This is a genomic window from Burkholderia sp. MSMB617WGS (assembly GCF_001532025.2).
Lineage (GTDB): Bacteria > Pseudomonadota > Gammaproteobacteria > Burkholderiales > Burkholderiaceae > Burkholderia > Burkholderia savannae.
On the sequence record NZ_CP013458.1, the window covers coordinates 1,830,791 to 1,944,168 of the forward strand.

The following is a 113,378-nucleotide window of genomic DNA, read 5'->3' on the forward strand; positions in this document are numbered from 1 at the left end:
CTCGGCGAGATCCATCAGGAACTCGATCGAGCTCACGCCCTGCTCGCGCGTGTTCTCGAAGTGCGGGATGCCGCCCACGACGTCCGCGCCCATCTCGATCGCGCGCTCCATCAGCACGCGGCCGCCTTCGAACGATTCGATCCCTTCCTGCGGAAACGCGACGATCTGCAGATCGATGAGCGCGCGCGCCTCTTGCTTCACTTCGAGCATCGCCGCGAGCGCGGCGAGCGAAGGATCGGTGACGTCGACGTGCGTGCGAACGTGCTGAATGCCGTGGTCGCGCAGCATCCCGATCGTCGCATGCGCGCGCGCCTTCGTGTCCGCATGCGTGATCGTCGCCTTGCGCTGCGCCCAGCGCTCGATGCCTTCGAACAGCGTGCCGCTCATGTTCCATTCGGGCTCGCCCGCCGTCAGCACCGCGTCGAGATGGATGTGCGGCTCGACGAGCGGCGGGATCACGAGCTTGCCTTCCACGTCGACTTCGTCCGCGCCCGGTGCGCCTTGCGTGTCGATGCGCGCCGCCTGCTGCTCGACGCTCGCGATCGTGTCGCCGTCGAGCGCGATGCTGAAAAGGCCGCTGCGCTTGCGCAGCGTCGCGTTGATGAGCTTCATCAGAACTCCTGTCGTTGCGTGTCCGACATCCGCCACGCGAGCAGCGCGACGGACGCGTTCAACCGAAAATACGGATCGGCGAGCGATTGCCCCGACTGCGTCTCGATCCTGCGCAGCCGGTGATTGAGCGTGTTGCGATGAATCGACAACTGCTCGGCCGCCTTGATCGCGTTGCCGTTCTCCTGAAGCAGCGCCTCGAGCGTCTCGATCAGCATCGTCGGATGCTTGCGGTTGCTGTCGAGCAGATTACCGAGCGTTTCCTTCACGAAGCTGTCGATCAGCGTCGGATCGGGGATCGCGGCGAGCAGCTTCAATACGCCGAGTTCGCTGTAATCGCACAGCCCCAGCCCCGGCCGCATGCCTTCGGCGACGCCGAGCGCCTGTCGCGCCTCGGCGAGCCCGCGGCAATAGTGGCGCGCGGCGCCGACCGTCGACGAGATTCCGACGAACAGCGTGAGCGGGCCGATCTGCCGGTTCAGCGCGTCGCGCAGCGCGCCGAGCGCGAGCTTGCTCTTGCGAAAGCGCGGATCGTCGCACGGCAGCAGCAGCACGAACAGCTCGCCCTGCTCGACGACGGGCAGCGCGCCGTGCGCGTCGCGCAGCCAGTCGTCGAGGCCGCGCTGCACGGTCTGCCGCGCCTCCTGCAGCAGCGCTTCGGCCAGGGCCGGCTCTCGTCCGTCGAACAGCGCCGGCACGCCCGCGAGCCGCAGCGCGACGACGCGCCGCGGCCTGTCGAGCGCGAGCTGCAGGTTGCGCGCGCGATGGGCCGCGATGTCGATGCTCGGGTAATCGCCCGTCAGCAGCTGGTTGACGATGTCGCGCTGCGAGCGCAGCGTGTTCTCGTGCCGCACGAGCGCGGTGCCGATCAACTGCGTGACGATCACCATCTTCAGCAGATACGGCTGCTCGATCAGCGGAATGTCGAACTGCTCGGCAAGCGCGACGACGGAATCGGGAATGCGGCGAATGAACGCCTCGCCCGTCAGGATCACCATCCCGGCGATGCGGCTCTTCGCCCCTTCGCGAATCAACTGCAGCAGGTTCGCCTCGTCGCGCGGATGATTGATTCCGGTGACGAACACGAGCTCGCCGCCCATCACCCAGTCGGCGATGCCCTCGTTCTCCGCGACGTAATACCAGCGCACCGGCCGCTGCACACCGCGCTCACCCGCGCGCAGCTCGAGCTCCTCGAGGCCGGGCAGGTGCAGGATCTCGCTGACGGTCAGACTCATCGCTTCACTCTCCCTGGACCGACGGCGCACGCGCGATGCGCTCCGCAATCTGCACGAACGCGATGTAGCTAAGCGACGACGCGGCGATGCCGACGAGCGGCGCGATCCACGGCGACGCATACGCGAGCCCCGCGCCGATCGCATACGCGGCGAGCCCCGCGACATTGAAGCGCGGCAATCGGGCGGCAGCGATCGCCGGATAGCGGCCGCGGTGGCGATACCAGAAATCGGCGAGAATCACGCCGCCGACGGGCGGAATGATCGAGCCGAGCAGGATCAGGAACGGAATCAACAGTTCGTACATGCCGCCGATCGCGAGCACGATGCCGACCGCCGCGCCGACGAGCGTCAGCGTGCGGCGGCGCTCGCTGCGCAGCAGATGGCACGCGGCCGCCGACACGTTGTAGATCGTCGGCCCCTGGATCGTCCACAGGTTCATGCAGAGCATCACGACGGCCGCGATCGACAGCCCTTGCAGCATCATCACTTCGACGATGTCGGACTGCTGATAGACGATCGCGCAGTACGCGCCCGCGACGATCATCAGCCCGTTGCCGACGAAAAAGCCGATCATGCTCGCGGCGACGGCCGCGCGGCCGCTCTTCGCGAGCCGCGTCCAGTTCGTCGCCTGCGTCGCGCCGCTCGCGAACGTGCCGAACACCATCGTGACCGCGGCGGCGAAGCTCAACGGCTGCGTCGGCACGATCTTCGCGAGGCCCGGCCAGCCGCCGACGTAGCGCGTCGCGATCCACATCGACACGACGAGCAGCACGAACATCAGCGGCACCGATACGCGCGACAGCGCGTCCATCCCGCGATAGCCGACGATCGCGGTGATCGAGAAGCCGAACCCGAACAGCACCATCAGCGGCGTCGTGACCGACGCGGGCCAGCCGAGCAGCTTGACGAGCACGATCGCGACCGTCGCGGTGCCCCATGCGTACCAGCCGAGCTCGGCAAAGCCGAGCAGGAAGTCGGACAGCTTGCTGCCGACCTCGCCGAAACAGAAGCGCCCCATCAGCACCGAATTCAATCCGCTGCGCGACGCGACGAACGCAAGCGCCGCCGCGTAGGCCGCGAGCAGCAAATTGCCGACGACCGCCACCCACAGCATGTCGACGACGCGAAACGCAACGCCGATCTTGCCGCCCGCGAACATCGTGCCCGTGAAGAACGTGAAGCTAAGCAGCACCATCGTGATCGACAGCACGCCTTTGCGCTCGTGTGCCGGCACTTCGCTCAATGAGAACTCACCCCGTGTCGCCATCGTTTTTTGGTCTCCAGCATTTCAGCGTGAACGGATGATGCGCGGCCAATCAAGCCGTCGCATCCCGATTTGGACAATTAATACCGAAATCGAACTCGAATACGGCAAAGCGGACAATCCCCGCCGTTCACTTTGCACAGGCACCGCTCATCATGTCAGCGCCCGGCCGCCATTTTACTGTGCAAAGCGCTCAATGCAATAACGCAATCCAAGGCGAGTAATTCAGGCCGGGAAAAACTGATTCGTCGCTATATTGAAAAAATTTCCGATTATGTCGGAAACTTGGCGGGCATATTTCGGGGAAATCGGTCGGAAAGCGCTTGCCGAAAAAGCGTGCGGATGGACATGCGGCAAGGACGGCGAGCGGCAAGCGTGCGCAGTCGCGGCGCGACGCGGCCGATTGGCGCGGCGCGACGAAATTCGACGCGAGCATGACGAGCGACGCGGCGCGTGCGCGATGCCGCGGCGCGACGATGCGACGAAATGACGTCGCGGCGAAATGACGACGCAACGGCGCAACAACGCAACGCGCGGCCCGCGCGCCGCATCGTCACGCCGCATTCACTGCCAGCCCTCGATTTTCAGCCCGCTGTCCCGCTCCGCCTCCTCGCGCGATACGTCACGCACCGTCTGCCCGAACGTCCAGACGTGCCGCTCGGGATCGCGCGCGCGGTACGTGCGATCGCCGTAGAACTGATCGGCGGGCGCCTGCAGGATCACGGCGCCCGCCGCGCGGGCCCGCTCGCAATGCGCGTCGATGCCCGATTCGAGCCGCACGTGCACGCATTGCGTGTTCCTGCCGTCGACCGACGACGGGCTGACGGCGAAGTCGCTCCATCCGCCCTCGCCGATCATCACGATGCCGTCGCCGAACGACATCTGCGCATGCGCGACACGCCCTTGCGCATCGCTGACGACGAGCTCGCGCGTGAAGCCGAATGCGCGCTCGAGCCATTCGAGCGCGGCGCGCGGATCGCGGTAGAACACCGCGCTGCTGAACGACGGGCGTCGGGATAAGGCATTCATGCGAGCGGCTCCTTCGGTGTCGTGTCGACGGCAAACCACTGTCGCCAACGCCGCGCGCCGTGTCAAGCCGCAAATTCGTGCTTCGTCCGTCGCCCGCGCGCAACGCCGCGCGGCGCCCGCGCCGCTAGAAGCGCGTGCGCAACCCGACCGCCGCCGCGACCTGATTGCCTGTCGACGACGCGCCGCCCGCGGTGTTGATCATCGCGACGTAGTTGCGGCCCGACGCGTGCTGGTACATTCCTTCGAGATAGACATCGGTGCGCAGCGACAAACGGTACACCGCCTGCAGATCGACCTGATGCCACTTCGGATCGGAACCGTACTTGACGGTGTGTTCGACGCGGCCGTCCGTATACGTGTACGCGGCGCCGACGCTGAACGCTGGCGTCACCTGATACTTTCCGTTCAGCTCGTAGTTGTCGAAGCGAACCGTGCCGCCCGTCGAGCCGAACGACGCGGTGTTCTCGTATTCGGCGCGCGTGTACACGAAGCCGGCCGTCGCCGGGCCGAACGCGTAGTTGATGCCGCCGCCGTACGAGCGCATCCGGTCCGCGCCGAGCGAGAAGCCGCCCCTGCCGTTCGCCGCCGATTCGACGACGTCGACCGCGCCCGGGCTGCCCGCCGTCGTGCCCTTCGAGCCGTCGATCTGCAGGTAGCCGGCCGCGACGTTCAATGGCCCGCGCGTGTAGCTCGCGCCGAAGCTGTATGCGCGGTTCGCCGCGAACCCGGTGCTGTTCGACATCGCGTACATGCCGCCGAACCTGAAGCCCGCGTATGTGTTGCTCGTGTACTTGATCGCGTTGTTGATCCGCAGCGAGTGGTTCAGGTTGTCGTTGTCGAACGGGTGCGCGAAGCTCGCGTCGCCGAACGTGCCCGCCGTCGCCGACATCGGCGCGACGAAATCGACGAGCGAATCGTATTGCCGGCCGATCGTCAGGGTGCCGAAACGATTGTCCGACAGCCCGACGTACGCGAAGCGGCCGAACAGGCGGCCGTCCTGGCCGAGCTTGCCGTTCTCTGAGTTGAAGCCGTTCTCCAGCACGAACAGCGCCTTCAGCCCGCCGCCGAGATCCTCGGTGCCGCGCACGCCGAAGCGGCTGCCGTTGACGGCGCCCGTCGTCGCCTGCACGAGCCCGCCGTGCGAGTTGCCGCTCGCGACGTTGTTCGTATACATGATCCCCGCGTCGATCAGCCCGTACAGCGTGACCGAGCTCTGCGCGTGCGCGGCCGTCGCGGCCAGGACCCCTGCGGTTGCGCATGCAAACCGGATGTTTTTCACAACGAAACTCCTTGTTGATTGGAATGAAACGACTCGATTCGACGACGACCGAGTTTAGGGATTCGTCCGCCGAGAATCAGCGGCCGGGCGCGTAGAGCTTCTTTGCGCAGGCCGGAACGAACGGACACACTTCCGTCACGAAGCCTCACCCCGATCGGCCGCGCGACGCGCTCTGCTGTTTTTCAGTGTTGTGCAATCCGCAAGGCTGCTTGCCTGCTCGGCCGGTTTTTCCGCGCGCGGCCGCTGCGTAGACTCTGCTTCGTCAGTTCGGATCGTTGAACCGCGAACTGCATCGAATCGAACCACACTGGAGGTCATCTTGAAATCGATCGTCGTCACCGCCGCCGCCCTCGTGCTTGCCTCACCGGTCGTCTCGTTTGCCCAATCGTCGAACGGCTCGCTCACGCGCGCGCAAGTCGTTCAGGAGCTCGTCGATCTGGAATCGGTCGGCTACCAGCCGTCGCGCGGCAACGAAACGACCTATCCGGACGACATTCAGGCCGCGCAGCGCCGTCTCGACGCGAAGCGCCTCGCCGCGCGCAAGGCCGCCGAGGCCGCGTACGGCCCCGCCGTCGCGGGCGCGGCGCAAGCCGGCAAGCCCGCGGCGGGCGTGCAGTAAACGAACGTCGTTGAGGAGACGTCGGGAAAGGAGACATCACGGATGAAGAGGCGATGCGAGATGCGTCGTCTCTTCGCTGTTTTGCTGTTTTGCTGTTTTGCTGTTTTGCTGTTTTGCTGTTTTGCTGTTTTGCTGTTTTGATGTTTTGATGTCTTGCTGTCTTGCTGTCTTGCTGTCTTGCTGTCTTGCTGTTCAGCAGCTTCTCTATTTATTTAGCGGCCATTTCGCGGCATTTCCGTCGCGCAGCCGCGCGATCCGCGCGCCGTCCCCTTGTTTGTTTGGCCGCGCATGGCCGAAGCGAAGCGCGGCGCCCCCGCGAACGTGCGCATCATCTCGATGAAAGCCGCCACGCCGTGCAATCTCCGTTGCCCGACACCCGCGACGCCCGAAAAAAAACAAGGCGCGACACGCAACGCGCGGCCGCCCGTCGAGCGCGGCCGCGCATCGCGTCGATATCGGAGGATTCGCTCAGTGACTGAGCGCGTGCGCCGCTTCGAGCCCGACTTCGAGCGACGCGGCGATCGCGCTTTGCGTCGCATCGGACGCCTCCGCGCCGATCGCCGACAGCATCGCTTCGTCGCGCGCGATCATCTTCGGCATGTGAAAGCGCAGCGCATCGACCCAGGTCCGCACTTTCGCGTCGATGAAGCGGCGCGACGGATAGAGCGCATAGACGTTCATCTTCTGCAGCCGGTGCGCGGGCAGCACGCGCACGAGTTTGCCGCAGCGCAGGTCTTCGATCGCCGCATAAAGCGGCAGCATGCCGATGCCGATGCCCGCGCGGATCGCGACCGCGAGCGACTCGGCGGTATTGGTCTGCACTGGGCCGTCGACCTTGATCTCCTCGGTGCCGTTCGGCCCTTCGAGCAGCCATTCGTGCGTCGGAAACGCGGGCGTGCGCAGCGTGAGGCACGCGTGCCGCGCGAGATCGCGCGGCGTGCGCGGCGCGCCGTGCGCACGCAAATACGCGGGCGTCGCGCACAGGATGCTGAACGTCGAGCCGAGCAGATGCGACACGAGCTCGGAATCGGGCAGCGACGACGCGGTCACGACCGCCATGTCGCTCGAGCCGTCGAACAGATCGGGCATCCGCTGCGACAGCGTGAGCTCGATCGACACGTCCGGATGCTGACTGCGATACGCGGTGAGCGCAGGCAATACGTAATGCTGGCCGATGCTCGCGAAGCTGTGCATCCGCAGCACGCCCGCCGGACGCTCGTGCGCGCAGCTCGCTTCCTCCTCCGCCTGATCGACGTCCGCGAGGATCTGCCGGCATCGCAGCAGATAGCGCTCGCCCGCGGGCGTGAGCGCAAGGCGCCGGGTCGAGCGGTTCATCAGCCGCGTGCGCAGCCGCGCCTCGAGCTCGGACACCGCGCGCGACATCGCGCCCGTCGTCGAATTCAGCGATTGAGCGGCCGCCGTGAAGCTGCCCGCTTCCACCACGCGGGCGAACACCCGCATGTTCTGTAGCGTATCCATTCCCGTTCGAAACCTGTCGTAGAGCCGATATTGTCCTCCAGCGGAACCTGCGCATTGTTGCCGCCACGGCAACTATGGTTTCCCTGCGGTTGCGTTAATGCGCGTGCGCGCGGCTCCTACAATCGGCGCCTCTCCGGTCGGACTGGCGTCGTCGCGCGAGGCCGGAGGCCCCGATTCGCGCCCGCCACCAGCACCGCCACCAGCACCAGCCATGAAGCACGAGCCCGCGCTACAGCGATTCCTCATCGATCCGCAACGATGGCAGGAGCGGCTGCGCAGCGTCGCCAGGCTCGCGCGCGACTGGGCGGGCCGCGACGGCCTCGTCTGGCTGCATCTCGCGAAGACGATCGCGGCCGCGCTCGCCGCAATGGGCATCGCGATGCTGCTCGACCTGTCGCAGCCGAGAATCGCGATGACGACCGTGTTCGTGCTGATGCAACCGATGAGCGGGATGGTGCTCGCGAAGAGCTTCTATCGGGTGGTCGGCACGGGCGTCGGGCTCGTGGCCGCGCTCGCGTTGGGCGGCCTGTTCGCGCAGCAGCCGGAGCTGTACATGGCGGGCATCACGCTGTGGGTCGCGGGCTGCATCGCGGCCGCCGTGCGCAACCGGCACTTTCGCTGGTACGGCTACGTGCTCGCCGGCTACACGGCCGCGCTGATCGGCCTGCCCGCGGTGATGGCGCCGAACACGCTGTTCCTGTCGGCGCTCACGCGCGCGGCCGAAGTCGCGGTCGGCATCTTCTGCTCCGGCGCCGTCAGCGCGCTCGTGTTTCCGCTCAGCTCGAGCGACGCGCTGATGCGCACGCTGAATGCGCGGCACGCCGCTTTCGTCGCGTTCGCCGCGAGCACGCTCGCCGGCGCGGTCGAGCGCGGCGATTTCGAGCGGCGCTTCGCCGACTTCGTCGACGGCATCGTCGGCTTCGAGGCCACGCGCGCGTTCGCGTCGTTCGAGGACCCGCACATCCGTGCGCGCAGCCGGCGGCTCGCGCGGCTGAACAGCGAATTCATGAACGCGTGCGCGCGGCTTCATGCGTTCCATCAGTTGCTCAAGCGGTTGCGCGCGAGTCACGCGGTGGAAGTGCTCGCGGCGATCGGTCCGCATGTCGACGCGCTGTCGGCCGCGCTGTCCGCGCTGCGCGGCGACTCCGCCCAACGGCGCGCGACGCAGTCGCGGTCGCCTTCACTGTCACCATCGCCCGCGCTCGTCGAGCTGAGCGCGTACCTCGCCGCGCTGCCGAAACGCGCGCGCGCGTCGCGCCGCGCGGTCGAGACGCTCGTTCCGGCCGGCGCGCTCGACTTCGACACCGCGATCGAGCTGCTCCACCGCTTCGTCGACGAATTCCTCGGCTACGCTGAAACGCACGCGTCGCTCGCGCTCGACAGCCACGTGCTCGAGCGCTCGGTCACGCGCTACGCGGTGAAGACGAACCGCTACTTCGTCGGCTTCACGTTCCTGCGCACGCTCGTCGCGATGGGCGCGATGAGCGCGTTCTGGATCGCGTCCGAATGGTCGAGCGGTGCTCTCGCGGTGATCGGCACGGCGATCGCGTGCGCGCTCAGCTCGACCGCGCCGCGCGCGAGCCGCTTCGTCGCGCAGATGGCCGCGGGCGCGGCGCTCGCGACGCTCACCGGCTATCTGTACGTCTGCTACGCGTATCCGCGCATCGACGGCTTCCCGCTCCTGTGCGCGGCGCTCGCCCCCGCGCTCGCGGCGGGCGCGTATCTCGCGACGCGCCCCGGCAAGTCCGGCTACGGGATCGGCTTCGTCGTGTTCTTCTGCCTGCTCGCGGGGCCGGACAACGTGATCGTCTATGCACCCGATGCGCTGATCAACAACGGCCTCGCGCTCGTCGTGTCGATGCTCTCCGCATCGATCGCGTTCGCGGTGGTGTTCCCCGCCGAGATGCCCTGGCTCACCGGCAGAATCGCGCGCGATCTGCGCCGCCAGATCACGCTCGCGTGCGACGGCCCGCTGTCGGGCCTCGAGCAGCGCTTCCAGTCGAGCTCGCACGATCTGATGTCGCAGCTGCGCAACCTGCTCACGAAGCGCTCGCGACGGCATCGCGACGCGCTGCGCTGGATGCTCGCGACGCTCGAAGTGGGCCATGCGGTGATCGACTTGCGCCGCGAAATGCAGGCGTTCACGGCCGCGCAGCCCGCACAGGCGCTGCGCTGGCGCGCGTTGATCGACGCGGTGCGCGATGCGCTGCCACGGCTTTTCGAGACACCCGACGCGCATCGGCTCGCGCGTGCGCTGAAGTCCGTCAATCTCGCGATCCGTGCGGTCCGGCACACGCAGCACCTGTGGTCCGCGGTGCCCGCCGAGCGTCGTCAGATGCAGCGCATCGTCAGTTGCCTGCACTTCATCCGCAGCGCGCTGATCGACGGGGACGCGCCGTTCAATCGCGGCTCGCGCGCCCGTGAACGCGTGCGCGCAAGACGCGGCTCGCGCGGCTGACACGCGAAACGATCGTTGTGCGAAATGGAAAGAAGCTCCCCACGCCCGGCGATTAATTCAATCCGATTCGGGTCATATAGTTTCATCACCGTCGAGCAAGACGGAAACCCTCAAGGAGAAAATCAAATGAAGTCGCTGCAAATCGCCGTCGTCGCGCTGTCGCTGTCCGCCGTCATGGCCGCCGCTCATGCGCAACCCGCCGACGCGGGCCGGCAACCGGCGAACCGCACCGAGGCCGTGCAAGCCGCCGGCCGCGTCCCCGCCGCTCATCAAGACGGCCAGGAACCGAACGCATGCGTCGGCCCGGTCAGCTTCTGCAACATCTACTTCGGCAGCTAAGCGTCGTGCGCGCCGCGCTCGGGACCGAACGGAAAGCTCGACACGAGCTTTCCGTTTCATGACTTCAAGCTGTCAAATTCATTTGCGAGACTGCGCGCTCGACTCACCGCACGCGCAACACTCCGACGAGCGGCGGTGCCTTCCAGCCGATTCTTCCTCGCTCCTCCGTTTCGATGAAACGCCGTCTCGCCCGCCTCCTCGCCCCGACCCTGCTGTGCGCCGCGCTTGCCGCTTGCGGCGCCGACGACGTGAACGACAACGGCACGCCGCCCGCCGCGCAGCCGAATCCGGCGCCCGAAGCGCCGGCGCCCTCTCCCGCGCCCACCGCGCCCACCTACTATCAGACGAAGACGCCTTATCGTCCACAGCAGGACGCTTCGACGTACGAAGCGCCTCCCGCGGGCTACGCGCCTGTCTATACCGAGATGGTCGCGCGCCACGGCTCGCGCGGGCTGTCCGGTTTCAAGTACGACGGCGCGATTTACGACATGCTGCAGAAGGCGGACGCCGACGGCGCGCTCACGCCGCTCGGCCGGCAGTTGAAGGCCGACACGTTCGCGATGATGAGGGCGAACGCGCTGCTCGGCTATGGCGTCGCGGGCATCTCGACGCCCGGCTACGGCAATCTCACGCAGGTCGGCATCCGCGAGCACCGGCAGCTCGCCGCGCGGCTGCTCACGCGGCTGCCCGCGCTGTTCGACTCGGCTGCCGGCGCGACGGCGGGCAACGCGGCGCGCAAGATCGTCGTCGTGAGTTCCGGCCAGGATCGCGCGGTCGACAGCGCGACGTTCTTTTCCGGCGCGCTCGTGGCCGCACGTCCCGCGCTCGCGCCGGCGATCACGCTGCCGCCCGCGCCCGCCGGCTATCCGGAAGGCGCGCCGGTTGCGCAAGCCGCGGGCGTCAATCGCTTCCTGCTTTACTTCCATGCACTGAAGCCCGCCACCGATCTCGTCGCGTCGACGGCCGATCCGTATTACGCGACCTATCGCGACAGCCTCGCGTATCAGGCCTACGGAGGCGATCCCGTCGCCGCCGCGAAACTCGACGCGATCGTGCAATCGCCGCAAACGGGGCAGGTAGCGCAAGCGGTGCTCGCCGGGCTCGTCGCGCCCGAGTTCGTCGCGAAGCTCGGCACCGCGGGCTACACGTTCTCGAACACGGGCGCTTACGCGTTCGCGTCGGCGGACGGCAAATTCGCCAACACGGTGAAGGGCGACGGCAAGACGAAGATCAAATCGGCCGCCGACGCCGCGAACGTGCTGTACAACCTGCTGCAGGTCGCGCCCGCGATGACGGCCGAAACAGGCGGCGTCGCGATGGAGCGCTACATCGCCGCGCCGCAGGCCGAGCACCTCGCGTATCTTCAGGACGCCGAGGATTTCTACGGGAAAGGCCCGGGCGTCGCCGAAGCGAATCCCGTCACGTACCGGATGGCGCAGGCGCTCGTCGACGATTTCTTCGGCGAGATCGACGCGATCGCACGCGGCGACCTGACGAACGCGGCGAAGCTGCGCTTCACGCACGCCGAGGTCGTGATCCCGTTCGCGTCGATCCTGAAGCTCGGGAACGTGTTCGCCCCCGTGCCGCAGGCGCAAACCTACACGTATGCGAGCAACCCGTGGCGCGGCGAGACGGTGTCGCCGATGGCCGCGAACCTGCAGTGGGACGTGTATCGCAACGGATCACGGCTCATCGTGAAGATGCTGTACAACGAGCGCGAAACCGATTTCCAGCCCGCGTGCGACGACGCGCGGATCGCGCCCGGCAGCCGCTTCTACGACTACGCGGGCTTGAAACGCTGCCACGGCTATCGCTGAGCGTCGCCCGCGCGCGGCCGCCAGCCGGCCTCGCGCAGCGCGTCGACGAGCCGCGCGGCGCCGAGCGCCTCGACCTGCACGCCGCGCGCCGATAGATCGGTCGCCGCGACGAGCGCGTTGACGATCGCCTCCTCGACCGCTTCCGCCGCCGCATCGAACAGCGCCGAGATGTGCTCGTCGGCGACCATCCGCACGCCGACCGTCGTCGGCCCCGGTCGGCCGTAGCTCGCGATCGGCAGGCCGGCGTTGCCGGTCGCGAACGCGACGAAGATGTCGCCGCTCGAGTTGTCGGTGCCGCCGCCGACGCGTGCGAGCCCGACGCTCGCGCGCTGCGCGAGCCGCGTGCATTGATGCGGCAGCAGCGGCGCGTCAGTCGCGAGCGTCACGACGATCGAGCCCATGCCGGGCTCGCCCGCCGCGCCCGGCGCGCGGAACGGCGAATGAATCTCGTGCAGCACTTCGCCGACCGGATAGCCCGCGACGCGCAGCGCCGCGCGCTGCCCGTAGTTCGCCTGCACGAGCGCGCCGACCGTCCAGCCGCCCGCCGTGTCGGCGACGACACGCGACGCGGTGCCGATGCCGCCCTTGAACTCGTGGCAGATCATGCCGGTGCCGCCGCCGACGCAGCCCTCTTCGACCGCGCCCGAACGCGCGGCGGCCAGCGCCTGCGCGACATGCCCGACGCGCACGTGCTGGCCCCAGATGTCGTTCAGGAGTCCGTCGAACGTCTCCATCACGACCGGCATGCACCAGTACACGTGCTCGCGATCGCGCGCGCCGCCCTGCGCGCGCTCGGCCGCGATCAGCGCGTCGCGCACGATGCCGACGCTGTGCGTGTTCGTGTACGCGATCGGCGTCGTCAAAAGCCCTGCCTCGCGAATCCATTCGAGCCCGGTCGCGTCGCCATTGCCGTTCAGCACGTGAACGCCCGCGAAGCACGGCTCGTCGCGCGCGCGGCCGGCGCGCGGCTCGATCACCGTCACGCCGGTATGCGCCGACGCGTCGCCCGCGTCGACGTGCACCGTGCGATGCCCGACCCGCACGCCCGCGACGTCGGTGATCGCGTTGAAGCGCCCCGGCTTGCCGCGGCCGATGCGAATGCCCAGATCTCGTGTGCGCATGCTGATGGTCCTCTCTTTCGGTTCGTGGTTCAGAGTTCGCGGAACGCCGCGCTGCGGCGCGCCCAGAGTGCATAAGTCGCGAGCGATACGACGGCGAGCCCGGCGATGATGTACAGGTCGGTCGGCTTGGTCGCGGCGGCGATCGTCGTATAGAGCGTATACCCCGCTCCGGCGATCGCGACGACGGGCGGCAGCGGCCACCACGGCATCCGGTAATGATGATCGACGTCGCGCCGCGTCACGCGGCTCGCAAGCGCCGCGATGCCGACGGCGAGATAGATGAGCAGCAGCAGATCGACCGTGAACGCGGTCAGCTCGTCGAGGCTCGACACGAACACGAGCAGCGTCGAAGGCACCGCGAGCGTGAGCGTCGCGATCCACGGCGACTCGAGGCGCGGATGGATGCGCGTGAACGCGCCGTTGCAGGTGCGCGACCACAATGCATGGCGCCCGCTGCTGTACAGGAAGCGCCCGACCATGATGACGATCGCGATGATCGCGTTGAACACCGACAGGAAAATGCCGCCGCTCACGACGCGCGACACGCCCGAATTGCTGAGCGCGCGCACGACGTAGCCGATCGGATCGGCGCTTTTCGCGAGCTCGACGAACGACGGCGCGCCGAGCACGATCGCGGTGAGCGGCACGAGTTCGACGACGAGGATCACCGCGAGCGAGCAGATCACGGCCTTCGCGATGTCGCGGTTGCCGCCTTCGAGATCTTCGGCGAGAAACACGGCCGCGCCGAAGCCGTTGTAGCAGAAGATCGCGGTGCCGACGGCCGGCATGATCGCGGCGAGCGTCGCGGGCACGAGCGCGGCTCCGCTCACGACGACCGGATTGACGAGCGCGAGCGCCGGGCGATGCGGTTCGGAAAAGCCGAGATACGCGATCAGCGCGAGCACGAGGATCTCGATCACGAGAAACGCGCCGGTGATCCACGCGTTCGTGCGAATGTTCAGGATGCCTAGCGCATAGCTCGCGAGCACGATCGCGAGCGCGACCGACTGATTGCCGAACTGCGTGCCGAGCGCGGCATTCAGGTAAGGCGCGGCGCCGCTCGCGAGCACGGCCGGAATGAACACGTTCACGGCGAGCACCGCGACGAAGGTCAGATAGCCGGGCAGCGCGCCGAACACGCGCTTGACCATCACGTACTCGCCACCCGCGCTGCGATGCGCGGCGCTCAGTTCTGCGTAGCAAAGCGCGAACGCGAACGCGAGCAGCCCGCCGAGCACGAACGACATCACCGCGCCGCTGCCCGCCTGCTGGATCGCGAACGGCGCGATCACGAAGATCGAGCTCGCGGGCGTCACGCCCGACACGGTGATCATCACGACGTCGCGCACGCCGAGCGAGCGCACGAGCGTGTCCCGTGCGTGCGTTTCGGCCGGCGCGGCGGCCGCCGTGCTCGAGGACTCCGATATCATCGCCATCTTGCTCTCCTTTGCCGCAGGTTTTTTGAACGCCCATACTCGGGCAACGCATGGCGCGCAGTCTAGGAAGCCAAATTGCACGCCGCCATTCCCCCTTGGGGTTACGCCAAATCGGGGCGCACATGGATCGACTGTTCAGCGAAGTAGCGATGCATCAAGCGTTCGGACGCGCGCTCGATCACCTCGGCGAGCCGCGCTTCTGGCGCTTTCTGATTCTGTTTCTCAACGAGATGGTGCCGTTCGACAACGCGCTCGCGACCGCGCTCGGCCGCGACGGCGTGCCCGTCGTGCTCGACGAATACGACACGGGCGGCGCGAGCGGGCCGTCGCCCGTGCCGCTGTATCTCGACGGGCTCTATCTGCTCGATCCGTTCCTGCAGGCCGCGCACGACGGCCTCGCGGACGGCTGTTATCGGCTCGAGGAAGTCGCGCCCGACCTGTTCCGGCAAAGCGAGTATTTCCTCAGTTATTTTCGCGACGCGGTCGGCGAGGACGAATTGCAGATCATCGTGCGCACGCGGCCGGACGAGATGCTGTCGCTGTCGCTCGGCGCGCACGCGCGCTTCGACACCGGCGCGCTCGGCCGCCTCGCCGCATGCTCGCCGTGGCTCTTCGCGGCGATCCGCCAGCATCGCCGGCTGCAAGGCGACGCATCGCGCACGGGCGCGAACGACGATCTCGCCGCACGCGTCGAGCGGGCGCTCGCGAGCTTCGGCGAGGAACTGTTGACCGAGCGCGAGATGGCGATCGCGCGGCTCGTGCTGCGCGGCAACTCGTCGAAGGCGATCGCCGAGCGGCTCGCGATCTCGCCCGAGACCGTCAAGGTGCATCGGCGGCACTTGTATTCGAAGCTCGGGATTTCGTCGCAGCCGGAGCTGTTCTCGCTGTTCCTGCAGGCGCTCGGGCACGACGCGCCGCGGTGACGCCGCGATGAAACCGCCGTGAGGCGGCGGTGAAGCGGCGGTGAAGCGGCAAAGCGGCCGGCGATGCATCGAATTCGCCGTCGACGATCGCCTTTCCTCCGTGCGCAAAACCGCCTATGTTTTGAAAGGGTGCGAAACGGATGCGACACCGCAGCGGTGCGAGAACAACGCCACGGCGCTCGCATCAATCGCTCACGTCGTTCGAATGGCCCCCGCGCCCGCCGGAACAAGGAGACACACATGAGAACCGCTTTTGTCGCATGCGCGCTCGCGCTCGGATTCGCTTCGAGCGCCGCGCTCGCCGATGCGCCCGCGATGCCGAGCGGCGGCATGCTGGTCGCCGCCAACGGCATGACGCTCTACACGTTCGACAAGGACACCCCGAACTCGGGCAAGAGCATGTGCAGCGGCCCATGCTCGGCGAACTGGCCGCCGTACAAGGCGAGCGCGACCGATCAGCCGACGGGCGGCTACACGATCATCAAGCGCGACGACGGCACGCTGCAATGGGCCTACCAGGGCAAGCCGCTCTATTTCTTCGCAAAGGATGCCGCGAAGGGCGACAAGAAAGGCGACGGCTTCAAGGACGTCTGGCACGCGGTGAAGGAATAGGCGCGCGGGCGGCGCGGCGGGACGTGACGGCGTCTCGCCGCGCTCGGCGCGCGGGCGCGAGCGCGGATACGGGCACGGGCGGGCACGAGCACGGGCACGGGCACGGGCACGAGCACGAGCACGAGCACGAGCACGAGCACGAGCACGAGCATTGCAGCGTGGCGCTTCGCGCGCATCGCGTCAACCGCCGCGACGTCGTTTGCAGCGGCCGCTTGAGCGCGAGCCGATCGAGCGCGGTGCGTACGTTGCGTCAGCGCGCGATGCGCCGACGGATTGCACGATCGGCACGCACTCGCCGCGCGGGCCGCCTACGCATCGCGATCGCAGAGGACGAACTCGTCAGCAAACACCTCGATACTTGCGCGTTCCTGCAACTATTCCGGCCCGCGAAGCCGTGCGCGCGCCTCGCAAACACCGTGCGGCCGAGGCTCGCGGCGCATGCTTCGCGGCGCTCGATTCGCGCGTGCTTCGCGCTTGAGCCGCACTCTTGAGCGATACGAGTGAAGTGCGTCGACACGAGACGACGAACCGCTCGCGTCACGGCTGCCGATGCGCCGGCAGCGCCGGCAGCGATCGCGCCGGCGATCGCAACCGCAACCCGAACATCGCATCGCACGCAAGCGCGCGCATCAGCGTCTGCGCGCCGCCGACGCGGCCCGGCCAGCCCTCCACGCGCTCACGGAGCCGGCAGATACGTCAACGGATCGACCGGCACGCCCTTGCGTCGAATCTCGAAATGCAGCATCACGCGATCCGCGTCGCTGTCGCCCATCTCCGCGATCGTCTGGCCCTTCGCGACCTTGTCGCCCTCCTTGACCATCAGCTTGCGATTGTGCGCGTAGGCGCTGAGATACACGTCGTCGTGCTTGACGATCACGAAGCTGCCGTAGCCGCGCAGGCTGTCGCCCGCATAAGCGACGACGCCGTCCGCCGCGGCCTTCACCGGCTCGCCTGCGACGCCGCCGATGTTGATGCCGGGATGCTTCGCATCGTCGGGATTCTTCAGGATCGGGCCGCGCACCGGCCACGCGAAACTCGGCGCGGCGGCGGACGCCGCGGATTGCCTCGGCTGCTGCGATTGCTGCGACTGCCTTGCGACCGCGCCCTTCGCATCCGCGGCGCCCGCCGCTGGAGTCGAGCCCGGCTGCGTCGCGCAGGCGGCGAGCGCCGCGACGGCGGCGGCGCATGCGGCGCGCAGCGCGAGCGTGACCGTGAAGGACTTGTCCGAAAGATTGGTTGGCTTCGTATACGACATCATCGGCATCGACTTCTCACTTCTCTGTTGCAATGGATCTGGGCACGTCGCGCGCGTGCCGTGGCCGGCGCGCGACGCCGGAAAGAGATACCATGCACGATCCATTCAATACAATTTCCTTACATATTCTTACAGCGCCATCCCGATGCGGCGCAGGACCGCCGCGGCCAGCCGTCGCGCGCGGCGCGCCGTGGTCCAACCGGAGACGATGCGTATCGCGCGCGTACGCCGCGCAAGCGGCAAGCCGCACTCCGCACTCCGCACTCCGCACACACGCACACACGCACACACGCAAGCACGAGCACAAAAGAAAAAGCCCGCGTTACGCGGGCTTCGAACAGGCCGTCGACGAAACGCATCGCCGAACGGCCTGGATGGGCCAACTACAAAGCTGCTCAGCGGCTCGACGGGAAGCTGAACACCGTCCCCTCGCGCACGCCGGCCGACGGCCAGCGCTGCGTGATCGTCTTGCGCTTCGTGTAGAAGCGCACCGCGTCCGGGCCGTACGCGTGCAGATCGCCGAACAGCGAGCGCTTCCAGCCGCCGAACGAGTGATACGCGACGGGCACGGGCAGCGGCACGTTGATGCCGACCATCCCGACCTGGATGTTGTCGCTGAAGAAGCGCGCGGCCTCGCCGTCGCGCGTGAACAGGCACGTGCCGTTGCCGTACTCGTGCGCGTCGACGAGCGCCATCGCTTCGGCCAGCGACGCGACGCGCACGACGCCGAGCACCGGCCCGAAAATCTCGTGCTGATAGATCGGCATGCCGGGCTTCACGTGATCGAACAGGCACGGGCCGAGGTAGTAGCCGCCGTCGTGGCCGTCGACCTTCACGCCGCGGCCGTCCACGACGAGCGATGCGCCCGCTTCGACACCGGCTTCGACGAAGCCCGCCACCTTCTCGAAGTGCTGCCGCGTGACGAGCGGCCCCATGTCGACGCCTTCTCCCGTGCCCGGGCCGACCTTCATCTTCGCGATCTCGGCCGCGAGGCCCTCGACCACCTTGTCGCCGGTCTCGTCGCCGATCGCGACGACGAGCGGAATCGCCATGCAACGCTCGCCGCACGAGCCGTACGCGGCGCCCATCAGCGCGTTCACCGCGTTGCCGATGTCGGCGTCCGGCATCACGACCGCGAAGTTCTTCGCGCCGCCCAACGCCTGCACGCGCTTGCCGTGCGCGCAGCCCGTCGTGTAGATGGTTTCGGCGATCGGCGTCGAGCCGACGAAGCTCACCGCCTTCACGCGCGCGTCGGTCAGGATCGTGTCGACGGCTTCCTTGTCGCCGTTCACGACGTTCAGCACGCCCGGCGGCAGGCCCGCCTCGAGCGCGAGCTCGGCCATGCGCAGCGTCGACGACGGCGTGCGCTCCGACGGCTTCAGCACGAACGTGTTGCCGCACGCGACCGCCATCGGCCACATCCACAGCGGCACCATGATCGGGAAGTTGAACGGCGTGATGCCCGCGACGACGCCGAGCGCCTGGAACTCGCTCCACGAATCGATCGCCGGGCCGACGTTCTTGCTGTGCTCGCCCTTGAGCAGCTCCGGCGCGTAGCTCGCGTACTCGACGTTCTCGATGCCGCGCTGAAGCTCGCCCATCGCGTCGGCGAGCACCTTGCCGTGCTCGGCCGTGATCAGCGCGCACAGCTCGTCCGCGTGCGCCTCGAGCAGTGTCTTGAAGCGGCTCATCACGCGCGCGCGCTTGAGCGGCGGCGTGTTGCGCCACGCCGGGTACGCGGCCTGCGCGGCCGCGATCGCCGCCTCGACCGTGGGCTTGTCGGCAAGCCGCACGCTCGTCGTCGATGTGCCCGTCGCCGGATCGAACACCGGCTGGACGCGCTCGCCGCCGTCGACGCGCTTGCCGTCGATCAGATGGCCGAGGGTGGAGGTCACGTTGCTGTCGTGTTTCATCGCGGTGTTTCCTGAATTCATGTGTTGCGTTCGTGTGTTTCGTCGATGCGGCGAACGCGCGCCGCCGCGCAAGCCGGAGCGCATCGCGCCGCGGCCGAACCGCTTCGGCGGCGAACTGCCGTCGCGCCGCCCCGGCGCGGCGAACGCCGTTTCGGCCGCCGCCCGACGCGCGCGCGGCGGCCCCGCGTCCTCACGCGGTGGCGAGCAGCGCGTCGTTCAGCGCGCCGACAAGGCTGTCGATCTCGTGCCTCTCGGCGATGAACGGCGGCGCGAGCTGGATCGTGTCGCCGCCGTAGCGCACGTAGAAACCGTTCTTCCAGCAATGCATCGCGATCTCGTACGGACGCCGCGCAGGCTCGCCCGGCGCGTGCTCGATCGTCAGGCCCGCGGCGAGCCCGCAGTTGCGGATGTCGGCCACGTGGCGCACGCCCTTCAGGCCATGCACGGCCGCCTCGAAATGCGGCGCGAGCGCGCGCACGCGGCCGATCGCGTCTTCCTTCTCGAGCAGATCGAGCGCCGCGACGCCCGCCGCGCATGCGACGGGATGCGCGGAATACGTGTAGCCGTGCGGAAACTCGAGCATGTAGTCGGGGCCGCCCGCCGCCATGAACGTGTCGTAGATGTCCTGGTTCGCGATCACCGCGCCGAGCGGCTGCGCGCCGTTCGTCACCTGCTTCGCCACGTTCATGATGTCCGGCACGACGCCGAACGCATCGGCGCCCGTCATCGCGCCCGCGCGGCCGAAGCCCGTGATGACTTCGTCGAAGATCAGCAGGATGTCGTGCGCGGTGCAGATCTCGCGCAGCCGCCGCAGATAGCCCTTCGGCGGCACGACGACGCCCGCCGAGCCGGAGAACGGCTCGACGATCACCGCGGCGATGTTCGACGCGTCGTGCAGCGCGATCAGGTCGAGCAGGCGCTCGGCGAGCTCGGCGCCGTGCTCGGGCAGCCCGCGCGAGAACGTGTTTTCCGGCAATTGCGTGTGCGGAAGGAAGTCCGCATCGAGGCCCTGGCCGAACAGCTTGCGGTTCGGCCCGATCCCGCCGACCGAGATGCCGCCGAAGTTCACGCCGTGATACCCCTTCTCGCGGCCGATCAGGCGCGTCTTCGTGCCTTTGCCCTTCGCGCGCCAGTACGCGCGCGCCATCTTGAGCGACGTGTCGGCCGCCTCCGAGCCCGAGCCCGTGAAGAACACGTAGTCGAGGCCGGCCGGCGTGAGCGCCTTGATCTTGTTCGCGAGCTCGAACGACTGCGGATGGCCGAACTGGAACGCGGGCGAGTAGTCGAGCCGCGCGACCTGGCGCGCGACCGCGTCCGAGATCTCGGTGCGGCCGTGGCCGAGCCCGCAGCACCAGAGGCCGGACAGTCCGTCGAAAATCCTGCGGCCGTCGGCCGCCGTGTAGTACGCGCCCTTGCCTTCGACGATGATCCGCGGGTCCTGCTTGAACTGGCGGTTCGCGGTAAACGGCATCCAGTGGGCGTCGAGCCACTGCGCATCGGTGCGCAGCGGCGTGTCGGGGGTCGTGGGTTCGGTCAGAGCGTTCATGTCGGTCGGCGGCGCGGCGCGGATGAATGAAGATGTTGCGCATTGTCGAGTCGACGAATAGTCTTTTGAATATCGCAATATCAATGTTTACTTGAGCATTTATGCAAGCAAGAAAACCGAAGAGCCGCGCGCTCCTCGGCCGGCTGACCGACATGGACTTGCGCCTGCTGCGCGTGTTCAGGAGCGTCGTCCAGTGCGGCGGCATGGCGGCGGCCGAGCTGGAGCTGAACATCGGGATCTCGACGATCAGCCGGCACGTGAAGGATCTCGAAACGCGCCTCGGCCTCGTGCTGTGCCGGCGCGGCCGCGCCGGCTTCACGCTGACGCCCGAGGGCCAGACCGTCTACGAGGAAACGCTGCGGCTGCTGGCGTCGGTCGAGGCGTTCAGGAGCCGCGTCGACGGGATTCACGACCGGATGGGCGGCGAGCTGCACATCGCCGTGTTCGACAAGACCGCGACGAACCCGAAGGCGCGGCTCGGCGACGCGATCGGGCGCTTTCACGACGAGGCGCCGGACGTCGCTCTGAACCTGCACGTCGCGTCGATCAACGAGGTCGAGCGCGGGATCATCGACGGCAGCTATCAGGTCGGGATCATCCCCGCGCACCGCAGCTCGGGCAGCCTCGTCTACACGGACTTGTTCGACGAGCGGATGCTGCTGTACTGCGGCGCGAGCCATCCGCTCTTCGACGCGCCGCACGCGAAGCTCACGTGGCGCCAGGTGCGCGGCTACGCGTTCGCCGGCCTCGGCTACCACTCGCCGAACATGGAGCTGAGCCACCGCGCGAAGCTCACGCGCAGCGCGACGGCGTCGGACCAGGAGTCGATCGCGACGCTGATCCTGTCGGGGCGGTATCTCGGCTTCCTGCCCGATCACTATGCGCAGAGCTTCGAGGCGAAGGGGCTGATGCGGCCCGTCGCGCCGCAGCGGTTCCATTACTCGTGCCGGTTCGTGAGCCTGCTGCGGCGCTCGCCGCGGCCTTCGCGCGCGGCGCTGCTGTTTCAGGATTGCCTGGAAATCGCGCATGCGGCGGCGCGGGCGAAGGCGTGAGCGCGACGACGATCGAACCGTTGGAGGGTGAGTCCATGGGGCCGCTGATTTCCATGCCGCCGCCGCAATCGACCCACGCGATGTATTGCCGCCCGTCGAGACGATACGGAACCGTCCACGCCTGCGATATCTCGTTGTATTTCTCCGCGCCGCCGTCGAACGCGAGGCTGCCCGTGTCGACGTCCGTTCGCGTCAACCCGGCTTTTACCCACTCATGCGAATGAAAAGCGAAGGAGCACCGTCGCTACGGCCCGCCGCCGCAGCACATTCAAACCGCAACGACGCGTTGACTGCGTGCCTGACGCCCGCCATTGCCGGTCAATCAAGCTTCAATCGACCCGCGGCCTCAGCCGGGCGCGGTGCGCAACGCCACGCGCCCGCTCGATGACAAGCCGGCGAACGCCGTCGCGGGGAAAGCGCGAAAACCGTTACGGGCATGCGCGGCACCGCGCCGACGATGCCGACGTCCACCGCCGCCCGCTCTGCGATAATCGCGCTTTCCCGCATACTTCCGCGCCGATGCGGCGCCGCGCCAAGCCATGAATTCACCGTTGCCGACCGCCCCCGCCGCGCCGCTGCCGCCGATCTCGTGCCTGCAGGACGACGAACGTCCGTGGCTGCCGATGGACGCGAGCCTGCCCGGGCTCGCGATCAAGTACCTGCACATCAACGTCGCCGAAGACGAGATGACCGTGCTGCTGAGGATGCCGGTCGGGCTCGCGCTGCCGCGCCATCGACACGACGGCGCGGTGTTCGTCTACACGCTGCAGGGCGAGTGGCGCTATCGCGAATACGACTGGATCGCGCGGCCGGGAAGCACGGTGCTCGAGCCGGCGGGCTCGCACCACACGCCGGAGGCGATCGCATCGGAGACGGGCGCGGTCGTCACGTTCAACGTGATGCGAGGCGATCTCGTGCTGCTCGACGATGCGGGCAACGAGACCGCGCGCGAGAACGGCCGGGTCGGACTGCTGCGCGAACGCAAGTTCGCGCGCGCGAAGCCGGATGTCGCGCCGCCTTTCGTCACGCGCTGAGCGCGCACGCCCATCGCGCCCATCGCGCGAAACCGGCGTGCGGTTGCGGCAGCCGTGCGCTGCGCGTTCGCGACGACGGCCGCCGCATCAAGGCCGCCGTGCACTGCCGGCGGCGAATGCCCGCTCGCGTCGTTCGATCGAGCTCCGCTCACTCCGGATACGAATCGTGAACCTTGAGCTTCGCGAGCTTGAAGATCGTGCGCAGCGTCCGCGGATGGATGTCGCGGCGCGCGGCGAGCGACGACAGGATGAAGTCGAGCACCTTCGCGTGCCTGAGCAGCACGAGGCAGCTTTCGAGATCCGTCTTGTCGGTCGCCTGCATGCGTTCCGCGAGTTGCAGCATCTCGGTGGATAGCTCGCGCGCCATGTCGAGCTCGATCTGCTGCTTTTCGGTCCAGACGGCGGGCTGCGGCTGCTCGAGCAGCTTCGCCAGGAAGGCCTGGAATTGCGCGTCGGACTGGTTCGGGAGCGTGTCCATGTATTGCACCGTGCTGCTTGGGGACGAGCGGATCTTGCGGATGCGCCCGACCAGTTTGCCTGAATCCGCGCCGTTCGGCCGGCGCGGCCCTCGTATTCGATGCGACGCAGAAACCGTGCCAGCGTCGACAACGTCAAGTGCGGCGCACGCGACGGAAGGACGGAGATGAGCCGTCAGGGCCGTCGACAGGCCGTCCGAGGCAGCATGTCCCATGGTGCCCGCGGCCCCCCCGCTCCGCGCCGCGTCGGCCCAAACGCACAGACGGCGTCAAAACGATTCAAAAATGTTACGTAACGCATGGCGTTGAAGCGGGGAAACCACGAGCGAGAATACGCGATACGCCGGCGACCTGTTCAACGCCCCGACGCTTTTCGCGCCCCCTTCTCCGCCACAACGGATACGCGAAATCCGCCGTTCGATCTCTGTGGCGGCTCGCGGCCGACGGCACCGCAATCGGCCGGCAGGCCATTCGCGCAAGATTCCCCCCGATCCCGCCCGATTGCCCTCCGCGACTGCCGGATCGAACCGCGCGGCCCCGCGACAGACCCGCCTCAGCAAAATGGACTCGATTGTTCCGGCGAAAAGCCAATGGATCATTGAAGTTCGGCCGGAAGTTCGACCTGAAAAAGCGGCTCAGGCCTTCCGTATCGCCGGCTCCCGGTCCGCCCGCGTGTCGCGGTTGCTCATCCCGAGCGCCGCCTGCGCCCCGAGCGCGCCGCTGCCCTGAACCCGCCGCTCGCCGTTGCGTGAAGCCTCGCCGCCCTACCCGGATCAACCCCTTACAAAATCCTAAAGAATCCCCCGCGCCTGCCGACAACCACGCCATCAGAGAGCGGTGACGCGTGCGTTCCGCCAACGTCCCCGCCACCGCACTCGGAGTCATTCATGAACGTGCCATTCTTGCGGCGCGCGAGCGTCGGCGCACGCCTCGCTGCGCTGTCGAGCGCGCTCTTCGCGCTTCTCTTCGCCGCGTTCGTCTGGGCGCTGACCCACGCCGCCGCCGGCCAGATCGCCGACCAGGTTCACGCGCGCATCGACGAGAAGGACCGCTCGATCGCCGCGATGATCGCGCTCTTCGACGAAGCGCTCACCGCCGAGGCGAGCCGCGCGATGACGCTCCTCGGGAGCTTCTTGCCGCCCGGCTACGCGCTCGATCCCGCGCGGACCGTCGACGTCGCGGGCGTCGCGACGCCCGCGCTCACCGCGGGCGGCCAGACGCTGAACCTCGATTTCTCGATCCCCGACCAGTTCCTGCTGAAGAGCGGCGCGATCGCGACGATCTTCGCGCGAAAGGGCGACGACTTCGTCCGCGTGACGACGTCGCTGAAAAAGCAGGACGGCAGCCGCGCGATCGGCACGCTGCTCGACCGCAAGGGCCCCGCGTACGCGCCGCTCGTCGCCGGCAACACGTATACCGGTCTCGCGACGCTGTTCGGCAAACGTTACATCACCCAATACAAGCCCATCGCGGACGCGAGCGGCGCAATCGTCGGCGCGCTGTTCGTCGGCATCGACGTCGGCGCGGAAATGCGGCTCGTCGAGAACGGCATCCGCCAGTTGAAGATCGGCGAGCACGGCTACTATTTCGTGCTCGACGCATCGAACGGCCCGACGCGCGGCAACCTGATCGTCCATCCGCAGCGCGCGGGCCAGCGCGCCGACGACGCAGCCGCGCCGTACGCGCAGATGCTCGCCGCGAAGGAAGGCCAGTTGTCCTACACGTCGACCGACACGGCCGCGTCCGACAGCGGCCCGCGCGCGAAATTCGTGTCGTTCGTCACGATCCCGCAGTGGCAATGGCTCGTCGGCGGCATCGCGATCGACGACGAAGTGATGGCCGGCATGCGCGCGACCCGCAACCGCTTCGCGGCGATCGGCTGCGCATTCGTGCTCGCGTTCGCGGCGCTCTTCGTCGCGGTCGTCAAGCGCGTCGTCAGCCGGCCGCTCGACGCGGCCGCGCACGCATCCGAGCGCTTCGCGGCGGGCGATCTCAGCGTGCGGATCGCCGCGCGCGGCGTTCACGACGGCCCGGCCGATCCGCACGCGAGCGGGCGCGGCGACGAGATCGGCCGGCTCGTGCGCGCGGTCGACGGCATCGGCGACGGCCTCGCGCGGATCGTCGCGCAGGTGCGCCGAGGCGCGGCCGACATCGCGCACGGCACAGTGACGATCGCGGCGGGCAGCAGCGACATGGCCGCGCGAATCGCGACGCAGGCGAGCAGCGTCGAGCAGACCGCGGCGAGCATGGAGCAGATCACCGCGGCCGTCCAGCAGAACGCCGACCACGCGGCGCAGGCGAACGCGCTCGCGACGGGCGCGTCGTCCGCCGCGACGACGGGCGGCGCGGCCGTGCAGCGCGTCGTCGCGACGATGGGCGACATCCAGGGCGTCGCGCGCAAGATCGCCGAGATCACCGGCGTGATCGAGGCAATCGCGTTCCAGACCAACATCCTCGCGCTGAACGCGGCCGTCGAGGCGGCGCGCGCGGGCGAGCACGGCAAGGGCTTCGCGGTCGTCGCCTCCGAGGTGCGCGCGCTCGCGCAGCGCAGCGCCGCGGCGGCGAAGGAGATCGACGCGCTCGTCGGCGAATCGGCGACGACGGTCGAGCACGGCTTCCGGATCGCCGAGGACGCCCGCGCGGCGATGCAGGACATCGTCGCGCGCGTCGACCAGGTGCGCGCGATCATCGCCGAGATCAGCGCGGCGTCGCGCGAGCAGTCGAGCGGCATCGAGCAGGTGAATCTCGCGGTCACGCAGATCGGCGCGGCGACGCAGCAGAACGCGACGCTGATCGCCGACGCCGAGCGCGCGGCCGCCGCGCTGCGCGACGAGGCCGCGCAGCTCGCGCATGCGGTCAGCGTGTTCAAGCTCGCGGCGGAAGAACGCGCGCATGCGCGAGACGAAACGCGCGCGGCATCGGCCCGCGTCGCCGCGCACTGAGCGCGTACGCCGTTCGTAAGCTTTCGGGCGCATCGTCAGGCATCCGAAAGCTCGCGCATCCGTCTCATGGATAACGCCGACTGACAGACGGCGCGCGGCTCCCTTACCTTGTGCTCGCGGCATGGATGCATGGCCAGATGCGATCGCACCGGAGGGAACCGATGACCTCGCTCGACAAGATGTGGCAATTCCTGTTCGGCAAGCCGCTTGATCCGCTCGACCCGCGCACGCGGCACGCGATCGCGGTCACGCCGATTCTCGCGTGGGTCGGGCTCGGCGCGGACGGCCTGTCGTCGTCGTGCTACGGCCCGGAAGAGGCGTTCCTCGCGCTCGGCCAGCACACGCCGCTCGCGCTCTTTCTCGCGCTCGCGACCGCCGCGACCGTGTTCATCATCGCGCTCGGCTACAACCAGGTGATCGAGCTGTTCCCGACGGGCGGCGGCGGCTACCGCGTGTCGACCGCGCTGCTCGGGCCGAAGCCCGGGCTCGTGTCCGGCGCGGCGCTCCTCGTCGACTACGTGCTGACCGTCGCGACGTCGCTCGCGAGCGGCGTCGACGCATTCTTCAGCCTGCTGCCCGTCGGCGCGCAGGCGTTCAAGCTCACGACCGAGCTCACGCTGATCGTGCTGATGACGGGCCTGAACTTCCGCGGGATGAAGGAATCGATCATGGTGCTGCTGCCGATTTTCGTCGGCTTCGTCGTGCTGCACTTCGGCCTCATCGTCTACGGCGTCGCGGCGCACGGCAGCAACCTCGCGAACGTCGTGCCCGACGCGTTCGGCGAGGCGCGCGGGATGTCGCACACGCTCGGCCCGCTCGTGATGATCGCGCTGCTGATGCGCGCGTTCTCGCTCGGCGGCGGCACGTACACGGGCCTCGAAGCGGTGTCGAACAACGTCAACATGCTCGCCGAGCCGCGCGTGCCGAGCGGCAAGGTGACGATGTTCTACATGGCGACGTCGCTCGCGTTCACCGCAGGCGGCATCATTCTGCTCTACATGCTGTGGCACGCGAAGCCCGTCGAGGGGCAGACGCTCAACGCGGTCGTGTTCGGCAGCGTGATCGACCACCTCGGGCTCGGCTCGTCGTTCGCGCGCCACGCGCTGCTGGCCGCCGTGCTCGCGTTCGAGGCGGGGCTCTTGCTGGTCGGCGCGCAGACGGGCTTTCTCGACGGGCCGGCCGTGCTGTCGAACATGGCCTCCGATTCGTGGGTGCCGCGCCATTTCCGCGATCTGTCGACGCGGCTCGTGCGGCAGAACGGGATCGTCGTGATGGGCGTCGCGAGCTTTCTGATCCTGCTCTGGACGCACGGCAACGTCGACGTGCTCGTCGTGCTGTACAGCATCAACGTGTTCCTGACGTTCAGCATGTCACTGCTCGGCCTCTGCACGTACTGGTGGCGGCGCCGCCGCGACGACGCCGGCTGGCTCAGGCATTTCGCGCTGTCGGCGCTCGGGCTGTCGGTGACGAGCGTCGTGCTCGTGATCACGCTTGTCGAGAAGTTCACGGCGGGCGGCTGGCTGACGGTGCTCGTGACGAGCGCGGTGATCGCCGCGTGCCTGCTGATCCACCGCCACTACTCGGACACGCGCGCGCAGCTCGCGAAAGAAGACGCGCTGTTCGCCGGCGAGCCGCCCGCCGTCGACGAGGGCGCCGCGCCCGGCAAGCCCGATCCGGCGCAGCCGACCGCGGTGCTGCTCGTCGGCAAGCATCGCGGCGCGAGCATGCACGCGCTCTTGTGGGTGAACCGGCTCTTCCCCGGGCACTTTCGCAACGTGATTTTTCTGGCGGTCGGCGAAGTCGACGCGAAGAGCTACGACGGCGAGGAGCATCTGGAACGGCTGCGGCACGCGATCACGTCGTCGCTCGACTACTACGTCGCGCACTGCCGGCGCCACGGGATCGCGGCCGACTACCGGATCGCGTTCGGCACGCATCCGATCGTGGAATTCATGCGCCTCGCCGACGAGACGATGGACGAGTTTCCGAACAGCGTCTGCTTCGCGAGCAAGCTGATCTTCCGGCGCGTGAATTTCCTGACCGCGTGGCTGCACAACCAGACGCCCGTCGAATTGCAGGCGCGGCTGCATCAGCAGGGGCGGCAGATGGTGTTGTTGCCGATGAATGTCGGGTAAGCGGCGCGCCCGGGAGCGTCGCCGCGCCGCGCGTCAGGGCTTCTTGCCGGCGCTCCCCGCCAGATCGATCGCCGAGCTCGAGCCGACCTGCGCGCGCAACTGGAACTTCTGGATCTTCCCGGTCGACGTCTTCGGCAGCTCGCCGAACCGCACCGCCTTCGGGATCTTGAACGCGGCGAGCAGCAGCCGGCAGTGCGCGATGATCTCCTCCTCGGTCGCGCTCATCCCTTCGCGCAGCTCGACGAACGCGCACGGCACCTCGCCCCATTTCGGGTCCGGCAGCGCGACGACCGCCGCGACCGCGACGGCCGGATGCCGGTACAGCGCGTCCTCGACCTCGATGCTCGAAATGTTCTCGCCGCCCGAGATGATGATGTCCTTGCGGCGGTCCCTGATCCGGATGTAGCCGTCGGGCGTGAGCACGCCCAGGTCGCCCGTGTGGAACCAGCCGCCCGCGAACGCCTCGTCGGTCGCGTGCGGGTTCTTCAGATAGCCCTTCATGCAGATGTTGCCGCGGAACATGATCTCGCCGAGCGTCTCGCCGTCCGCCGGCACGGGCGCCATCGTGTCGGGATCGAGCACCGTCGCGCCCGCCTGCAGGTGGTAGCGCACGCCCTGCCGCGCGTTCAGCTGCGCGAGCTCCTCGTCGGGCAGCGATTCCCAGTGCGACTGCTTCGCGCAGACCGTCGCCGGGCCGTACACCTCGGTGAGCCCGTAGACGTGCGTGAGATCGAAGCCGATCTCCTTCATCTTCGCGATCACCGCGGGCGCGGGCGCCGCGCCCGCGACGAACGCATGCACCTTGTGCGCGATCCCCTCGCGCCATTGCGCGGGCGCGTTCGCGATCGCGCCCTGCACGATCGGCGCGCCGCTGTAGTGCGTGACGCGCTCGCGCCGGATCAGGTCGAGCACGAGCTTCGCGTCGAACTTGCGCAGGCACACGTTCACGCCCGCGCGCGCCGCGACCGCCCACGGAAAGCACCAGCCGTTGCAGTGGAACATCGGCAGCGTCCACAGGTAGACCGCGTGCTTCGGCATGTCCCATTCGAGGATGTTGCTGATCGCGGCCAGGTACGCGCCTCGGTGGTGATAGACGACGCCCTTCGGATCGCCCGTCGTCCCCGACGTGTAGTTCAGCGCGATCGCCTCCCATTCGTCGGACGGCGGCTTCCATGCGTACGCGGGATCGCCGCCCGCGAGGAACGCCTCGTAGTCGGTCGCGCCACGGAAACGGGCCGGATCGGCGGGCATCGCGTCGGCGACGCTGACGATCGCGAGCCCCGGCACCTCGAGCGCCGCGCGGTGCGCGAACTCCGCGTACTCGGTATCGACGATCAGCACCTTCGCCTCGCCGTGGCGCAGCATGAACAGCATCGACGGGATATCGAGCCGCGTGTTCAGCGCGTTGAGGACGGCGCCTGCCATCGGCACGCCGAAGTGCGCCTCGATCATCTGCGGAATGTTCGGCAGCAGCGCGGCGACCGTGTCGCCCCGCCCGACGCCCGCGCGCTCGAGCGCGCTCGCGAGCCGCCGTGCGCGCGCGTAGGTTTCGCTCCATGTGCGGCGCACGTCGCCGTGCACGACGGCGAGGCGAGCGCCGTACACCTCGGCCGCGCGCGCGATGAAATCGATCGGCGTGAGCGGCACGTAATTGGCGTCGCGCTTGCCGAGTCCCTCCTCGAACCTCTGCGTCATGATGTCGTCTCCTGCAAGGCTCGCGCCTCGATATCGTTGGTTTGTGGTCCAATTGGACAAGCCTACTCGCGGCCATTGTGAGCCGTCTGTCACCCAAGCGACAGACTCCCCGCCGGCGACCGCGCGTATTCCCTATCCTCGCAAACCCTGTGTGATGCAAGACGACGCTCGAGCCGAGGTTCAAGCCGACGCCCAAACGATTCGCCGCGCGCCGCCGCTCGACGCGCCGCCAGCCGATACGGCCGGCGCGACCGGGCCCGGCGATCTTCGCGCGCTCTTCTCCCACTGCGGCTGGTTCAACGCGCTCGCGCCCGAGCACCAGGCGCTCGTCGTCGCGCAGTCGCACGCCGAGCATCGCGACGCGGGCGAGTGGGTCGCGCGCCGGCAGGCGCCCACCGAATACTGGATCGGCGTGCATCGCGGGCTCGTGAAGCTCGCGATCTACAACGCGTCCGGGCGCGGCTGCACGTTCTCCGGCGTGCCGTCGGGCGGCTGGTTCGGCGAAGGCAGCGTGATCAAGCGCGAGCTGCGCAAGTACGACGTGATCGCGGTCCAGCGCTCGCTCGTGCTGTTCGTGCCGACCGCGACGTTCCATGCGCTCCTCGACAGCAGCCTGCCGTTCACGGGCTTCGTGATCCGCCAGTTGAACAACCGGATGGGCGAGTTCATCGCGTCGATCCAGAACAGCCGGCTGCTCGACGTGAACGCGCGCGTCGCGCAGTCGCTCGCGCAGCTCTTCAATCCCGACTTGTATCCGGACACCGGCGCGACGCTCGCGATCTCGCAGGAGGAACTCGGGATGCTCGTCGGCGTGTCGCGGCAGCGGATCAATCAGGCGCTCCGGCACCTCGAGCGGCTCGGCGCACTGCGTGTCGCGTACAACCAGATCGACGTGCTCGATCTGCCGAGGCTCGCGGCGTTCGGGATGGAGCAGATCTGACGAAGGGCCGCCGCGACGCTCGGGCGGCCTGTGGGCGGCCCGAGGGCGGCTGAGCCGTGCGTCGACGGGCGTCGCACGCACGCGCCGCCGCTCGACGACATCTATCTGTGCGGCGGCCGGGTTGTCGCCGTCATATCTGGTCCGCGCGTTCGACGCGCGATACGGGATGAATCCGCATGCGTCTCTCGCGAACCGGCGCATTCGATACGGCGGCGCGCGGTTGAAGCTCGGCCGGCCGATCGCCGACGTCGCGCTCGATGCCGGCTTCGCCGATCAGGCGCATGTTCAGCGGGCGTTCTGAAAAGTGGTCGCGGCGATGCCGGGGCAGTATCGGGGGTGATGCGGGATGTTCGGTGGTGTTTGAACGGAAGCCGCTTTCTCAATCACGTTCGTTTTCGGGCTCACCGAGTAGACGCGCTTTCAGTGATATTTCAGGATTTCCGAGCCCTGCCATTGAAATGTCATGGCACCGCGCAGCGAAGACGAAATAACTTGCCGATTGCCGCTGAGCGGCCATCAAGCATCGTCGCGATCCAGCGTGAAACCGCCGCTGCCGCACTCACAGCCGGACACGTGGAAGCCCGAACGCGGCACGACCCTGTCTGGTGGCCGACGCGAAATCGATCCAGCATCGAGTGAGCGGGCGGCACGTACGACGATCGATTTGCCGGCGCTCCCTAACGCCCCGCTAGAACAGTTTCGGCCGAGGCGTCTCCCGCTTGATTCGCGCGCGCTGTCTGGACACAGCACTTGCCATTTTCCGCTTGCGCTCGGCGGTCGGCTTCTCGTAGAAGCAACGGGCGCGCAACTCCTGAATCAGTCCGGCTTTCTGGATTTCCCTGCGGAACCGCCGAAGCGCGACATCGACGGGTTCATTGAGCTTCAAAACGATTTTGGTCATATCTGCCTTGTGGAAAGTCGCGCGGGGGGCTTGCGGCGCGAACCGTCGCCCGGTATCGCAACGCGCTTCGCCCGCGAAATCAAATGTTCGACCCGGCTCCTCACGCGGGAGGAATATGCGCGGCGCGTTCATCATCGATGCGCCGCGTATCACGCAAGCGCGCTGTCGATCGATAGCTGCTACGGCAGCATCCAGTTCTCGCCGCCGTGCCGATCGATGAGGCCTTTGGCGTATTCGAGCGACGCGCGTCGCGCGGCACCGGCGGTCGAAAACGGTGGGCTCTCGTCCAGCTTGTACGTATCGCTGCACGTCAATGCCGTATCGGTGTCGCGCAGGCAGATCTTCACGGCCGCGTCGAAACCGTCGTCGTAATTGCGGCTCGCGCCGTCCGTCGTTTGCGTGTGAGCGTAGATCAATGGATAGATTTCGAAGCCGCGATACAGGTGCATGCTCATGTCCGACTCCTGACGATCATTTCGGAATGTTGTCGCTGATGGTGACGGACCGCCGTTGCACGCCATGCGCATGGCAGTTCGGAATGGGAGGGAGGTCGAACGATCGACGGCGGGAACGGGCGTACGAAGAACGTAGCGATCGATATGGCCTGTCGTCGGGGAGCGCGGTGTTCCGGCCCGACGTGCGAACCATGATACGCCAATTGCACAGCGAGCCTGCAATTTATATTTCATTTCGGCCGTCGACTCCGTCAGCGCCCGGCATCGCGAGCCGAGCGCGGGAACCGGGCGCACCGCGCATCGAGTCGATGCGGCATAAGCGTTCGCGCACCGCCCCTCAATTCGTCGGCGGATGGTCAAGGCTGCGCTGCCTGAGTCTCGCCAGTAAAATCGCTTGACCGAATCAGCAACAGCACGTACAGTCCGCCCCAGAAGTCTTCAAGAAGCGCGATTGCTGCTCATCATTAACCGCACACCGCGGTATTCGTTGTCCTCTCCCTCCTTGATTCTTTTTCGTGCCCAAGTCGAGGTGCGCGTCTTCGTTCGTCTACATCAAAGGATTTTCATGGATACCGGTATCGTCAAGTGGTTCAACGACAGCAAGGGATTCGGTTTTATTACGCCCGACAGCGGCAAGGACGACTTGTTCGCCCACTTCTCCGAAATTCGCGGTGATGGCTTCCGCACGCTCGTCGAAGGCCAGCACGTGAGCTTCGAAACGAAGCAGGGCCCGAAGGGTCTGCAGGCATCCAACATCAAGCCGCTCTGATTCGCATCGGTACGTACCTGCCTGCCGTGCAGGAAACCATTCCCCGCGGCGCACGGCCTTGACCGGCTTGGCCGGTGCGGTCGGACGCCTCCGGCCTTTGCGCATGCGGCCTCCCGCGATTCATCAGCCATTGCCGCACGTGACGGACATCGCCTGTCGGCGCTCAGGCCCGATGGGCAGGCCAATCGCATCGTGCACGATGCCTGCCGATTCATCGTGATGCCGCGGTCGAAACACTGGAGCGACATGAGCCGGCAACGTTCGCGCAACACCAAGGCGGCGAAGCGAGCCAGGACGACACCGGCGCTCGGTGCCACCCTCAATTGGGGGCCGCCGAAAGCGGCGACACCCGTTACGTCGCGCACGGACGCGCCCCCGACCACGAAACGCTAGCAGTCGACGTCGGAAGCCGGCACGTAGCATCGCATCCGCGCGACGCGTGTGTTTGCGCGCCGTCTCAACGTCAAGCCCGTATCCCCGTTGCCCGTTGCCGTTACCCGGCAGCCCGCAACGCGGCCGCACCAGTGAATTCGGTGAGTTATTGGAGACATCAATTTGGCAAAGGAAGATCTACTGGAACTGGACGGCGTCGTCGACGAGGTCCTGCCCGACAGCCGTTATCGTGTGATACTGGAGAATGGGGTAGTCGTCGCCGCTTACGCGTCCGGGCGCCTGCGAAAGAACCGTATCCGCATTCTCGCGGGCGACCGCGTCAGACTCGAGTTGTCACTTTACGACTTGACGAAAGGCCGCATCAATTATCGACACAAGGACGAACGCGCTGCGGTCAGCGCATCGCGATCGCGAATTCACCGACGCTGATAACGGCGTCAATGACGCTTCTGTCCAAACAGACGGCCGCACGGAGCTTCCGCGCGGCCGCGACAATGTGTAGCGCGTAACGGCGTCGACGACGCCGATCACCGGCAATCGAATGCAAGCGACTCGCACACGCGCATTCGCCGTCACATGCACGAAAGCGAGCGTGACGCTACGTCCCGCGCGCCCTGTCAATTTGTCTCGCCCCATCCTTCCGTCCTTCGTTCCGTATCGGGCATGCCGGCACCATTCGTGGCACCGCGACGGCCGGGTTCAGGGGAGCGCACCCAGCATGCATGCTGGAACAGCACTACACGCGACCATGCTATCCAACACATCAATTTGTTATGCGAAGTTCAATCATCAAACATTACCGCGGTTACGCGATCTCGCCATCCGCTCACCGCTTGCCTGACGGATGCTTTTCGTCCAATCTCACGCTCCGTCGATCCGACGTGAGTAACGGGGCGACATCCTATGAGTTCTACTCGCTAGAGTACTTTGGCAGTGAAGAGGCCGCGCTCCGCCATTCGGATCGCTGGGCCCGCGAATGGATCGACAACAGGGGTTGATCCTCCTCGCGTCGCGCGCCATCTCCTTTATTCGGCTTGCCGCCCCTTCAGCCCGGCCGCATTGCACTCATCATCCGTCCGCCGGCGCGCATATCGTCAGCCGAAGTGCGCAAGCAACCATTGCTGCGCCCAGCGCTGCGCATAGCCGACCGCATCCTCGCGCAGGTCGAAGCCGGCAAGATCGCCGCTCAGATGAACATCGTATTCGTCTCCGTTCGCACGATTCGCACTGATGCGCGCATGAGCGATATACTCGCCGTCGGCGCGGCGCGGCGTCGGATCGATACGAAATCTCGTGGTCGTGAATTGCATAAACGCTCCTTCTTCGTCACGCCCGAATCGCACCACATCCAGGACACAGCAGGGTTGTATCGGGCCCGTCAATCGCTTTCCGTGCTCAGAAGCACCATGATTTCGCCGGCTTCGCGGGCCGTCTCTCCGTCTTCCGCACCGCCCTCGCTCAATCTTGCGCGAATCGATGCGAACATCCGGAATGCACTCGCGTCGACTTCATAGCGCCGTTCGTCGATCAGGCGTTCCAGTTCCACTTCCGCGTCGGCCGGCAGGTACCGCTCGACAAAACGGGCACCGTCGCCCCGGATCGAGCGCAACAGGTCGAATCTCTTCATATCGCCACTCCGGTGTCACCGGCATGTCGCCGGCATGAAACTGAAAATATGTCGCCGCTATCGTGTGACACCGGTTTCGCAGGGCGGGCAGCGGTGAGCGTAGTTGAGTAGAAGCGCAGGACCGAAGGAACGACCGGAAACACGTGATGTGGCCGATCTGACGCGGATCGCCCACGTCGAATGTACTTGCCACGGGCCCGCTCCATAGCACCGCCCTGTCAGCGAATTTCAGATTGCACGGCCACGCCGACATCGGACGTACATTGTCGATGCAGCCTTATGCTACGCGCATCGCCACGCATGTACAGCGAAATCTATGGGGCGGGCACAGGTTGGGAATCGATGCGCGCGGCCGCTAAACCTCAAGCCAATACGCCCCCGCCCCGCCCAGCTCGCCACCGACAGAGAACAAATCGCCAGTTAGATCGCCGCGAAGCGCCAGACGAGCGCGGCGTCGCCGTCCGCCGAATAGCCCCCCATCCCCGCGACGGACGCGAGCCACGCCTTCGTATTGAGCCGCTGCATCGCCGCGCCGCGCTCGGCCAAAGGCCTGCCCGCGCCGCTCGTTGTTTCGCCGGCGTCGATGCGCCCATCATCGATCGCGAGCCGATACGCGAGATACAGCAGAAACGCCGCGACGCCGCACTGAATCGCCTCCGCGACGAACGGCCCTCGTTCGAGCATCGCGTGCATGCCGCGGCCGATCGCGACGAACAACGCGACGAAGCCGAGCGCCGCGCCCGCCACGTGGCGCAGACTGGCCGCGACGCCGTAACGCGCGCCCGCGCTCAGCGCGACGCGATTGACGGGGTCGGGTCGGAGGTGATCGACGCGGCCAGCGCGAAGGCTGCCATCGAAAGCGGAACGCCCATGTGGATTCATCGAATGCACTCGTTCATCGATAGGGACGGCACGAACGCGCGTATTGAGCGGAACCGCCCATGCGCCGGCAAAGCGGCCGACTTGGTGACTTGGTGACTGTGCGCCGAAGCCCGAGCCAAAACCAACGTCGACGCCGACAAAAAAACAGAAAAACGGCACGGCGAATGGACGTGCCTTCACGACGCGCGACCTGCGATGCCGAGCCCGCAACCACAGTTGGCATCGGCAATCGCCGTGAGCGGCGAGCCGGAGACCGGCGAGCGACGACCGACCACCAGCGACCAGCGATCGCAACGCGACAAACCCGCCGCAATCGCCATCGATCAGAACGAGCATCGATCGCAACCTGCAACTCGTCCCCATGCCGCACCCAAGCCCGCCAATCATCGGCCGGATGCCACACCCCGATCCGGCCGGTCCGGCAAAGCCTGCGCGCCGACGCCCGCCCCGCCCGATTCCTCCGACGATCCGTTCCTGACAAATCCGCCATCTTCGCGTCAGCGACACGTCCGGCGCGCTTTTTTATCATGCGATCCCGACCACCGACGCAACGCCCGCCCGTCTGAGCACCCGCCCTCCATGTGGATCGTCAATCTCGCGCTCAAGCGCCCGTACACGTTCATCGTGATGGCCATCATGATCCTGCTGGCCACGCCTCTCGCGCTGATGCGCACGCCGACCGACGTGCTGCCGTCGATCGACATTCCGGTCATCAGCGTGATCTGGAATTACAACGGCCTGTCCGCGCAGGAGATGACCGACCGGATCACGTCCGTCCACGAGCGCACGCTGACGACGACCGTCAGCAACATCCAGCACATCGAATCGCAGACGCTGCCCGGCATCGCGATCATCAAGATCTTCCTGCAGCCCGGCGCGAGCACGCAGACGGCGATCGCGCAGACGGTGTCGGCCGCGCAGGCGATCGTGCGGCAGATGCCGCAGGGCGCGACGCCGCCACTCATCATCAGTTACTCGGCGTCGAGCATTCCGGTGATCCAGCTCGGGCTGTCGAGCCAGTCGATGAGCGAGCAGCAGCTCGCCGACGTCGCGATGAACTTCCTGCGCCCGCAACTGATCACGATTCCCGGCGCGCAGGTGCCCTACCCGTACGGCGGCCGCACGCGCGTGATCTCCGTCGATCTCGACACGCAGGCGCTGCTCGCGAAGGGCATGACGCCCGCCGACATCGTCAATGCAGTCAACGCTCAGAACCTCGTGCTGCCGACCGGCACCGCGAAAATCGGCCAGACCGAATACCGCGTCGGCACGAACGCGTCGCCGGACACGCTCGCCGAGCTGAACCGGCTGCCGGTGCGGACGACGGGCGGCGCGACGATCTATCTGTCAGACGTCGCGCACGTGCGCGACGGCTTCACGCCGCAGACGAACGTCGTGCGCAAGGACGGCGAGCGCGGCGTGCTCGTGTCGGTGCTCAAGAGCGGCGACGCGTCGACGCTCGCCGTCGTCAACACGCTGAAGGCGCTGCTGCCGTCGGTCGAGAACACGCTGCCCGAGGATCTGAAAATCACGCCGCTCTTCGATCAGTCGGTGTTCGTCGACGCGGCGATCCAGGGCGTGATTCACGAGGCGCTGATCGCCGCCGCGCTGACCGCGATGATGATCCTGCTGTTCCTCGGCAACTGGCGCGGCACGCTCATCATCGCGATCTCGATTCCGCTGTCGATCTTCACGTCGCTGCTCGCGCTCGCCGCGCTCGGCGAAACGATCAACATCATGACGCTCGGCGGCCTCGCGCTCGCGGTCGGCATTCTCGTCGACGACGCGACGGTCACGATCGAGAACATCGAACGCCATCTGCATCTGGGCTCCGACCTGCGCACGGCGATCCTCGAGGGCGCGGGCGAGATCGCAGTGCCCGCGCTCGTGTCGACGCTCTGCATCTGCGTCGTGTTCGTGCCGATGTTCTTCCTCACGGGCGTCGCGCGCTATCTGTTCGTGCCGCTCGCCGAGGCGGTGGTGTTCGCGATGCTCGCGTCGTACGTGCTGTCGCGCACGCTCGTGCCGACGCTCGCGATGCTGCTGTTCGGCAAGCACCGCCCGGGCATCGGCCCAGCCGCGCCCGCCGCGCGGCCGTCGCGCTTCGCGCGCTTTCATCATGCGTTCGAGCGCGCGTTCGAGCGGCTGCGCGCGGGCTACATCGTGCTGCTGAGCGTGCTGCTCGTGCGCCGCCGCTTCCATGCGTCGCTCTTTCTCGGCTTCTGCGTGCTGTCGACGGGCCTCGTGTTCGCGCTCGGCCGCGACTTCTTCCCGAGCGTCGACGCGGGCAACCTCCGCCTGCACATGCGCGCGCCGACCGGCTACCGGATCGAGGAAACCGCGCGGCTCGCCGACCAGGTCGAGCAGACGATCCGCGAAGCGGTGCCGGCCGCCGAGCTCGGCACGATCGTCGACAATCTCGGGCTGCCGGTGAGCGGCATCAACCTGTCGTACAGCAACGCGGGCACGATCGGCACGCTCGACGGCGAGATCCTGATCGCGCTCAAGCCCGGCCACGCGAGCGCGCAGCGCTACGTCGAGCAGTTGCGCGGCCTCTTGCCCGCGCGCTTTCCGGGCGTCGAGTTCTTCTTCCAGCCGTCGGACATCGTCACGCAGATCCTGAACTTCGGGCAGCCGGCCGCGATCGACGTGCAGGTGCAAGGCGCCGACCTCGCGTCGAACATGGCGATCGCGAGCCGGCTGATGAAGCGCGTGCGCGCGATTCCCGGCGCCGTCGACGCGCACGTCCTGCAACGCAACGACGAGCCGAGCCTCACGGCCGACATGGACCGCACGCGCATGCAACAGCTCGACCTGTCCGCGCAGAACGTCGCGCAGAACCTGCTGATCTCGCTCGCCGGCACGTCGCAGACCGCGCCGTCGTTCTGGGTGAATCCGAAGACGGGCGTGCAATATCCGCTGACGATCCAGACGCCGCAATACCAGGTCGGCTCGGTCGGCGACCTGCTCGCGACGCCCGTGTCGGCGAGCGGCCGCGCGGGCGCGCCGTACCAGCTGCTCGGCAATCTCGTCGACATCGTGCCGGGCGTGTCGCCCGCCGTCGTCACGCATTACAACATCCGCCCGGTGATCGACCTGCTCGTGAGCGTCGAGGGCCGCGACCTCGGCTCGGTCGCGACCGAGATCGGCCGCGCGATCGACGACGCGCGCGCGACGCTGCCGCGCGGCACGACGATCACGATGCGCGGCCAGGTGGAGACGATGCGCACGTCGTATCTCGGCCTCGGCGCGGGCGTCGCGATGGCGATCGTGCTCGTCTATCTGCTGATCGTCGTGAACTTCCAGTCGTGGCTCGATCCGCTCATCATCGTGAGCGCGATGCCCGCCGCGCTCGCCGGCATCGCGTGGATGCTGTTCATCACCGGCACGCACCTGTCGGTGCCGGCACTCACGGGCGCGATCATGACGGTCGGCGTGGCGACCGCGAACAGCATTCTCGTCGTCGCGTTCGCGCGGCAGCGGCTCGAGGCCGGCGCGCCGCCGCTCACGGCCGCGCTCGAGGCGGGCGCGACGCGAATCCGCCCGGTGCTGATGACCGCGCTCGCGATGATCATCGGCATGATCCCGATGGCGCTCGGCCTGGGCGTCGGCGCCGAGCAGAACGCGCCGCTCGGCCGCGCGGTGATCGGCGGCCTGCTGCTCGCGACCGTCTCGACGCTGCTGTTCGTGCCGCTCGTGTTCGCGGGCGTCCACCAGCGGCTCGCGAAGCGCCGCGCGCGCCGCGCCGCGGCCGAGCGTGCCGGCGACGCCGCGCCCCGTTCCGTTGACCCGAATTGAGAACCGGTTGAATCCATGGAAGAGAAACATCACAGCTCCGTCGTCATACACGTAGACGAATCCGGTCTCGATCTGCCCGCGCGCGCGCAAATGTGGAAGCGCGCGCAATGGGCGCTCGCCGCCGTCGGGCTTCTGCTCGCGGCGGGCGGGCTCCGCACGCTCGTCGCCGACTGGAGCCGCGCGAACCGGCTCGACGCGCTCGCCGCGCAGAACGCGCGCCAGTACGTGAGCGTCGTGCAGCCGAGCGCGGCGACGGGCGCGAGCCGCCTCACGCTGCCCGGCACGCTGCGCGGCTACGTCGAGGCGCCGATCTACGCGCGCGCGAGCGGCTACGTGCTGCGCTGGCGCGCGGACATCGGCGCGCGCGTGAAACAGGGCGAGCTGCTCGCCGAGCTCGACACGCCCGAGCTCGATCAGGAGCTTGCGCAGGCGGTCGCGCAGCGGCAGCAGGCCGAATCGACGCTCGCGCTCGCGAAAACGTCGCTCGATCGCGCGAGGCAGCTGCGCGAGCGCGATGCGGTGTCGCAGCAGGAGCTCGACGATCGGCAAGGCGCGTACAACCAGGGCGTCGCGAACGTCGCCGCCGCCGCCGCGAACATGCGGCGCCTCACCGAGCTGAAATCGTTCCAGAAGATCGTCGCGCCGGTCGACGGGATCGTCACCCAGCGCAACATCGACGTAGGCGATCTCGTCAACGCGGGCAACAGCGGCGCGGGCCGCGCGCTCTTCACGGTCGTGCAGGCGGACCGGCTGCGCCTCTACGTGCAGGTGCCGCAGGCATATGCGCAACAGGTGCGGCTCGGCCAGCACGTGGGCGTCGCGCAGCCCGAGCTGCCGGGGCAGACGTTCGACGGCACGATCACGCACACCGCGCAGGCGATCGACGTTGCAACGCGCACGCTGCAAATCGAGATCACGCTGCCGAACGGCGACGGCAAGCTGATGCCGGGCGCCTACGTGAAGGCGACGCTGCCGATGGCGCCGGCCGGCAACCTGACGATTCCGGCGAACACGCTGCTGTTCCGCGCGGAGGGGCCGAGCGTCGCGGTGGTCGAGGCGAACGGGCAGATCCGGCTGCATCGCGTGACGATCGCGCGCACGCTCGGGCAGACGCTCGAAATCGACGGCGGCCTCGCGCCGGCCGACCGGATCGTGCTGAATCCGAGCGATTCGCTCGCGAACGGCGACGCGGTGATCGTCGCGCAGCCGCCGAAGAGCGGGCGGGCCGCGCCGATGCCCGCGCAGGCGGCCGGAGCGCGGACGTGAGCGCGCGCATCGCGTTCGGCGCGCGCGGTCGGCGCGGGGGGCTTCGGCCGTTCGCGTCGTCGGGATCGGTTCGGGCGGTTCGGGCGGTTCGGGCGATGATCCGGGCGGTCCACTCGATCCGGGCGGTCCGGGCGGTCCGGGTTGTCCCGGTTGTCCCGGTTGTCCCGGTGATCTCGCCGATCGGTGCGGTCGACGCGGTCGATGTGATCGATACGATCGGCGCGGTCGGCGCGGTCGATGTAATCGATACGGTTAATACGTCTGTCGCGATCAAGCCGCACGGATCGACCGGCGCGCGAAAACCGTCGCGAGCGCCGGACTTCGCCCTTTCGTCGGCTTGCACCGATTCGTCCGCCTTTGCCAATTCGTTCACCCTCGCCGGTTCGCCCACCTTCGCCAATTCGTCCACCCTCGCCGGTTCGTCCGCCTTCGCCAATTCGTCCACCCTCGCCGGTTCGCCCACCTTCGCCAATTCGTCCACCCTTGCCGATTCGCCCACCCTCGCCAGTTCGCACACCTTCGCCGATTCGGCCGCGCTCACCCGTTCGCGCACCTCCGCCGATTCAGCCACCCCCGCCAGTTCGCCCGAAATTCGCTGCTCGCTTCAATCGCCGTATACAAGCGGCGCGCCGAATTCGCCGAATTCTCCCGATCTGCCGCCGCCCGAATCGCGTTCACGCCGGCCGCACCGCCCGCTCGCGTTGCTCGCGCTAGCCGCGTTCGCGCTCGCCGGCTGCACGGTTGGCCCGGACTACCGCCGCCCGCCCGTCGACACGCCCGCCGCCTGGTCCATCGGCCCGGCCGATTCGTACTGGCGGCCCGCCGCGCCCGCGCGCGCATCGCTCGCGCCCGACTGGTGGCGCGCGTTCGGCGATCCGCTCCTCGACGAGCTCGAAACCCGCGCGCTCGCGCACAACCCGAGCGTGCAGGCGATCGCCGCGCGCTACGACCAGGCGCAGGCGACGCTCGCGTCGGTCGCGTCCGCGCAATGGCCGAGCGCGGGCCTCGCCGCCGGCGCGTCGCGCGCGCGGATCTCGGCCGACCGCCCGCTCACGAACTACGCGCAGGCGAATCATTCGACCGTGCAGAACGACATGCAGATCGGCGCGACGGTCAGCTACGAGCCGGACCTGTTCGGCCGGATTCGCCGCTCGGTCGAGTCCGCGCAGGCGTCGACGGACCAGGCGCGCGACGACCTCGCGAACGCACGCCTCGTGATGACGGCGAACCTCGCGACGAGCTACCTCGCACTGCGCGAGACCGACGCGGAGATCGACGTGCTGAACCGCTCGGTCGCGCTGCAGCGCAAAGCGCTCGACTTCGTGTCCGCGCAGCATGACCTGGGCGCCGTGTCCGGCCTCAATCTGATGCAGCAGAAGGCGCAGCTCGACGCGACGCGCACGCAGGCGCAACTGCTGCTCAATCAGCGCGCGCAGCTCGAGCACGCGATCGCGACGCTCGCCGGCACGCCCGCGCCGGCGTTCTCGATCCCGCCGCGCGTACAGACGCTCGCCGCGCCGACGCTGCCCGCCGGGCTGCCGAGCGAGCTGCTGCAGCGCCGGCCGGACGTCGCTTCGGCCGAGCGCGCGATGGCGGCCGCCAATGCCGAAATCGGCGTCGCGCGCGCCGCGTATTTCCCGCGCATCACGCTCTCGCCCGCGCTCGGCTGGGACGCGACCCGCTTCGCGAGCCTCTTCACGGCGCCGAGCCTGCTGTGGTCGGTCGGCGCGTCGCTCGCGCAGCCGCTGTTCGAGGGCGGCCGGCTCGCGGCAGGCGTCGCGTACGCGCAGGCGGGCTACGCGGCCGCGCAGGCGAACTACCGGCAAACCGTGCTGACCGCGTTCGAGGAAGTGCAAAACGCGGTAACCGGGCTGTCGGTGCTCGACGAGGCCGAGCGCCGCGCGCGGGCGGCCGTCGACGATGCGCAGCGGCTCGTCGGCCTCGCGCAGGACCGCTACGCGGGCGGCCTGACCGCGTACATCGACGTGATCGGCGCGCAGCAGCAGTTGCTCGCGAGCGAGCGGCAGGAAGTGCAGATTCGCGGGCAGCGCGCGGCGCTCGTCGTGTATCTGGCGAAGGCGCTCGGCGGCGGGTGGAGCGCGGTGGAGACGGAAGAGGCGCAGCGGCCGGCAGGCGGCGCTCCGATGCCGGCCGCTGCGTCGCGGGATGCCGCGACGCGCGCGGCGGCGAACGGAACCGGAGCCGGAGTCGGAGTCGGAGTCGGAGTCGGAGTCGGAGTCGGGAACGAGGCTGGAACAGGCGAAGCCGCCGCGTCGACCGCCTTCGTGCCGGCTACTGCCGCGTCGGCCACTGCGACATCGGCCGTTTCCGCGCCGGCCGCATCCACGTCGGCCGCATCCGCGCCGGCCGCATCCGCATGGCTCGCCGTCACGCCAGCCGAATCCGCACGATCCGCCGGGATGGGCGCACAATCTACGGCGAACGCCGGGGCGACGCCGGCCGCCGCCCCGCCCCGGCGGCCGGCCGACGCGGCATAGCGGCACGCGACCGGCACAACGGGACAGAACATGAAAGTACTGATCGTCGAAGACGAAGCGAAAGTGGTCGATTACCTGAAGAGCGGCCTCGCCGACGAGGGCTGGGTCGTCGATGCCGCGACCGACGGTGAGGAAGGCGCATGGATGGCGCTCGAGTACGACTACGACGTCGTCGTCCTCGACGTGATGCTGCCGAAACTCGACGGCTTCGGCGTGCTCGGGGCGCTGCGCGCGCACAAGGACACGCCCGTCATCATGCTGACCGCGCGCGACCGCGTCGACGACCGCGTACGCGGCCTGCGCGGCGGCGCCGACGACTACCTGACGAAGCCGTTCTCGTTCCTCGAGCTCGTCGAGCGGCTGCGCGCGCTCACGCGCCGCGCGCGCGTGCAGGAATCGACGCTGATCTCGATCGGCGATCTGCGCGTCGACCTGATCAGCCGCCGCGCGACGCGCAACGGCGTGCGGCTCGACCTCACCGCGCAGGAATTCCAGTTGCTCGGCGTGCTCGCACGCCGGCGCGGCGAGGTGCTGTCGAAGACGACGATCACCGAGCTCGTCTGGGACGTGAACTTCGACAGCAACGCGAACGTCGTCGAGACCGCGATCAAGCGGCTGCGCGCAAAGCTCGACGGCCCGTTCGCGGACAAGCTGCTGCACACGATCCGCGGAATGGGCTACGTGCTCGAGGAACGCGCGGAAGAGGACGCGGAGGCCAAACGCTCATGACGCGCTCGATTTCCAGGCGGCTGTCGGTGCTGTTCGGCGTCGCGTCGCTGTTCGTGTTCACGCTCGTCGGCGTCGGCCTGTTCGCGATGATGGAGCGGCAACTGTTCGCCGAGCTGCGCGCGACGCTCGACACGCGCACGAAGATCGCCGCGATGATCGTGTCGCACGGCACGACGGCCGCGCGCTTCAAGATCACGCAGGACAAGCTCGCCGATCTCGAGCCGCCCGACGGCTCGACCCGCTATCACGTCGACAGCGCCGATCCGGCGTTCCGCTTCGGCAAGCCGGTCGAAGGCGAGCCCGACGGGCCCGCCGCGGACGGCTTCCTGCGGCTGCGCCCGCCCGGCAGCGAATACGACGTGATGACGAAGACCGTCGCGCTGCCCGCGAGCGGCGAGCGCCCGGCGCTCACGCTCGTCGTGTCGACCGCGTGCGAGCGCACGCAGAAGATGCTGCGGCACATCATGCTGACGCTCGCCGCGCTGATCGCGGCGGCGACGCTCGCGACGCTGCTGCTGAGCCGCGCGGTCACGCGCGTCGGGCTCGCGCCGCTCGCGCGGCTGTCGCGCGAGGCCGCGTCGCTCGGCCCCGCGAACCGGCGCCGGCGGCTGCACACCGACGCGCTGCCGCGCGAGCTGCACGATCTCGCGAGCTCGTTCAACGGCGCGCTCGAACGGATCGAGCACGCGCACGAGCGGCTCGAATCGTTCAATGCGGACGTCGCGCACGAATTGCGCACGCCCGTGAGCATCCTGATCGGCCAGACGCAGGTCGCGCTCGCGCGCGAGCGCTCGGCCGAGCGGCTGCGCGAGACGCTCGAATCGAATCTCGAGGAGTTCGAGCGGCTGCGGATCATCGTCAACGACATGCTGTTCCTCGCGCGCCGCGACCGCGGCGAGCGCGCGACCGATCTCGCCGACGTGTCGCTCGCGGCCGAGGTCACGCGCATGCTCGCGTTTCTCGACATGTCGTTCGACGACGCGCAACTGCGCGCCGAGCTCGCCGGCGACGCGCGCGCGAGCGTCGATCCGTCGCTGTTCGGCCGCGCGATGACGAACCTGCTGATCAACGCGATCCAGCACACGCGGCCGGACAACACGATCCGCGTGACGATCGCGGCGCGCGGCGAAACCGTCGAGATCGCGGTGTCGAACCCGGGCGAGCCGATCGACGCGGCCGCGCGCGCGCATCTGTTCGAGCGCTTCTACCGGATCGAGGAAGCGCGCGCGAACAGCAACGAGAATCACGGCCTCGGGCTGTCGATCGTGAAGGCCGTCGCCGAGATGCACGGCGGCGCCGTGTTCGTGTCGTGCGAACGCGGCTGGAACACGATCGGGTTCTCGGTCGCCGCGCGGCCCGCCGACGCCGAGCCGCAGGCGCACGACGCGCGCACGGCGGCAGCCGGGCCGCGGCCTACGCTGAAGACGACTTGAGCGGCCGGCGCGTTCGATGTCGCCGACGCCGCGCCGCCCATGCCGCCCCGCGCGCGTCGATGCGCGCGGCGCCCGCGGCCCCCGTCGCCGAAAGCCGCCGCCCCGCCCCATCGCCGAGCGCATGCGAGCGCGCATGCGGCTCAGCGCACCGCGACGCGCCTCGCCTCCTCGTCGTCCGTCTCGCGCAGCGGCACCGCGTCCTGCCAGCGCCGCACGTAATCGGGCACGCCCGCCGGCGCGGCGTCGGTGATCGGCGCGAAGTGCGCGTCGCGCATCGGCAGCACGCCCGCCCACACCGGCAAGCCGAGATCCGCCTCGTCGTCCTTCGGGCCGCCTGCGCGGATCTTCGTCGCGGCTTCGTCGAGCGCGATGCGCAGCACGGTCGTCGCCGCGAGCTCGTTCGCGTCGCCCGGCCGGGCGTCGCGGCTTCGGCCCGGCGCGATCCGCTCGACGAACGCATCGAGCACGGCCGCCTTCCGCGCATCCGGCACGACCTCGAACTCGCCGTAGATCACCGCCGACCGGTAGTTCATCGAGTGATTGAACGCCGAGCGCGCGAGCACGAGGCCGTCGAGATGCGTGACCGTCACGCACACCTGCGCGCCCGCCGCCGCGAGCTTCAGCATCCGGCTGCCGTTCGAGCCGTGGATGTACAGATGATCGCCCTCGCGCCAGCACGCGGTCGGAATGCAGTGCACGCCCGACTCGTCGGCGAACGCGACGTGGCATACGTACGCGTCGTCGAGAATCGCTTCGAGGGTCGCGCGATCATAGCGGCCGCGGTTGGCGACGCGGCGCACGCGGGTGCGCGAGCTCGGCGCGGTCGGGGGCCGAGCGGATTCGGCTGCGGTCGAGGTCATTCGGCGTGGCTCCTGGATGGACATGATCGTTTCGACAGGCTCGACGATAGAAAATCTGTGGCACCATGAATAGATCCATGAGATCGATCATTTTTGGAGCCACGATGGATTACGGCGTGCTGCTGTCGAACTTCGAGCGGGACAACGCGCACGACGCGCTCGCGCGCGCGTCGCAGCAGCATCGCCTTTATGCCTGCCTGCGCGCGGCGATTCTGAGCGGCACGCTCGAGCCCGGCACCTGCCTGATGTCGTCGCGCGCGCTCGCCGAGACGCTGCGGATCGCGCGCAACACGGTGCTTTATGCGTACGAGCGCCTCGCCGCCGAGGGCTTCGTCGTCGCGCGGCGGCAAGGCACGATGGTCGCGCGCGTCGGCCTGCCGGCGGCGTGCGCGGCCGCATCGCCCGCGCACGCGCGGCCCGTGCTGTCGCGACGCACCGCGGATCTGCCGGACACCGATGTCGACGACGAGCGCGAGCCGCTGTCGTTCCTGCCGGGCATGCCCGCGCTCGACCAGTTTCCGCTCGCATCGTGGCGCCGCGCGACCGAGCGCGCGTGGCGGCGCATCGGCCCCGCGCAGCTCGGCCATGCGCCGCTCGGCGGCAACCTGCGGCTGCGGCAGGCGATCGCCGAATATCTGCGCGTGTCGCGCGGAATCGGCTGCGAAGCGGAGCAGGTGTTCGTCACCGACGGCACGCAGCACGGGCTCGACCTGTGCGCGCGCACGCTCGCCGACGCGGGCGACACCGCATGGATCGAGAATCCCGGCTACGTCGGCGCGCGCTCGGCGCTCCAGGCGGCCGACCTGCGGCTCGTGCCGATCCCCGTCGACGCCGACGGCCTCGCGCCGAGCGCCGAGCACTGGCGCGCGGCTCCGCCGCGGCTCGTCTACATCACGCCGTCGCATCAGTATCCGCTCGGCGCGGTGATGAGCGTCGAGCGGCGCATCGCGCTCGTCGCGAACGCGCGCGCGGCCGGCGCATGGATCATCGAGGACGACTACGACAGCGAGTTCCGCCACTTCGGCGCGCCGCTCGCCGCGCTGCAAAGCCTCGGCGACGACGCGCCCGTCGTCTATCTCGGCACATTCAGCAAGACGATGTTTCCGACGCTGCGGATCGGCTTCGTTGTCGCGTCGGCGGCGCTCGCGCCGGAGCTGCGCCGCACGATCGGCGCGCTCGCGCCGCGCGGCCGGCTCGCCGAGCAGCTCGCGCTCGCCGATTTCATCGAGGCCGGGCATTTCACGCGGCATCTGCGCCGCATGCGCCGGCTCTACGAAGAGCGGCGCGACGTGCTGCAAGCCGCGCTCGCGCGCCATCTCGGCGGCGCGCTGACGGTGTCGGGCGGCGCGGGCGGCATGCACCTGTCCGCGCGGCTCGACGCGTCCGTCGCGGACGTCGACGTCGCGCGCGCGGCGCTCGCCCGCGCGATCACGGTGCGGCCGCTGTCGCGCTTCTGCCTGCCGGGCACCGATCGCGCCGCGTACAACGGCCTCGTGCTCGGCTACGGCGCGGTGCCGACCGAGCAGATCGACGCATGCGTGCGGCGGATCGGCCTCGCGATCGACGATGCGCGGCGCGGCGCGCGAAAACCGGCGCGAGACGCCGCGAGATGAGCCGGACGGCGCGCGGGCGCGAGCCCGCTCGCCATCGGCTCCGGGCTACGAAGCATCGGGCGCGTTCTGGCCGCTGCGGTAGGTTTCATTCAGGTAGAACTGCACCCCCTGCGTATTCTTGCTGCGCAACTGCACGATGCGATAGGCGGCATCCGACGCATTGTCGACGGCCAGGAAGCTGCACGCGATGGGCGACGTGGGCGCCGCCACCGCGACCGAAGTCGCGCCGCTCGTGACTGGCACGGTCGCTTCGCATCCGGCCTTGTTCTGGTCCTCGCTCTGAACGTTGATCTTGCCGAGCGTCAATTGCGCCGGGTTCGGCGAAGGCGAAGGCGGCGGCGTGAAGTCCACGTTCAACGCGGCTTGCGCGCCGGCGTACGCGCCCGTGGCCGACAGGAAACCCGCAGCCACGTCGGCGCCCAGCACCGGCCAGGCGCCTTGCGGATGGGCCGCGTCGTTGCCCTGCCCGTAGGCGTTGAGCCCCGCCTGCGCATCGATGAGCGGCGTCGGATTGAACACGCTGTAAGTGCCGAGCGCCGCGCCCGTCGCGTCGTACAGCGTGAACGTGTAAGCGCCGTACAACGGCAGCGAGCCGTCGAGCTTGCCGGTGCTCCAGAAGCCCTTGGCGGGCGGCGTGAACGCGCCGCCCGGCAGCGTGGCCCACGACCAGCGATATTCGTTGGTATTGCTGCCCGTCGTGGTTCCGGGCGCCGGCTGCGACGACGGCTGCTTCGCCATGATCGCCAGCGAACCGTCCCCCGTGACCGTCGAATGCACGAGCCACAATCCGGCGCTCGGCAGGCCGGGCCCCGTCACGTGGGCGGCATCGATGTTGCGACCGCCGGGGCCGCCCAGGTTCACGCCCAACGTGACGCCCGCATCGAAGAAGCTCGCATCGTGGCTTCCCGTGGAATTGACGAAGCTGTCGTGGAAATTGCGATAGGTCGCGCGCGACGTCGCCGAAATATCGAAGGGCAGCTGGTTGCCGACGATGTCCCAGCCATAGCGGGTTCGAACCGACGGTTGCACCGTCGTGTAGAGCGTGTACGGATACGCCTGCGGTTGCCCTTGCGCGGGCGCGGTCAACGCATAAGGAATGCCGATCAACGCGCCGGTGGCGCCTTGCCCCCCGGTCGCATTCGGAATGCCGACCGTCTCGACGATCGACGGCGTGCCGAACACGACGGTGGCGCTTTGCAGATTCGCATCGTATTGGGAAATGCGCGCATAGCCGTTGTCCATGTAGCCGGGATCGACCACGTTGCAGGCGGCCCCCGTGCCGCCCGCGGCCACGCATGCCTGCATGTCGGCGACGAGGCTCGCAAGGCCGGCGTTCAGCGAGGCAACCGTCGCGGCGGCCTCGGGGACGGGCGGTTGCGGCACGCTGCCCGGCGACTGCTGCGCGTTGAGCGTCAGGTCGACGTTTCCTTGCGCCGACGTCGCGCCGATGAAGGTCAGATACGTCGCGGAACCTTGAGCGACGATCCGGAACATGTCGATCACGGCGTCGGCGCCGGCATGGTTTGCCGAGAACGGCGCGCCGATCGGATCGAATGCGGCGGGGTTCGACACGCCGGCAGCGCTCAGGAAGTGCGTGAGATACGTGTCGAGCACCTGCGTGGCAGATTGCACCTTGGCCGGCGTGACCTCGGCGCTCAAATTGGCTGGTATCGCAAGCTCCAGCGGATTGCCCCCGGGCGTGAGGAGCGCGCTGACGGCCGTCGTCAGCGTGGTGACGTTGGCCGTCGCGCTTTGTCCGGCGGCGGGCGTGCTCGCGAGCACCGAGACGAACGGGCCGACCTGCCCCCCCGGATCGGTCGCGACGAGCGCGACGGGCTGCGCGAGCCCGGTCACGTCGAGCGTATACGCGCCGCTCACCCCCGCCTGGGTGGTCACGGTCTTGCCGTTCACGTCGACGGCGGTGACGACCGCGTTCGGCACCGGACTGCCGCTTGCGACCGTGCCGCTCACGGTCGCGCCCTGCGCCGCGCCGCCCGGGCCCGAATTGGCGTTTGCGCCGCCCACCGAATTTCCGTCTGCGCCGCAACCCGCCAGCATCGACGAAATGGCCGTCGCGACACCCATCGCGGCAAGCCGTAGCCTGATCTGATTTTTCATCATCGTCCCCTTAGCCGTGCGTATCATTTTCAGGAAGAGCCACCGAGTGGCGCCTGGACCGAATCGCGTCGACGCCGCGCTTCGATCCGGCACCCATCGTGGTCGGAATGCGATCGCGGCGCATCACCCGTTCGAGGTATCGATCGAGCGCGGCGGCATGTCATGATCGAGGCTCGAGGCGGCGCCGCGTCGAGGGGGGCGGGATGAACGAACGCACTGAATTTCCGGCCGGGCCGCTGTCGAGCCTGATTGGTCTGATTTATGAGACGGCGAACGACGACGACCTGTGGCCGCATCTGCTGCAGGCGATGGCGGATTTCCTGTCGGACGCCCGCGTTCACGACGCGCTGCCGATTCCGCGGCACGAGACTGACCGCATGGTCGCGAGCTGGTTCGACGGCATGGGCAACCCGCTGCCGACGAGCGCGACGGCGGCCGAACGCCAGATCTTCACGCTTCTCGCGCCGCACTTCGTCCGGGCTTGCGACATGCGCCAGCGGCTGACCGATTCCGACGGGCAGCGATGCCTGAGCGAAAGCGTGCTCGATCGGCTGCCGGTCGGCATCGCGCTGGTGGCGCGCAACGGCGCGATCGTCCACATGAACCGGGCGACGCGATCGATCCTGAATGGCCACGGCGGCCTGGCGATCGTCGCCGGCCGCCTGGAATCGCGGCCCCGGCGGCTTCTCGACGACGCGTTGCGCGACGCGCCCGAGCATGCGCAAACGCAGGCCGCATTCCGGCTCGACGGCGGGCAAGCGGCGCTGTCCGTGCTCGTGAGCCGCGTCGCACGGGAAGCGGGAACGAACGCGCACGCGATGGTCTGGGTCGCCAGCTCGGATGCGCCGCTCGTGCCGGAAGCCGGCCTGAGCGCGCTCTTCGACCTGAGCGCGGCGGAAGCGCGGCTCACCCAGCGGCTCGTGCGCGGGATGACGCTGGAGGACGCCGCGCAGGATCTCGGCACGAGCGTGAACACGGTCAAGACCCAACTGAAATCGGTGTTCGCGAAGATCGGCGTGCGGCGCCAACCGGAACTGGTTCAGGCGATCTGGTCGACGCCTCTCTGGCTCGATCAAACCGGAACGGCGCAACCATGGTCTCGCCTGCGCCGGCCACCCGCGGCCGCCGCGCGTTCGCCCGCGCAAGAGGACGGGCGCCTGCGCCTGCCCGACGGCCGGTGGCTAGCGTGGTCCGACAGCGGCGATCCGGACGGCCTTCCCCTGATCCTGATGCACGGCCTGTCGTGCTCGCGGCACCTGCGGCATCCGGACGACGCCTTGCTTCGCGAGGCATCCATCCGGCTCATCATTCCCGAGCGTCCGGGCACGGGCGATTCCGATCCGATGCCGGGGCGGCGAGTGTCGGACTGGCCGGCGGACGTCGCGGCCCTGGCGAATCATCTCGATCTGACGCGCTTCGCCGTGCTCGGCTATTCGGCGGGCACGCCCTACGCGCTCGCCACCGCGCGAGCGATGGCGGACCGCGTGGATGCGCTGTTCGTCGTGGGCGCGACGCCTCCCGTCGAGCGCTTCGAGGATATCCGCGCATACTCGGCCCATTTCCGCATGGCGCTGATGGTGGCGCGCTACACGCCCAACCTGCTGCCGCCGCTACTGCAAGTCGTGATACGCAGCATTCGCAAGGACGTGTACGGCTATATCGAATCCATCCTGCAATCGATGCCGGAAGTGGATCGCCGGGTGTTCGAGCATGCGGAATTTCGCGAAAACTACGCGCGCGAATTGCTGGCCGGCGTGAGGCACGGCACACGGCACTTCGTCGCCGAAACGCTGCTGAACGTCCATGGCTGGCAAATCGACGGCGAGCGCTTCGCGATGCCCGTCGAGCTCTTTCACGGCAGCCTGGACTGGCACATCTCGATCGACGCCGTGCGTCGGCTGACGGCGCGCATTCCGGGCGCCCGTCTGCATGAAATCGCGGATGGCGGGCACTTTCTGATCTATTCGCACTGGCGGGACATTCTGAGTTCGATCCGGCAATCCGTCGCGCGTCATGCGTGCGCGGACGAATAGGTCCGCCAGTAGGTCCACCGCAAGAGCCGCCCGCCGCGCCCGGACGCCGCGCCGGTCAGCGAACGGCGGAGCCGCGCAGCAAGCCGCCGCGGTCGGCTTCCGAGCAGGTCGCGAAGCCGTGCCGCGAGACGACGCCGCGCCGATCGAACACGACGTAGTACGGACGATGGTCGTTGCCGTGGCGTAAATCGTAGTTGTAGCAGACGCCCGAGCCGTTGCGCACCATCCAGACGCTCGCCGGATTGCCGCCCGCCGCCACGATCTGCGTCTGCGTCGCGCCCGGCTGCGCGGCCGCCTTCGGCAGCGGCAGCCTCGCGTACGAGAACGAATCGAACCAGCCGCTGAACCACGAACAGCCGCTCAACAGCAGCGCGGCGGCGAGCGGAAAAGCGAGGGCGGGAACGGTGCGGTTCGTCGTCTGGAATGGCATGCGGCTCAACCGTGCGGCGCGATGCCGTCGCAGTGGAAAACTGCATGCTAATCGACGTTTCGCTGTCTTTTTGTTGAATTTTCTTAAAACAGTCGGAAAAACAACGCACCGTTCGTTCGACGTGCGCCGTCAATCGACCCACTCCGCCCACAGCACGGTCAGCACCGTCATCAGCGCCGGGCCGACGAACAGGCCGAGCAGCCCGAACGTCTCCGCGCCGCCGAGAATGCCGAACAGCACGAGCAGAAACGGCAGCCGCGCCGAGCTGCCGATCAGCACCGGCCGCACGAAGTGCTCGGCGACGAACACGACGACGAAGCCGAACGCCGCGAGCCCGATCGCCCAGCCGGCCGCGCCTTGCACGAACAGCCACAGCGCGGCGCCGCAGAACACGAGCGGCGCGCAGAACGGCAGCATCGCGGCCACGGCCGTGACGAGGCCGAGGAGCGCCGCATGCGGCAAGCCGGCGAACGCATACGCGATGCCGAGCAGCACGCCCTCGCCGAAGCCGACGACGACGAGCCCCGTGACCGTCCCGTGCACCGCGGCCGCCATTCGCTGCAGCAGCGCCGCGCCGTTGTCGCCGAACGCGCGCCGCACGCCGGTCAGCAGCGCGCCCGACAGGCGCGGGCCGGCCTGGAAGATCACGAACAGCGTGACGAGCATGAAGCCGAACAGCACCGCCGCGTGCGCGACGCGCGAACCGAAGTGGCGGCCGAACGTGACGACCGTCCCGCTGTCGACGCCCTTCACCGCCGCCGGATGCAGCGGCTTCGCGAGATTCGCCTGCCACCACGCGCTCGCCTGCTGCGAGCCGAACGGCAGACGCGACAGCGCGTCGGGCGCGGGAATGCCCGCCTGCTCGGCGCGATGCAGCCAGCCGAGCAACTCGTGGCTCTGGTCGACCGCCTCGACGAGCCCCGCCGCGATCGGCACGACGACGAGCAGCGCGATCGCCGTCGTCAACGCGGCGGCGACGAGCGTCGCGCGGCCGTGAAAGGCGGGATGCGCGTCGATGCGGCGCAACGCCGGCCACAGCGCGATCGCGACGACGCATGCCCATGCGATCGCGGGAATAAAATCGCGAATCACCCACAACGCGAGCGCGACGAGCGCCGCATACAGCGCGCCGAGCGCGATCGACTGGGCCTTCGGGCGGCCGGACGGCTCCGGCGAGACAGGTGCGTTCTGGACCATGAGGACTCTTGGCGAATTGGGAAAGCGCGGCGCGCCGCGACATCGCCATCTTAATGGACGCGCACGACGATGCCGGTGCGGCGGCCGACCGTCGCGCGCGCCTGCTCAGCGCAGCGTTTTCGTCATGAACACGCGGCTCGTGCCGGGCGGATCGCACGGCACTTCGCCGAAGCGGCGCCAGCCGAGCTTCTCGTAGAACGCGGGCGCCTGAAAGCTGATCGTGTACAGCACGGCCGCGCCGCAGCCGCGCCCGCGCCCTTCCTCCTCGGCGAGCCGCAGGATCGCGCGGCCGATGCCGTCGCCGCGCAGCGCGTCGGCGAGATAGAACAGATCGACGAACATCAGGCCGAGCGACGTGCGGCCCGTCAGGCCGCCGAGCAGCGCGCCCGTGTCCGGGTCCTTCGCGAACACCGCGAGCGCACGCTCGTCGTTCACGCCGGCGCGCTCGACGTTGTACGCGGCGAGGCCCGCATCGATGAAATCGATCTGGGCGGGTTCGGGGCGATCGGTGACGACGAGCGTGACGGGCGGCATGGCAGTCCTTCGGGCGTGGCGGATGGCGAGCGGGATGGCGAGTCGAATCGAGACGGCCATCTTATCGCGCAGGCGCGACGCGCTCAAACACCGTCGAACATGCTCGAATACGTGCAAACGCGCGCGAGCGCCCGCCGCGCACGCCCGTTACGCAGTTGCCCGTTACGCAGCTGCCCGCTGCAAGTTGCGCGCCGCGCCGTCAGCCGACGACGTGATAGCCGCCGTCGACATATTCGACGTTGCCTGTCAGCGCAGTTGCATCGTCGCTCGCGAGGAACGCGGCGACATGGCCGACATCGTCGATGTCGACGAGGCGATGCCCGGGCGTGCGCTCGCGCACGCGTTCGAGCAGCGCGTCGAAGCGGTCGATGCCGGACGCTGCGCGCGTCTTCAGCGGCCCCGGCGACAACGCGTGCACGCGAATGCGCCGCGGCCCGAGTTCCGCGGCGAGGTAGCGCACCGAGCTTTCGAGCGCCGCCTTCACGGGCCCCATCAGGTTGTAGTCCTCGACTGCCCGTTCTGCGCCGTAGAACGTGACCGTCAGCAGGCAGCCGCCGTTCGCCATCAGCGGCTCGGCGAGATGCGCGACGCGAATGAACGAATGGCACGACACGTCCATCGCCATCGCGAAGCCCGCCTGCGAGCAGTCCGTCACGCGGCGATGCAGGTCCTCCTTCGGCGCGTACGCGATCGAGTGCAGCACGAAGTCGAGCCGCCCCCATTCGCGCTCGATGCGCGCGAACACGCTTTCGAGCTGGCCGGGCTCGCGCACGTCGCACGGCACGACGAGCCCGCTTCCGAGACGCTCCGCGAGCGGCCGGACATAAGGCTCGGCCTTGTCGTTCAGGTAGGTGATCGCGAGCTCGGCGCCCTGCTCGCGCATGACGCGCGCGCAGCCGAACGCGATGCTGCTTTCGTTTGCAATGCCGATGATCAAGCCACGCTTGTTCGGAAGACGCATAGGGATCTCCTTCGACGGTCGAGCATGAGCCGCCGAGCGACGGGCCGGATCGCGCCGCGCGAAGCGGTATGCCGGCGGCGCGGGCGCGTCGGCGGCCGGTGGATGCGGGCCGGCGTATTCGTGCCGCGAATGCCCGGCCGCCTTCGATGCTGGCCGAGCGGGCGGATGCGCGTCGCTCCGCCCGTCGACTGTCGGGGATCGATGCGGTTCGCGTGTTGATCGATGTCAACAGGATGCGGGAGCGCAAATCGCATTGCGCCTGTTGAAATCGGCGCGCGCTTCATCGCGGGACGGCCATGCGCGGCGCATGATGAACGCCGCGCGACGAGTGCGCACACGATGGGCGATGGGCGAGCGATGAATGGCGAATGGCAAGCGGCGAGCAGCCGGGGGTGCGGGGTGCGGGGTGCGGGGTGCGGGGTGCGGGGTGCGGGGTGCGGGGTGCGGGGTGCGGGGTGCGGGGTGCGGGGTGCGGGGTGCGGGGTGCGGGGTGCGGCGAATGGCGACGCCAAGTGACGCCCGCCGATCCGAAGCCGTCCATTCCTGCCTCAAAAAACAACGCGCGTTTCGTCGAAGGAAGCTATCGCGCGACACATGACGAACGCCGCGCCCCGCAAGCGTCGACGCTGAACGCCTCCCGCCGACCGAGGCGGCGTGAAAACGCAAATCCACTCGGTTGTCGAGTGTCGCTTTACCCTTCCCGCGCTGTCACGCAGCCAATACCGCGCGATCTGGACGGTGGACTCTCTCGACTGGCGCGTTCGGCGTGCGTTTTCATTTTCACGCAGCCTCGACCCGATGCCGATCGCGAGCGCCGAACGAAAAACGGGCGGACGACATCTCGCCGTCCGCCCGCTATCAGGTCATCCGCGCCGTGACGATGTCGCGCGGCGAAAGCTCGTTCGCGCGAGCCCGCTTCGCGAGCGAACACGCATTCAAGCACGCGACATCGAGGCACCGACCGATCGAGGCCGCATCCGCCGCCCCGAACGCCGCGCAAAACGCCGCCCCGCATGCCGCCCCGAACGCCTCGCCGCCCGTCCCTGCGCGCCCGCGCCCCGCCCGGTAGCGCGGCGCGGCACGCCGTCAGGCCGCGCGATAACGCTCGAGCCAATGCGCATACGGCGCGGGCAGCGTCCACGACGCCCGCTCGACGCCGAGCTCGAGCGCCGCGCGATACGGCCAGTGCGGATCGGCGAGATGCGCGCGGCCGACCATCACGAGATCGAGCTGCCCGTCCTTCACGACGCGCTCGGCGAGCGCCGGCGTATCGATCCCCCACGCGGACGCGACGGGCAATTGCGCTTCGCGGCGCACGCGCTCGGCCACCGGCGCGAGAAACGCGGGGCCCCACGGAATGCGCGCGTCGGGCGTCGAGAAGCCGACCGTCACGCTCAACAGGTCCAGCCCTTCCTGCTTGAAGCGCTTCGCGAGCCCGATCGATTCGGCGAGCGTCTCCTCGTCGCGGCCGTCGTATTCGATCACGCCGAAGCGCGCGGTGAGCGGCAGGCGCTCCGGCCACACCTCGCGCACGGCCGCGAGCGTCTCGACGAGAAAGCGCCCGCGATTCTCCGCGGAGCCGCCGTATGCGTCGGTGCGGCGATTCGAATGCACCGAGAAGAAGCTCTGTGCGAGATAGCCGTGCGCGAAATGCAGTTCGAGCCATTCGAAGCCCGCGTCGCGCGCGCGCTTCGCGGCCGCGACGTAATCGGCCTTCACGCGCGCGATGTCGTCCGGCGTCATCTCGTGCGGCACCTTCGACAGATGCGCTCCGTACGGCACCGCGGACGGCGCGATCGTCTGCCAGCCGCGCGCGTCGCCCGCGGCGATGTGATCGTCGCCTTCCCACGGCCGGTTCGCGCTCGCCTTGCGGCCCGCATGCGCGAGCTGGATGCCGGGCACCGCGCCCGCCGCCTTGATCGCATCGACCGAGCGCTCGAACGCGGCGGCCTGCTCGTCGTTCCAGAGCCCGGTGCAGCCCGGCGTGATGCGGCCTTCCGGCGACACCGCGGTCGCCTCGGCGATCACGAGCCCCGCGCCGCCGCGCGCGACGCCCGCGAGATGCACGTGATGCCACTCGTTGGGCACGCCTTCCTCGGCGACGTACTGGCACATCGGCGGCACCGCGATGCGGTTGCGTAGCTTGACGTCCTTCAGTTGAAACGGTTCGAACAATGCAGCCATCTACTACTCCTTCGATGTTCGTGTTTAGGGTCGGTGAGGTGACTCGAGTGACTTGGGTGATTCGGGTGATTCGGGTGATTCGGGTGATTCGGTGACGCGGTGACACGGTGACGCGGTAACGCGGTGACGCGGTAACGCGGTAACGCGGTAACGCGGTAATTCGGTGATTCCGTGACGCAGGTGATGCCGGTGATGCGGCGCGACGACCTCGCCCGGCGATGCGCACGCACCGCGATGCAAATCGACGCGACTCGATCCGGCTCGATGCCTCGACGCGAGTTGAATCGACTCGACGAAAACGCCGCGGGCGACGCGCAACGCGGCCGCCCGCGCGGCGTATTACTGCTCGAGCAGCTCGAGCAGCGCCTCGGCGACGGGCTCCGACGACGCCGGGTTCTGCCCGGTGACGAGCAGCCCGTCGACGACCACGTGCGGCGCCCAGTCGGCCGCGCGCGAGTAATGGCCGCCGTTCGACTTCAGCATGTCCTCGACGAGGAACGGCACGACCTCGGTGAGCTCGACGGCCGCCTCCTCGCTGTTCGAGAAGCCCGTGACGTTGCGGCCCTTCACGAGCGACGCGCCCGACGGGCCCTTCACGTTGCGCAGCACGCCGGGCGCGTGGCAAACGGCCGCGACCGGCTTGTCCGTCGCGATCGCGCGCTCGATCAGCGCGATCGAATGACGGTCCTCGGCGAGATCCCACAACGGGCCGTGGCCGCCCGGGTAGAACACGGCGTCGTAATCGTCGATCGACACGTCGGCGAGCTTGCGCGTCGACGCAAGCGCGGCCTGCGCTTCGGCGTCCTTGTCGAAACGGCGCGTCGCGTCGGACTGCGACGCCGGATCGCTGCTCTTCGGATCGACGGGCGGCAGCCCGCCGCGCGGCGACGCGAGCGTCAGCTCGGCGCCCGCGTCCTTCAGCGCGTAGTACGGCGCGGCCAGCTCCTCGAGCCAGAAGCCGGTTTTCTTGCCGGTCGCGCCGAGCTCGTCGTGCGAAGTCAGGACTACGAGAATCTTCATTTGGATGCCCTCCTTGATGTCTTGAGAATCAGGCGGCGCGGCCCGGACGGGCCCGCCGGCCGTGCGCCGCCGAGGCGGCCGGCCGCCTGCTTGCCCGCGCCGCGAGATAGCGTGGGCTTCGCCGCGGCGTGCATCGAGTGCCGCCCCGCTGCCGGGCCACGTCGCGTTGCGCGGCTCGCGTGATGTCGTGCGTCATGTCGTGCGCCGCATCGCTTCGGTCCGTATCGGAGCAATCGGGCCTCGACGCGGCGTGCGCGCATCGCACGCCGGCACCGTGCGCGCTTCCCGCCGCCCGAATGTCCCGCCGCACGGCTTCGTCGACGCGCCCGCGGGCGCATTCCTCGGCGCGTTCATCGCCCCGCCTGTCATCGTCGAACGGACGCGGCTTCGCGTCGGGCGCTTTCGGCGCTCGGCAAGCGTGGATCGATCGTGCATCGATCCGTTTGTCGAACCGGATTCGGATCGCGTTGCGATCGTCGAACTGTCGCATGTTGCATGCCCTCTAATAGACCAGTCGTCTATAAAATGACCGCAAAAAACGCGGCGGCGCGATTTCGACTTTCATCGTACGCGCCGCCGCGCATCGCAATTCGCGTTCAGCGTGCTCCCGGCAAACCGAGGATGCGCCGGGTGGTCGCCATCGCGATCGCGAGCGGCTCGCCGCTGCGCCAGATCTTTTCGATCAGCGTCGCGCCGACCCACAGCTCGTACAGCATCGCGGCCGTCTGCCGCGGGTCGAGATCGACCTTCAGCGAACCGTCTTCGAACGCCGCCGCGATGCACGCGGCGAGCCGCGCGACGATCTGCGACGTGCCGCGCTCGAGCGCCACGCGCATCGCTTCGGACAGATCGCAGACTTCCGCGCCGAGCTTCACGACGAGGCACTTGCCTTCGGGGTCGTTGCCCGCCTGCATCTGCTGCCACTGGCCCCAGTAGCGCATCAGCCGGTCTGCCGCGGGGCCGGAGCCGCGCACGAGCAACGCGTCGAGGTGCGCGAGGTAGTCGGCGAAGTAGGACTCGAGGATCGCCTCGCCGAATGCCTCTTTCGACCCGAAATAATGGTAGAACGACCCCTTCGGGACGCCGGCCGCCGCCAGAATCTCGTTCAGGCCGACGCCCGTGAAGCCCTTGCAGAGCATGATGGGCTTGGCGGTGTCGAGGATGTGCTGCCGGACGTCGGCGGTGGTGGCTGCTGCGTTCATGAGGGTGGATGATAGCGCGAGATTAGACCAGTCGTCTAGCAACCGGAAATTGGCCCTGAGGCCGGCGCGGGATGCGCTTGGCCGCACGGCTGAAAACGGCGGGACAAATCGGCGACGTCGGCGCGGTCCGGGCTTCGCGTTCTTGATCGCGCCGTCGCCCGTTGGCTGCTCGCCTATCGCGCGGCGGGCGCAACTTTGTCGTGTCGTGCGGTGCGTTGTCCGAGATCGGCCAGTTTCCGTCGTTAGCCATGGTCGGCGCACGATCAATCAAGCGGCTGCCTCGCTCAAGCAGCGGACCGCCTGCTGATTTTGCATGAACGACCGAGGCTCATGCGTTGCGCCGATCAACTATGGCGCAACCGATCCAAGCTCGTGCTCACCGGTTGCCAAGTAGCCTTGCCGTTCACGACGGTATTGGACCGGCGAGACGCCGCGCGCCAACTTGAATGCGCGGCTGAAAGAAAATTCCGACCCGTAACCAACGCGCGACGCGATTTCACCCAGCCGTAGCTCGGTTTCCTCCAGCAGCTGTGCAGCAATGCCCATGCGCCAACGCGTCAGGTACCGATCGATACCGGGTTCTTCAGGCAGGCCGCGAATCCGCGGCGGAAGATTGGAGCGCCGCGCCCGAGTGAGGAACCATCCAGGGCAGCCGGAGAGTGACGAGGAACAGCAGCGCGTGCAGAGCGCAAAGCAGGCTGAACGCCGCGACGAAGGCGCCGGACGTCGTCGCGGTATCGGGCGCGCCCGACAAACGCCATCCCAGGAAGGTCGCGCAGAGTGTCGTCAACGTCGGGCCGCCCAGGCGCTGAACGATGTTCATGGCGGTCGTCGCCATCGGCAGATCCTGGCGCGCCACTGACGCATAGCCCGACGCGATCGACGGAATGCCAATGGCGCTGACACCGACACCCCGAATGAAGAGGCTCGCCGCCAGGACGGAGACGACCAGGCCGTGCCGGGACAGGAAGACGAGCGGCAGAGTCCCTGCCAGAGCCGTGAGCGCGCCGCAGGCCGCGAGCTTGCGAATGCCGAACCGCTTCGTGAGACGGCCCATGAATGGATAGGTGCACATCATGCCCAATCCCAGAGGCGCAAGCAGCCAGCCGGTTCGGCCCGGCGACAGACCGCAGGCGCGGACCAGATAGACCGGAATCAGCATCTGGCCTGCGAAGGAGACGCCGTTGACCATGAACATGGTGGCGATCGACGTGGAAAACACCTTGCCCTTGAGCAGCCGAAGGTCGATCAGCGCGGCGTCACCCTTGGCCTGCGCCATACGGCAGAACAGCGCGAACATCACGACGGAGACAGCCAGGGCGACGACACCGACGCGCTCGCCCAGATGATCCGAACCGTAAAGGAACAGCACCAGCCCCGGCGATAGCAGGGTCAGCCCGAGCAGGTCGAGGCCGCGCGGCCGTGTCTCCTGCCGATCATCGGACAGGAATGCCGCCGCCAGTGCGAGCGCCAGGACGCCGACCGGCAGGTTGATGAGGAAAAGCCAACGCCAGGAGGCGAATTGGACGATCGCGCCGGCGACGACGGGCCCCAAGAGAGGCGCGAGCAGGACCGGCAACGCGGCGACGCTGATCACCTGCGCCATCTGCTTGCCAGCGGCGCGGGCGATCATCATCTGCGCCATCGGCGCGAGCAGGCCGCCGCTCATGCCCTGGACGATACGGAAGGCCACCAGTGAATTCGCGGACCATGCCAGCCCGCACAGTGTCGAAGAGAGGGTAAAGGCCGCGAAGCACCAGAGATAGAGGGCCTTGGCGCCGATGCGATCGACGAGCCAGCCATTGAGCGGAAGCGTCAGCGCGAGCGCCAGCAGATAGCCGCTCGTCACCCACTGGATCGCAGAAAGGCTGACGTGCAGATCGGCGGCAAGGCTCGCGAGCGATACGTTGACGACAGTAGCGTCGAGTTGCGCCATGAAGGAGCCGATGGCCGCGACACAGACCACTTTCCACACGCCGGAAGCGAGGCGATCGGCTTGACCGTCGCCCGCAGTCGACACCGGGGGGCTGTCCTTCGGCGGCAAACTCATACGCGATCAAGAAGGCTGACGATCGCCTGCGTGGAGCCCGTTTCGCCCAATCGCGGAAATATCCGGGCGACGCTGTTATCGTGCGCCTCGAGGCTCATGTCGGTCATCGCGTCCAGCGCCAGGGTGACGTTGAACCCGAGTTCATAGGCGTGGCGGGCGGTCGATTCCACGCCGATGCTGGTGGCGACCCCGGCGAGCACCAACTGGGTAACGCCAAGAGCCTTCAACCGTGCCTCGAGATCGGTATTGGTGAAAGCGCCCCACGTCCTCTTGGCCACCAGCAGGTCGTCAGGCTGCGCGTTCAACTCAGGCACGAGATCCGCCCAATCCGCCGGCAAGCCTTCGAGGCTGTAGCTTCGTTCGGTCCGGCCGGGTGCGGCGCCCGTGACGTTGACCAGCACGACCGGCAAACCGCGGTTCCGGAACGCGGCGGTCAAGGCAGCGGCGCACGCGAGGACGCCGCCGATGGGATGGGCGACCGGCAGCCCGGCGATGCCTTTCTGAAGATCGATGGCGACCAGTGCCGTTCTCGGGTCGAGGGTCGTTACGCTCATAATATGCATTCCTGATTTTATGCGGATGAGAAGAACCGCATGCCGGCGGCACTTCGCTGCCGGACGTACTGCGCGCCGTTCGGAACGTTAAGAGTCGCCGAGCCGCCTGATAAGCGGAATAGCCGCGGCGAGCGTCTGGATCTCCGTCCGGTCGAAGCCCGCAAGCGCCGCGATCAGCCATTCGCGCTTGGCCACGGTATGCCGCCGACGCTCTTCAAGACCCTTCAAAGTGGCCGCGAACAGTATCTGGCGGCCGTCGGTCGGATGAGGCCGGCGCTCGACGCTCCCCTCTTCTTCGAGGCCGGCCAGAATCGACTTCATCGACTGGGGCTTCATCGATTCCGCGCGTGCAAGATCGGCCGTCGTCATCGGGCCTTCACGTTCCAGCCGCGCCAGCACGCTCGACTGGGACAAGTTGAGTTCGCCGGGATTGGCTTCCGAGCGAAGCCTGCGCACCAGTTGGCCAATCGCCAACGTCAGGTCAGTGACGGTGAGTTCCAGCGAAGGATCGGATATGGGTGAACGAGTCATGAGAGGAGCATAGAATACGACAGCTAAACTTGCAAGTTAAACTGCCTAAATTGCCCGTCCGCAAAGATTGACCGCCCAAAGGTTGGATGGGCGAGACGCTCTTCATCGAGCTTGCAATCGCGAATTGGCTTTGTTGGCAAAAAGGCCGTTCCCTGCGCGTAAGCGGACAAGCCTGCGGCGTGAGTCCGAGCGGCAGCGACGGATCGGCAAGCGCCGATCGCACGCCCCGAGGTCAGTCGTCCGTGGACGCACGCACCTTCGCTTGATCCAGCCGCGCTGTCCCATGCCATGATCGCGCTCGTTGAATAGTCGGATGGCGCGCCGTCTCGCGCGCGCGGCGAGGCCGGGATGATCCGCTACGCCGGCAGACCGCTCATTCAGCGTGTTCTTCTCCCCTTGCCGTTGCGAGAAAAGCGCCCTCTTGCCGAATGGAGACAAGAGGCAACGAGAAACCTATCCGGTCAGCACGATATCATTCACGGCCGCGAGCACCAGGCTGCGAGTCCGCCGGCGGTGATCCGCGCGTCGAAGCCCGATGCCGCGACGCCTCACGAACTTCGCCCAGGTATTCCAACCCGCGAGCCAGACGCATATCATTCGCGCATCGCGCATTTGCAGGGCCGCCGGCGCGCCACCTCCAACGGACGGGGCGGCGCGCTCGCCCGCGCGGCGCAGCACACAGGAATCCTCGATGAACAACAAGCGTTACCGGACGGAACTCGTCGCCGCGCTGCTCTGGGCGGCGCTGTATCTCGCGACCGGCTACATCTCGCACGCGTTCAACGGCCCCGTGCGGCAGACGGGCTACATCTGGCTGCCGGCCGGCGTCACGATCGGCGCGTTCATGCTGCGCCCCGTGCGCGAATGGCCGACGCTGGCCGCCGCGTTCCTGGCCGCGCAGCTCGCGCTGACGGGCATCGAGCACGGCAACCTGTTCAACGCGGCGCTGTTCACGATCGACGAGGTCGGCGCGGCCGCGCTCGCGGTAGGGTTCGTGCGGCGCATCCGTTTCTCGCTCGAAGGCCTGTATTTCCTGCGCTCGGTGATCCTGGCCGGCGTGATCGCGGGCGTGCTCGGCGCGATCGGCGGAGCGGCCTGGTACGCGCTCGTCAACGGCGCGTCGTTCATCGACGTCGGCCTCGTGTGGGCCGCGTCCGATTTCGTCGGCGTGCTGCTCGTCACGCCGGTGCTCGCGTCGTGGTCGCGCTTCCGCGCGCATCGCTCGGGCGATCACGAACGCTTCGACCTGATGCTCGGCTTCGTCGCGTTCGCGCTGGTCGTGATCGGCGCCTTCGCGATCTTCGATGGCGACAGCGCGTCGAAATTCGGCATCGGCGCCGGCTTCGCGATGACCTACATCCCGCTGTTCCTGACCGTCGCGGTGGCGCTGCTGCTGGGCGGCCGCGCAGGCTCATCGTCGGTGCTCGTGCTCGCGCTGATCGTGATCATGCAGACCGCGCAGGGCGACGGCCCGTTCGCGTCGCTCGACGCGCATCACGGCCGTTCGCTGCTCGAGGCGCAGCTCTATCTCGCGGTTGCGTCGCTGCTGGTGCTGACGGTGAGTACGCTGAAAACGACCCGAGAACGCGTGCACGAACACGCGGCGGTACTGCAGAACAACATGGAGCTCGCGCTCGCGAGCGCCGGCCAGATCGCGTACGTGCTCGATCCGCAATCCGGGCGAATCGACTGGAGCGGCGACGTCGAGCGCGTATTCGGCGTCGGCGTCGACGCCTCGCAGATCGCAAGCGTGTCGCGCGTGCTCGAACGCGTGCACCCCGGCGACCGCGACGCGCTGCGCGACTACTGGCGCGCCGAGATCGCGGGCGAGGAGCGCGCGTCGCTGTCGCTGCGCGTCGTGCGGCGCGACGGCGGCACGCAGACGATCACCGATCACGGCGCGCCGCTGCTCGACTCGAACGTCGACGTGACGGTCGTCGCGGGCGTCTGGCAAATCGAGCGCGTGTGGCCGGCGGACGAATGAGCGAGCGGGCGACATGACCGGCCAGACCGGCATTCTGCTGATCCACGGGCTCGGCGGGACGCAGTACGATCTCGGCTCGCTGCACAAGGCGATGCGCCGGGCGGGCGGCGACACGCACATGATCACGCTGCCGGGGCACGGCACGCGCCCCGAGGATCTCGTCGGCGTGCGCGCGGAAGCGTGGCTCGACGCGGTCGCCGAGCAGTATCGCGCGCTCGAGGGCGAGTACGAGACCCTGCATGTCGCGGGCATGTGCATGGGCGCGCTCGTCGCGCTGCTGCTGTGCCAGCGCGTGCGGCATGCGCGCGGGCGGCTCGCGTTGCTGGCTACGCCGATGTTCATCGACGGCTGGTCGACGCCCTGGTATCGATCGCTCAGACATCTGCTGTATCGCGTGCCGGGCGTGTCGGAGCGGCTACGCGTCGACGAGGGCGAGCCGTTCGGCATCAAGAATCCGACGATTCGCGCGATCGTGAAGAAGAAGTTCGAGCGTCAGGACAATTTCCACTACCCATGGGTGCCGCTTGCGTGCATTCGCCAGGTCGACCGGATGCGCAACTGGGCGCACGCGGCCGCAGCCGACACGCAATGCCCGACGCTCGTGCTGCACGCGCGCGAGGACGAGCTGACGAGCCTGCGCTCGGCCGACTTCCTGCTGAAGCGCTTGCCCGACGCGCGCGGGATCGTGCTGGAGAACAGCTACCACATGATCTGCGCGGACAACGATCGCGATGAAGTCGCCCGGCAGGTTCTGACGTTTTTCGGCTTCGATCCGTCGCACGCGGCGAGCCCGGCGATGGCGCGCAGGATGCGGCGGGTCGAACCGTGAACGTGAGCGCGAACGTGCCCTCTCCTCGGCACGTGCCGGTCGGGCCGCGGCGCCGCGTCGAGCCCCCTTGCGCGCCTGAACCCGGCGGCACGCAGTCGCTCGACGCCGCAAGCCGGATCGTCGGCAATTCACCGCTCGCCATCCGGGAAAACGATCGATGGACTTTCGCTCGCTGTTCCGGGCGCCCGGCTCGCAACAAGCTGCGCGGCGCTCAAACGCCGCCGTTCATCGAACCGTCGGTTGCAAACAGTTCGGCCATCCGGAATTCCGGATTCAGGTTGACGACCGCGCGATCCCGGCTCAGGACGTCAATTGGCTGCTACGCCATTTCGAGCATCGCGTCGCCGAAGGCGAGCGGTTCCGCGCCGGAGAAACGCGGCAAATCGGCTGGATGCTGACCATGATCGAGGCCGGGGCGTGCGGCTTTCTGCGCGTCATGGAACCCGACATGAAGGCGATTCCGATCAAGTTCGTCGATTCGGTCGACAACACGCTGAAGCACCTGCGCAGTCAGAAAGACGTCGCCGAAAGCATCGCCGCGGATCGGCAACCGGACTTTCCGTCGCTACGACAAAGCGCCGTGGCGCACGTCGAATACAAGCGTGCCGGCCGCGCGCTGATGACGCGCGCCGCTGCTTGCGATACGGACTCGGGCTGGTCGCTCACGGATCTGGCCGACGAAGCCGGTTCGCAAGATCCCGCGCGGTTCGTCAGGATTTCGCTCTATCAATTGGGTATCGACAGAGCCGACCTGATCAGATTCCTTGCGTTGCCGCCCGGCCTCCAAGTGGTCGCCGGCGATCCGACGATCCATGTGATGGGACCTGAAGGCGAGATTCGACCTGCACCCGGCTCGTATCTGGATGCGTTGAACAAGCTCCGTGCGCGACGTCACGTCGAATGACCGCGACCGAAAGCCGCTTCGCCTGCCGCAAGCCGATTTCCGTCATCCCGATCGCTCGATGCGTTTACCCATCGGGTCTGCCGCCCGCCGGCACGCGTGATCCGCTGATGGCCCGACGTCGCCGCGTTGGAACGGCTTGCATACGACAGCGCATCGGCTACGCTTGATTTGCCCTATCCCTACCACGATCGACACCATGCGAAAAAACGCCGAATCCATGCGCCGTTCCGGCCGGTGCGCAACGCGCGAGGCCAACTGGAAAATCCGGAACCGCATCGCTCGTCGAATGACGACGGCGCTGCTGACATTGGCGCCCCTGGCCGCCCACGCGGCCCCGCCTCCATCGAACCTCATTCCCCAGGACGCCGCCCAAGCCCAGACCACAACCGCCGCCGGCGTTCAGATCTACGCCTGCGAGTACGACGCCAACCACCGTCTGGCATGGACCTTCCAGCACCCCGAAGCCACGCTCTACGACGCCTCCGGCACTGCCGCGATCCGGCACGGCGCGGGCCCGTCATGGGAAGCGCGCGACGGCAGCCGCATCGTCGGCGAGAAGATCGCCGATGCGCCCAGCCCAAACGCGGACAGCATTCCGCAGTTGCTGCTGTCGACGCACGCGACCGCGAGCGGCTCGCTCGCGTCCGTGCGCTACGTGCAGCGTCTCGACACGAAAGGCGGCGCCGCACCCGCCACGCCGTGCACGGCCGAGCATCAACTCGGCAGTTCGCCGTACTACGCGCGATACGTCTTCTGGAAGTGACGCGAGCGAAGCGGCGAGCAAGCGGACGCCCGCTTCACGCGATATCGGCATCGGCGCACATGCGAGCGACGCGCATGTGATGGGAGGACGTGCGCGCTCGATGCACGCGCGGTTGACGGACACGTGATCGAAGACGGGCACGCGATCGAAACGCGCTCGATCGGCGCCACCGCACGCGCCCCGCACGCGGGCGCACGCCCGGATCGCCGCGCCGCCCGCCGAAGCGTCAGGCGCGACTCTCGAGCCAATGCACGCTGAACAAGCGCGCGTCGTCGATCCACACCGTCCCCGGCGTGAACCCCGCCCCCCGCGCGAGCGCGCGGAACCCGTCGACCGTGAACTTGTGCGAGTTCTCGGTATGCAGCGTCTCGCCCGCCTCGAACCGAAACGCGTACCCGGCGACGCGCACCGTCTGCGTGCGCCGGCTCACGAGATGCATCTCGATGCGCTGATGTTCGACGTCGTAGAACGCGCGATGCGCCCACGCGTCGAGCGCGAAGTCGGCGCCGAGCTCGGCGTTCGCGCGCTCGAGCAGATTGAGATTGAACGCGGCCGTCACGCCCGCCGCGTCGTTGTATGCGCGGTGGAGGATCGACACGTCCTTCACGAGATCGACGCCGATCAACAGCCCCCCGCCCTTCAGCAGCGAAGCCGCGCGCCGCAGGAACGCCTGCGCCTCGTCCGGCGAGAAGTTGCCGATCGTGGAGCCGAGAAAGCACCCGACGCGCCGCCCTTTCGCGCACTCGATCGCGTGCATTTGCTCGGACTGCAGATAATCGGCGACGACGGGCTGCACGTCGAGCCACGGATATGCGTCGCGCAGCGCGGCGGCCGATTGCGCGAGATGCTCGGCCGAGATGTCGACGGGCAGATAGCGCGCCGGAGGATTCGACGCCGCGCACGCATCGAGCAGCACGCGAATCTTCGACAGCGACCCCGCGCCGAATTCGATCAGGTTCGCGTCGCGGCCGATCTGCGCGGCGATCTCGTGCGCGCGGCGCTTCAGGATCGCGAGCTCGGTGCGCGTCGGATAGTACTCGGGCAGCTCGCAGATCCGGTCGAACAACGCGGAGCCCGCCGCGTCGTAGAAGTACTTCGGCGCAATGCTGCGCGGCGAGCGGCGCAGGCCGGCGAGCAGGTCGCGGCCGAACGCGCTGTCGCACATCGCCTCGATCGCCACGCCCGCGGCGGCTTCCTTCATGCCTTCAGATATCTCTCGCAAGACGCACTCCCGTGAATTGCCAGCGCGCGGCCGGCGGAAAGAAGTTGCGATACGTCGCGCGCGCGTGCCCCGGCGGCGTCGCGACGCTGCCGCCGCGAAGCACCTGCTGCCCGACCATGAACTTGCCGTTGTATTCGGCCGCGACGCCCGCCATCGGTCGGAAGCCCGGATACGGGTCATACGACGAGCGCGTCCACTGCCACGCGCAGCCCATCATCTGCGCGATGCCCGGCGCGTCGAACGCGGCCTCCCATTCGGCTTCGGTCGGCAAGCGCGCGCGCGCCCACTCGGCATACGCGGCCGCTTCGTAGAAGCTCACGTGCGACACGGGCGCATCGCGCACGAGCGGCTGCAGGCCGTCGAGCCCGAACTCGCGCCAGCCGAGCCCTTCGCCGCCGTCGGACGCGATCCAGTAGAGCGGCGCCTTCCAGCCGTCGCGCTGGACGATCGCCCAGCCGTCGGACAGCCAGAACTCCGGGCGCGCGTAGCCGCCGTCGTCGATGAACGCCGCGAATTCGCCGTTCGTCACGAGCCGCTCGGCGATATCGTACGGCCGCAGAATCGTCTGATGGCGCGGCCGCTCGTTGTCGAACGAAAAGCCGCGCCCGTCGTGGCCGATCTCGACGACGCCGCCCGGCCGCGACAGCCAGCGCGCGGCGCCGCGCGCGAGCGGCGCGTCGTCGCCCGGCGGCGCGGCATCGCTTCGATACGCGGGCAACAGCGGATTCAGCGAGAACGCGTGCAGGATGTCGGTCAGCAGCAATTCCTGATGCTGCTGCTCGTGATGCAGGCCGAGCGTGATCTCCGGCTCCATCGCGACGAGCGACGGCAGATCGGCCGTGCGCAGCAGCTCGAGCAGCGCGTCGTCGACGTGGCGTCGATAGCGATGCACGTCGTCAAGCGACGGGCGCGACAGCATTCCGCGCTGCGGCCGCGCATGGCGCGGGCCGAGCGCTTCGTAATACGAATTGAACAGGTACGGATAGCGCGAATCGAACAGCTTGTAGCCGCGCGCGTGCCGCGCGAGGATCACGGTCTCGAAGAACCAGGTCGTGTGCGCGAGATGCCATTTCGTCGGGCTCGCGTCCGGCATCGACTGCAACGCCTGATCCTCCGCGGACAGCGGCTTCGCGAGCGCGACGCTGCCACTGCGCACGTGCGCAAAGCCGCGCGCGAGATCCGACGCGAGACCGCGCGTCGCTTCTTCGTTTTTCGTCATGTGCACCGTCCCGACTGGATGGTTCGGCGGCGCGCGCCACGCGCCGCCCGCGAACCCATGCAACAAAGAATAGGACACGCGCGCGGCGTCGCGATCCGAATCGCGACGCCGCGCGCGACAAACAAGCGCCGTCTGCGCGGCTCGCCCCGTTCGTATGGATGGATGCTTCGATGTCAGCCGATCGTGATCGAATCGATGCGATCGGGATAGAACGCGAGATGGCCGGCGATCTGCTTCACCGCGTCGTGCGGCGTTTCGTACGACCAAACCGCGTTGACGCCGCGCTCGCCGGCGCCCTTGATGCTGTAGTACGACGCATCGCCCTTGTACGGGCAATGGGTCGTGTGCGCGGTGCGCTCGAGCCGCGACAGGTCGACGTCCTTGCGCGGCACGTATTGCACGGGCGGATACGATGCCTCGCGCAGCGTGAGCGCATCGCGCGTGTCGGCGAGCGAATGGCCGGCCGCCCGGACGACGACGCGCTCGCGCGTCGCGTCGATCGTGATCGGATGGTCCGGGCCAGGAATCCTGACGGGGTGACTTGACTGGGTCATGAAAGCGCCTCCGGTGGCGAAACACGTCGGACTTCGGCGACATCGTACGCCGCCGCGGCGCGGGAAGCGACGCGCGAGCCGCGAATTCTGAAGTTGGGGCGAACGAACAATCACCGTTGCATGCGCCGTTAATTGCGCGTCGCGGGACGATCGAAGCGCGACGCGCACGGCTCGCTCGGGTTCGCGTCTTCGCAGATTCCGTTCCCGCATGACCGCAAACATGCGGCCGGCTCCGGCTATCGATGCACATCGCCCTTTTCAGGCCGTCCGCCGCGCTCGACGAGGCCCGGCCGTCAGCCGCCGCGCGCAACGAACCGTTCGCGCGCGACGGTGCGCGCCGCACGCTTGCAGCACCCGTCAGTTTTTACTGAAATTGCGACAAATACATTAAATAAAACCATCAATCTGCAAATACCATAGCGGCCAACACTGGCAATGGCGTCTCGCACGATGAATATGCACCGAACGAGCGCCTCCGATCGACCCTCGCGGCGCGCCGCGCACGAGCGCCCGCCGCCTTGACTTCGCAGAGAAATTCATGCCCCGCCCCATCGTCGCCCGCATTCATCCGGAAGCCGTCGCGCACAATCTTGCGATCGTCCGGCAACAAGCGCCCGCCTCGCGCGTCTGGTCGGTCGTCAAGGCGAACGCTTACGGCCACGGCATCGAGCGCATCTATCCGGCGCTCGCCGGCGCGGACGGCATCGCGCTCCTCGACCTCGACGAAGCGGTGCGCGTGCGCGAGCTCGGCTGGACGAAGCCCGTGCTGCTGCTCGAGGGCATCTTCGATGCGGCGGACGTCGAGATCGCCGAGCGCCATCGGCTCACGGTCGCCGTGCACGGCGACGAGCAGTTGCAGTTGCTGACGTCCGCGAGGACGACACGGCCGATCGACATCCAGTTGAAGATGAACGCCGGGATGAACCGGCTCGGCTATCGGCCGGGCGCGTTTCGCGCCGCGTGGGAGCGTGCGGCCGCCGCGCCGTCGATCGGCGGCATCGCGCTGATGATGCACTTCGCGAACGCCGACGAAGGCGAGATCGACTGGCAGATGAGCGAGTTCGACACCGCGACGGACGGCCTGCCCGGCGAGCGCACGCTGTCGAACTCGGCGGCCGTGCTGTGGCATCCGCGCGCGCATCGCGACTGGGTGCGGCCCGGCACGATCCTGTACGGTGCGTCGCCGACGGGCGCGGCGCGGCACATCGCCGACGTGCCGCTGCGCCCGGCGATGACCGTCACCAGCCGGATCATCGGCGTGCAGACGCTATCGCCTGGCGAGACGGTCGGCTACGGGCGGCGCTTCACGGCCGAGCGCGAAATGCGCATCGGCGTGGTCGCGTGCGGCTACGCGGACGGCTACCCGCGCCACGCGCCGACCGGCACGCCGATCGCGGTCGACGGCGTGCGCACGCAGCTCGTCGGGCGCGTGTCGATGGACATGCTGACCGTCGATCTCACGCCGTGCCCGAACGCGGGCGTCGGCTCGACGGTCGAGCTGTGGGGCGAGCGGGTGCGCGTCGACGACGTCGCCGAAGCCGCGGGCACGATCGGCTACGAGCTGATGTGCGCGCTCGCGCGGCGAGTGCCGGTCGCGGTCGATCCGTATCCCGCGGCGGCCGCGCGGATCGAGCCCGCGCGCACCGGCAGCTACGGGCGCTGAGCGAAACGGCGGCCAACGGCGCGGGGGCGGCGCGCCGCGCCGGCGGTTCCGCGTTCGATGTCGCGCAGGCGATTCGCGCATCCGGATACCGTCCCGCCGTCGGCCGGCTTCGTGCGATCTCGTGACTTCGTGACTTCATGCAACTTCGTGACTTCGCGCAACCTCGCGCGCCCTCGGCCGATCGAACGCATCACGTCCGCGCGCGCGAAACGATTCGCGCAGTATGCGAAGCACACGATCGGCCGCGCGCGCGGCGGCGCAAACGCCGCCGCGCTCAGGTCCGCCAGCGCGGCGGCCGCTTTTCGAGAAACGCGTCGATGCCCTCGCACGCATCCTCTTCCATCATGTTGCGCGCCATCACGTCGGACGCATACGCGTACGCGTCGTCGAGCGGCATCTGCCGCTGCCGGTAGAACATCGCCTTGCCGTAGCGCACCGCGGCGGGGCTCTTCGACACGATTTCCGCGACCGTGCGCGCAACGGCCGCGTCGAGCGCATCCTCCGGCACCGCCTCGTTGACGAGGCCCCAGTCGACGGCCGTCGCCGCGTCGACGAAGCGGCCGGTGACGAGCATGTCGAACGCGCGCTTCGTCGACACGTTGCGCGACAGCGCGACCGCGGGCGTCGAGCAGAACAGCCCGACGTCGATGCCGGACACCGCGAAGCGGGCCGTGTCGGCGGCGATCGCGAGATCGCACGACGCGACGAGCTGGCAGCCCGCCGCCGTCGCGATTCCCTGCACGCGCGCGACGACGGGCACGGGCAGCGCGTGAATCGCCTGCATCACGCGGCTGCATCGGCCGAACAGGTCACGGTAGTACGCGAGATCGGGCGTGCCGCGCATCTCGCGCAGATCGTGGCCCGCGCAGAACGCGCGGCCCTCGGCGGCGAGCACGACGCAGCGCACGCGCGGGTCGCCCGCGAGCGCGGCGAGCTCGCGCTGCAACGCGCCGAGCAGCGCCTCCGACAGCGCGTTGAACTGCGACGGCCGGTTCAGGCGCAGCGTCGCGACGCCGTCGCGATCGTCGCGCAGGAGCGGCGGCACCGCCGCCTGGCTGGATGGTTCCATGTCGTCCTCCTCGATGGGCACGTGCTCGCGCCGGTGCGGACGGCGACATCGCCCGGCGCGTGTCGAACCAAGGTACACCGTATCCCGTCCGGATCAAGCCGCGTTGCGTCAAGCGATGCGCGCAGGCGAATCCGTCGATGCGGCGAAAAACCGACACCGTCCGCCGAAGAGCGCCGCGGCGGTGGACATCGCCGCAAAAAGCTGTATATTCATACAGTGCTCGCCATCGGCGATCCATGCGAGAATCGCGTGCCGCCGGACGGTCCGACGAGCCGCCTGCGCTTCGGCGCGCGGCCGAGGTCGATCGGGTATCGCGAGACGGGCCACGGAGAAGACATAGTGAAACTGGTTGGATGCGGGTTGCTGTTGTTGGCTTTCGCTTTCTCGGCGTTCGCGAGCGAACGCTACGTCGAGATCTGGAATCCGCCCGAAGCGCGCGCCGGCCAAAGCAACGGCGTGCGCCACGATCCGTCCGCCCGCAAACCGGCCGCACCTGCCGCGAAGCGCAAGCGCGTCGCGCCGCACGTCGTCGAGGCGCGGATGCATCATCCGCCCACCGCCGTGAAGATCGCGCCGAAGCCGCGCGCGATCGATGACGGCGCGCCGCGCACGACGCCCGCGCTGCCGTCGCCCGCCGCCCCCGACATTCCCCGCCTGTTCACGCCGGACGGCAACGTGCTGCGCGTCGGCACGCGCGGCTACGGCGTCGACATCGAGCGCTGACGGCGCGTCAAGCGCGGCCCGACATCGGCGCAACGCCGAACGCGCGGATGCGTCGAAACCGATCGATCGTTCCACTGCGCGCCGCCGAGCAATGCGGAGCGCCGATGGCCCGATTGACGAATGCCGGCTTCTTCCGCGCAATACGCTCGACATTCCACGGCACGCGAAACTCCGCATCGCCTGACGGTCAACGCCGAACGAACCGCGCGTCGGTCACTCAACGAACGCCGCGCGCGGCGCGCCGTCGCGCGCGTGATGCCGGGACGAAGAGCGCATGCGATTCACGATTGACGCCTCTCGGGGGATGTCCGTTCGAGCGGCGCGTTCCTGCGGAGCGCAACGTCATGCACGCTGACGGACGGCGGACGAGCAGAGATGGCAAGAACGAGGTGCCCGGCTGACGGCAACGGCTCGACGGACGTCGCTCGGGTACCCGAATCGATTCTTCCTCTGACCAAGCGGTCGACACGCGGCGTCCGCTCCGTGCTTACACGCCCGCCGGACCTTGCGCGCCGGCCGGGCGGGGATCATCGGGATGCGGCATTTCCCACGGGATCGCCAAGAAGTCGCCGGAAGGGAATTCCGGAACGAGGGCAGCGGCGGCAAGCGGCACCGACCGCCCTCACGCATCTGCGGCGTACGCTTCGATCCGCTTCGGATCGGCCAGACTTTTGCCTCCGGTGAATATGAGACGGATGGCTTGGCGTGACGCGCGGGACATCTTTCGAGACGACGGCGCGTCGTTGCCGTTGACGATCGCGGCCGCCATCGGAAGGCGCCGGAACAACGCCGCGCGGCGCGCGAACGCCGAAGAACCCTCGCCCTCGCACGCGACGCCATCACCATACGCCGCGCCGACGCGCGCGCCCGAACCGCGCGCGCGCATGCTTTGCGCAAGTACAAAAAAAACAGCCGGCCCGAAGGCCGGCTGCTCGTGCGGCTGCCCGCGCGACGCCGAGCGTCGCGCCGACGCTTGGCGCTTAGAAGCGGTGAATCAGGCCGACGCCGAGGCCCACCTGGCTGCGCGACGACGACGGCGACGTGTTGAAGCCGTCGCCGATCGACGCGGTCGCGTCGATGATCTTGCCGCCCGCGAGCGTCTTGCCGTTCGCGCGCTGATACGCCTCGACCGCGAAGAGGCCCGTGCGCTTCGACAGGCTGTAGTACTGCGACAGCGTGAACTGGTGGTACTGCGCCGAGCTCGTGATGCCATTCGATTGCGTCGCGCGCGTGTACGCGTAGCCGCCCGCGAAATCCCACTGAGCAGAAGGCTTGAAGTGCAGCACCGCGCCCGCCGTGTTGAAGATCGCGGTGTTGCGGAACGCCGAGTTGACGCCCGGGATGTACTGCACGTTCGAGTACGACACCGAGACGTCCCACGCGGACGAGAACTGATAGCCGGCCGTCACCGCGACGCGCTGCTGCGCTTGCGCGGTCTTGTAGCCGTTGTTGATCGCCGACACGGCCGTTTGCGCGCCGCCGTTGGACGTCGCCGAGTTCGCGCCCCAGTCGCCACCGCCCGACGTCGAGTTGTTCACGCGCTGGAACGCCGCGGCGATGCCGAGCGGACCGTTCATGTACTGGATGCCCGCGCTCCACGTCGAACCGGCGTTCACGCTGCCCGGCTGGCCGCCGAACGCATACGAGCCGCCGAACGTGAAGCCGTAGAACTTCGGCGACATGTAGACGAGCGAGTTGTTCGTGCGGTAGCTGGTGTCGAGCGAGTCGATGTCGCCCGGGTGCGCGCCGAAGTAGCCGGTGAGCCAGGTCGTCGGGCTGTACGGCGACAGCAGCGAGTAGTACGCGGTGTATTGACGGCCGGCCGTCAGCGTACCGTACGTCGGATTGGTCAGGCCGACCCACGCCTGACGCGTGAAGATGCCGCCTGCGAATTGCGACGTGCCGTTGGCGGTGCTGAAGCCCGATTCGAGCTGGAAGATCGCCTTCGAGCCGCCGCCCAGGTCCTCGCTGCCCTTCAGGCCGAAGCGGCTGCCCGCCCACACGCCCGTCGACATCTTCACCGCCGAGCGGCCGCCCGTCGTCGAGCCGAGCGACGTGCTGCTGCTCTGATACGCGATGCCGTTATCGACGATACCGTAAAGCGTCACGCTGCTCTGAGCGTGTGCCGTGGCGACTGCCGCCAATCCGGCGGCCGTCATCGCGGCCGCTGCGCGCTTTTTCATTGATTCTCCGTCCTCAAGAAATTTTTGTGGTGTGTGTCACGCACATGGCCTGTCCATGCGGTCGCCATTCTCACCGATTCGTCCGTGCCGCAAAACGAAGAATAAAGATCCGTCGGCTCCGCGCAACGCGGGGATTCACTAACTAGTTAGTTTCAACGCTGCACGGACAAGGGTTTCGCGGGTGTGCGCGGCGATTGCTGGAACCGGTTCCCTCGTCCCCGGATTTACCCGAATTTACATTCACACAGTCCTTCCAGACGGCTTCCAACTTACTTTCGTGTGATGATTCGGAAATCCGTCGGCCGGCGCAGGCGCGGCGGAAAAACTCGATGGGTCAATGGCTTGCGGCGAAATCCGGGTGGCCGGTGCGGGGTGTGCTACCGGTTCATGCGGGTAGTCGACGGCGGGTACATCTGTGCGTTTTTTTCAAGCCTTGGGCTTCGCATTCGGAACTTGGAACCAGGCGCTCGAAGGTCGAAGGTCGAAGGTCGAAGGTCGAAGGTCGAAGGTCGAAGGTCGAAGCTCGAAGCTCGAAGCTCGAAGCTCGAAGCTCGAAGCTCGAAGCTCGAAGCTCGAAGCTCGAAGCTCGAAGCTCGAAGCTCGAAGCTCGAAGCTCGAAGCTCGAAGCTCGAAGCTCGAAGCTCGAAGCTCGAAGCTCGAAGCTCGAAGCTCGAAGCTCGAAGCTCGAAGCTCGAAGCTCGAAGCTCGAAGCTCGAAGCTCGAAGCTCGACGCTCGACGCTCGACGCTCGACGCTCGACGCTCGACGCTCGACGCTCGACGCTCGACGCTCGACGCTCGACGCTCGACGCTCGACGCTCGACGCTCGACGCTCGACGCTCGACGCTCGACGCTCGACGCTCGACGCTCGACGCGAGGAACGCACAGATCACACCCGCGCACGATATCCCAGCCCACGGCCACGCGCGCTGAGCAAAGCCGATCGACCGCCACAAGCGTCGCCCTCGCTCGCCGCCATGCCGAATGCGATCGCGCGATCTCGCGCCGAAGAGCATCACGCGCTATCGAGCCGCTTATCGTCTCCCCGCCTTCGCCGCTCTCTGCGCTCGACGCAACCGCCCCCCGCATCGGAGCCCGTTCGGCTCACGATACGCGCGACGCGCGCTCAAAGTGCCCCGAGCACCTCGAATCGATGCGTGCCGTCGCGTCCAAGCTGCTCGACGAGGCCGAACTCCCAATCGAGGTACGCTTGCATCGCTTCCGCTGCGTTGCCGGTGCCCTCGTATGGACGCCGGTAGCGATCGATGCGCGGCGACGCCAGCCGCGTCTCGCCGCTCTCGACCGGCAGGCCCGCGGCGAGCCACGCGAGCGTGCCGCCGTCGAGCAGGTGGACGGACGCTTCTTCCGGCAGCAGCGCGCGCAGGTCCGCCGCCGCGAACGCCGCCAACTGCCCCGACCTGCAAGTCACGACATAGCGGCGCGCACGCGGAATGCGCGTGAGCGCGTCGCCCAGTTGGGCGCGCACCGCGTACCACGCGCCGGGAATGTGCCGCTTCACGTAGTTCGCGCTCGCCGTGACGTCGATGACCGCCACGTCGAGCGGCGCGTCGTGCGGCGGCACGACGCGTTCGGCAAGCGATCCTCGTTGCGCGTCGTCCAGTCGCGCGTCGGCTCGGCGATCCGCCGCCCCGCCGCTCCCTCCGCGCGCGAATTCGTCTGCGCGCACGTCTCGCTCGTCTCGCTCGTCTCGTATGTCTCGTATGTCTCGTATGTCTCGTACGTCATGCACGTCACGCGCATCCGTCGCGTCCAGCGCATTCCGCCCGTCTTGCGTGCGCTGCGCGATCGCGCCGGTCCGCGGTGAAGCAAGCGCTTCCGCCCGCCCGTTCACCGCCTCGCGCTCCACCGCTTTCAAGCCGAGCCACTCGGCGAGCGTGCCGACCGACACCGTCGCGCTTTCCGCAGGCTGCGGCGCGCGCGCCGCCGGCTGCCCGCGCTCGCTGCGCTCATGCGCGTCGAGCGGCTCGACGACGCGCACGTCCCAGCCCATCTGCGCGAGCCACGACGCGGTCATGTCGGCGCGCACGCCGTCGTCGTCCGCGAGCGCGATCCGCGCGCCGCGCACGGGCGCATGATGATCGGTCTCCTGTACCAGCTGGCCGCCCGGCGCGCTCGCGAAGCCCGGCAGGTGGCCGGCCGCGTATTCGTCCGGCGTGCGCACGTCGAAGCGATAGAGCGTGAGATCGTCGGACTCGAGCATGTGCAGATCGCGCAGCGCGATGCGCGTTGCGCCCGCGCGACGTGCGAGGCCGCGCGCCGCCTGCCGCGCGGCCTCGCGCCGATCCGCGTCGACGCGCTCGGGAAAGCGCCTCGACGCGCCGTGTTCGAGCGTTTGCCCCGCGAGCGTCCAGCCGATCGTCCCGTTGCGCAGCGCCGCAACCGGGTTCGGCAGCCCCGCGTTGATCAGCGACTGCGTGCCGATGATGCTGCGCGTGCGTCCCGCGCAGTTCACGATCACGCGCGTCGCCGGATCGGGCGCGAGCTCGCGCACGCGCAGCACGAGCTCCGCGCCCGGCACGCTCGTCGCGGTCGGAATGCTCATCGTCTGGTATTCGTCGAAGCGGCGCGCGTCGACGATCACGACGTCGGCCCGCGCGTCGATCAACTGCCGCACCTCTTGCGCGGACAGCGACGGCGTGTGCCGCTGCGCCTCGACGAGCTCGCCGAACGCCTTGCTCGGCACGTTCACGTCGATGAAGAGCTCGCCGCCCGCCGCCCGCCAGCCGTCGAGCCCGCCTTCGAGCCGATGCACGCGCGTGTAGCCGAGCGCCGCGAGCACGGCGGCCGCGCGCGGCGCGAGATCTTCGCCGAGCGCTTCGCCGTAGACCGCGATCGTCGTGTCGCGGCGCGGAATACGCGTCCACGCTTCGAGTTCGAGCTTCGACAGCGGAAAGTTCGCGGCCCACAGCGGATGGCCGTGCGCGTACGGGTCTTCCTCGCGCACGTCGATCAGCGCGATCTCCGCGCCGGCGAGCAGCGCGGCGCGCACGTCGGCGGCGGATAAGGTCGGGAAGCTCGCGGGCGCCGAATCGCCCCCGGGAGCGGGCGCGGGAGCGGTGTCGCGGAGCGACGAGGAAGAAGGATCGGTCACGGAATCGAGGCTCATCGGATCAGGGCAGCCGGAAGTTTGGATGGTGGAGAACTACGTTGCGCCGCGTCGATGCATATCGACGCGCGGCACGAGAGAAGACGTGGTCGAGCAAATGCGCGCGTTGCCGCCGAATCGAATCCACACGCGGCAGGCGCTGCGACGTTGCTTCCGAACGGAAACCGTCGCGCCGCTGAACTTCGCGATCCGACGCGAACACGAGTGGCCGCGGAACTTGCAAAGCATGCGAGACACACGAAGCGCGCGGAATGCCCGAAGCAGGCAAAGCGAACGATGCCGGCAAGCGACACGCGGAACACGGAAAGCTCACGATACGGACGGATCGCATGCGAGTCCGCTGCATACGCGCGAGCGACCGATTGAGCGAGCGGTCGGGCGCGCAGGCGGCGACCGCCGCGCATCGACGCGCAACGCGCGACGCACGACACGCAACGCCCGATGCGCTGCGCCGAATCGAATCGACAGTCGACAGTCGGTACTCGGCGCTCGGCGCTCGGCGCTCGGTACTCGGTACTCGGTACTCGGTACTCGGTACTCGGTACTCGGTACTCGGTACTCGGTGCTTGGCGCTCGACACTCGACACTCGGCACGCAACGCGGCACCGGCGCACGCCGACGCCCATTGCATATCGCGCGCCGCGCGATCGACGCGACACGGCGCACCGTCCGTCCGCCGCGCGAAGCCGGCAGCGACGCCGAATCGACCGACATGCCCGCGGCAACGCAGCCGCCCGAAGCGCACGCTCAACCGACACGCGAATACCCGGAAACGAACGGCTTGCGCGTGCCGTCCTCGCGGTAGACCGAGCGCTCGACCGCGCCGATGTCCGCGCCGTAGACATGGATGCTGATCGACACGCGATCGGCGAACGCATTGCTCACGCGATGAATATCGCCGACCGACGGCGACACCGCCTCGACGCGCCCCGGCTCGAGCCGCACCGCGTCGCCCGCGGGCAGCGGCCGGCCGTCGGGCGCGAGCGCGTACGGCTGCGAATACTCGGCGCCGCGCAGCATGCCGATCAGCCCCCAGACGGTGTGATCGTGGATCGGCGTTGTCTGCCCCGGCCCCCACACGAAGCTCACGACCGAAAAGCGCGCGGCCGGATCGAGATGCAGCAGGAACTGCTGGTAGCGCTCGGGATCGCAACGGGCATACGCGGCGGGCAGCCAGTCGTCGCGTGCGACGAGATCCGCGAGCAGCGCCGCGCCGTCGCGCAGGATGCGCGGCTCGTCCGGGCGCGTGTCGACGAGCCGCTCGAACGCGGCGACGAACGCGCGCAACGGCACGCTCGCGCGCAACGCAGCCGCAGAGGATTCGTTATGCAAAGAATGCGCGCTCATCGGCAGCCTCTTCGAATATGATTGTTCGACATGATGCACCTTAAACTCCATGCAAGACAAACATGAAAATCAGTGACATCGACGCATACGCCGCCGTGGTCCGCTGCCAGTCGCTGAGCCTGGCGGCGGCCGAGCTCGGCATCACGCAGCCGGCGATCACGCGCCGCGTGCAGAATCTCGAGGAAGCGCTCGGCGTCGAGCTGCTCGACCGCAACACGAAGCCGCCGCGCCCGACCGAGATGGGCTGGCGCGTGCACGACCAGTGCCGCACGGTGCTGCGCGAGATGCGCGCGCTGCGCGAGCTCGTCGCCGAGCCGCTGCCGCCGGCGGGCGAGTTCCGGCTCGGGCTCACGCACGGCATCGGCGAGCTGCTGCTGCTCGATCTGCTCGCGATGCTGCGCGACCGCTGGCCCGCGCTCGCGCCGCAAGTCGCGACCGGCTGGGGCGGCGCGTTGCTCGACCAGCTCGGCCACGACGCGCTCGACGCGGCGCTCGTGTTCCTCGCGCGCGAGATCGCGCTGCCGGCGCATGTCGCGGGCGAGCGGCTCATCGGCACGCGGCTCGTCGTGGTCGCGCGCAAGGGCGACTTTCCGCGCCGCGGCTACCGGCTCGCCGACTGCCATGAGGCCGGCTGGGTGCTGAACCCGGACGGTTGCGGATTCCGCGCGGGCCTGAAGCGCGCGCTCGACGCGCAGCGGCTGCCGCTGCGCGTCACGCTCGACACATACGGGCGCGAGCTGCAATTGCAGAGCGTCGCGAACGGGCTCGGCCTCGGCCTCATGCCGCTGCCGCTCGTCGAGATGAGCCCGCTGCGCGACGCGCTCGACATCGTGCCGATCGCCGATTTCAAGCCGCAGATCGATCTGTGGGCGCTGCGGCGGGAGCACGCTTCGCGCCTCGCCGCGCCTGCCGGCGCGATCGGCCAGCTCGCGCGGACGCGATTGCGCGCGCTCGGCGATGCGCGCGAGCCGCATGCGGCGCGCGATACGCGATCGCCGCGCGGGCGAATCGACGGCGCCGCGAAACGGGCGCGCGATTCGATTTGAGCGCGAGCGCGGCTGCGCCGGCCGATGCGGCGCGGCGCGCCACGCGCCGGGCGTTGCAGGCCGCATCGCGCATCGCGCGGCGCGGTTCATCGCGCCGTTCACGCCGTTCGCTTCGCACGTCGTCGCACGCCCCTCGGAACGCGTCACCGCCCATCGCCATGCGCGGCGAACGCCGCGCGTCCCGCCGCGACGAGAATCGAATCGTCCTGCGGCGTGTGAATCCGGCTGCACAGCGCGTCGCGATGATGGCGCTCGAGCGGGTTGTGGCGGCTCAGCCCGTGATTGCCCGATAGCTGCAACGCCAGCTCCGTCACGCGGATCGCGTGGCTCGTCACCGTGAATTTGACAAGCCCGCTCGCGTCGACGTCGAGCGGCGCGCCGGCATCCGCGCGCGCGGCCGCATCGTCGAGCAGCACGCGGTTCACCTGCAGCAGCGCGTCGATCTCGCCGACGATTTCCTGCACGCGCGGCAGCGTCGCGAGCGGCGCGCCGAGGCTCGCGGGCGCGCGCGCCTTCGCGAACCCGACGACCCAGTCGCGCGCCGCCCGCGCGAGCGCATCGTACAGGCTGCCGAGCAGCACGATCATCCACGCTTGCTGGTCGGCGTGCGCATCGACGTCGGCCTGGCTCGCGCCCGTCGGCGCCCACGCGTCGGGCGCGCGCAGATCGACGGCGTGATCGAGCGGAATCCGCACGTCGTCGAACACCACCTCGTGACTGCCCGACGCGCGCAGCCCGAGGTGATTCCAGCTTTCGATCACGCGGATGCCGTCGCCGCCCGCCTGCCCCCGCGCCGCGCCGCGCGGCACGAGAAACACGCCGACGCGCGGCCGCGCTTCGTCCGTGCGCGCCCACACCGCGAGCCAGCGCAGCGCCGGGATGCCGGTGCTGTACAGCTTGTGGCCGCTGATGCGCCAGCCGTCGCCGTCGCGGCGCGCGACGCTCGCCGGGAGCCCGCCGCGCGCGGGCGAGCCGAGCTCGGGCTCGACGCGCAATGCGTTGATCAACGCGCCGTCGGCGACCGCGCTCGCGAACACCGCGCGCCGCGCGGCCGCCGGCCAGCGGCTGTCCGCGCGGCCGAGCGCGCGGTGCTGCAAATAAGTCATCGTCAGCACGAGCGCGGTCGCGGCGTCCGCGCGGGCGATCGCGCCGACGATCCGGCGCGCGCGGGCGAGCGTCGCGCCGCCTCCGCCGTACTCGCGCGGCACGGCCTGCGCGATCAGGCCGTGCGCGTGCAGCCATTCGAAATGCGCGTGCGGGAAGCTGCCGTCAGCGTCGTGCCGCGCCGCGCCCTCCGCGATGCGCGGCGCGAGCTCGGCGAGGCTCGCGTCGAGCCGGGCGTCGTCGCTCGCGGTGCTCGCGAACTCGGGCGGCACGAGGGCGGGCGAAGTAGTCGGCGGGGTCGATGCTGTTGATGCTGTTGATGCTGTTGATGCAGTCGATGCGATCGGCGCCGCTGATGCGCCCTGCGCAGCCGCCGCGGCTGCACGCTCAACCGGCGCGCGGCCGCCGCGCGCATCGCTCGGACGCGACAGGTCCTCGCCCGGCGCGCGATCGGCCAATGCGCATGCGCCGCCGGCCGCCGCGCCGTCGTCGTGCGAGCCCGCTTCGCGCGCGTCGCCGCGTGCGGGCGCGAAAGGCGATTCGGCAAAGAGAGAAGCCATCTGCGAACGTTCCATCGTCGTAGTCGATCGCGATGCCGATCGATCGTCAAAAAAACCGTCCGCCCGGCGCGCGAGCGCACGCGAACGAAACGGATCGCCCACAGCGTAAGCGCGCCGCCCGGCCCGGCAAACCATGCAAATGCGATATGGATTCCGATATTTATTATTTATCTGTTGCATGATCCTGGCGGTAATCTGCGCTCCGGATTCCCGGCCCGCGTGCGCTTTCACGCCGCGCGCCGGGCCGGCATCGAACCGCCCGGCCGTGTGCCCGGGCGCCCCGCATCGGAGACACAGATGAGCGTCGAGATCATCGGCATGATCCAGAGCCAGAAGCAGTCGGAGATCCATCCGCCGACCGGCAACGCGGTCGACCGCAACTACGTCCGCGCATTCGCGCAGGCGCACGAGCGCGCCGGCTTCGACCGCATCCTCGTGCCGCACCATTCGACCGGGCCGTCGGCGACGCTGACGATCTCGTACGCGGCGGCCGTCACCGAGCGGGTTCATTTCATGCTCGCGCACCGCCCCGGCTTCACCGCGCCGACGCTCGCCGCACGGCAGATCGCGACGCTCGACCAGTTCAGCGGCGGCCGCCTCGCGGTCCACTTCATCTCGGGCGGCTCCGACGACGAGCAGCAGCGCGACGGCGACTTTCTCGGCCACGACGCGCGCTACGCCCGCACCGACGAGTATCTCGGCATCCTGCGCCGCATCTGGACGGCGGACGAGCCGTTCGATCACGAGGGCGTCCACTACCGCTTCAGGCAGGGCTATTCGGAAGTGAAGCCCGCGCAGAAGCCGCACGTGCCCGTGTATTTCGGCGGCGCGTCGGATGCGGCGCTCACGGTCGCCGGCAAGCACGCGGACGTCTATGCGCTGTGGGGCGAATCGCTCGACCAGGTGCGCGAGCTGACCGCGCGCGTGCGCGCCGCGGCGGCCGCGCACGGCCGGCACGTGCGCTTCTCGGTGTCGTTCCGCCCGATCCTCGCCGCAACCGAGGGCGCGGCGTGGGCGCGCGCGCATCGCATCCTCGACGAGACGCGGCGGCTGCGCGAAGCGGCCGGGCTCGGCGTGGGCAGCCCGCAGCAGAGCGAAGGCGCGCGGCGGCTGCTCGCCGCGGCCGAGCGCGGCGCGCGCGTCGACACGCGGCTGTGGACGGAAATCGCGAGGCTCACGGGCGCGCGCTCGAATTCGACCGCGCTCGTCGGCACGCCCGAGCAGGTCGCCGACGCACTCGCCGATTACTACGACCTCGGCGTCACGACGTTCCTGATCCGCGGCTTCGACCCGCTCGACGACGCGATCGATTACGGCCGCGAGCTGATCCCGCGCGTGCGCGAGCGCGTCGCCGCGCGCGACGCGGCCCGCAAGGTCGCGTGAGCGAGCCGGGCTCGATCGACGTCGCGCCGACTCGACGGCCGCATCGGCCATTCGCGCGCCCGCTCCTCGGCCCATTCGCATCAATCGCCGCTCAGCCGATCCGCCGGCCATTGCGGACCATCGCAAACCGCCGCCAGCCGCCATCAGCCACCGCCACTCACGCTAATCAAACCGTCCACGCCATGTCCGCCGTCCTGTCCGCCGAAACTCGCTCCGCATCCGGCCTCGCGCTCAATCCGCAGCCGCAGCAGAAATTCTGGTTCGATCCGCCCGCGCCGCGCATCGGCGTCGAAGCGGAGCGCCGGCACCGGCGCGAGCGGCTCGCCGGCGCGTTCCGGCTGTTCGCGCGGCACGGCTTCGATCGCGGCCTCGCCGGCCACATCACCGCGCGCGATCCGGAGCTGACCGATCACTTCTGGGTCAACCCGCTCGGCGTGCATTTCTCGCGGATCAAGGTGTCCGATCTGCTGCTCGTCAACGGCCGAGGCGAGACGGTGATCGGCGACCAGCCGCTCAACAAGGCCGCGTTCGCGATCCACGCCGCGATCCACGACGCGCATCCGCACGTCGTCGCGGCCGCGCACACGCATTCGACGTACGGCAAGGCGTGGTCGACGCTCGGCCGCCCGCTCGACCCGCTGACGCAGGACGCGTGCGTGTTCTTCGAGGACCACGCGCTCTTCGACGACTTCACCGGCATGGTCGTCGACACGGGCGAAGGCGAGCGGATCGCCCGCGCGCTCGCGAAGCCCGGCGGCGGCGGCACGCACAAGGGCGCGATCCTGCGCAACCACGGAATCCTGACCGCCGGGCCGAGCGTCGAGGCGGCCGCGTGGTGGTACATCGCGCTCGACGACACCGCGCACACGCAATTGCTCGCCGAGGCCGCGGGCGCGCCGCGCCCGATCGACGCGGTAACCGCACGCCATACGCACGGCCAGATCGGCGGCCCCGACGGCGCGCTGCACGCGTTCGAAAGCCTGTACGCGGCGCTCGTCGCCGCCGAGCCCGACCTGCTCGACTGAGCGCGACCGACGCGCGGTCCGCCGCTTCAACCCTCGCCACGCCCGGAGATCTTCGTCATGACACGTGCCCCCGACGCCCTTTCGCCCGACGCCGCGCCCGCCAGCGACGCGCGCGCGCCGGCATCCACGCCGCCCGCATCGGGCCGCCGCAAGCTGCTGCGCGCGGCGGGCGCGGCCGCGCTCGCGGCCCCGGCGCTCACGCTCGGCCGCAAGGTCTGGTCCGCGCCGCCGCTCAAGAAGCTCACGTTCGCGTGGAACCAGAACGCGTTCTGCCTCACGCCGATCGTCGTCGCGAAGGAGCTCGGCTTCTTCGAGAAGAACGGCCTGTCGGTGGACCTGATCAACTACAGCGGCTCGACCGACCAGTTGCTCGAATCGATCGCCACCGGCAAGGCCGACGCCGCGGTCGGCATGATCCACCGGTGGCTCAAGCCGCTCGAGGCGGGCTTCGACGTGAAGATCATCGGCAGCTCGCACGGCGGCTGCGTGCGCCTCGTCGGCGCGAAGGCGGCGGGCGTCACGTCGCTCGCGGCGCTCAAGGGCAAGACGGTCGGCGTGAGCGATCTCGCCGCGCCCGGCAAGCACTTCTTCTCGATCCTGCTCGCGAAGCACGGCGTCGATCCGGAGCGCGACGTCGCGTGGCGGCAGTATCCGGCCGATCTGCTCGGCGTCGCGGCCGACAAGGGCGAGATCCAGGCGATCGCCGACGGCGACCCGAATCTCTACCTGCTCGAAAAGCGCAGCGCGGGCAAATACGCGGAGCTCGCGACGAACCTGTCCGGCGAATACGCGCGCAAGGTGTGCTGCGTGATCGGCGCGCGCGGCGCGCTCGTGCGCGACGACCGGCCGGCCGCCGCCGCGCTCGCGCGCTCGATCGTGCAGGCAACCGACTACACGCACGAGAATCCGGGCGAATCGGCGAAGGTGTTCGCGAAGTATTCGCCGAAGATCGATCCGGAGGACCTGCGCAAGCTGTACGCGACGCTCACCTACACGCACCATCCGACCAACGTCGATCTGCAAAGCGAGATCGCGTTCTACGCGGACGACTTTCGCCGGATCGGCGTGATCAAGAAATCGACCGACCCGCAGCGTTTCGCGCGGCAGGTCTATGCGAACGTGCTGGGGTGAACCGATGGCGACGCTACCTCACGCAACGTCCGCGACGCCGTCGGCCGCCGTCGACGGCGCGCGAACGCGCTCGGCCGGCATCGCGGCCGCCTCCGTTTCCGCTTCCGCCTCCGCCTCCACGTCGTCGCCCGACGTTACCGCGCAGCGCGCCGCACGCCCGCCCGCCTTAGGGTGCGGCGCGTGCGCGGCGACGCGCGACGCCGCCGCACGCCGCGCGAACGCCGCCGCGCCGTGGCTAACCGGGTTCGTCGCGGCCGTCGCCTGGCTCGCGTTCGGCGCGATCGCGCGGCTGTGGCCGAACCGGATCGTCGGCTTCGCCGACTGGGCGTACACCGACGAGATCGGCGCCGCCGCCTGGGCCGTCGCCGCCGCGCTGGCCGCGCTCGCGGCGCCGAGCGCGTTCGCGCGCGTCGCGCCAGGCCCGCGTGCCGGCGCGGCCGTCAAAGCCGTCAAAGCCGTCAAGGCGCTCGAGGCCCTCGCGGCGCTGCGGCGCGCGGGCCCGTGGCTCGTCGCGCTGCCGCTCGGCCTCGCCGCCTGGGAGATCCTGACCGCGAAGACCGCGCTGCTGCCGACGCCGTTCTTCGCGCCGCCGCAGGCGCTGATCGAAGTGGCCGTCGACGACTGGCCGCGCCTCGCCGGCAGCGCCGGCAACACGCTGAAGCTGCTCGGCATCGGCTTCCTGTACGGCGCGATCGTCGGCTTTCTCGTCGGCGTGTCGATCGGCTGGTCGCGGCGCATCGGCTACTGGGTGCATCCGGTGCTGCGCGTGCTCGGCCCCGTGCCCGCCACCGCGCTGCTGCCGCTCACGTTCTACTTCTTCCCGTCGAGCTATTCGGCGGCCGCGTTCCTGATCGCGCTCGCGACGGGCTTTCCGGTCGCGGTGCTCACGTGGTCCGGCGTCGCGGGCGTGAACAACGCGTATTACGACGTCGCGCGCACGCTCGGCGCGAACGCGCGCTTCCTCGTGCTGCGCGTCGCGATTCCGGCCGCGCTGCCGCAGGTGTTCGTCGGCCTGTTCATGGGTTTGAGCGCGTCGTTCACGGTGCTCGTCACGGCCGAGATGATGGGCGTCAAATCGGGTCTCGGCTGGTATCTGAGCTGGGCGCAGGGCTGGGCGTCGTACGTCAACATGTACGCGGCGCTCATCGTGATGGCGCTGCTGTTCTCCGGACTCATCACGCTGCTGTTCGCGGTGCGCGACCGGGCGCTCGCGTGGCAGAAAGGAACCGTCAAATGGTGAGCGAAACGATGGCGACGCGGGCGGCCGATGCCCGCGCCGGCGCACGCGCGGCCCAGTCGAACGCGGCCGCGACGTCCGCCGGGCCGAGCGCCGCGCCGGCCGGCGCGCGCATCGACGTGCGAAGCGTCAGCCACTGGTTCGACACGGCGGGCGGGCCGCTCCAGGTGCTCGACGACGTGACGCTGTCGGTCGCGCCCGGCGAGTTCGTCGCGCTGCTCGGGCCGAGCGGCTGCGGGAAATCGACGCTGCTGCGGCTCGTGGCGGGGCTCGATGCGGCGACGCACGGCGCGCTGTTGCAGAACGGCGCGCCGATCAGGCGGCCCGACCCGTCGCGCATCGTCGTGTTCCAGGACCCGACGCTGTATCCGTGGCGGCGCGTGCGCGCGAACGTCGCGCTCGGGCTGCAGGCGCGCGGCGTGCTGAAGCGCGAGCGCGGCCGCGTCGACGAAGCGCTCGCGCGCGTCGGCCTGACCGAGTTCGCCGATGCGTTCCCGCATCAGCTCTCGGGCGGGATGGCGCAGCGCGTCGCGCTCGCGCGGGCGCTCGTCAACGATCCGCAGTTGCTCGTGCTCGACGAGCCGCTCGGCAAGCTCGATTCGCTGACGCGGCTCGCGATGCAGGCCGAGCTCGCCGCGCTGTGGCGGCGCACGCGCTTCTCCGCGCTGCTCGTCACGCACGATGTCGAGGAGGCGCTCTTTCTCGCGCAGCGCGTGATCGTGTTCGGGCCGCGACCCGCGCGCATCGTCGCGGAGCTGCGCGTCGATCTGCCCTACCCGCGCCATCGCGGCGATCCGCATCTCGCCGAGCTGCGGCGCGACGCGCTGTCGCATCTCGGGCTCGACGCGAGCTGGTGAGCGGTGGCGGCGCGGCGAATGACGGCCGGAAGGCGCGGCGTTGACGGCGCGCGATCCGTTTGCGCGGAACGCGCGCCCGACGTCGCGCGCATGCGGCTTGCAGGCGATGCGCGGTGGGATGTCGGGTGGGATGTCGAACGGGATGTCGCGTGTGATGTGATTCGCACGCGGCGCGGCGCACCGCGCTCGTCGGCGAAGCGATGAGCCCGCCGCCCGCCGAGCTCTGGCTGAACGCGCTGCTGAGCGCGCTGCACGCGGCCCAGCTCGCGCTGCTGCATGCGGCGCATGCGCTCGGCATCGCGGGCGACAGTCACGGCCAGCCCGCATGGCCGTGGGCGCGGCGGATCGCCGCCGAGACGCTGCGGCTCGATCTCGGCGCCGCCCGCGCGCTTGCCGCGGCGCTCGCGATGACCGCGATCGCGTTGCCGATCGCGGCCGCCGCGCTCATGCGGCGCCGACGGCGCATCGCACTGTTGGCGATCGCCGCGCTACTCGCCGCGTGCGCGCCGTGGCCCGCGCCGTCGCTATGGCTCGCCGACGCCGTGCCGACCAGCTTCCACGCGAGCCCCGAGCCGTTCTCCGTCGCATCGGCCGTGCGCGGCGCGCGCGTCTACGCCGCGCACTGCGCGAGCTGCCACGGCGGTGACGGCCGCGGCGACGGCCCACTCGCGCACACGCTCGAGCGCTGGCCGCCGACCGTCGTCGGACCGCTGCTCGGCCGCCGCCTCGACGGTGAACTATTCTGGCGCGTGCTCGCCGGCATGCGCGACGCGCACGGCGCGCGGACGATGCCGGGCTTCGCGGGCCGCCTGTCGGACGACGACGTCTGGGCCGCGCTCGACTACCTGCGCGTGCTCGCCGCGCGCGGCGGCGCGCATGGCGGCGACGGCTGGCCACTGCCGGTGCGACTGCCCGCGCTCGACGTGCGCTGCGCCGGCGGCCCGCCGCAACCGCTCGCGCACTGGCGCGGCGGACAGCGCGTGCGCGTCGTCGTGCTCGGCGAGCGGGACACGCCGCCTGTCGAAGACGCGCGCTGGCAGACGCTGCTCGTCACGCGCGACGGCGGTTCGCCCGCGGCGCCGGGCGCGGCCGGTCGCGCGGCCTGCGTCGCGGCGACGCCCGGCGCATGGGATACGTTCGCCGCGCTCACGGGCGTCGCGCCGCGAGCGTTCGCCGGCGCGCAACTGCTCGCCGACCGCGACGGCTGGCTTCGCGCGGCGGCCAAGCCCGGCGCGCCCGGCTGGCGGGACGCCGATCTGCTGTGCGCGTCGCCTCGTCCGTCGCGCCGCCCGCAGCCTCCGCCGACACCGACACCGGCGCGCGGCGGCGACGCGCTGACCGCGCTGCTGTTGCGCATCGATGCGGAGCCGGTGCGCGACGTGCAGGGCGGCTTCGTTCATTGAGGCGCGGGCCATGCACGATGGACGACGGCCGATGCCGACGACGACCGCGCCGGCGATGCGGCAACGGAAAGCGACGTCGATTGAACTTTTCGGCTCGACGCGCGCGATTCGAATCGCGGGCTTCGGGCTTCGGGCTTCGGGCTTCGGGCTTCGGGCTTCGGGCTTCGGGCTTCGGGCTTCGGGCTTCGGGCTTCGGGCTTCGGGCTTCGGGCTTCGGGCTTCGGGCTTCGGGCTTCGGGCTTCGGGCTTCGGGCTTCGCTTCGGGCTTCGGGCTTCGGGCTTCGGGCTTCGGGCTTCGGGCTTCGGGCTTCGGGCTTCGGGCGTCGAGTGTCGGGTGTCGGGTGTCGGGTGTCGGGTGTCGGACTTCGGACTTCGGACTTCGGACTTCGAGCTTCGAGCTTCGAGCTTCGAATTTCGAATTCCGAATTCCGAATTTCGAACCCCGAACCGCAAGCCCACAATTTCAACCACCAAGCGTTTTGAGCACTTCACACACTGCGGCCCGATGAATGCCCGGAAAACACGAACCGCCGTACGCCGCCGAAACGTCTCGGCCCCATCCGACGCCGCGCGCCGGCACGACGAAGCACCTCGCCCCGCGAAGCCAACCGGGGCCCCGATCGCCGCAACCGCGCCGAACGCCGCCGGCCGCTCGCCCGCCGCGATCGGCGTCACCCGCCCGCATCCCGACCAACCGCCACCCGGCATCCACACGCCCGACACCCCGATGACATCGACACCGAACCCCACCCGACGGCGATTCCTCGCCTACGCCGCCGCAACCGCCGTGGCCGCGCCGCTCGCTTCCCGCGCGCAAGCGCTCGCGCGCCCGCTGCTGAAAGCCGGCGACCAGAAAGGCGGCCTGCGCGCGCTCCTCGAAGCGGCGGGCGCGCTCGCGGGCGTGCCGTACGACATCCAGTGGACGGAGTTCCCCGCCGCCGCGCCGCTCGCCGAAGCGCTGAACGCGGGCGCGGTCGACTGCGGCCCGATCGGCGACGCGCCCGTGATCTTCGCGCTCGCGTCCGGCGCGCGCGTGAAGGTGATCGGCGCGAACCGCTCGGACCCGTACGGCACCGCCGTCGTCGTCGCGCCCGACGCGCCGCTGCGCCGCGCGGCCGATCTGAAGGGCAAGCGCGTCGGCACGACGCGCGGCTCGATCGGCCACTTCGTCACGCTGAAGGCGCTCGACGCGGCGGGCCTCGCGCCCGCCGACGTCGATTTCCGCTTCCTGCCGCCCGCCGACACGATGCTCGCGCTCGCGAGCGGCTCGATCGACGCATGGGCGACCTGGGAGCCTTACACCGCGCTCGCGCAGACGAGCGGCCGCGCACGCGTGCTCGTCGACGGCCGCGGGCTGTGGTCGGGCCTGAGTTACGTCGCGGCGACCGACGCCGCGATCGCCGCGAAGCGCGACGCGCTGCGCGACTTCCTGCAGCGGGTCGCGCGCGCGCAGGCGTGGTCGTATCGGCACGTCGACGCGTATTCGGCCGCGCTCGCGCGGATCATCGGCATTCCGCCCGCCGCCGCGCGCCTGCAGTTCGAGCGCCGCCGCACGCAATGGCAGCCGATCGACGACGCGATCGTCGCCGAACAGCAGCGCACCGCGGACTTCTATCTGAAGGCGGGCCTGCTGAAGCGTCCGCTCGACGTGCGGCCCACGTTCGATCGCGCCTTCCCGCTCGCGTCCGGCTAGCGGCGGCTCACGCCGATATCCGGCGCGCGGCCGCGGCAATCCGCCCGGCGGGACCGCGTTCGATGGCGGAAAACCCGCGTTCGGCGACGGCGGCGGCACGCATGTCAAGCGGCGCAAAGCGCCGCGCGACGCGGCGATCGGCCCGTGCGCGGCCGCCGCGCGGACGCCCAATCCGCCTTGCGAAGGCAGGTGCGGCCCCGCGCGGCCCAGGCGCGTCTAGTGCGCGCGCTCGGACGCGGACAGTTGCATACGCGGGCAATCTGGCAGAATCACGGTTCCGCCGCCGTTTTTTGCTAATCCGTACCGGTCCCCGGGCTCGAGCGCCATGCCAGTCATCAGCGAACTTTTCGTCTATCCGATCAAGTCCTGTGCGGGCATTGCGACGGTGCGCGCGCAATTGCACGTGACAGGCCTCGAATACGACCGCAACTGGATGGTCACCGACCCGGCGGGCATGATGATCACGCAGCGCACGCATCCGCGGCTCGCGCTCGTGCGCACGGCGATCGGCGAGCGCGAGCTCGTCGTCGACGCGCCCGGGATGCCCGAGCTGCGCACGCCGCTCGCGGCGTCGGCGCTCGCGGGCGCCCAGCCGCTCGCGGCGACCGTCTGGCGCGACACCGTGAACGCGCTCGACGCCGGCGCGCACGCGGCAGCCTGGTTCAGCGAGTTCCTCGGCACGCCCGCGCGGCTCGCGCGCTTCGCGCCCGACGCGCGGCGCGTCGTCGGCGCGAAATGGACGGGCGCGTTCACGTCGTACGCGCAGTTCGCGGACGGCTTTCCGATCCTGGTCGTCGGCCAATCGTCGCTCGACGACCTGAACGCGCGGCTGCGCCGCAAGGGCGCGAGCGCGGTGCCGATGAACCGCTTCCGCCCGAACGTCGTGCTGACGGGCCTCGACGCGTACGAGGAAGACTATGTCGACTATCTCGACGTGGAAACCGACGACGGCGGCGTGCGCCTGAGTCTCGTGAAGCTCTGCACGCGCTGCCCTGTCCCGACGATCGACCAGCGCACGGGCGCGCTGGACCCGGCCTGGCCGAACGAGCCGACCGACACGATGAGCGTCTATCGCGGCAGCGCGCAATTCGACGGCGCGCTGACGTTCGGCAAGAACGCGATCGTCGTGAACGGCGAAGGCGCGTTTCTGGAGGTCGGGCAGTCGGTCGACGCGGAGATCGCGTTCCGCGAGTGACGTCCGCGCTTGCGCCCGCGTGCGAGGCCATGGCCGGCGGCGCGGCGGGCCGACGCAGTGGAGGGCTGCGTCGAAGCGCATCGGCATGCGCGTCGTATGCGCCGCCGGCCCCCAACCAGCCGCGAGATCGGGAGCGAGCGCTCCGCGCCGCGAACACGAGGCGAAATGCGAAATGCGGCGATGGCGATCTTCGGCGGGCGCTTGTTCTGCTTCCAGCATTTCGAATGCTTCGGGTAGCTCGGGTAGTTCGGGCACTTCAAGCACTTCAAGCACTTCAGGCATTTCAGGCATTTCAGGCATTTCAAGCACTTCAGGCACATCAGGCACTGAAGGCATTTCAAGCGCTTCACGTACTGAAAGTACTGAACGCATTTCAGGCATGTGAAGCGATCCCATTGCCGTTCCCGCCTGGCGCGATCCCGTCGACTCCAACGGCTTCACAACGAAAGCCTCGAATCACGCCGCATCGCATGCATCAACAGCGCCGATCGTCGAGCAGGCCGCCGCCGGCAATCCGTTATCCGCCGCATCGCAGCGCGCCCGTCCGCCCGCCGCCCCCAAACGAAAAATCGACCTCCCGCCGCCTCACATCGAGCGCTCAGGCCGCATGAACCGGCAGCGTCACCCGCACGACGAGCCCGCGGCCCCGTGCACGAGCGCCTGCCGCACGCGCGCCCGCCGGCCCGCCGCCGTCGCGCTCTGCGCCGCTCATGCCACCCATGCCACCCACGCCGCTCATGCCGCTCATGCCGCTCATGCCGGCAGCATCGCTCACGCCGCCCGTCCCCGCCGCATCGTCCAGCTCGACCTTCCCCCGATGCACGCGCGCGATCTCGCGCACGATCGACAGCCCGAGCCCCGTGCCGTCGATCGCGAGCGTCGCCTGGCTCCGATAGAAACGCTCGAACACCGCGTCGCGCTCGTCGGGCGCGATGCCCGGCCCGTCGTCGATCACTTCGAGCCGCGCGAGCTCGCCGTCGCGCGCGATCCGCACCGTGATCACCGCGCCGTCGCCCGCGTAGCGGATCGCATTGTCGATCAGGTTGCCGACGAGCTCGCCGAGCAGATCCGCGCGCCCCATCACGTCGACGCTCGCGTGCTGCTCGAAGCCGAGATCGATGCCGCGCGCGCGGGCGACGCCCGACCAGTCGAGCGTCACGCTGCGCGCGAGCTTCGCGAGCGCGACGGGCTTGCGCTCGATCGCCGGCGCGACATCCGATTCGAGCCGCGACAGCGACAGCAACTGCTGGACGATCTTCGCCGCCTGCCGCACCGCGCCGTTCACGCGCCGCAGATGCACATTCACGCGCTCGCGCTCGGCGGGCCGCAGCGCGAGCTCGACGCCCGCCTGCGCGGCCGCGAGCGGTGTCTTCAGCTGATGCGCGGCGTCGGCGAAGAAGCGCCGCCGCGCGACCTGCATGCGCTGCGTGCGCCCGACGTACTGGTTGATCGATTCGACGAGCGGCGCGACCTCGCTCGGCAGCCCGAGCGTCTCGAGCGGCGTCGGGTCGTCCTCCGCGCGCGCGGCGACCTTCGCCGACAGCCGGTTCAGCGGCCGCAGCCCGCGCCCGACGCCGAGCCACACGATGCCGAGCGCGAGCACGACGAGCAGGCCCTCCTGCAGCAGCGAGCCGACGAGGATCTCGCGCGCGAGCGCCTGCCGCGCCTCGATCGTCTCGCCGACCATCACCCAGACGACGCGCGTCAGCGCGCTCGGCACGTCGTGCACGGGCAGCCGCAGCGCAGCCATCCTGAGCCGCTCGCCGCGGTAGACGGCGTCGTAGAACGCCGTCGTGTAGAGCGGCGCGTTCGCCTTCGCGGGCGGCATCGGCAAATCCCGGTAGCCGGTGATCGCGCGGCCGTCGTCGTCGCGGATCAGGTAGTAGATCTTGCCGCCGTCGTTCGATTCGAACATCTCGAGCGCGAGATACGGCAGATCGACCTCGACCTCGCCGCCGACGAGCCGCACGCCCTCGCGAATCGACTTCAGCGACGACGCGAGCGTGCGGTCGAACGCCACGTGTGCGGCGTTCATCGCACGCTGGTACGTGAGCCACGAATCGAGCGCGAGCAGCCCGAGGAACGGCAGCAACAGCCACAGCGCGACCTGCGCGCGCAGATTGAGCCGCGTCATCGCGGCTGCGCCTCGAGCAGATAGCCGAGCCCGCGCAGCGTGACGATCGCGACGCCGCTGCCCTCGAGCTTCTTGCGCAGCCGGTGCACGTAGATCTCGATCGCGTCGGCGTTCACCGATTCGTCGAGCCCGAAGATCTTCTCCGACAGCGTCTCCTTGTTGATCGCGCGACCGTTGCGCAGGATCAGCACCTCGAGCACCGAGCGCTCGCGCGGCGTCAGCGCGAGCACGTCATTATTCAGACGAAAACTGCGATCGACGCTGTCGAACGCAAGCGGCCCGCATTCGACGCGCGTGTGCTCGTGGCCGAGGCTGCGCCGGATCAGCGCGCGGGCGCGCGCCTCGAGCTCGGTCAGCTCGAACGGCTTCGCGAGATAGTCGTCCGCGCCGAGATCGAGCCCGCGCACGCGGTCCTCGACCGAGCCGTGCGCGGTCAGGATCAGCACGGGCACCGGATTGCGCCGCGCGCGCAGCCGCCGCAGCACTTCGAGGCCGTCGAGCTTCGGCAGCCCCAGATCGAGAATCACGAGCGCGTAGTCCTGCGTGTGCAGCACGTGGTCGGCGGCCTCGCCGTCCGCCATGTGATCGACCGCGAAACGCGCGGCGGCGAGCGCGTCGGCGAGCGACTGCGCGAGGATCGGGTTGTCTTCGACGAGCAGCACACGCATCAAGCAAAACCTCGGGAAATCCATAATCAAAAGAAAGCGATTGTGACGAAAAATGAAAGCGTGCTGAAAGTGCGCGCCGCGTACCATCCGCGTCACTCGAACCAACCAAGACGCCACTGGAGGAAGACATGCAGTACGCACCGGCCGCCATCGCCGCCGCTCTTTTCGTCGCCGCAAGCACTGTCTGCGCACAGGTCCCGGCCGGCTATCCGGGTAACTACCAACGCGTGATCGACGCCGCGAAGCAGGAAGGCAAGCTCGTCGTCTACTCGACGACCGACACAGCGCTCGTGCGCCCGCTCATCAAGGATTTCGAAAGCCTGTACGGCGTGAAGATCGAATACAACGACATGAACAGCACCGAGCTTTACAACCGCTACGTCAGCGAAAGCGCCGCGAAAAGCGCGAGCGCCGACGTGCTGTGGAACTCGGCGATGGATCTGCAGGTGAAGCTCGTCAACGACGGGCTGATGGCCGCGTACGATTCGCCCGAGACGCCGAACGTGCCGCAATGGGCGCAGTATCAGAAACAGGCGTACGGCACGACCTACGAGCCGCTCGCGATCGTCTACAACAAGCGCCTGATTCCCGAGAACGACGTGCCGAAGACGCGCGCCGATCTGATCAGGCTGCTGCAATCGCAGCCCGAGAAATTCAAGGGCAAGGTGACGACCTACGACATCGAGAAGTCCGGCGTCGGCTTCAACTACCTGACGCAGGACGCGCACGTGAACGAACAGGTGACGTGGGAGCTCGTGCGCGCGATCGGCGCGGCGGGGCCGAAGCTGCAGTCGAGCACGGGCGCGATGATGGAGCGGATCTCGTCGGGCGAGAACCTCGTCGGCTACAACATCATCGGCTCGTATGCCTACGCAAAGGCGAAGAAGGACAAGTCGATCGGCTACGTGTTTCCGAAGGACTACACGCTCGTCGTGAGCCGCCTCGTGACGATCTCGAAGCAGGCGCAGCATCCGAACGCGGCCAAGCTGTGGGTCGACTACCTGCTGTCGAAGCGCGGCCAGACGCTGATCGCGAACCAGGCCAATCTCTACTCGATCCGCACGGACGTGTCGGGCGAGACGTCGATGACGCGCCTCGCGCAGGATCTCGCCGATTCGCTCAAGCCGATCCAGATCGGCTCGGGCCTGCTCGTCTACCTCGATCAGTCGAAGCGCCTCGCGTTCCTCAAGCAGTGGCAGCAGGCGCTCAAGCGCTGAGCCCGCACGCGTGAGCGCGCGCGGCCGCCGCCGCGCGCGCCCTCCCCGCTTTCCTTTTCCATCGACGCGGCCCGCGGGCCGCAAGGGCAAACTCATGCTTACAACCACCAGCGGCCGACCGTCCGCGCCCGTCGCGCGCGCGCGCGGCGACGGCGCGCCGCCCGCGCCGGCGGCGGGCGGACTCTGGCCGCTCGCGGGCATGCTGCGCTGGATCGTCGTCGCGGTGCTGACGATCGCGGTCGCGCTGCCGATCGCGTTCATCGTGTTCCAGAGCCTCTTGACCGCGCCGTTCTTCGACGCGAACAGGACGCTCGGCATCGAAGGCTTCCGCTTCATCTTCACCGATCCCGACTTCTGGTCCGCCGCGAAGAACTCGTTCGTCATCGCGGGCGGGATGCTGTTCATCTCGATTCCGCTCGGCGGCATCCTCGCGTTCCTGATGGTGCGCACGGATCTGCCCGGCCGCCGCTGGCTCGAGCCGCTCGTGCTCACGCCCGTGTTCGTGTCGCCGATGGTGCTCGCGTTCGGCTACGTCGTCGCGGCGGGCCCGGTCGGCTTCTATTCAGTGTGGTTCAAGGCGCTGTTCGGCATCTCGTCCGTGCCGTGGAACATCTATTCGATCTTCGCGATCACGGTGATCGTCGGCTTGACGCACGTGCCGCACGTGTACCTGTACGCGTCCGCCGCGCTGCGCAACCTCGGCTCGGACGTCGAGGAGGCCGCGCGCGTGACGGGCGCGCGGCCGTTTCGCGTCGCGCTCGACGTGAGCCTGCCGATGACACTGCCCGCCCTGCTCTTCTCGGGCGTGCTCGTGTTCTTCCTCGGCTTCGAAGTGTTCGGGCTGCCGCTCGTGCTCGGCGACCCCGAAGGCCATCTCGTGCTCGCGACGTACCTGTACAAGCTGACCAACAAGCTCGGCGTGCCGTCGTATCACCTGATGGCGGCCGTCGCCGTGTGCATCATCGCGATCACGTTTCCGCTCGTGCTGCTGCAGCGCCATCTGCTGAAATCGGCGAGCCGTTACGTGACCGTCAAGGGCAAGGCGGGCCGCCCGACCGTGCTGCCGCTGCGCGCGTGGCGCTGGGTCGCGCTCGCGATCGTCGCCGCGTGGCTCGCGCTCACCGTGATCGTGCCGATCTCCGGCATCGTGCTGCGCGCGTTCGTCACGAACTGGGGCGAAGGCGTGCCGCTCGCCGACGTGCTGACCGTCGCGAACTTCGTCGAGCTGTTCGAGCAGGACAACCTCGTGCGCGCGATCTTCAACACGCTCGGCATCGGCGTGATCGGCGGCGCGCTCGCGATCGGCTTCTACTCGCTCGTCGCGTTCGCCGGCCACCGCCGTCACGACTGGGCCGCGCGCATGCTCGACTACATCGTGCTGCTGCCGCGCGCGGTGCCGGGCCTTCTCGCCGGCCTCGCGTTCCTGTGGATCTTCCTGTTCGTGCCGGGCCTGCGCGAGCTGAAGAGCTCGATGTGGAGCATCTGGATCGCGTACACGGTCGTGTGGCTCGCGTACGGGATGCGCGTGATCCAGAGCGCGCTGCTGCAGGTGGGCCCGGAGCTCGAGGAAGCGGGCCGCAGCGTCGGCGCGACGCGCGCGCGCGTGTCGCTCGACGTGACGCTGCCGCTCGTGCGCTTCGGCCTGCTCGCCGCGTGGCTGCTGATCTTCATGATCTTCGAGCGCGAATATTCGACGGCCGTCTATCTGCTGTCGCCCGGCACCGAGGTGATCGGCGCGCTGCTCGTGTCGCTTTGGGCGACGGGCGCGGTCGATCAGGTCGCCGCGCTGTCCGTCATCAACATCGCAATGGTCGGCGCGGGACTCGCCGTCGCGTTGCGCTTCGGAGTGAAACTGCATGGATAAGCTCATCGTCGACGATCTGCATCTGAGCTACGGCGCGAACCCGATCTTGAAGGGCGTGTCGTTCGAATTGAAAGCGGGCGAAGTCGTGTGCCTGCTCGGCGCGTCGGGCAGCGGCAAGACGACGCTGCTGCGCGCGGTGGCGGGGCTCGAGACGCCGTCGTCCGGCCGCATCCGGCTCGACGAGCGCACGTTCTTCGACGGCGCGGGCCGCGTCGACCTGCCCGTCGAGGCGCGCTCGCTCGGCCTCGTGTTCCAGTCGTACGCGCTGTGGCCGCACCGCAGCGTCGCGGAGAACGTCGGCTACGGTCTCAAGCTGCGCCGCGTCGCGGCGGGCGAGATCAAGCGCCGCGTGCAGACCGCGCTCGACCAGCTCGGCCTCGGCCATCTCGCCGAACGCTATCCGCACCAGTTGTCGGGCGGCCAGCAGCAGCGCGTCGCGATCGCGCGCGCGCTCGTCTACAACCCGCCCGTGATCCTGCTCGACGAGCCGCTGTCGAACCTCGACGCGAAGCTGCGCGAGGAAGCGCGCGCGTGGCTGCGCGAGCTGATCGTGTCGCTTGGGCTGTCGGCGCTTTGCGTCACGCACGACCAGGCCGAGGCGATGGCGATGTCGGATCGCATCCTGCTGCTGCGCGACGGCCGCATCGAGCAGGAAGGCACGCCCGCCGAGCTGTACGGCGCGCCGCGCACGCTCTATACGGCCGAGTTCATGGGCAGCAACAACCGGATCGACGCGCGCGTCGACGCGATCGACGGCGAGCGCGTGACGCTCGCGGGCGACGGCTGGCGGCTCGCGGCGCTCGCGCGCGGCGCGCTTCGGCAAGGCGAGGACGCGCACGCGGTGATCCGCGTCGAGCGCGTGCAGGTTGCGGACGAGCCGGGCGAGAACCGGCTGCCCGCCGAGCTCGTCACGTCGATGTATCTCGGCGACCGCTGGGAATACCTGTTCCATTGCGGCGAGCTGCGGCTGCGCGCGTTCGGCTCGGCGCCGCGCGCGGCGGGCCGGCATTGGCTGGAGTTTCCGGCGAACGATTGCTGGGCGTTCGCGAAGGCGGGCTGACCGGGGGGGCGTTTGGTGTTCGGCGTTTGGCGTTTGGCGTTTGGCGTTTGGCGTTTGGCGTTTGACGTTCGGCGTTCGGCGTTCGGCGATTGGCAAGCGGCAAGCGGCAACGCAAGTTCGAGGTGATGCGGCGCTTTCGGCGCGCGGGATGCCGGGTGCGATTCCAGATGCTGCCGGATACGCGGCCGTATGCGATGCCGTATGCAACCGCAAACGACGCCGAACGCCACGCACGCCGCGCCGCCTTCGCGCGAACCCGCGACGCATCGCCCCGCGCCATGCGGCGGCGCTCGTCGCTCCGGCTCGCGAAGCATGAACGCGCGCGACGAACCCGCCCCGAACGCCCCGGCGCAATCCCCTGTAGCACCCAGCAGCAAACCCGCGCCGGCATCCGCCGGCGCACCCGGCGCGCGCACGCCGCCTGACGGCGAACGTGCGCGCGCCACCTAAAACAACCACCACTCAATCGGAGACACCGAAAATGAAAAAGCATCGCCGAAACGCCGGCAGGGCTGCGATCTCAGCCGGCCTCGCCGCGTGCGCGAGCCTCGCGGCCGGCCACGCGCTCGCGCAGTCGAGCGTCACGCTCTACGGCATCATGGACGCGGGCGTCGAATACGCGAACCACGCCGCGCCGGAGGGCGGCAGCGCATTGCGCCTGAAGTCGGGCAACAAGAACACGTCGCGCTGGGGCCTGCGCGGCGTCGAGGATCTCGGCGGCGGCTTGAAGGCGGTGTTCCGGCTCGAAAGCGGGATCGACCTCGCGAACGGCGGCTTCGACGACGGCCCCGACTCGATCTTCGCGCGGCGCGCGACGGTGGGCCTCAAGGGCAAGTGGGGCGAGCTCACGCTCGGACGCAACTTCACCGTCACGTATGACTACATGCTGCCGTTCGACCCGATGGGCTACGCGCAGAATTATTCGTGGGCGACGTCGTCGACGGCCACAGGCGGCCGCAAGGACGGCATGTTCACGCGCTCGTCGAACTCAGTGCGCTACGACGGCGCGTACGGCGGCTTGCGCTTCGGCGCGATGTACGGCTTCGGCAACGTGCCGGGCAGCATGAAGACGAGCGCCAAGTACGACTTCGCGCTCGGCTACGAGCGCGGCGCGTTCGCGGCGGTCGTCACGTTCGACCGCCAGAACGGCGCGCGCGACAGCGTGAGCCCCGCCGATCCGGTCGACTACGTGCAGGGCATTCATGCGGGCGTCAGCTACGATTTCGGCAACCTGAAGACGATGGCCGGCTATCGCAACTACCGCCGCACGTTCCACACGGCGGCGGCGACGCAGTTGAGCGACATGTACTGGATCGGCGGCTCGTACGACTTCACGCCGGCGTTCTCGCTGATCGGCGCGGTCTATCACCAGAACATCAAGGGCGGCACCGACGCCGATCCGACGCTCGTGTCGCTGCGCGCGCAATATTCGCTGTCCAAGCGCACCGTGCTGTATGCGGCGGGCGGCTTCGCGATCGCCCGGCATGGGCGCAACGTCGGTGTGTCGCGCGATTCGGTCGGCTACGCCGATACGCAGGCCGGCGTGACGCTTGGCATGCAGCAGCGGTTCTGAGCGAACGGCGCGCGATTGCATGCGATTGCATGCGATTGCACGGGAGGCGCGGGACGGAACCGGACGGCACCCGGCGACCGGGTGGTGTCGGGCGGTGTCGGGAGGCGTCGGGAGGCGTCGGGAGGCGTCGGGAGGCGCGCGCCGCATATCGTCGCGGCCGCGCGCCCGTCACCGGGACGCGCCCATCGTGAACACCGGACGAACCAGGCTGCTCGTGTCGTCCCAATACGCGCCGACGTCGGCGAGCGGCACGGTTTCGGTGTCGATCCGCAGCCCGGCCGCACGCGCCGCCTCGAACACCGCCCGCGCGGCATCCAGCAGGCGCGGCAGCGAAAGGCTGCCGAGGCCGCTGCCCATCAGCGTGATCGCCGTGGCGCGCAGCACCGCGCCCGGCAGCAGCACGTCGGCGCCGCCGATCGTGCCGATTTGCACGAAGCGCACCGGGCGAGCCTCGGGCGACGCGTTCGCCGCGGCCATCAGCGCGGCCCGCGCGCTCGCGCCCCACAGATAATCGAGCACGACGTCCACGCCCGCGCGGAAATGCGTCTCGAACGCGCGCGCCACCTGCCCGTCGTCCTGCGCGAGCGAGATCGTGACATCGGCGCCCGCGGACTTCAGCGCATCGAGCACGTTCGCATTGCGCCCGGTCGCGATCACTTTCGCGGCGCCGAGGTGCTTCGCGATCCGGACGGCGAGCCGCCCCGACGTGCCGGTCGCGCCGTTGACGAGCACCGTCTCGCCTGCCGCGAGCCGCGCGCGCTCGGTGAGCGCCGCCCACGACGACATGCCCGGCAGCGCGATCGCGGCCGCCGTGACGTCGTCGAGCGAATCGGGCAGCGGGATGCAGTTCGCTTCGGGCACGAGCGTACGCTCGGCCATCGCGCCGAACGGCGCCTGCGGGCCGAAGAAGTAGACGCGCCGGCCGTCGTCGAGACGCCCGGCGCCGTCGACGCCCGCCACGAACGGGAAACGGCCCGTCGACGAGTAATGCGCGCCCGACGCGCGCGCCTGCGCGAGCCGGCTCAACGCGGAAGCGGTCACGTCGATCGCGCGATGGCCGGGCGACGCGCCCGGCGAATCGAATTCGGCGTAGGCCGGGCGCTGGCCCGCGCCCAGGACGACAGCAGCTTTCATGAAGGCTCCTTGATCATTGGGTCGCAGCGGGATCGCTCGATCGCCGCGCGTCGTGAATGTCGGGACCGTCGAACGAGTCGATCGCGCGTGCCGCGGCCGACGCATCGGCATCGGCATCGGCATCGGCGTCGGCGTCGGCGTCGACATCGGCAGCATCGGCAGCGCGCCCGCTGCGCTTGCGCCCCGCCGCGTCGCCGCGCGTCGAGGCGAATCGCCCCGAGTCACCCCGAATCGCGCCGCAATCAGCCGGCGCGCGCGCGTTCGCGAGAACCGCGGCCGTGGCGGGGGCGCGGCTCGCGACGCTGGACGCCTCGCATCGCTCGACGTGTACGTGGGGAACCGATTCGGCTCGCACCGCCAGGCGCGGCGCGCCGAATCGAATGGAAGTGAACGCAGTGTAGACGTGCGCGCGCGACCGGTCTCCGGTATAAAGGCCATTCGATACGGTATTCAGGCCATGCTCGATCCCATTCTTCCCATCGAACTCGTCACGTCGTCCGACGGCCCGTTCGTCGCCGCTGTCGAATTGACGCAGCACGGCGCGCGCACCACCGCGCGCCACAGCCACGCGCGCGGACAACTCGTCGGCACGTCGAGCGGGCTCGTGTCGATCGGGCTCGACGACGAGGACTGGGTCGTGCCCGCGATCCACGCGATCTGGATTCCGCCGCATCGCGTGCACTCGCTGCGCTCGTTCGGGCCGTTCTCCGGCTGGAGCGTCTTCATCGCGGAGCACCGGTGCGCGACGCTGCCGGACGCGCCGCGCGCGATCGTCACGTCGCCGCTGCTGCGCGAAGCCGTACGCCGCGCGGCGAGCTGGCGCGGCGGCGAGCTCGACGGCGCGCGCGCGCGGATTGCGGACGTGATGCTCGACGAGATCGCGGCGGCGAAAACGGGATCGCTCGGACTGCCGCGCCCGCGCGATCCGCGGCTCGTGCGGATCACCGACGCGCTCGCCGGCGATCTCGCGGACAACCGCCGCGTCGACGAATGGGCCGCGTGGGCCGGCATGGCGCCGCGCACGCTGAGCCGCCGCTTCGTGTCCGAGACAGGATTGACGTTCGCGCAATGGCGTCAGCAGGCGCGCCTGCTGCGCGCGCTCGAACGGCTCGCGGACGGCGTGACGGTGACGACGGTCGCGCTCGACCTCGGCTACGACAACGTGAGCGCGTTCATCGACATGTTCCGCCGCACGCTCGGCACGACGCCCGGGCAGTATGTGAACGCGAAGCCCGGCGGGCGGCGCGGCGACGCGCCGCCGATCAATGCCGGCGCAAGCCGAAATCAGTAAGTGCCGTCGCCCGCGCGAACCGCGCCGCCTGCCGGCGACTTGAACCGCGCGGCGAGCTGCTGCGCGCCGCGCGCGAGCAGCGTGGTGTCGACGCCGACCGCGACAAACGTCGCGCCGGCCTCGAGATAGCGCCGCGCCGCGCGCTCGTCCGCGCTCAGGATGCCCGCCGCCTTGCCCGCCGCGGCGATCGCGGCGATCGCGCGATCGATCGCCGCCTGCACGTCCGGATGCGCGGGATCGCCGAGATGCCCGAGATCGGCCGCGAGATCGGCGGGCCCGATGAACACGCCGTCGACGCCGTCCACGCGCGCGATCGCGTCGATCGCGTCGAGCCCCGCGCGCGTCTCGACCTGCACGAGCACCGCGATCCGCTCGTTCGCCTGCCGCACGTAATCGTCGACGCGGTTCCAGCGCGACGCGCGCGCGAGCGCGCTGCCGACGCCGCGAACGCCGTGCGGCGGATAGCGGGTCGCCGCGACGGCCGCGCGCGCCTCGCCCGCGCTCTGCACCATCGGCACGAGCAGCGTCTGCGCGCCGAGATCGAGCACCTGCTTGACGACCACCGCGTCGTTCCACGGCACGCGCACGACGGGATGCGAAGGATACGCGGCGATCGCCTGCAATTGCGCGAGGATCGTCGGCACCGTGTTCGGCGCGTGCTCGCCGTCGATCAGCAGCCAGTCGAAGCCCGCGCCCGCGACGACCTCCGCGGCGTAGGCATTCGCGAGCCCGAGCCACAGCCCGATTTGCGCCTCGCCGCGCGCGAGCGCGGCCTTGAACGTGTTGTCAGGAATGAGCATCGTCGTCCGTCATTCGAAATGGCAATGGATCGCGCCGAGCGGGCCGTAATCGACGTTGAACGTGTCGCCGCTCTTCGCCGCGCACGGCCGCGTGAACGATCCGCCGAGGATGATCTCGCCCGCGTCGAGCGACACGTCGAAGCGCGCGAGCCGGTTCGCGAGCCACGCGACGCCGTTCGCGGGGTGATTCAGCACGCCCGCCGCGACGCCCGTTTCCTCGACGACGCCGTTGCGCGACATGATCGCCGCGACCCAGCGCAGATCGACGTCCATCGGCCGCACGGGCCGCCCGCCGAGCACGACGCCCGCGTTCGCCGCGTTGTCGGCGATCGTGTCGAACACCTTGCGCGGGCGCTTCGTGTCCGGATCGATCGACTGGCTGCGCGCGTCGATGATCTCGAGCGCGGGCACGACGTAGTCGACCGCGTCGTAGACGTCGAACACCGAGCAGTGCGGCCCTTGCAGCGGCTTGCCGAGCACGAACGCGAGCTCGACCTCGACGCGCGGCACGATGAAGCGGTGCGCCGGAATCGCCGCGCCGTCCTCGAAGAACATGTCGTCGAGAAGCGCGCCGAAATCGGGCTCGTCGATCTGCGACGAATACTGCATCGCCTTCGACGTGAGGCCGATCTTGTGCCCCTTCAGCGCGCGCCCTTCGGCAAGCTTCATGGCGACCCACGTGCGCTGGATCGCATACGCGTCGTCGATCGTGATCTCCGGGTAGTCGAGCGAGATCTGGCGGATCTGCTTGCGCTCGCGCTCGGCGGCGTGCAGCCGGCGCGCGAGCAGCTGGATGGTGGCGGAATCTAGCATGGTCTTCGTTGTCGGGGTTGGGGTCACGCGCCGCGCTTGTAGCGTGCGTGGATATTGTTGTGCTTGTACGAGCCCGTCTCGCTGAACTCGGTCAGCTCCATCGACAGCGCGAGATAGCGCCGTTCGTAGAGCGCGGCGAAATGCGCCTTGATCGCGTCGAACAGCGCGTCGCATGCGGCCTTCTTCGTCGCGTCGTCGCGGCCCGAGCCGATCTTCAGCGTCACGTGCACGAACGCGTCGTCGGCGGTGCCGTCGGCGACGCAGTAGTCCTGCAGCTCGATCGCGCGCGAGCGGATGCCGCCCGTCGGAAACACGCCGCCCTGCGCGATCAGCGTCTCGTTGATCGTCTTGAGCAGCACGGGAATCCGCGCGTCGTCGCGAATGTTCGCGGTGTATTCGACGATGATGTGAGGCATGTCGGCTCTCCGTGTTCTTCAGAATTGCGTCGGCATCCGAAGCGAATCGTCGCGCCGCTCAAGGCAGCGGGAAGATCGCGTTGATCTGCCCGGTGCCCGAGCTCGCGAAGTAGTCGGTCACGATCTCGACCGGCTTGTCGTAGCGGTCCCAGCCGAGCAGGCCGAGCAGCATCGCGGTATCGTGCATGCCGCCTTCGCCGAAGCAGTGCTCGTTGTACTCGGGCAGCATCTTGCAGAAGGTCGCGAAATCGCCCTGCTTCCACAGCTCGACGACGCGCAGGTCCACTTGCCGGAAGAACTCGCGGCTGATCATGTGGATCGCCTCCTCGGGGCTGCCGTTGTCGTTGAAACGGTGCGACAGCGAGCCGCTCGCGAAGAACGCCACGTTCGAATCGCTCGCTTCGATCGCGTGCCTGAGCGCCTCGCCGAAGCGCCGGCTCTCGTCGAGCGCGTGCCACATGCACCAGCCGGCGATCGACACGACCTTGAAATGCTGATCGGCGTTCATGTAGCGCATCGGCACGAGCGTGCCGTACTCGAGCTCGAGACTGTCGATCTCGTGCGCGCGCGTGCCGATCCCGCGCTCGTTCGCGGCCGCCGCGATCAGATGGCCGAGCGCCGGATTGCCCGGATACTCGTAGCGCATGTCGCGGATGAAATGCGGCAGCTCGTTGCTCGTGTAGACGCCCGCGAAATGCCCGTTGCAGTTCACGTGATAGCCGGCGTTGACGAGCCAGTGCGTGTCGGCGACGACGATCGTGTCGACGCCGAGCGCGCGGCAGCGCTCGCCGATCGCCTGATGGCCGCGGATCGCCTCCGCACGGCAGCCGTGATGCCTGCCCGGCAGCTCGGACAGATACATCGACGGCACGTGCGTGATCTTCGCGGCGAGTGACAGCTTTCCCATCGTGAGTCTCCTGCCGCGTCGCCGGCAAACAGAGCCCGCGCGCGGCGTATCATTCGTTGTCGGCGGGCGTCACACGCCCCAGCGGGGAATGTGATGGCTGCCCATCGAGATGCACACGTTCTTGATCTCGGCGAACACCTCGAAGCTGTATTCGCCGCCCTCGCGGCCGGTGCCCGATTCCTTCACGCCGCCGAACGGCTGGCGCAGGTCGCGCACGTTCTGGCTGTTGACGAACACCATGCCCGCCTCGATGCCGCGCGCGAGCCGGTGCACGCGGCCGACGTCCTGCGTCCACAGGTACGACGCGAGGCCGTACGACGTGTCGTTCGCGAGACGCAGCCCGTCCTCCTCGCCGTCGAACGGAATCAGGCACGCGACCGGCCCGAAGATCTCTTCCTGCGCGATGCGCATCCGGTTGTCGACGTCGGCGAACACGGTCGGCCGCACGAAGTTGCCGTTCGCAAGATGCGCGGGCAGGTTCGCCGGCTTGTCCGGGCCGCCCGCGACGAGCCGCGCGCCCTCGTCGGCGCCGAGCCGGATGTAGCCCGTCACCTTTTCCCAGTGCGCGCGCGTGATCATCGAGCCCACCTGCGTGCGCTCGTCGGCCGGATCGCCGACGATCAGGTTGTTCGCGCGGCGCGCGAACTCGGCGACGAACCTGTCGTAGATCGTCCTCTGCACGAAGATCCGCGAGCCCGCCGTGCAACGCTCACCGTTGATCGAGAAGATCGTGAAGAGCGACGCGTCGAGCGCGCGGTCGAAATCGGCGTCGTCGAAAATCAGCACGGGCGACTTGCCGCCGAGCTCCATCGAATACTTCTTCAGGCCCGCGCGCTCCATGATCCGCTTGCCCGTCAACGTGCCGCCCGTAAACGACACGGCGCGCACGTCCGGATGCCGGACGAGCGCGTCGCCCGCCGTCGCGCCGTAGCCCTGCACGACGTTCAGCACGCCGGCCGGAATGCCCGCCTCGAGCGCGAGGCGGCCGAGCTGGTCGGCCGTGAGCGGCGAAAGCTCCGACATCTTCAGCACCGCGGTGTTGCCGAGCGCGAGGCACGGCGCGGTCTTCCACGTCGCGGTCATGAACGGCACGTTCCACGGCGACACGAGCGCGCACACGCCCACCGGCTGATACAGCGTGTAGTTCAGCATCTGGTCGTCGACCGGATAGCTGCGCCCGTTCATCTGCGTGCACACTTCGGCGAAGAAGTGGAAATTCTCCGACGCGCGCGGGATCAGCTGCTTCTTCGTCTGCGAGATCGGCAGGCCGGTGTCCTGCGTCTCCAGCTCGGCGAGCGCGGGCACGTTGCGCTCGATCAGCTCGCCGAGCTTGCGCATCAGCTTCGCGCGCTCCTTCGCCGGCGTGTTCGCCCATTTCGGAAACGCGTCCTTCGCGGCGCGCACCGCCGCGTCGATTTCCTCCGCGCCGCCCGACGCGACCTCGGCGATCGGCTCGCCCGTCGCCGGGTTGAACGTCGTGAACGTCTCCCGGCTGCCGACTTCCCGGCCGCCGATCCAGTGCTTGATGCTCATGCGTCTCTCCTTGTGCGGCGGCGTCAGCCGGCGCGATAGTAATCCGCTTCGCCGACGATCGTGTTGACGAGCCGTCCGAGGCCCTCGATCTCGGTGATCACTTCGTCGCCCGGCTTCGTGTCGGCGAGCCCCTCGGGCGTGCCGGTCAGGATCAGGTCGCCGGGCGAGAGCGTCATGAATCCGCTGATGTATTCGATCAGCGACGCGACGTCGAAGATCATGTCGCGCGTGTTGCCGCGCTGCGTTTCGATGCCGTTGACCGTCGTGCGAAGCGCGAGACTCCCCGGATCGCCGATCTCGTCGCGGCTCACGAGCCACGGCCCGAGCGGCGTGCACGTGTCGCGGTTCTTCACGCGCAGGTTCGGTCGGTAATAATTCTCCAGATAGTCGCGGATCGCGTAATCGTTGCCGATCGTGTAGCCGAGCACGTAGTCCAGCGCGCGCGCGCGCGTCACGCGGCGCGCCTCGCGGCCGATCACGACCGCGAGCTCGCACTCGTAATGCATGTGCGTCGCGTCCGCGGGCCGCACCGTCCGCGCGCGGTGGCCGACGAACGTGTTCGGCCCCTTCAGGAAGATGAGCGGCTCGGTCGGCGCCTTGAACGCGAGCTCCTTCGCGTGATCGGCGTAGTTCAGGCCGAGCGCGAACGTCGTGCGCGGCGCGACGGGCGGCAGCCACGAGACATCCGTCTCGGCGAGCACGCGCCCGGTATCGAGCCGCAAAAGCCCTTCGTCCAGCGGCTCGGCCGCGTGAAGCGCGCCGTTGAACACTACGCGTGCGGTCTTCATCGCGCGCCCTCCGCAATCAACGTGTGACGCAGCGTGCCGATGCCCGGCGCGTCGATCTCGATCGCGCTGCCGGCCGCCGCGCGCGGCGCGTTCGGGCCGACGCCGACGAGCAGCACGTCGCCCGCGTCGAACGACATGAACGCGGACACGTCGGCGATCAACCGCGCGACGGAGCGGATCAGGTTCGCGGTGCTCGCCTCGTAGCGCCGCTCGCCGTCGACGCGCACCGTCACCGCGAGCGCGTCCACGTCGCCGATGCTTGCGCGCGCAACGATCGCCGGCCCGAGCGGGCAAAAGCCGTCGCGGCACTTGAAGCGCACCGCCGGCCGATAATAATCGGGGTGCGGAATCGACACGTCGCTCGCGAGCGTAAAACCTTTAACGAAATCAAACGCCTGTTCGACCGATACGCGAGTCGTGCGGCGCGCGAACACGACGCCGAGCGTCGCACCGATTTCGAGCGCGTCGACGCCCGCCGGCACGACGACGGCCGCGCCGTCGCCCGCATGCGTGTTCGCGGGCTTCACGTAAAGCACGGGCGCCTGCGGCGGCTTGTTGTACGGCGGCGCATGCACCGCGTCGCCAAGCGCCGCGAGCGCGCCGCGATCGTTGAGCAGCGCGCCGTATACCGTGCCGATGCGCACCGTTTCGGCCGGCGCGCCGTCGACGACAAGGGACAGCTCCATGCGTTTCATCCTCCGCCGCGTCGCGCGGCCGGGTCAATTACTTAACATATTAACTACAGCACGCGAAAAGAACAACCGCGATAACCCTGATAGCCGTGATAAGGCGGTCACCGACGATTTTCGCCCTGCTAAGATGAGTGGATCAACTGCTCTTCCAGGAACCTCATGAATCGTACGTTCGATCACCGCAATCTGGCCATGCTGCTGCTCGAGGCCCGCGAAACGTTGATGGGCCGGTTCCGGCCGATCCTGAAGGAATTTGCGCTGACGGAGCAGCAATGGCGGATCATTCGCGTGCTGGACGGCGAACCGTCTCGTGAGCTCGAAGCCGGTCAGATCGCGAAGCGCTGCTGCATCCTGAGCCCGAGCCTCACGGGCGTGCTGGAGAGGATGGAGCGCGACGGCCTGATTCGCCGCACGCGCGCCCAGGAGGATCAGCGCAGGCTGATCGTCAGCCTGACGCCGCAAAGTCGTCAGCTTGTCGCGCAGATCAGCCCGCGCATCGACGAGCAGTACAGGCTCATCGAGCAACGCTTCGGCGCGGATGCGCTCGGCGAAGTGTACGCGGCGCTCGACAAGCTGATCGAAGTCGGCGGCTCGTGACGCGCGGCCGCCGCGCGCACGCTCAGCGCGCCGCCGTCCTCGGCATCTGCGCGAGCACGTCGACGCCGCGCGACGTGCGCATGCATTCGTTCACGTAATCGACGAACGGCAGCGGTTCGAAATCGATCTCGTCGCGCACGCGCGAGTTGTCGAACACGTGGTCGAGCTCGGCGAACGCGGCGTAAGACTGCAACGCGCGCCGGATCACGCGCTCGCGCGGCGCGTCGCGGCGGCCGAGCACGTCGCGCGCGATCGCCGTAAACTCGGCACACGAGCAGAGCGCATAGCGCGGCTCGCCGTCGAGCCCCACGGCCTCGTCCATCGCGCGCACGATCTGCGTGACGCTCGGCGCTTCGTCGCCCGCCGACACGTGGTACGTGTCGTACTTGAGCGACGGCTTCAGCGCGAGCAGCATCAGCGCGCGCGCGCAATCGTCGACGGCGATCACGTCGATGCGCGCCATCGGCCGCGCGGTGAAGCGGCGCGCCGCGTGAACGATCCGGAACATCCAGAACGTGCTCGCCGAAGGCTGCGTGCCGAGCAGCGTATGGCCGACGACGCACGACGGCCGCACGATCACGAGCGGCAGGCCGAGCGCGCGCAACTGCGCTTCCGCGTCGCGCTTGCCGCGCGTGTACGGCGCGAAATCGACCTCGCGGCCGCGCTTGGGCGCGTCGTCCTCGCGGATCGTGCCGCGCGCCTTGATCCCGCACGCGAACGCCGCGCCGACGTGCACGAAGCGCTGCAGCCGCCGGCTGCCCGCGAAGCGGCGCGCGAAACGCAGCGTCGCATCGACGTTCGTCTCGTTGACGACGCTCGCGTCGGCGAGCGACGCAACGCCCGCGCAGTGAATCACGTGCGACGCCGACGAAAGACGCGCGGCGTCGACGTCGGCGAACGCGCCGTCGAGTTCGCCCGCGATCACGTTCGCCTCGGTGAGCCGCGCGGCCCAGTACGGCGCGAGCCCGCTCTTGAGCGCCGCCTCGCGCAGCCGAGCGAGCGCATGCGCGCGGTCGCACGCGCGCACGACGCACACGACGCGATCGAGCAGCCCGGCGTTGACGAGCGACACGAGCACCGCGCCGCCGATGAAGCCGGTCGCTCCGGTGAGCACGATCCGGCCGACGTGCGCGGCGGCGGCGGGCACGCTCGCGGGCGACACGAGGCCCGCTCGCCAGGTCAGCGAAAGCGCGGTTTTCCAGATCAGCACGATGGCCACCTCCTTCTTCAAAATCAGAAACGATAGGTCAGCGAAGACACTCCGAAATAATTGGTCTTCTGCTGCACGATCGGGCTGCCCCCGTAGCGGCCGATGAAACGCGTGACGCCGAGCGTCGTGTCCGCCGACCAGTGCCTCGAGAACGCGTACGTCCATGCGACCGACATCGACGCGCTGTCGATGCCGCCCTTCGTCGAATACGGCGCGAAGCGGGTCGCCGCCGCCTGCGCGCCGGTGACGCCGTAGAACGTCTGCGTGTAGCGGCCCGAGCCCGCATGCACGGAGCCCGTCACGACGACTTCGTGACGCCCGGCGCTCAATACCGGCACCGCGAGATCGACGTGCCCGGACACGCCGCGCGACGTGTGCGTGACGGGCGTGTCCACGGTCACGCTCAGCACGCTGCCGCCGTAGAGCTTCACGCCCGCCTGCACCGCGACGAGCACCGAGCCCGGTACGCGGCCCATCCCCTTCAGGTAGTTCGAGCCCGGCAGGTCGAAGCGGTTTTCGTCCGAGCGGCCCGGGTCGTACGTGAGCGCGGCCGCGACGAACGCGTCGCCCGGCAGCTTCAGCTTGTAGCCGATGCCGTCGAGCGGACCGATGAAGATGCCGTTGTCGAACTCCGCGGAAAACGACGGCGCGACCACGCCGTGATACTGATTGCTGCCCGCGTAGCGCGGCACGAAGCCGCCGCCGATCGACAGCGTGTAGACGTTTTCCGCATGCGCGGCCGCAATCGACATGAAGCCGGCGAACGGCACGCAATACCGAAGTGAGTGAATGGGCGAGCGCACGGTGACGGGCGAGAGTCAAGGAGTCCGCAGTCTAGGTTCGTGCGCACGACGAATCTGTCCCGAATGTTTCAGGAATATGTGCGGATTTGTGTCCGATTGTCGGCGATTGTTGCAGCCGCCCCCGGCGTGCGGCGCGCGCGGCTAGAATGCGCGTGCGCTGCCGGCGCTCACGCGCGCAGAACCACGCCGAGGAGACCATGAACGAAGTGCCGCTCAAATACCGGGTGCTGCTGATCGAAGACGACGACCGCCTCGCGCAGCTGATCCGCGAGTATCTCGACAGCTACGAATTCTCGGTGACGGTGGTCCGGCGCGGCGACCTCGCCGTCGGGGCCGTGCGCGAGCATCAGCCCGCGCTCGTGATTCTCGACCTGATGCTGCCGCATCTCGACGGCATGGAAGTGTGCCGCCGA

Annotated in this window: 101 protein-coding genes and 1 pseudogene (2 of these 102 running past the window's edge); 46 read left to right on the forward strand and 56 right to left on the reverse strand. The window is 68.8% G+C overall.

Annotated features, from left to right (window positions below):
• The 6 genes from codA to WT60_RS28950 form a co-directional block, all read right to left on the reverse strand.
• Positions 1–612, reverse strand: the start of a protein-coding gene (codA, locus tag WT60_RS28920; RefSeq protein WP_060356533.1) for a cytosine deaminase. Its footprint begins 645 nt before the window's first position; the window shows 612 of its 1,257 coding nt (coding positions 1–612); the start codon lies at positions 610–612; the stop codon falls past the left edge of the window.
• A complete protein-coding gene (locus WT60_RS28925) occupies positions 612–1,844 on the reverse strand; it encodes a PucR family transcriptional regulator (RefSeq protein ID WP_038753836.1) in 1,233 nt (410 codons plus the stop codon). The genes codA and WT60_RS28925 overlap by 1 nt, the downstream gene beginning before the upstream one ends.
• A 4-nt stretch (positions 1,845–1,848) precedes the next feature.
• Positions 1,849–3,111, reverse strand: coding sequence for a cytosine permease (gene codB, locus WT60_RS28930; protein ID WP_060356532.1), 1,263 nt, complete (start codon positions 3,109–3,111; stop codon positions 1,849–1,851).
• Positions 3,112–3,301: 190 nt separating this feature from the next.
• Positions 3,302–3,622, reverse strand: coding sequence for a hypothetical protein (locus WT60_RS28935; RefSeq protein ID WP_156437443.1), 321 nt, complete (start codon positions 3,620–3,622; stop codon positions 3,302–3,304).
• Between the two features lie 50 nt (positions 3,623–3,672).
• Positions 3,673–4,137, reverse strand: coding sequence for a VOC family protein (locus WT60_RS28945; protein ID WP_038753844.1), 465 nt, complete (start codon positions 4,135–4,137; stop codon positions 3,673–3,675).
• Positions 4,138–4,261: 124 nt separating this feature from the next.
• Complete coding sequence (locus WT60_RS28950) at positions 4,262–5,416, reverse strand: porin (RefSeq protein WP_060356531.1); 1,155 nt, start codon at positions 5,414–5,416, stop codon at positions 4,262–4,264.
• Between the two features lie 319 nt (positions 5,417–5,735).
• Between WT60_RS28950 and WT60_RS28960 the strand changes: the two genes are divergently transcribed.
• Positions 5,736–6,035: a DUF4148 domain-containing protein gene (locus tag WT60_RS28960; protein ID WP_060356530.1), complete on the forward strand. Its 300-nt coding sequence runs from the start codon at positions 5,736–5,738 to the stop codon at positions 6,033–6,035.
• A 468-nt stretch (positions 6,036–6,503) separates the two neighbouring features.
• On the opposite strand, the gene WT60_RS28970 is transcribed toward WT60_RS28960, so the two are convergent.
• A complete protein-coding gene (locus WT60_RS28970; RefSeq protein WP_038747741.1) occupies positions 6,504–7,514 on the reverse strand; it encodes a LysR family transcriptional regulator in 1,011 nt (336 codons plus the stop codon).
• Between the two features lie 211 nt (positions 7,515–7,725).
• Between WT60_RS28970 and WT60_RS28975 the strand changes: the two genes are divergently transcribed.
• The 3 genes from WT60_RS28975 (at position 7,726) to WT60_RS28985 (ending at position 12,128) form a co-directional block, all read left to right on the forward strand.
• A complete protein-coding gene (locus WT60_RS28975; RefSeq protein ID WP_060356529.1) occupies positions 7,726–9,972 on the forward strand; it encodes an FUSC family protein in 2,247 nt (748 codons plus the stop codon).
• 126 nt (positions 9,973–10,098) lie between these two features.
• Positions 10,099–10,311: a hypothetical protein gene (locus WT60_RS28980; protein ID WP_059641860.1), complete on the forward strand. Its 213-nt coding sequence runs from the start codon at positions 10,099–10,101 to the stop codon at positions 10,309–10,311.
• Positions 10,312–10,484: 173 nt separating this feature from the next.
• Positions 10,485–12,128, forward strand: a complete 1,644-nt coding sequence (locus WT60_RS28985) for a histidine-type phosphatase (RefSeq protein ID WP_060356528.1) — start codon at positions 10,485–10,487, stop codon at positions 12,126–12,128.
• Here WT60_RS28985 and WT60_RS28990 read toward each other — a convergent pair.
• On the reverse strand, positions 12,119–13,249 hold the full coding sequence (locus tag WT60_RS28990; protein ID WP_059670301.1) for a P1 family peptidase: 1,131 nt from the start codon (positions 13,247–13,249) through the stop codon (positions 12,119–12,121). The genes WT60_RS28985 and WT60_RS28990 overlap by 10 nt on opposite strands.
• 29 nt (positions 13,250–13,278) lie before the next feature.
• Positions 13,279–14,685, reverse strand: a complete 1,407-nt coding sequence (locus WT60_RS28995) for an APC family permease (RefSeq protein WP_038747727.1) — start codon at positions 14,683–14,685, stop codon at positions 13,279–13,281.
• A gap of 122 nt (positions 14,686–14,807) precedes the next feature.
• Here WT60_RS28995 and WT60_RS29000 point away from each other — a divergent pair, with 122 nt between their 5' ends.
• Complete coding sequence (locus tag WT60_RS29000) at positions 14,808–15,608, forward strand: LuxR C-terminal-related transcriptional regulator (protein WP_038747724.1); 801 nt, start codon at positions 14,808–14,810, stop codon at positions 15,606–15,608.
• 240 nt (positions 15,609–15,848) lie between these two features.
• Positions 15,849–16,220: a hypothetical protein gene (locus WT60_RS29005; RefSeq protein WP_038747721.1), complete on the forward strand. Its 372-nt coding sequence runs from the start codon at positions 15,849–15,851 to the stop codon at positions 16,218–16,220.
• 676 nt (positions 16,221–16,896) lie between these two features.
• Here the strand turns inward: WT60_RS29005 and WT60_RS29015 are convergent.
• From WT60_RS29015 to WT60_RS29025, 3 genes are all read right to left on the reverse strand, one after another.
• Entirely contained in the window at positions 16,897–17,580 is a 684-nt protein-coding gene (locus WT60_RS29015) for a peptidoglycan DD-metalloendopeptidase family protein (protein WP_226383194.1), read from the reverse strand.
• A gap of 290 nt (positions 17,581–17,870) precedes the next feature.
• A complete protein-coding gene (locus WT60_RS29020) occupies positions 17,871–19,388 on the reverse strand; it encodes a CoA-acylating methylmalonate-semialdehyde dehydrogenase (protein ID WP_038747714.1) in 1,518 nt (505 codons plus the stop codon).
• Between the two features lie 190 nt (positions 19,389–19,578).
• Positions 19,579–20,934, reverse strand: coding sequence for an aspartate aminotransferase family protein (locus WT60_RS29025; RefSeq protein ID WP_060356526.1), 1,356 nt, complete (start codon positions 20,932–20,934; stop codon positions 19,579–19,581).
• Positions 20,935–21,035: 101 nt separating this feature from the next.
• Between WT60_RS29025 and WT60_RS29030 the strand changes: the two genes are divergently transcribed.
• Together WT60_RS29030 and WT60_RS29035 are read left to right on the forward strand one after the other, a co-directional pair.
• Positions 21,036–21,986, forward strand: a complete 951-nt coding sequence (locus tag WT60_RS29030) for a LysR family transcriptional regulator (RefSeq protein WP_060356525.1) — start codon at positions 21,036–21,038, stop codon at positions 21,984–21,986.
• Between the two features lie 539 nt (positions 21,987–22,525).
• Positions 22,526–23,020 (forward strand): 2,4'-dihydroxyacetophenone dioxygenase family protein, encoded by a 495-nt coding sequence (locus WT60_RS29035; protein ID WP_038747704.1) that lies wholly within the window; start codon positions 22,526–22,528, stop codon positions 23,018–23,020.
• Between the two features lie 148 nt (positions 23,021–23,168).
• On the opposite strand, the gene WT60_RS29040 is transcribed toward WT60_RS29035, so the two are convergent.
• On the reverse strand, positions 23,169–23,498 hold the full coding sequence (locus WT60_RS29040; protein ID WP_038747703.1) for a hypothetical protein: 330 nt from the start codon (positions 23,496–23,498) through the stop codon (positions 23,169–23,171).
• An 885-nt stretch (positions 23,499–24,383) separates the two neighbouring features.
• Here WT60_RS29040 and WT60_RS29045 point away from each other — a divergent pair.
• Positions 24,384–26,438 (forward strand): methyl-accepting chemotaxis protein, encoded by a 2,055-nt coding sequence (locus WT60_RS29045; protein WP_060356524.1) that lies wholly within the window; start codon positions 24,384–24,386, stop codon positions 26,436–26,438.
• Positions 26,439–26,599: 161 nt separating this feature from the next.
• Positions 26,600–28,573 carry an APC family permease gene (locus WT60_RS29050; RefSeq protein ID WP_038747700.1) on the forward strand — a complete coding sequence of 658 codons (1,974 nt, stop codon included), beginning with the start codon at positions 26,600–26,602 and terminating at the stop codon, positions 28,571–28,573.
• Between the two features lie 33 nt (positions 28,574–28,606).
• Here the strand turns inward: WT60_RS29050 and WT60_RS29055 are convergent, their stop codons facing one another.
• Positions 28,607–30,268, reverse strand: a complete 1,662-nt coding sequence (locus tag WT60_RS29055; protein WP_038747697.1) for an acyl-CoA synthetase — start codon at positions 30,266–30,268, stop codon at positions 28,607–28,609.
• 154 nt (positions 30,269–30,422) lie between these two features.
• Here WT60_RS29055 and WT60_RS29060 point away from each other — a divergent pair, with 154 nt between their 5' ends.
• On the forward strand, positions 30,423–31,208 hold the full coding sequence (locus WT60_RS29060) for a Crp/Fnr family transcriptional regulator (protein WP_060356523.1): 786 nt from the start codon (positions 30,423–30,425) through the stop codon (positions 31,206–31,208).
• A 46-nt stretch (positions 31,209–31,254) separates the two neighbouring features.
• Positions 31,255–31,509, forward strand: a pseudogene (locus WT60_RS29065) (helix-turn-helix domain-containing protein); the annotation flags it as partial.
• 387 nt (positions 31,510–31,896) lie between these two features.
• On the opposite strand, the gene rpsU reads toward WT60_RS29065, so the two are convergent.
• Positions 31,897–32,109, reverse strand: coding sequence for a 30S ribosomal protein S21 (rpsU, locus tag WT60_RS29070; protein ID WP_038747769.1), 213 nt, complete (start codon positions 32,107–32,109; stop codon positions 31,897–31,899).
• 179 nt (positions 32,110–32,288) lie between these two features.
• Entirely contained in the window at positions 32,289–32,564 is a 276-nt protein-coding gene (locus tag WT60_RS29075; protein WP_038747694.1) for a hypothetical protein, read from the reverse strand.
• A gap of 565 nt (positions 32,565–33,129) precedes the next feature.
• Here WT60_RS29075 and WT60_RS29080 point away from each other — a divergent pair.
• The 3 genes from WT60_RS29080 to WT60_RS35485 all read left to right on the forward strand — a co-directional run bounded on the left by WT60_RS29080 (position 33,130) and on the right by WT60_RS35485 (position 34,724).
• Entirely contained in the window at positions 33,130–33,333 is a 204-nt protein-coding gene (locus WT60_RS29080) for a cold-shock protein (protein WP_038747692.1), read from the forward strand.
• A gap of 555 nt (positions 33,334–33,888) precedes the next feature.
• Positions 33,889–34,155, forward strand: a complete 267-nt coding sequence (infA, locus tag WT60_RS29085; RefSeq protein ID WP_082759472.1) for a translation initiation factor IF-1 — start codon at positions 33,889–33,891, stop codon at positions 34,153–34,155.
• A 344-nt stretch (positions 34,156–34,499) separates the two neighbouring features.
• Positions 34,500–34,724, forward strand: coding sequence for a hypothetical protein (locus tag WT60_RS35485; RefSeq protein ID WP_038747687.1), 225 nt, complete (start codon positions 34,500–34,502; stop codon positions 34,722–34,724).
• Between the two features lie 96 nt (positions 34,725–34,820).
• On the opposite strand, the gene WT60_RS29095 is transcribed toward WT60_RS35485, so the two are convergent.
• The 3 genes from WT60_RS29095 to WT60_RS35490 form a co-directional block, all read right to left on the reverse strand.
• Complete coding sequence (locus WT60_RS29095) at positions 34,821–35,036, reverse strand: hypothetical protein (RefSeq protein ID WP_038747684.1); 216 nt, start codon at positions 35,034–35,036, stop codon at positions 34,821–34,823.
• 68 nt (positions 35,037–35,104) lie between these two features.
• The gene (locus WT60_RS29100) at positions 35,105–35,353 is read right to left on the reverse strand and encodes a hypothetical protein (protein WP_060356521.1); all 249 of its coding nucleotides are present in this window, start codon (positions 35,351–35,353) and stop codon (positions 35,105–35,107) included.
• A gap of 420 nt (positions 35,354–35,773) precedes the next feature.
• The gene (locus WT60_RS35490; RefSeq protein ID WP_236860891.1) at positions 35,774–36,571 is read right to left on the reverse strand and encodes a LysE family transporter; all 798 of its coding nucleotides are present in this window, start codon (positions 36,569–36,571) and stop codon (positions 35,774–35,776) included.
• Positions 36,572–36,814: 243 nt separating this feature from the next.
• On the opposite strand from WT60_RS35490, the gene WT60_RS29110 reads away from it, so the two are divergent.
• From WT60_RS29110 to WT60_RS29135, 5 genes are all read left to right on the forward strand, one after another.
• Positions 36,815–40,033 (forward strand): efflux RND transporter permease subunit, encoded by a 3,219-nt coding sequence (locus tag WT60_RS29110; protein ID WP_060356520.1) that lies wholly within the window; start codon positions 36,815–36,817, stop codon positions 40,031–40,033.
• Between the two features lie 15 nt (positions 40,034–40,048).
• Positions 40,049–41,299 (forward strand): efflux RND transporter periplasmic adaptor subunit, encoded by a 1,251-nt coding sequence (locus WT60_RS29115; protein WP_060356519.1) that lies wholly within the window; start codon positions 40,049–40,051, stop codon positions 41,297–41,299.
• A gap of 701 nt (positions 41,300–42,000) precedes the next feature.
• Positions 42,001–43,797: an efflux transporter outer membrane subunit gene (locus WT60_RS29125; protein ID WP_236860892.1), complete on the forward strand. Its 1,797-nt coding sequence runs from the start codon at positions 42,001–42,003 to the stop codon at positions 43,795–43,797.
• Between the two features lie 30 nt (positions 43,798–43,827).
• A complete protein-coding gene (locus tag WT60_RS29130; RefSeq protein WP_038747675.1) occupies positions 43,828–44,526 on the forward strand; it encodes a heavy metal response regulator transcription factor in 699 nt (232 codons plus the stop codon).
• Entirely contained in the window at positions 44,523–45,959 is a 1,437-nt protein-coding gene (locus tag WT60_RS29135) for a heavy metal sensor histidine kinase (protein ID WP_060356518.1), read from the forward strand. Before WT60_RS29130 ends, WT60_RS29135 begins: the two co-directional genes overlap by 4 nt.
• Positions 45,960–46,099: 140 nt before the next feature.
• Here the strand turns inward: WT60_RS29135 and WT60_RS29140 are convergent, their stop codons facing one another.
• Positions 46,100–46,819 carry a pyridoxamine 5'-phosphate oxidase family protein gene (locus WT60_RS29140; protein ID WP_038747670.1) on the reverse strand — a complete coding sequence of 240 codons (720 nt, stop codon included), beginning with the start codon at positions 46,817–46,819 and terminating at the stop codon, positions 46,100–46,102.
• Positions 46,820–46,923: 104 nt separating this feature from the next.
• Here WT60_RS29140 and WT60_RS29145 point away from each other — a divergent pair, with 104 nt between their 5' ends.
• Positions 46,924–48,432, forward strand: a complete 1,509-nt coding sequence (locus WT60_RS29145) for a PLP-dependent aminotransferase family protein (RefSeq protein WP_060356517.1) — start codon at positions 46,924–46,926, stop codon at positions 48,430–48,432.
• A gap of 45 nt (positions 48,433–48,477) precedes the next feature.
• On the opposite strand, the gene WT60_RS29150 is transcribed toward WT60_RS29145, so the two are convergent.
• On the reverse strand, positions 48,478–50,457 hold the full coding sequence (locus WT60_RS29150; RefSeq protein WP_145986904.1) for a carboxypeptidase-like regulatory domain-containing protein: 1,980 nt from the start codon (positions 50,455–50,457) through the stop codon (positions 48,478–48,480).
• Positions 50,458–50,753: 296 nt separating this feature from the next.
• Here WT60_RS29150 and WT60_RS29155 point away from each other — a divergent pair, with 296 nt between their 5' ends.
• Positions 50,754–52,583 carry an alpha/beta fold hydrolase gene (locus WT60_RS29155; RefSeq protein WP_052145066.1) on the forward strand — a complete coding sequence of 610 codons (1,830 nt, stop codon included), beginning with the start codon at positions 50,754–50,756 and terminating at the stop codon, positions 52,581–52,583.
• 55 nt (positions 52,584–52,638) lie between these two features.
• Here the strand turns inward: WT60_RS29155 and WT60_RS29160 are convergent, their stop codons facing one another.
• The 12 genes from WT60_RS29160 to WT60_RS29220 form a co-directional block, all read right to left on the reverse strand.
• A complete protein-coding gene (locus WT60_RS29160; RefSeq protein ID WP_038747662.1) occupies positions 52,639–53,013 on the reverse strand; it encodes an outer membrane protein assembly factor BamE in 375 nt (124 codons plus the stop codon).
• Between the two features lie 129 nt (positions 53,014–53,142).
• Positions 53,143–54,210: an AI-2E family transporter gene (locus WT60_RS29165; protein WP_059641892.1), complete on the reverse strand. Its 1,068-nt coding sequence runs from the start codon at positions 54,208–54,210 to the stop codon at positions 53,143–53,145.
• A gap of 105 nt (positions 54,211–54,315) precedes the next feature.
• The gene (locus WT60_RS29170) at positions 54,316–54,744 is read right to left on the reverse strand and encodes a GNAT family N-acetyltransferase (protein WP_038747657.1); all 429 of its coding nucleotides are present in this window, start codon (positions 54,742–54,744) and stop codon (positions 54,316–54,318) included.
• Positions 54,745–54,943: 199 nt separating this feature from the next.
• Positions 54,944–55,705, reverse strand: a complete 762-nt coding sequence (gene fabI, locus WT60_RS29175) for an enoyl-ACP reductase FabI (RefSeq protein WP_038747654.1) — start codon at positions 55,703–55,705, stop codon at positions 54,944–54,946.
• Positions 55,706–56,791: 1,086 nt separating this feature from the next.
• On the reverse strand, positions 56,792–57,889 hold the full coding sequence (locus WT60_RS29185; protein WP_038747652.1) for an NADH:flavin oxidoreductase/NADH oxidase: 1,098 nt from the start codon (positions 57,887–57,889) through the stop codon (positions 56,792–56,794).
• 339 nt (positions 57,890–58,228) lie between these two features.
• Positions 58,229–58,909: a type 1 glutamine amidotransferase domain-containing protein gene (locus WT60_RS29190; RefSeq protein WP_059641896.1), complete on the reverse strand. Its 681-nt coding sequence runs from the start codon at positions 58,907–58,909 to the stop codon at positions 58,229–58,231.
• Positions 58,910–58,937: 28 nt separating this feature from the next.
• On the reverse strand, positions 58,938–59,399 hold the full coding sequence (locus WT60_RS29195) for a hypothetical protein (RefSeq protein WP_236860893.1): 462 nt from the start codon (positions 59,397–59,399) through the stop codon (positions 58,938–58,940).
• Positions 59,400–59,505: 106 nt separating this feature from the next.
• On the reverse strand, positions 59,506–60,111 hold the full coding sequence (locus WT60_RS29200; protein WP_059578577.1) for a TetR/AcrR family transcriptional regulator: 606 nt from the start codon (positions 60,109–60,111) through the stop codon (positions 59,506–59,508).
• A gap of 348 nt (positions 60,112–60,459) precedes the next feature.
• A complete protein-coding gene (locus WT60_RS29205; protein WP_348982047.1) occupies positions 60,460–60,711 on the reverse strand; it encodes a helix-turn-helix transcriptional regulator in 252 nt (83 codons plus the stop codon).
• Complete coding sequence (locus WT60_RS29210; RefSeq protein WP_060355435.1) at positions 60,695–62,161, reverse strand: DHA2 family efflux MFS transporter permease subunit; 1,467 nt, start codon at positions 62,159–62,161, stop codon at positions 60,695–60,697. The genes WT60_RS29205 and WT60_RS29210 overlap by 17 nt, the downstream gene beginning before the upstream one ends.
• Positions 62,158–62,715, reverse strand: coding sequence for an isochorismatase family protein (locus WT60_RS29215; protein ID WP_060355439.1), 558 nt, complete (start codon positions 62,713–62,715; stop codon positions 62,158–62,160). Before WT60_RS29215 ends, WT60_RS29210 begins: the two co-directional genes overlap by 4 nt.
• Positions 62,716–62,802: 87 nt before the next feature.
• Entirely contained in the window at positions 62,803–63,246 is a 444-nt protein-coding gene (locus WT60_RS29220) for a MarR family transcriptional regulator (protein WP_059578596.1), read from the reverse strand.
• Between the two features lie 691 nt (positions 63,247–63,937).
• Here WT60_RS29220 and WT60_RS29225 point away from each other — a divergent pair.
• The 4 genes from WT60_RS29225 (at position 63,938) to WT60_RS29240 (ending at position 67,726) form a co-directional block, all read left to right on the forward strand.
• On the forward strand, positions 63,938–65,230 hold the full coding sequence (locus WT60_RS29225) for an MASE1 domain-containing protein (RefSeq protein ID WP_059670287.1): 1,293 nt from the start codon (positions 63,938–63,940) through the stop codon (positions 65,228–65,230).
• Positions 65,231–65,243: 13 nt separating this feature from the next.
• Positions 65,244–66,059 (forward strand): alpha/beta fold hydrolase, encoded by an 816-nt coding sequence (locus tag WT60_RS29230; protein WP_059578604.1) that lies wholly within the window; start codon positions 65,244–65,246, stop codon positions 66,057–66,059.
• 157 nt (positions 66,060–66,216) lie between these two features.
• A complete protein-coding gene (locus WT60_RS29235) occupies positions 66,217–66,963 on the forward strand; it encodes a hypothetical protein (RefSeq protein ID WP_060355436.1) in 747 nt (248 codons plus the stop codon).
• Positions 66,964–67,249: 286 nt separating this feature from the next.
• Positions 67,250–67,726 (forward strand): DUF3455 domain-containing protein, encoded by a 477-nt coding sequence (locus WT60_RS29240; RefSeq protein ID WP_038747630.1) that lies wholly within the window; start codon positions 67,250–67,252, stop codon positions 67,724–67,726.
• A 226-nt stretch (positions 67,727–67,952) separates the two neighbouring features.
• Here WT60_RS29240 and egtD read toward each other — a convergent pair whose 3' ends face one another.
• The 3 genes from egtD to WT60_RS29255 all read right to left on the reverse strand — a co-directional run bounded on the left by egtD (position 67,953) and on the right by WT60_RS29255 (position 70,721).
• Positions 67,953–68,927, reverse strand: a complete 975-nt coding sequence (gene egtD / locus WT60_RS29245) for an L-histidine N(alpha)-methyltransferase (protein WP_038747627.1) — start codon at positions 68,925–68,927, stop codon at positions 67,953–67,955.
• A 4-nt stretch (positions 68,928–68,931) separates the two neighbouring features.
• Positions 68,932–70,167, reverse strand: a complete 1,236-nt coding sequence (gene egtB / locus WT60_RS29250) for an ergothioneine biosynthesis protein EgtB (protein WP_060355440.1) — start codon at positions 70,165–70,167, stop codon at positions 68,932–68,934.
• 173 nt (positions 70,168–70,340) lie between these two features.
• Positions 70,341–70,721 (reverse strand): DUF427 domain-containing protein, encoded by a 381-nt coding sequence (locus tag WT60_RS29255; protein WP_059578613.1) that lies wholly within the window; start codon positions 70,719–70,721, stop codon positions 70,341–70,343.
• A gap of 538 nt (positions 70,722–71,259) precedes the next feature.
• Here WT60_RS29255 and alr point away from each other — a divergent pair.
• Positions 71,260–72,384, forward strand: a complete 1,125-nt coding sequence (gene alr / locus WT60_RS29260; RefSeq protein ID WP_038747621.1) for an alanine racemase — start codon at positions 71,260–71,262, stop codon at positions 72,382–72,384.
• Positions 72,385–72,658: 274 nt separating this feature from the next.
• Here alr and WT60_RS29270 read toward each other — a convergent pair whose 3' ends face one another.
• On the reverse strand, positions 72,659–73,453 hold the full coding sequence (locus tag WT60_RS29270) for an enoyl-CoA hydratase (RefSeq protein WP_038747616.1): 795 nt from the start codon (positions 73,451–73,453) through the stop codon (positions 72,659–72,661).
• A 360-nt stretch (positions 73,454–73,813) separates the two neighbouring features.
• Between WT60_RS29270 and WT60_RS29280 the strand changes: the two genes are divergently transcribed.
• On the forward strand, positions 73,814–74,176 hold the full coding sequence (locus WT60_RS29280; protein ID WP_100185410.1) for a hypothetical protein: 363 nt from the start codon (positions 73,814–73,816) through the stop codon (positions 74,174–74,176).
• 622 nt (positions 74,177–74,798) lie between these two features.
• Here WT60_RS29280 and WT60_RS29285 read toward each other — a convergent pair.
• Both WT60_RS29285 and WT60_RS29290 read right to left on the reverse strand, forming a co-directional pair.
• A complete protein-coding gene (locus tag WT60_RS29285) occupies positions 74,799–75,062 on the reverse strand; it encodes a hypothetical protein (RefSeq protein WP_060355438.1) in 264 nt (87 codons plus the stop codon).
• 94 nt (positions 75,063–75,156) lie between these two features.
• Positions 75,157–76,359 carry a porin gene (locus tag WT60_RS29290; RefSeq protein ID WP_038747611.1) on the reverse strand — a complete coding sequence of 401 codons (1,203 nt, stop codon included), beginning with the start codon at positions 76,357–76,359 and terminating at the stop codon, positions 75,157–75,159.
• Between the two features lie 415 nt (positions 76,360–76,774).
• Here WT60_RS29290 and WT60_RS34830 point away from each other — a divergent pair, with 415 nt between their 5' ends.
• The gene (locus tag WT60_RS34830; RefSeq protein ID WP_186448625.1) at positions 76,775–77,290 is read left to right on the forward strand and encodes a hypothetical protein; all 516 of its coding nucleotides are present in this window, start codon (positions 76,775–76,777) and stop codon (positions 77,288–77,290) included.
• Positions 77,291–77,483: 193 nt separating this feature from the next.
• Here WT60_RS34830 and WT60_RS29300 read toward each other — a convergent pair whose 3' ends face one another.
• Entirely contained in the window at positions 77,484–79,484 is a 2,001-nt protein-coding gene (locus WT60_RS29300; RefSeq protein ID WP_100185411.1) for a rhodanese-related sulfurtransferase, read from the reverse strand.
• Positions 79,485–80,231: 747 nt separating this feature from the next.
• Positions 80,232–80,831 (reverse strand): cysteine dioxygenase, encoded by a 600-nt coding sequence (locus WT60_RS29310; RefSeq protein WP_059578979.1) that lies wholly within the window; start codon positions 80,829–80,831, stop codon positions 80,232–80,234.
• A gap of 62 nt (positions 80,832–80,893) precedes the next feature.
• Between WT60_RS29310 and WT60_RS29315 the strand changes: the two genes are divergently transcribed.
• On the forward strand, positions 80,894–81,877 hold the full coding sequence (locus WT60_RS29315) for a LysR family transcriptional regulator (RefSeq protein ID WP_038747606.1): 984 nt from the start codon (positions 80,894–80,896) through the stop codon (positions 81,875–81,877).
• A 143-nt stretch (positions 81,878–82,020) separates the two neighbouring features.
• On the opposite strand, the gene WT60_RS29320 is transcribed toward WT60_RS29315, so the two are convergent.
• On the reverse strand, positions 82,021–83,541 hold the full coding sequence (locus WT60_RS29320; protein WP_236860894.1) for an acyl-CoA dehydrogenase family protein: 1,521 nt from the start codon (positions 83,539–83,541) through the stop codon (positions 82,021–82,023).
• 297 nt (positions 83,542–83,838) lie between these two features.
• Between WT60_RS29320 and WT60_RS29325 the strand changes: the two genes are divergently transcribed.
• From WT60_RS29325 to WT60_RS29350, 6 genes are all read left to right on the forward strand, one after another.
• On the forward strand, positions 83,839–84,924 hold the full coding sequence (locus tag WT60_RS29325; protein WP_038744301.1) for an LLM class flavin-dependent oxidoreductase: 1,086 nt from the start codon (positions 83,839–83,841) through the stop codon (positions 84,922–84,924).
• Positions 84,925–85,106: 182 nt separating this feature from the next.
• The gene (locus WT60_RS29330; RefSeq protein ID WP_059578615.1) at positions 85,107–85,949 is read left to right on the forward strand and encodes a class II aldolase/adducin family protein; all 843 of its coding nucleotides are present in this window, start codon (positions 85,107–85,109) and stop codon (positions 85,947–85,949) included.
• Between the two features lie 57 nt (positions 85,950–86,006).
• The gene (locus WT60_RS29335; RefSeq protein WP_038744296.1) at positions 86,007–87,080 is read left to right on the forward strand and encodes an ABC transporter substrate-binding protein; all 1,074 of its coding nucleotides are present in this window, start codon (positions 86,007–86,009) and stop codon (positions 87,078–87,080) included.
• A 4-nt stretch (positions 87,081–87,084) separates the two neighbouring features.
• Positions 87,085–88,320, forward strand: a complete 1,236-nt coding sequence (locus WT60_RS29340) for an ABC transporter permease subunit (protein WP_082759344.1) — start codon at positions 87,085–87,087, stop codon at positions 88,318–88,320.
• Positions 88,314–89,174: an ABC transporter ATP-binding protein gene (locus WT60_RS29345; RefSeq protein ID WP_059670285.1), complete on the forward strand. Its 861-nt coding sequence runs from the start codon at positions 88,314–88,316 to the stop codon at positions 89,172–89,174. Before WT60_RS29340 ends, WT60_RS29345 begins: the two co-directional genes overlap by 7 nt.
• 200 nt (positions 89,175–89,374) lie before the next feature.
• On the forward strand, positions 89,375–90,577 hold the full coding sequence (locus tag WT60_RS29350; protein WP_059670284.1) for a cytochrome c: 1,203 nt from the start codon (positions 89,375–89,377) through the stop codon (positions 90,575–90,577).
• Here the strand turns inward: WT60_RS29350 and WT60_RS35775 are convergent.
• Positions 90,571–91,044 (reverse strand): hypothetical protein, encoded by a 474-nt coding sequence (locus WT60_RS35775; RefSeq protein WP_145986907.1) that lies wholly within the window; start codon positions 91,042–91,044, stop codon positions 90,571–90,573. The two genes, WT60_RS29350 and WT60_RS35775, sit on opposite strands and share 7 nt — an antisense overlap.
• Before the next feature lie 260 nt (positions 91,045–91,304).
• Here WT60_RS35775 and WT60_RS29360 point away from each other — a divergent pair, with 260 nt between their 5' ends.
• Positions 91,305–92,270: an ABC transporter substrate-binding protein gene (locus tag WT60_RS29360; protein WP_038752341.1), complete on the forward strand. Its 966-nt coding sequence runs from the start codon at positions 91,305–91,307 to the stop codon at positions 92,268–92,270.
• A gap of 325 nt (positions 92,271–92,595) precedes the next feature.
• Complete coding sequence (locus tag WT60_RS29365; RefSeq protein ID WP_060355742.1) at positions 92,596–93,465, forward strand: MOSC N-terminal beta barrel domain-containing protein; 870 nt, start codon at positions 92,596–92,598, stop codon at positions 93,463–93,465.
• A gap of 598 nt (positions 93,466–94,063) precedes the next feature.
• On the opposite strand, the gene WT60_RS29375 is transcribed toward WT60_RS29365, so the two are convergent.
• Together WT60_RS29375 and WT60_RS29380 are read right to left on the reverse strand one after the other, a co-directional pair.
• Positions 94,064–95,599, reverse strand: coding sequence for a sensor histidine kinase (locus WT60_RS29375; RefSeq protein WP_060355743.1), 1,536 nt, complete (start codon positions 95,597–95,599; stop codon positions 94,064–94,066).
• Entirely contained in the window at positions 95,596–96,267 is a 672-nt protein-coding gene (locus WT60_RS29380; RefSeq protein WP_038752349.1) for a response regulator, read from the reverse strand. The genes WT60_RS29375 and WT60_RS29380 overlap by 4 nt, the downstream gene beginning before the upstream one ends.
• 128 nt (positions 96,268–96,395) lie before the next feature.
• Between WT60_RS29380 and WT60_RS29385 the strand changes: the two genes are divergently transcribed.
• The 5 genes from WT60_RS29385 (at position 96,396) to WT60_RS29400 (ending at position 101,981) form a co-directional block, all read left to right on the forward strand.
• Entirely contained in the window at positions 96,396–97,484 is a 1,089-nt protein-coding gene (locus WT60_RS29385; protein ID WP_060355744.1) for an ABC transporter substrate-binding protein, read from the forward strand.
• A gap of 94 nt (positions 97,485–97,578) precedes the next feature.
• On the forward strand, positions 97,579–99,348 hold the full coding sequence (locus WT60_RS29390) for an iron ABC transporter permease (protein ID WP_059578631.1): 1,770 nt from the start codon (positions 97,579–97,581) through the stop codon (positions 99,346–99,348).
• A complete protein-coding gene (locus WT60_RS29395) occupies positions 99,341–100,408 on the forward strand; it encodes an ABC transporter ATP-binding protein (RefSeq protein WP_038752357.1) in 1,068 nt (355 codons plus the stop codon). Before WT60_RS29390 ends, WT60_RS29395 begins: the two co-directional genes overlap by 8 nt.
• A gap of 89 nt (positions 100,409–100,497) precedes the next feature.
• Positions 100,498–100,833 carry a hypothetical protein gene (locus tag WT60_RS34085; protein ID WP_145986908.1) on the forward strand — a complete coding sequence of 112 codons (336 nt, stop codon included), beginning with the start codon at positions 100,498–100,500 and terminating at the stop codon, positions 100,831–100,833.
• A 56-nt stretch (positions 100,834–100,889) separates the two neighbouring features.
• A complete protein-coding gene (locus tag WT60_RS29400; RefSeq protein WP_060355745.1) occupies positions 100,890–101,981 on the forward strand; it encodes a porin in 1,092 nt (363 codons plus the stop codon).
• 168 nt (positions 101,982–102,149) lie between these two features.
• On the opposite strand, the gene WT60_RS29405 is transcribed toward WT60_RS29400, so the two are convergent.
• Together WT60_RS29405 and WT60_RS29410 are read right to left on the reverse strand one after the other, a co-directional pair.
• Complete coding sequence (locus WT60_RS29405; RefSeq protein WP_059578640.1) at positions 102,150–103,115, reverse strand: zinc-binding alcohol dehydrogenase family protein; 966 nt, start codon at positions 103,113–103,115, stop codon at positions 102,150–102,152.
• A gap of 13 nt (positions 103,116–103,128) precedes the next feature.
• Positions 103,129–103,653, reverse strand: coding sequence for a hypothetical protein (locus WT60_RS29410; RefSeq protein ID WP_186448671.1), 525 nt, complete (start codon positions 103,651–103,653; stop codon positions 103,129–103,131).
• Here WT60_RS29410 and WT60_RS29415 point away from each other — a divergent pair.
• Positions 103,573–104,406 carry a helix-turn-helix transcriptional regulator gene (locus tag WT60_RS29415; protein WP_038752368.1) on the forward strand — a complete coding sequence of 278 codons (834 nt, stop codon included), beginning with the start codon at positions 103,573–103,575 and terminating at the stop codon, positions 104,404–104,406. The two genes, WT60_RS29410 and WT60_RS29415, sit on opposite strands and share 81 nt — an antisense overlap.
• On the opposite strand, the gene hpaI is transcribed toward WT60_RS29415, so the two are convergent.
• From hpaI to WT60_RS29450, 7 genes are all read right to left on the reverse strand, one after another.
• Entirely contained in the window at positions 104,400–105,206 is an 807-nt protein-coding gene (gene hpaI / locus WT60_RS29420) for a 4-hydroxy-2-oxoheptanedioate aldolase (RefSeq protein ID WP_038752371.1), read from the reverse strand. The genes WT60_RS29415 and hpaI overlap by 7 nt on opposite strands.
• Positions 105,207–105,215: 9 nt before the next feature.
• The gene (gene hpaH, locus WT60_RS29425) at positions 105,216–106,019 is read right to left on the reverse strand and encodes a 2-oxo-hept-4-ene-1,7-dioate hydratase (protein WP_060355747.1); all 804 of its coding nucleotides are present in this window, start codon (positions 106,017–106,019) and stop codon (positions 105,216–105,218) included.
• A gap of 23 nt (positions 106,020–106,042) precedes the next feature.
• Entirely contained in the window at positions 106,043–106,435 is a 393-nt protein-coding gene (locus tag WT60_RS29430) for a 5-carboxymethyl-2-hydroxymuconate Delta-isomerase (protein WP_059578650.1), read from the reverse strand.
• A 58-nt stretch (positions 106,436–106,493) separates the two neighbouring features.
• A complete protein-coding gene (gene hpaD, locus WT60_RS29435; protein ID WP_038752379.1) occupies positions 106,494–107,342 on the reverse strand; it encodes a 3,4-dihydroxyphenylacetate 2,3-dioxygenase in 849 nt (282 codons plus the stop codon).
• A 69-nt stretch (positions 107,343–107,411) separates the two neighbouring features.
• Positions 107,412–108,875, reverse strand: coding sequence for a 5-carboxymethyl-2-hydroxymuconate semialdehyde dehydrogenase (gene hpaE / locus WT60_RS29440; RefSeq protein WP_059670278.1), 1,464 nt, complete (start codon positions 108,873–108,875; stop codon positions 107,412–107,414).
• Positions 108,876–108,898: 23 nt separating this feature from the next.
• Positions 108,899–109,663, reverse strand: coding sequence for a fumarylacetoacetate hydrolase family protein (locus WT60_RS29445; RefSeq protein ID WP_059578658.1), 765 nt, complete (start codon positions 109,661–109,663; stop codon positions 108,899–108,901).
• Positions 109,660–110,349: a fumarylacetoacetate hydrolase family protein gene (locus WT60_RS29450; RefSeq protein ID WP_060355748.1), complete on the reverse strand. Its 690-nt coding sequence runs from the start codon at positions 110,347–110,349 to the stop codon at positions 109,660–109,662. The genes WT60_RS29445 and WT60_RS29450 overlap by 4 nt, the downstream gene beginning before the upstream one ends.
• A 165-nt stretch (positions 110,350–110,514) precedes the next feature.
• Here WT60_RS29450 and hpaR point away from each other — a divergent pair, with 165 nt between their 5' ends.
• Positions 110,515–110,952: a homoprotocatechuate degradation operon regulator HpaR gene (gene hpaR / locus WT60_RS29455; protein ID WP_038752389.1), complete on the forward strand. Its 438-nt coding sequence runs from the start codon at positions 110,515–110,517 to the stop codon at positions 110,950–110,952.
• 22 nt (positions 110,953–110,974) lie between these two features.
• Here hpaR and WT60_RS29460 read toward each other — a convergent pair whose 3' ends face one another.
• Complete coding sequence (locus WT60_RS29460) at positions 110,975–112,162, reverse strand: SDR family oxidoreductase (protein WP_060355783.1); 1,188 nt, start codon at positions 112,160–112,162, stop codon at positions 110,975–110,977.
• A gap of 23 nt (positions 112,163–112,185) precedes the next feature.
• On the reverse strand, positions 112,186–112,932 hold the full coding sequence (locus WT60_RS29465; RefSeq protein WP_060355749.1) for a MipA/OmpV family protein: 747 nt from the start codon (positions 112,930–112,932) through the stop codon (positions 112,186–112,188).
• A 230-nt stretch (positions 112,933–113,162) separates the two neighbouring features.
• Between WT60_RS29465 and bprR the strand changes: the two genes are divergently transcribed.
• Positions 113,163–113,378: the 5' portion of a two-component system response regulator BprR gene (bprR, locus tag WT60_RS29470; RefSeq protein ID WP_038752686.1), read on the forward strand. The gene runs 510 nt beyond the window's last position; the window shows 216 of its 726 coding nt (coding positions 1–216); the start codon lies at positions 113,163–113,165; the stop codon falls past the right edge of the window.

What these genes read in the sequence shown, in the direction of transcription:
- WT60_RS29145 (WP_060356517.1), top strand. Translation starts at nt 46,924, where the DNA reads ATGGATTACGGCGTGCTGCTGTCGAACTTCGAGCGGGACAACGCGCAC.
- WT60_RS29040 (WP_038747703.1), bottom strand. Translation starts at nt 23,498, where the DNA reads ATGGACACGCTCCCGAACCAGTCCGACGCGCAATTCCAGGCCTTCCTG.
- WT60_RS29185 (WP_038747652.1), bottom strand. Translation starts at nt 57,889, where the DNA reads ATGGCTGCATTGTTCGAACCGTTTCAACTGAAGGACGTCAAGCTACGC.
- egtB (WP_060355440.1), bottom strand. Translation starts at nt 70,167, where the DNA reads ATGACGAAAAACGAAGAAGCGACGCGCGGTCTCGCGTCGGATCTCGCG.
- WT60_RS29080 (WP_038747692.1), top strand. Translation starts at nt 33,130, where the DNA reads ATGGATACCGGTATCGTCAAGTGGTTCAACGACAGCAAGGGATTCGGT.
- WT60_RS29400 (WP_060355745.1), top strand. Translation starts at nt 100,890, where the DNA reads ATGAAAAAGCATCGCCGAAACGCCGGCAGGGCTGCGATCTCAGCCGGC.
- WT60_RS29340 (WP_082759344.1), top strand. Translation starts at nt 87,085, where the DNA reads ATGGCGACGCTACCTCACGCAACGTCCGCGACGCCGTCGGCCGCCGTC.
- WT60_RS29020 (WP_038747714.1), bottom strand. Translation starts at nt 19,388, where the DNA reads ATGAAACACGACAGCAACGTGACCTCCACCCTCGGCCATCTGATCGAC.
- WT60_RS29210 (WP_060355435.1), bottom strand. Translation starts at nt 62,161, where the DNA reads ATGAGTTTGCCGCCGAAGGACAGCCCCCCGGTGTCGACTGCGGGCGAC.
- WT60_RS29095 (WP_038747684.1), bottom strand. Translation starts at nt 35,036, where the DNA reads ATGCAATTCACGACCACGAGATTTCGTATCGATCCGACGCCGCGCCGC.
- WT60_RS29235 (WP_060355436.1), top strand. Translation starts at nt 66,217, where the DNA reads ATGGACTTTCGCTCGCTGTTCCGGGCGCCCGGCTCGCAACAAGCTGCG.
- WT60_RS29075 (WP_038747694.1), bottom strand. Translation starts at nt 32,564, where the DNA reads ATGAGCATGCACCTGTATCGCGGCTTCGAAATCTATCCATTGATCTAC.
- WT60_RS29135 (WP_060356518.1), top strand. Translation starts at nt 44,523, where the DNA reads ATGACGCGCTCGATTTCCAGGCGGCTGTCGGTGCTGTTCGGCGTCGCG.
- hpaR (WP_038752389.1), top strand. Translation starts at nt 110,515, where the DNA reads ATGAATCGTACGTTCGATCACCGCAATCTGGCCATGCTGCTGCTCGAG.
- WT60_RS29270 (WP_038747616.1), bottom strand. Translation starts at nt 73,453, where the DNA reads ATGGAACCATCCAGCCAGGCGGCGGTGCCGCCGCTCCTGCGCGACGAT.
- WT60_RS29115 (WP_060356519.1), top strand. Translation starts at nt 40,049, where the DNA reads ATGGAAGAGAAACATCACAGCTCCGTCGTCATACACGTAGACGAATCC.
- WT60_RS29380 (WP_038752349.1), bottom strand. Translation starts at nt 96,267, where the DNA reads ATGCGTGTGCTGCTCGTCGAAGACAACCCGATCCTCGCGCAGTCGCTC.
- rpsU (WP_038747769.1), bottom strand. Translation starts at nt 32,109, where the DNA reads ATGACCAAAATCGTTTTGAAGCTCAATGAACCCGTCGATGTCGCGCTT.
- WT60_RS29330 (WP_059578615.1), top strand. Translation starts at nt 85,107, where the DNA reads ATGTCCGCCGTCCTGTCCGCCGAAACTCGCTCCGCATCCGGCCTCGCG.
- hpaH (WP_060355747.1), bottom strand. Translation starts at nt 106,019, where the DNA reads ATGCTAGATTCCGCCACCATCCAGCTGCTCGCGCGCCGGCTGCACGCC.
- WT60_RS29450 (WP_060355748.1), bottom strand. Translation starts at nt 110,349, where the DNA reads ATGGAGCTGTCCCTTGTCGTCGACGGCGCGCCGGCCGAAACGGTGCGC.
- WT60_RS29225 (WP_059670287.1), top strand. Translation starts at nt 63,938, where the DNA reads ATGAACAACAAGCGTTACCGGACGGAACTCGTCGCCGCGCTGCTCTGG.
- WT60_RS29050 (WP_038747700.1), top strand. Translation starts at nt 26,600, where the DNA reads ATGACCTCGCTCGACAAGATGTGGCAATTCCTGTTCGGCAAGCCGCTT.
- egtD (WP_038747627.1), bottom strand. Translation starts at nt 68,927, where the DNA reads ATGAAGGAAGCCGCCGCGGGCGTGGCGATCGAGGCGATGTGCGACAGC.
- WT60_RS29215 (WP_060355439.1), bottom strand. Translation starts at nt 62,715, where the DNA reads ATGAGCGTAACGACCCTCGACCCGAGAACGGCACTGGTCGCCATCGAT.
- WT60_RS29035 (WP_038747704.1), top strand. Translation starts at nt 22,526, where the DNA reads ATGAATTCACCGTTGCCGACCGCCCCCGCCGCGCCGCTGCCGCCGATC.
- WT60_RS28975 (WP_060356529.1), top strand. Translation starts at nt 7,726, where the DNA reads ATGAAGCACGAGCCCGCGCTACAGCGATTCCTCATCGATCCGCAACGA.
- codB (WP_060356532.1), bottom strand. Translation starts at nt 3,111, where the DNA reads ATGGCGACACGGGGTGAGTTCTCATTGAGCGAAGTGCCGGCACACGAG.
- WT60_RS29230 (WP_059578604.1), top strand. Translation starts at nt 65,244, where the DNA reads ATGACCGGCCAGACCGGCATTCTGCTGATCCACGGGCTCGGCGGGACG.
- WT60_RS29415 (WP_038752368.1), top strand. Translation starts at nt 103,573, where the DNA reads ATGCTCGATCCCATTCTTCCCATCGAACTCGTCACGTCGTCCGACGGC.
- WT60_RS29140 (WP_038747670.1), bottom strand. Translation starts at nt 46,819, where the DNA reads ATGACCTCGACCGCAGCCGAATCCGCTCGGCCCCCGACCGCGCCGAGC.
- WT60_RS29405 (WP_059578640.1), bottom strand. Translation starts at nt 103,115, where the DNA reads ATGAAAGCTGCTGTCGTCCTGGGCGCGGGCCAGCGCCCGGCCTACGCC.
- WT60_RS29390 (WP_059578631.1), top strand. Translation starts at nt 97,579, where the DNA reads ATGCTTACAACCACCAGCGGCCGACCGTCCGCGCCCGTCGCGCGCGCG.
- WT60_RS29325 (WP_038744301.1), top strand. Translation starts at nt 83,839, where the DNA reads ATGAGCGTCGAGATCATCGGCATGATCCAGAGCCAGAAGCAGTCGGAG.
- WT60_RS29200 (WP_059578577.1), bottom strand. Translation starts at nt 60,111, where the DNA reads ATGAACGCAGCAGCCACCACCGCCGACGTCCGGCAGCACATCCTCGAC.
- WT60_RS28970 (WP_038747741.1), bottom strand. Translation starts at nt 7,514, where the DNA reads ATGGATACGCTACAGAACATGCGGGTGTTCGCCCGCGTGGTGGAAGCG.
- WT60_RS29345 (WP_059670285.1), top strand. Translation starts at nt 88,314, where the DNA reads ATGGTGAGCGAAACGATGGCGACGCGGGCGGCCGATGCCCGCGCCGGC.
- WT60_RS29395 (WP_038752357.1), top strand. Translation starts at nt 99,341, where the DNA reads ATGGATAAGCTCATCGTCGACGATCTGCATCTGAGCTACGGCGCGAAC.
- WT60_RS29005 (WP_038747721.1), top strand. Translation starts at nt 15,849, where the DNA reads ATGAGAACCGCTTTTGTCGCATGCGCGCTCGCGCTCGGATTCGCTTCG.
- WT60_RS28990 (WP_059670301.1), bottom strand. Translation starts at nt 13,249, where the DNA reads ATGCGCACACGAGATCTGGGCATTCGCATCGGCCGCGGCAAGCCGGGG.
- WT60_RS28985 (WP_060356528.1), top strand. Translation starts at nt 10,485, where the DNA reads ATGAAACGCCGTCTCGCCCGCCTCCTCGCCCCGACCCTGCTGTGCGCC.
- hpaE (WP_059670278.1), bottom strand. Translation starts at nt 108,875, where the DNA reads ATGAGCATCAAGCACTGGATCGGCGGCCGGGAAGTCGGCAGCCGGGAG.
- WT60_RS29385 (WP_060355744.1), top strand. Translation starts at nt 96,396, where the DNA reads ATGCAGTACGCACCGGCCGCCATCGCCGCCGCTCTTTTCGTCGCCGCA.
- WT60_RS29360 (WP_038752341.1), top strand. Translation starts at nt 91,305, where the DNA reads ATGACATCGACACCGAACCCCACCCGACGGCGATTCCTCGCCTACGCC.
- WT60_RS29045 (WP_060356524.1), top strand. Translation starts at nt 24,384, where the DNA reads ATGAACGTGCCATTCTTGCGGCGCGCGAGCGTCGGCGCACGCCTCGCT.
- WT60_RS35490 (WP_236860891.1), bottom strand. Translation starts at nt 36,571, where the DNA reads ATGCTCGTTCTGATCGATGGCGATTGCGGCGGGTTTGTCGCGTTGCGA.
- WT60_RS29000 (WP_038747724.1), top strand. Translation starts at nt 14,808, where the DNA reads ATGGATCGACTGTTCAGCGAAGTAGCGATGCATCAAGCGTTCGGACGC.
- WT60_RS29170 (WP_038747657.1), bottom strand. Translation starts at nt 54,744, where the DNA reads ATGCCGCCCGTCACGCTCGTCGTCACCGATCGCCCCGAACCCGCCCAG.
- WT60_RS29130 (WP_038747675.1), top strand. Translation starts at nt 43,828, where the DNA reads ATGAAAGTACTGATCGTCGAAGACGAAGCGAAAGTGGTCGATTACCTG.
- WT60_RS29060 (WP_060356523.1), top strand. Translation starts at nt 30,423, where the DNA reads ATGCAAGACGACGCTCGAGCCGAGGTTCAAGCCGACGCCCAAACGATT.
- WT60_RS29445 (WP_059578658.1), bottom strand. Translation starts at nt 109,663, where the DNA reads ATGAAGACCGCACGCGTAGTGTTCAACGGCGCGCTTCACGCGGCCGAG.
- WT60_RS29220 (WP_059578596.1), bottom strand. Translation starts at nt 63,246, where the DNA reads ATGACTCGTTCACCCATATCCGATCCTTCGCTGGAACTCACCGTCACT.
- WT60_RS29030 (WP_060356525.1), top strand. Translation starts at nt 21,036, where the DNA reads ATGCAAGCAAGAAAACCGAAGAGCCGCGCGCTCCTCGGCCGGCTGACC.
- WT60_RS29335 (WP_038744296.1), top strand. Translation starts at nt 86,007, where the DNA reads ATGACACGTGCCCCCGACGCCCTTTCGCCCGACGCCGCGCCCGCCAGC.
- WT60_RS28925 (WP_038753836.1), bottom strand. Translation starts at nt 1,844, where the DNA reads ATGAGTCTGACCGTCAGCGAGATCCTGCACCTGCCCGGCCTCGAGGAG.
- WT60_RS29290 (WP_038747611.1), bottom strand. Translation starts at nt 76,359, where the DNA reads ATGAAAAAGCGCGCAGCGGCCGCGATGACGGCCGCCGGATTGGCGGCA.
- WT60_RS29430 (WP_059578650.1), bottom strand. Translation starts at nt 106,435, where the DNA reads ATGCCTCACATCATCGTCGAATACACCGCGAACATTCGCGACGACGCG.
- fabI (WP_038747654.1), bottom strand. Translation starts at nt 55,705, where the DNA reads ATGCGTCTTCCGAACAAGCGTGGCTTGATCATCGGCATTGCAAACGAA.
- WT60_RS29190 (WP_059641896.1), bottom strand. Translation starts at nt 58,909, where the DNA reads ATGAAGATTCTCGTAGTCCTGACTTCGCACGACGAGCTCGGCGCGACC.
- hpaI (WP_038752371.1), bottom strand. Translation starts at nt 105,206, where the DNA reads ATGCTCATTCCTGACAACACGTTCAAGGCCGCGCTCGCGCGCGGCGAG.
- WT60_RS28995 (WP_038747727.1), bottom strand. Translation starts at nt 14,685, where the DNA reads ATGGCGATGATATCGGAGTCCTCGAGCACGGCGGCCGCCGCGCCGGCC.
- WT60_RS29195 (WP_236860893.1), bottom strand. Translation starts at nt 59,399, where the DNA reads ATGCGACAGTTCGACGATCGCAACGCGATCCGAATCCGGTTCGACAAA.
- WT60_RS29320 (WP_236860894.1), bottom strand. Translation starts at nt 83,541, where the DNA reads ATGGCTTCTCTCTTTGCCGAATCGCCTTTCGCGCCCGCACGCGGCGAC.
- WT60_RS29300 (WP_100185411.1), bottom strand. Translation starts at nt 79,484, where the DNA reads ATGAGCCTCGATTCCGTGACCGATCCTTCTTCCTCGTCGCTCCGCGAC.
- WT60_RS29255 (WP_059578613.1), bottom strand. Translation starts at nt 70,721, where the DNA reads ATGACCCAGTCAAGTCACCCCGTCAGGATTCCTGGCCCGGACCATCCG.
- WT60_RS29100 (WP_060356521.1), bottom strand. Translation starts at nt 35,353, where the DNA reads ATGAAGAGATTCGACCTGTTGCGCTCGATCCGGGGCGACGGTGCCCGT.
- alr (WP_038747621.1), top strand. Translation starts at nt 71,260, where the DNA reads ATGCCCCGCCCCATCGTCGCCCGCATTCATCCGGAAGCCGTCGCGCAC.
- WT60_RS29315 (WP_038747606.1), top strand. Translation starts at nt 80,894, where the DNA reads ATGAAAATCAGTGACATCGACGCATACGCCGCCGTGGTCCGCTGCCAG.
- WT60_RS28945 (WP_038753844.1), bottom strand. Translation starts at nt 4,137, where the DNA reads ATGAATGCCTTATCCCGACGCCCGTCGTTCAGCAGCGCGGTGTTCTAC.
- hpaD (WP_038752379.1), bottom strand. Translation starts at nt 107,342, where the DNA reads ATGGGAAAGCTGTCACTCGCCGCGAAGATCACGCACGTGCCGTCGATG.
- WT60_RS28980 (WP_059641860.1), top strand. Translation starts at nt 10,099, where the DNA reads ATGAAGTCGCTGCAAATCGCCGTCGTCGCGCTGTCGCTGTCCGCCGTC.
- WT60_RS29160 (WP_038747662.1), bottom strand. Translation starts at nt 53,013, where the DNA reads ATGCCATTCCAGACGACGAACCGCACCGTTCCCGCCCTCGCTTTTCCG.
- WT60_RS29350 (WP_059670284.1), top strand. Translation starts at nt 89,375, where the DNA reads ATGAGCCCGCCGCCCGCCGAGCTCTGGCTGAACGCGCTGCTGAGCGCG.
- WT60_RS29285 (WP_060355438.1), bottom strand. Translation starts at nt 75,062, where the DNA reads ATGCGCGCGCGCGGTTCGGGCGCGCGCGTCGGCGCGGCGTATGGTGAT.
- WT60_RS29365 (WP_060355742.1), top strand. Translation starts at nt 92,596, where the DNA reads ATGCCAGTCATCAGCGAACTTTTCGTCTATCCGATCAAGTCCTGTGCG.
- WT60_RS29375 (WP_060355743.1), bottom strand. Translation starts at nt 95,599, where the DNA reads ATGACGCGGCTCAATCTGCGCGCGCAGGTCGCGCTGTGGCTGTTGCTG.
- WT60_RS35485 (WP_038747687.1), top strand. Translation starts at nt 34,500, where the DNA reads ATGCGAAGTTCAATCATCAAACATTACCGCGGTTACGCGATCTCGCCA.
- WT60_RS29155 (WP_052145066.1), top strand. Translation starts at nt 50,754, where the DNA reads ATGAACGAACGCACTGAATTTCCGGCCGGGCCGCTGTCGAGCCTGATT.
- WT60_RS29240 (WP_038747630.1), top strand. Translation starts at nt 67,250, where the DNA reads ATGACGACGGCGCTGCTGACATTGGCGCCCCTGGCCGCCCACGCGGCC.
- WT60_RS29165 (WP_059641892.1), bottom strand. Translation starts at nt 54,210, where the DNA reads ATGGTCCAGAACGCACCTGTCTCGCCGGAGCCGTCCGGCCGCCCGAAG.
- WT60_RS29310 (WP_059578979.1), bottom strand. Translation starts at nt 80,831, where the DNA reads ATGAGCGCGCATTCTTTGCATAACGAATCCTCTGCGGCTGCGTTGCGC.
- WT60_RS29025 (WP_060356526.1), bottom strand. Translation starts at nt 20,934, where the DNA reads ATGAACGCTCTGACCGAACCCACGACCCCCGACACGCCGCTGCGCACC.
- WT60_RS29015 (WP_226383194.1), bottom strand. Translation starts at nt 17,580, where the DNA reads ATGGATCGTGCATGGTATCTCTTTCCGGCGTCGCGCGCCGGCCACGGC.
- WT60_RS29055 (WP_038747697.1), bottom strand. Translation starts at nt 30,268, where the DNA reads ATGACGCAGAGGTTCGAGGAGGGACTCGGCAAGCGCGACGCCAATTAC.
- WT60_RS29110 (WP_060356520.1), top strand. Translation starts at nt 36,815, where the DNA reads ATGTGGATCGTCAATCTCGCGCTCAAGCGCCCGTACACGTTCATCGTG.